Raw genomic sequence first — 115,343 nt, 5'->3', positions numbered from 1 at the left:
TTCTGCTTATGATTTAAAAGAAATGCAGTGGAACCAAATTGTTGAGCAAGCACAAAAAGAAAAAGCGATTAACGTATACGTGTGGTATTTCCAGCCACGCTTTCGTACCATTTTTAAAGATTTTGAAGACAAATACGGTATTAAAGTACGTGTTCCTAACAGCAATGAAAAAGGTAACATCAACAAACTAATCGCAGAAGGTAAACGTAGTGCGGGCAAGATTGATGTGATGGCGATTGACGCCGCACGTATGCCATCACTCATGCAAAATAACCTTGTATACGGTCCGATTACGGATGTACTACCTGATGCCGCTAAGCTTAAAACGAAATTAAATGGGGTTGAAACGGGCGGTTATGCTGTTTCATTTTGGGGTAATCAAACGGGCTTTGCGTATGATCCTAGCCGTGTGAATGAGAAAGAACTACCGCAATCGTTTGATGCGTTAGGTAAATGGATCTCCGATAATCCGTATGCGTTTGGCGTAAATGATCCTAACAAGGGCGGTGCAGGCAATGCATTTATTCAACGTGCTATTACGAACATGACGGGTGATAATGAGGCTTATTACGCCACCGGTTTTGATGCAAAAAACACAACAAAATGGTCTGAAGTTTGGACTTGGTTTGATAAACACAGTGATGAAATCACCATTACGTCATCAAATGCTGACAGTTTAACGCGCATGAATGATGGTGAAATATCGATGGCACCAGCATGGGAAGATCATTTGAAAGGTCTGCAAGCACAAGGTGCAATTACACCACGTATTAAATTTTACATTCCAGAGTTTGGTATGCCGGGTGGTGGTAACATGATTATGATGCCTGCAAACACAAGTAAAAAAGCAGCCTCGATGTTATTTATTAACTGGATCACATCAGCGGAAGTGCAAACGCGTTTTAATGAAGTATTTGGTAGTGCACCACAACATCCAGATGCCGATGACTCAAAAGCGTTAGTATCTCAGGAGCAACGTCAGTTCAGTAAATCATTCTTTACCGCTGATTACGCAACCAAAGCGAAGAAAGCATTTACAGAAAATGTATTAATGTAATAATGTAGAGCTCCACAGTAATGTGGGGCTTTTACAGATAATTAACCTTTATTCAAATAGATACCTTAAGTATGCCTAATAGTCTTTTATCAAATACTCAGCGTCAAATACTGTCTCATGTTTATGCTTATTCGCCGATCACGCGGGCAGAATTAGCAGAGAAGAGTGGATTAACACCTGCGGCCATCACCAAAATTACCAAAACGATGATTGATGAAGGTTGGATTAATACCCTCGGGCGTTTACAAAGCCAACGCGGACAGCCAGGCATTGCATTGGGGATCAATGGCGATAAAGGTTTTAGTCTGGGTATTAATATCGAAGTTGAAAAAATCAGTATTGAGATGATCAACTTAAATGCCGAGTCGGTATTTTCAAAGTCTTTGAAAGGTATTTTTGAAGATCCGATTTATAGCCGTGATGAGTTGTTTTCATTGCTAGATGTGTTGAGGCTGGCTTATCCAAATGAATTTGCTCATTTGGTTGGTGTTGGTATTACAACAAGCTGTAATTTCATTGAAGGTGATAAGGTTATTTATCCCAAGCACTTAAAACAATGGGAATCGCTGAATATTAGAGATGAACTGTCTAAATATTTAAATACCGATGTGTGGCTTGAAAATGATGGTAATGCCGCTGCGTTAGGTGAGTTTATTTATGACCGAAAGCCGCTAAATAGCAATCACTTTTATCTTTATCTTGGCTACGGTATTGGTGGTGGTCATTTGCATAATGGTGTGCCGTATCGTGGGCATTATGGTAATGCTGGGCGTATTGGTAAGCTGTTCCCGTTAAAAGAACACCGTCCATCACTGAATAATCTATACAAACAACTGGGGTTAACAGAAATTAACCCAATGCGTTATCAAGCGTTGCTTACCGAATTGGAGAAGAATAACCCTATTATTGATACATGGGCTAAAAATTCGATTCCTAGTTTTAAGCAGGCCATATTGGCGATTAAAACGATTTTAGATCCGCAGGAAATTATTATTGGTGGACTTATCCCACAGGGAATATTGGATAAAATCTATCATGAGTTGGAACATGAACTGCAAGATCTGAAAGATGATGATGAGCCTTTATTAAAAGTGTCGTTTGCAAAGCTGGCTGGCGACAAATCAGCCGCTATTGGTGCCGCTGCACTGCCTTTGTATAAAAAAATATTTGAGTATATTTAATCGGTACAACACTGAACATAATATGCGATAAGATTGAAACGAGGGTTTCAGTACAGAAAAATAAGACCGGAATCATCGATGAATGCTACCGGTCTTATCGTATTAGGCTTCTTGTATTAAAGCTGCATTTAAGTCATGAGACTAGGGCTATCGAGATTTGCTAAGCATGACCTAACAATCTAAAGTTCCAATTTTCCACTGTATCCGTTTCTAAGCGCTTTTTAGCCACATCCCCCCAAATTGGTGAGAGTGCAGGCATGTCTATCAATGTCGTTAGATTTGCTTTGTTTAATGGCTCATTAAAGAATAACTCACACACTTGCTTAACTGTCGTTGCCGATTCCAGCCGTTTAATACGGATTAGCGCATCATCTTGACTCACCATACCGGGTTTAATAACGCGATATAACCAACCACAGCGACTAAGCGCCTGCATTTGAACTGAAATATCAGTGACATCCCAACGTGTATTTAGATTTGCACACGGTAGGCGAGGTTGACTAACTTCGATAATCGCATCACCCCATTGATATTGATCGCCAATGCAGACGTTATCTTCTGTCATGCCTAATACGCTCATATTCTCGCCCATACCGGGTGCTTCAAATCGCGCTTGAGCATCACTGCGAGGTGAAAATACCTGTTGCCAAAATGCGTAATGCTCAGCAGGATATTGGTGCAGTGCTCGTTCAGGGCCTCCGTGATACTTTTTATCAGCGGTCATGTCTTCCGCAAGACCGAGTGCAGAAAGGTAAATACTGTTGCTGACCGTTTTCTTATCAATTGCAGAATCAACACCATAATTATGCTTAATTTGACCGATATAAACTTGAACTTTATAAGTGGAAAGGCTTTTTACCGTATTTGTCATATCAGTATATCTCTTCGCTTGGTGATTTATAAAAACGCATCTAAGGTGAACATTTTCTCCGAATCGATTTGAAACCGCAAGAATAATAAAGGATTTAGATACCTCTAGTAATAATGGCTAGGATGGAAGGTAATCGCTGGGACCTCTGTAATTTGCTGGTTATCACGCCACAATGAAATGTGATACACGCCTTGTAGCATTGATTGATCCATCACAACGTCGAAATGCAATGTTGTAGGTAACTGGCGATTATATTGTGTTAACCGACCGTTATTGTGGAAATATACACTCAATGGAAGGTAATCGTAATGTACACCATCGCGGGATAATCTCAGCATATAGCCATCGAATAACGCCATCGATTTATTATTTCGACTGCTATATTGGTGTATAGCATCAACCGTTGTGATCTGTAATTGCTGTTCATACAGGGTAATATTAATCCTCAAACCATTCACCTTGGGTTCTGTATGGCTAACTAGGTTCTTTTTCACTACTGAATTGTTATTAACCGTCCATTCAAACTGTTGGGTTAGTTTAGTCGGGTCAACCAAAATGCCTGACACATCGGTAGACTCAAATTTGATATTATATTGTCCTGTCTCTAGGGCACCGTAAAATAATTCTGTTTTGTTGTCTAAGTCAGGTTGGTGAACACCATTGATAAACCACTTTAATGCCTGTACGCGAATAGATTGATCCTGATATTCCCCCATCTCATTGGTAGGATGAACACGAAAATGCAAGTCATCTTGTTCAGGGTTATTGATGAGTCGTGCTGTTGCACCAAGGCTTTCTTGTCGTGGTGTGTTGATCATAAATTGCCAAGAACGGTCATATAAGTTCGCCGCCCAGATTTCAGCGTTATAAGCGTAGAAAGGCGCACCGAGGCTGTGCATTATTGAGGTGTCAGTTGGTCGCCAGATCCCTTTAGTTTCATAATATCCGCCTTCAAACCAGCCAATAGTGCCAGAGGGGCACGCTTCAGAAACATCCTTACAAACACTGTCTATGGTTTCTGTCGGCATAAAATGTTTCCATGGGGATTTATCAAAATCGACGCATACATTAAAAGAACAGAAGCCAGGTGGTACACCATTACCGCCATAAGTATATTCATCGTGTAATCCGGCAAAAGAATGTCCTAATTCATGGATGAAAACACCAGGATTCATTTTATTCGATGTGGTAATTGAGCCTCCAGCACCGCCATAAACATTGGTGTTTACTAGCGTAATAATTTGGTCGTACTGAGGGGCGTAGGCATTTACTGCTGCTTGCACTAGGGTAAGGTTAATACCGAGTAGCCGAGCAATATTGCTGGTGCCTTGCAAATAAAACCCACTATGAAAAGTAGTATCTTTATCATTTTTATAGATTAGATCCTTGCTCGGGGCATAGTCGGCCCTTGTGCAATTATCAAAAGAGGTGGGATCACAGCCTTCTTCGATAGCCCAGTCAGCACCTCGCTCATTAGAAGGGGTAAATACGGAATGAATATTATACAACCCTATATGGGGTGGAATATTCTCATAACTCAGAAACGCTTCGACAGCATTTTTAACATGCATATTAAACAGCGCTCTATCTCTTTCCAGATAACCATCTCCAGCAATAGCTAGATCGAACCCTAGGCCATCTATCCGACTACCATAGATCTTGTAGTTCAGGTCGTCAGACACGTAGATCGGGCTGTCTAAATCAATGCCACTGACAATGATGGGTTGGTAAATAATCTCTTCTGCATAAGTGAGATAACCATCAGTTTGCGATAGAGATAAGAAATCGCGAACCTCATCTTTCAGTGTTACCACGATTTCGTGAGGTTGAAAGCCTTGGTTAAAGATAGGTACCCCATAGTCCGTCGCATTATTAAAGTTACGCCCATAGTCAATGGAGTAGCGGAAAAATCGCAGTGGTAATTGACTGTTATTCAACTGCAATAGTTTAGGAACTTTAACCAATGTAGGCACTTGATATCCCTGTTCACGGATAATATGAGAGGTCAGCGTCATGATAGTAAATAAACGTTGATAATAATCTTCAAGTTGCTTATCTGCATAAGCCGTTTTAACATCTGTAATGAGTTGAGAGAGCTCGTGTATCGAGGATAAATCATACACACTTTTCGCTATATCCATATGCATTTGGTGTTTTTGAGGATCTGCGATATCCGTGTTATAGCGTAGGTCATCCGCTTTCATCCCAATACTAGGACTATTTTCAGTCGCAGGGGTACCACTATTGTTACTAAAGCTATAAGGATATAATTGAGTATTAAACGCATAGCTGCGTTTATTTACATTTTGAAGAAGAGTTAGCTCAATGCCATAATAATGTTGGATTATATCGACCATACATTTATTAGCGAAGCTATTCAGATCATCCTTGCTACCAGCGGTACTATGGTAAATAAACAGATCTGCGCCCTGCTTAATATACTCTTCAACTTGGTGGCACTGGTCTTTAGCTTCATTGAGATGAACAGAAAAGTAAGCGTCATGTAGGCTGCTATCAAATACTTTATTTTCAATGGAAAAATCAACGTTGTGGGTCGCTAGATACTGACTTAGGGCTGCTTCTAATGGGGAAGATTGGCTGATACGATAATCGCTACCTACTTTAGAAAACAGCTTGATGGCATTGAGCATAACCAAACGTAAGTCAGTATCGGTACTGTCAGTATTCCAGAATAAGTGAGTGTTTTCTCGGACGACAAAAACTTTCGATTCACTCTTTGGCGCTAGCTCCTGATTGATATAACCAAAGCTCAGACCTTCTTGCTCGGCAATCACTTGAGCGCTATTTTTAGATACTATGCGATTGTAATGCGCGCGAAAAAATAAAGATATTTCCGCTGAACTAATATCACCGAGTATCTGCTTTGCAATAATATTGTAATTAATATAGCCAGTTGTAATTTGCATGGCCAAAATATTATCTACTAACGCGGTGATAACAGAGTAGTGTTTGTCATCAACCTCTTGCTGTAAGTCTGTAACCTTACTCTCAATTTGATTAACAAATCTGGCGTTAAATCCTTTATCTACATTAACCGCACCAATAGATCGGACCCTCTGTGAAAACAATTGGTAAAATTTGAGTTCATCAAAAATGCCATTAGTATTGTCCACCAATGTTGTCAATGCTGCATCATCCGCTAAGTTGATGTCTTTATCATTTAATAAGTAGGCTTTGTAAAAGGGGAGAGTCTTATCGTCATACAAGCCGCCAACGTATTTGGCAATTATGTCACCAGAAAAGTCATCTGAGCCATCTGAAAGAATAAAGTTGCGAATGATATTCATATCATCCGCACGACTATTGTTTGAGTTGTCCCCTGAATCGCTGTCAGAACACCCTATCAAGGAAACGAGAAAAACAAAATACAGTAATAGTTTCATCGTATACATCCTAATACATAAACTAAATAATCAGTCACAACACATTATAAGTTAGAAAATGACATTGTGCGCGAAGGCTGTCATTACGTTCAGGTAGGTTTAAGCATGATCGAAGTCGTCGTGAAAAATGTAACAATTACAAATATTGTTAGAAGGCAGGGAATAAAATAATATAATTTAGATCGAAGATTTGAACACTAAAAAATTAATTTAGTCTACTCTAAATGAAGCTGAAACTGCATATTTATGAGTTATCACATTATTTTTAAGTTTTTTTCGTAAATATGCTTTTAATCATGCCAACAAAGGTATAGAATCCGCCTCCTAATTTTTCTAGAAAGCTACTAAAATGTAGCGGTTATCTGCAAGGTAGACAATGAGTCATTACACAGTTTTAGGTTTATCAACATGGTTCGAACTAGTCGAACGCATCGGCTCAGAAGCAGAAGCCAAGACATATTTTTCAGAAACGAAATTGGTTGAGTACAACAACAGAACTTGCCTAGAATTAGTTGAAGCAGGTATGTTAATGCATTTGAAGAATTGGTTAGCAGTACAATACCAAGAATTCAAATCAACGGGTGAACGTTTACGTCGTGAGCAAGTATCACAGTCGACAAACTCTATCTCAAGTAAACTTTACTCGATAGAAGTTATCAGAACTCGTCCACAAGCGGGCGGACAAGAAGTACAACAGCAACAACGTCAACATGTAACTCCGTCACAATTTGCGACAAATCAGGTTCGTCCTGTTCATGCGACTGCAACTCCTGTTGCTAAGCCTGAAGTTGCAAAACCTGTTGTTGCGGCTGCACCAGTTGCGCCACCAAAACCGCGTGTTATTACGTCAAAAGTACCAGCGCCAGAAAAGAAACCTGCTGCTGCATCTATGGCTAATTTCTTTATGCGTCAGGTTCGTGCGACTAAATCTGAATTGGAAGATCGTAAGCACCATAATTAAGTAACGCTTGACGCGTACCTTAACTATGTGAATGACTCAGTAGCAAGTGTTGTCCCACGACGGTGGTGATAGAACTTGGTACTGAGTCATTTTTTTTATCTACAATTTAGTCATTTATTTTAAGTGGTATCACTTTATGCGCATTCATCATGTTAATCGATTAGCAGCACAGCGTTTAGCTGACAGTACAAAACCTTTCAATGCGCGTGGCGGTCGATTAATTCGTTGCGATTATTGCATGTTAGGTAAACAATTTTGTATCTGTGAACATCGACCACTCGTTAAATCATCTGCAGGCTTTATGCTGGTGATGTTTGATTATGAAATGATTAAACCCAGTAATACAGGTCGTTTAATTGCCGATGTGATTGAAGATACGTTTGCCTATAAATGGTCACGCACAGAGCCTAACCAAGAGATGATCGACATCATCCAGTCAGATTGTTGGCAGCCCTTCATTATTTTCCCTGAAGAGTACGTGGTTGAGCGTGAGCGAGTGCAAACTGGCGTGTTAACTATAGAGTCGGGGAAGCGACCGCTTTATATCCTGCTTGATGGCAGTTGGCGTGAAGCGAAGAAGATGTTCAAAAAGAGCCCGTGGTTACAAGATATCCCCGTTATTTCATTTGATCCTGACGTTGTTTCGCAATATCAGATCCGTAAAGCGGCCAAAGACAATCAGTTAGCGACAGCTGAAGTGGCGTCATTGGTACTAGGACATCATGGTGAAGATCTGAATGCTGATATTTTATCTTGCTGGTTTGATGTATTCCGTGAACGTTATCTCGCGGGTACGAAGCAAATTGATGTTGGTGTCGATGCTGCACTGAAGCGTTTACAGACGTTAACTGTTTAACTCGATTTACTGCTATAAGGTTGTATGCATATTCTTTGTGTACAGCCTGTTTTCATTATCCTTATCTTATTTATATTCACCTGCTTTTATTTTTAATATTAATCGCTTATATTGCTAGCTGACTTTTATTAACGCTAAATTGCTTGTGGATACAATATGCAGAGTGAAAATCAAATAACATCTCCCATTCGTTGGGGAATCATAGGTTGTGGTTCTGTCACTGAGTTGAAAAGTGGCCCTGCGTATCAAAAAGTAGACGGTTTTCATCTCGCGTCTGTCATGCGACGTAATAATGAACTTGCTAAAGATTATGCGTTAAGACATAAGGTGGAAGCCTATTCTTCCGATCCTCGCGATATCATTAATAACGACAATATTGATGCTGTTTACATTGCGACGCCACCAGACAGTCATAAGCACTATGCATTGCTGGTGGCTGAAGCGGGTAAACCCTGTTGTATTGAAAAACCACTTGCACCGAGCTACGCTGATAGCCTTGCGATTTATAATGCCTTTAATGATAAGAACATTCCTTTGTTTGTGGCCTATTATCGCCGCTCATTACCACGTTTCAATAAAGTAAAAGCATTATTAGAAGCGGGCGCTATTGGTCACGTTAGAACGATTAATTCATTTCTGAATAAACCTGCCAATGCATTAGATTTATCGGGTGAGCTCAATTGGCGAACAGATAAAGACGTGGCTATCGGTGGTTATTTTGATGATCTTGCCAGCCATGGATTGGATCTTTTTGCTTATTTGTTGGGGGACTTTGATATTGTAAAAGGCCTCGGAACGAATCAGCAGGGCCTATATTCATCGTTAGATGCGGTATCAGCATGCTGGCAGCATAAAAGTGGCGTGACAGGGGTTGGAAGCTGGAATTTTGGCGGTTGTTCAAGGAAAGACGTTGTTGTTATCACGGGGAGTGAAGGCGAAATAAGTTTTTCTGTATTTGATGAGATGCCGATTGTTTTACAAACCTTAACTGAACGACAAGAGTTTGTAATCGAAAACCCTGAAAATATTCAATTATACCATGTGCAAAATATGCGTGATCAACTTATCCATGATACGGCGCATCCATCAAGTGGTGAAACGGCATTACATACAAGCTGGGTGATGGAGCAAATACTAGGTCAACATTAGCTTATATAGCGATATCCCCCGTGCTAGGTCACATATTAGTGTCTACGATGTAAGTGTTATAGCAATTACATCGTAGACAGTTACTTAACTATTTGATACCTAACTATTTGATACCTAACTATTTGATACCTAACTATTTGATACCTAAATATTTGAATTAATACCTCATTATTTCCAAAAATATATCATTTTTAACAATTTCTTAAAAAACGATATAGTACTTAATACTTCTCGGTGTAATACTGGTAACAGATATTAACAAGGCCTCTAAAGTAGTGGTCGTTAGGGAGGTAACATGACATTTTTTAGTGGTTTAACTCAAAGTGAACAGGAATCTTTTAAAGCGTATCGATCTGGTACTCACTACAGTCATAATTTTTCTTATGACTTAAACCAAAAGTTAAAAAATGATGAAAGGATCCCTAAGCGATTTCAACCACATTTATCTAACTTAGATCATGTCACGTTAAAAACGAAGCTGAAATCTGATTTAATACTCTACCGCGCTGCGTATGGAGATAGCGTTGACACTTTACTAAATGGTAAGGCATATAAAGGGTTTGTTGCTGCGTCAGATAAGAATAACTGCTTGGGTCGCTACTTTAATCAACATGCAACAGCCTGCAATACAGACGCGTATTACATTATTGTAAAATGTCCTAAAGGTAGCCGTGTTGCTATATTTGATGAATCTCGTCAGCAAACATCTACAGATTATATTATTCCACGAGATTCTCGCTTTACTTTAGTCAGCAGAGAAGAGCTCACGCACAGTGCTGATATTCGAGCGTTAGCTGGAACGATTAATGCGAGAAAGCTTAAAAAAATTATTAAAATTGAATTGGTATTAAAAAAACGAAACTGGTTAGCTGAAGTGCTAAAGAAAGTGCGTAAATAACTGTATATACAGTTATTGTATAAGAAATTAACTTTAATACCCATTGGTTATATGTGATTGTAGGCATGATGAATTACAACCTACAATTGTTCGAATAAATCACAAAACTACCTCTTTTTTTCCTTATTTATATCGTTTAGATCATATTTGTCATAGATGACATATTTATGACATTCTATATATGTGATAGTTGTGTATAGAATAAGACAGTGTGTAAACATTTTCGTAAATAGTGAGAAGATCAATCTACCCCTTCATTGATTAGTTAAATACTATTTCCCCCATAATGAATGCTCGTTTTGAGTATATGGCATATTACGCGTGTCATTAATAGAATAAAAAAAGGTGTCGAAATGGAATCGCCTCTAAAAGAAGTCATGTTTGAATACGTTCCAAGCACGGAAGAAGTTGAAACGTTACTACAACGCACCCCTGGTGCTAAAATTAATATTGCGAATACTAAGCAAGCCTGTGATATAAGCCAAATCAAGCATTTAACACATTATGGCCACAGTATTAATGGTATCAATATCGAAATAGATCTGTGTGAAGAATCAGAGTTAGAACCTTTGTGGTCCTTTCTTGAACTGGATTTTTTGCGAATCAGTTTTTCGAGTGACGAAGTACTAGAAGATGACTTTAAAGGCTTTTTAACTTGGTTGGAAAATGCAGATAAATTGGAAGCTTTATCATTAGAAACGCAGCCAATGCACCATGAAAATGGTCTTCACTTATTGTCGATTTATTTTGCGTCGTCGAAGAAATTTCCTGTGTCATTATTTATTAAGCATAAGATTGGTCCGAGAACTATCCCTCAATTACCTGCATTACAGGTATTTCATCATGCGAATGTTGAAATGACCAAAGCTGCTTTTTAAGCAGGCTTCACAGTTTAGAACTCACTAGTATTAACTGGAATGGTGCCGGATTTGTATTATCCAGCACTATTTACTTTATTGTTCATGCTTATCTAAAATACGCTGCATAAATGAATCAAGTTGCTGTAATTCATCTGCAGATAGTACATCAAGTACATTCCTTTCTTTTTGATGTAATCGTGGCATGACTGCCTCAATCAATTCCTTACCCGTACTTGTTAATTGCACTAATTTACTGCGCTTGTCGTCAGGATTATCAATTCTTTCAATTAATTCAGCTTGGGTTAACCGATTTAATACCTTGGTGAGGCCACCGGAGCTAAAGATCATTGATTGATATAGCGAGGTTGGCGATAGACAGTAGGGTACCGGACTACGTCTTAATGTGCTGAGCACACTAAATTCAGCACGTTGTAAATCATAATCCTGAACATGCGTTTCCATTTGATGGTGGAATAGGTTGCTGACACGGAGCAATCGCAGTAATGCAGGGGAAACCGTACCAGCGCATTCTGGCCAATGTTCGCCCATTGCTTCTAATATTTCATTAATGCTATTCGTCATTACTTCGTTCCCTATAGTTTAACAGCTTTGATAATATATCTTGCCAGAAAGGTAAAGTCCAGATACTATCTTTCTAGAAAGATAAATGAGAGGCGTTAAAATGACACAAAGCAATGTATCCACGCTCACAAGCAGTGAGCTAAAAACAGCTAACAGAAAAATGAACAAAACGGACAGCAGCGGCAAAATGAACAAAACATTAATTTTGACGCTGGCAGCAGTATTTGCATTAACCCCTTTTACGATAGACAGTTATTTACCAGCGATACCAACAATGGCGAATGCGATGGGCGTCGATATCTCATTAATGTCGATAACTGTGAGTTTATATATCTTCGGGTTAGCGATAGGGCAGTTAATTGGTGGCCCTTTATCGGATAAAAAAGGCCGTGCTTTTGCGATGGTCGCTGGACTTGTGGTATTCGCGATAGCAAGTTTGTTATTAACAACAGCCAATCAGATTGAAGTGCTGTGGTTATGGCGCGTTATTCAGGCTATTGGCGGCGGCATGGCCGTTGTTGGAGTGCCTGCGACAATCCGAGATACAGCCAGTGGTAAAGAGGCGGCCAAACTGTTCTCATTAATTGCATTGATTATGATGATTGCCCCTTCTATCGCACCGACAGTTGGTACGATTATAATGTCGTTAGCTGATTGGCGTTGGATCTTTTACACACTTGCGCTGATGGCTGCGTTAGTTGCGATATTAGTCATTCTATTTATGCCTAAGCAAATCAAGAAAGTCTCTCCGACGTTACACTCAGATGAAAAACAGCAAAAGGGTGGCTTGTTATCAGTATTTAGTGAAAAACGCGCTCTAGGCTTTATGGTAGCACAAGCATTTGCTTATTCAGTGATGATGATATTTTTAACAAATGCCGCGATGATGTATATGGAAGTGTTTGGTCAAACTCCCCAGCAGTTCTCATTTTTGTTTTTTGCCAATATCTGTGGCTTGGTTGTTGTTAACCGCGCAAATACCTTTTTATTGTCGCGATTTGAGCCTGAAACCCTATTAAGAAGTTTCTTATGTTTACAGGTATTCGGAGGCACATTACTGGTTGTTGCATCTATCGTGACTCCTGACTCTTTATATATTGCAGTGACTGGTTTTGTGATTGCTATTGCCGCGAATGGCGCTGTTATTTCAAATGCGAGTACCTGTTTTATGAAGCATTTTGGGCATAATGCAGGTTCTGCGTCTGCTGTTTTAGGTGCGACACAATATACTGTAGGCGGTTCGATAAGTGCGTTATCTGCATTTATTGGTGCTGGTTCAGTACAGCCTGTTGTTATTATGATGTTACTTTCATCTGTAACAGCACTGGTTGGGGCGAGCGTTGCAGTGAGATATTCTCGTGATAAATAATGGCATTATGCGTAAATAGGTAAGCAAGCAAAGCAGGCTGATAATAATATTATTATCAGCCTCATTCTGGTCTCTCAAGCGGGTTGAGAAGATTAATGACTAAGTAGTTGCGCACATAACTTAACAAAATCAGATGATGTCACAATACCAGTGACTTTGTTCTGGCTATCGATCACAGGGAGGCAACCAAGTTTATTATCAATAAAATATTCCACAACTACTTTTAATGGCTCGTCTTCTGTTATCTTTTGGAAGTCAGTATCCATTAAATCTTCGATTAATTGACCTCGCTCTTTTCTGGCTAGAATTTCTGTACCGTATTTAGTGACCATTGAAATGATGGTACTGATCATTTTTTTGTGTGTGAGAATGCCCACCAATGTACCATCATTTTCAGAGATGACAGGTAGGTGACGAACACCTCGGGTTTGCATTAATTCATGGGCATCTTTTAAACTGGCTTTATGGCTAATACAAATAATATTTTTTGCCATTATGTCTTTTACTTTCATATTGCAACTCCGTATTATTACAACTATTTAACACACATTAATATAATTTGTATTGGTGAATCAAGTCCAAATTAATACTGTTAGATTTAAAATAAACATTAACATAGTAATATTTATTTCGTTCTTTTAAATTTAAGTTTAATAAATATAAATTATACTGAATAAGTAAAAAAATATCGAAATATACCAATTGCTTATAAGGTGTATATAAATACCACATTGTTATGATTTTAATTGAAATGGAGCTATCTTTATTGTTACGCTGTGCTTGAATATATAGAATACACTTTTTTATGTATGATTATTATTTGTGTATCAAAATGTAACCACCTGTCATTTTGGTTAAATTTATGTGATAATTTAGCTACTTAAAAAGCATTAACGGAGTTAGTAATGAAGGGATCAATCCTTAAGTTTGATATCGGATCTGAAGAAGGTGTTATTTCCGGTGAGGATGGATGTCGTTATATATTTGATATGACTCAATGGCAGTATAAGAATAACCCTGAGGTTGGTAATAAAGTTAATTTTATTATTGAATCTGGAAAAGTGGAATCAGCGACACTTATTACAACAGGTAAATCAAAGAAACTTGGCGCTGTGTTATTGGCTTTTTTCTTTGGTGTATTAGGCGCGCATAAGTTTTATTTAGGATATAACAAGGAGGGCATTTGTATGTTAGTACTTTTTGTTTTCGGTTATGTCTTCTTAGGCCTGCCATCAATGGTTATCGCGATGATTGCATTGGTTGAGTTTGTCATTTACCTGCTAAAACCAACAGAAGAATTTCAACAGGCCTACGTACTCGAAAGCCGACCTTGGTTCTAGCTTTTTAAATCATTATTATTTCATTAATCGCTCAATATTACGTCCAGTAAATGATCCTAAAACAATGTTCTTATTTTTGTCTGAACGCTGTTTTCGCACGTGCGAAGCGATAAATTCGCTGACTTCATTTGCCTCTATCACTTCTTTCTGTACGACAATAATAGGTAATGGCGCAGTGACTGTTTTTAGCCCACTGGCTCTGACAATATTTGCTGCTGGTTGTACTTTTACAGGGCGACGGATACGTAGTTCTTGCTCTGATGTTGTTGCAACTTTGTGATGGAGTTGTGTGAGTGCCAATTTATTATCAGGCGATGCCCTTTCTTGTTCACTGATTATTTGTCCGAGTAATTCTATTTTATTCGGTTGATGTAGCGAGTCTTTACGTTGCCAACTAAAACGAACTGATTTAACGAGCTCATCTTCTAGACAATGAATTTTACGATATAAATGAACAGTCATTACACCGGGACAGTTATCGTGGACTGCGCTGAATCGAGCTTGTCGCGTTTCGTTTTCTGTCACTACAGCATGTTCAATTTCTGCTTTCGTGGCGTTGATGTCACTAATACACTTGACGATTTCAGGACAGTTTTCCTGTGTCGGGTGCAGTTGAATTATGCCCACATAGCGACGCGCTGATTTTTGTGAAAACGGATGTTTGATATGAATATCTTGAAATGCTTCAGCGGCTAACTTCATCGCCAATAAGCCTGAACTTAATTCAGGTGTGATCTGTTTGATCGTTGCTTGCTCTTCTCCTTTAATGACTGGCGGAATTCGACTTACCAGCGCCATCATAGGTTCCGTTGCATACAGTAGCTTTTCTAATAAATTTAAGTCAGCGCTTAATTTGTCATACAAGCCTTTAATATCAGTCATCTTTAATCCTTTCTAGCGATTAATCTCGTTATGCTTTTAGCATAGTTATAAATAGACCATCATGCAATAGACCCCAAGGTTAGGTGATCGCTATGTGATCTGTGTTGATCGTTAGTTGATCAATCGTGTGGGTAGGACGCTAATGTCATCGAGCCTTACAGTATAAAAAACGGCTATAACAGTTCCATTTCTTGCACGCGTTTGTCTATTAACTTACCACATTGCTCTTTTAACAAATTGCGTAGCCATATTTGTGCCGCTGAGTGTTCACAGCGAGGATGCCAAATAAGTGAATATTCAAAGGGTTTAAATTCAAAAGGTAACGCTTTCACAACCAAATCATGTTTGTCTGCCATTAAATAGGCTAAATCAGCAGGAACCGTGATAATCAGTGGCATTGTATTAACAATCGCTAACGCAGCTTCTAAATGATAAGCCCGTAACACTGTTTTAGGTTTTTGATAGTCACTAAGCGCAGAGTCAATCAGTGCTTTCACGCCATCACTAATAGCAATCAATGCATGCGGATAAGTAAGATAATCAGTTAAGGTTAGCGCTTTGTCTGCAAGTGGATGGGAGGTTGATAACAGGCAAAAAACACTGACTAATCCTAATTTTTCGTGCACTAATGGCTCGATATTATGAGTAGGGCGACAGATAGCCATATCGACGCCTTCTGTTGTTAGTTGCCCCAGCATTTGTTCATGCTTAAGTGGAGAGAATTCCAATGAAATATTTGGCGCGTCTTCATAAATGCGCGGCAATGCATAAGGTAAAATTGTCTGCATTGCATAATCGGTAGTCGCGATAACAAAGTGTTGTTTGCATACTTTAGGATCGAAATGTGTAGGAGACAGTAACATTCGTAGTGATTCTAATGGTTCATTCACTGCGCTGCTTATTTCTATTGCACGTTGTGTGGGCTGAAGGTGTTGGCCTTGGCGAATAAAAAGAGGATCATTGAGTAGCTCCCTTAATCTTCCTAACACTCGACTCATCGCTGATTGACTTAAGTTAAGCCTGATTGCACTGCGCCTCACACTTCCTTCTTCTACCAAGACTTTTAACGCGACTAATAGATTTAAGTCCCGACGATAGACTTCTTCAAGCTCCATATTTACATCCAAAATATAACCATAAGCGCTTTATTATGGACAACAACGCAGAGACATCCAACATTTATTGAGTAATACAAATCTAATAGTTGCGTTTTATGCATGTATATTGTGATTTTTAATCATTTGTTTCATGTATTGCCTTTCTTTACTATCCAGCCTCTCTTAACTGCAATAGGAAACACAATGTTTTCACAATCACTTTTTGCACAGCTAATGCGTATGGCGGTGCTGCTCATCATTACACTTTATGGTGTACGGCAATATCAACCATTAATCGATTCATTAGCCAAACACGCAACAAGCGGTGGTTGTCACCAGCACTATTCACCTAAAAACGAACACCATCCACTTAAACACGAACATATGGAACATCATTAATGAGTATTTTTCGTTTTCCTCTTTTAGTTTGGGCAGGCATAGCCATATTAATTATCAGTTTAGGGATCAGGCAATCGTTTGGTATCTTCATGCTACCAATTTCAGACACGTTTAATACAGGACGTGAATTTTTTAGCTTTACCATCGCACTACAAAATCTGCTTTTTGGTGTGTTCCAACCTTTTGTTGGCATGGCCTCTGATCGCTGGGGCGCTAGACGCATTATTATATTGGGTACTGTGGCTTATGCTGCTGGCCTATATTTAACGTCACTCTCGACTGATCCAAGTTGGTTATATCTCACCCTCGGTACTTTGGTTGGGTTTGGGTTAAGCGCAACGAGTTACGTTGTTATTCTTGGCGCTGTTGCACGTGTTGTTCCAGCCGAGCACACTGCAAAAGCGTTTGGATTAACAACGGCTGCGGGTTCGTTTGGTATGTTTGCAGTGATACCTGGTGCGCAATCACTATTGAGTAACGTTGGATGGCAGAGTGCACTGCAAGTTTTTGCGTTAATGTGTTGTTTAATGATCGCGTTTGCGTCTTTCATCAAAAATAATAGCACTTCAGCTTCTACAGACTCACTTGTTGATGATTCACAGAGCTTAAGTGAGGCGTTAAAAGAAGCGTTTAATCATCGTGGTTATTGGCTTATTCACGCAGGCTTTTTTGTTTGTGGTTTTCATGTCATGTTTATTGCAACGCACCTGCCTAGTTATCTTGCAGATAAGGGGCTGCCTGTTGCTACTGCTGCAATGGCGCTGGCCTATGTTGGTATTTTTAATATATTCGGGTCTTACTTCTGGGGTGTGATGGGGGATAAGTTTAACAAGCGCTATGTTATGACATCCTTGTATTTAATACGCTCTGTGGTTATTGGTGCTTTTGTCGTTTTACCTGTGACTGTGGATACAGCGACTATTTTTGGTGCGGCTATTGGTTTTTGTTGGTTAGGCACGGTACCGCTTACCTCTGGTTTAGTACGTCAGATGTTTGGTGCTCGGTATATGTCTACATTATATGGGTTGGTGTTTTTTACTCATCAAGTCGGTAGCTTTTTAGGGGCTTGGGTTGGCGGGTTAATATATGACTATTACGGTTCTTACGATCCAATCTGGTGGTCAACCGTTGTAATGGCTCTATGCGCTGCGTTACTTCACTTTCCGATTAATGATCGGCCTGTGCCACGCTTAACTGGCGCGACAGTAACTTAAATATCTTGTAGTAAAAGGCCATGCGTTTGCATTGGCCTTTTTGTTATGTGCATTTTGGTAACGCAGTCTCGAATTATAAAAATACAATCAGTTGTATAGATAATCTTAAGTATGTTGTTATTTTTCAATGTGTTGTGTTTGTTTTGACGTTTTTAACAATGTAGGACGTGCAGCGGGCAAGTCCAATAAGAAATTTGTGCCTTACAAAGAATATAAAGCACAAATGCTAAGACGTTAGCTTTATTGCGCCCACTTCAATGTAAATTGATTAAAGTGACCTAATTTATTGAAAGCTTTAGGAAATAATATTGCTGCGGAAGTTTTGTTGACTACTTCGACAGAAACACTGTCCCCGAAAAATAGAACGCCTGTTTCTGCATCCTCAAAATTAAAGTTTTTTGTAGTTATATCTTCCTTCACTTTAATATTTTTAAATGTCTCAATAGAGACTTGTCCGTTTTCTGTATAACCAAAGCGAACCATAGAGGTAACACCTTTTAGGTCGTTTACTTTTGCACGCTCTACTTGTGAGTAGTCTGCATCCATAATAATACGGTCGTAACCGTAAGCTTTCTTGTGGTTAAAGTCGCGGGTATTAAGAGCCATTAGCATAGATGTATTTCCCATAATATTTTAAGGTATGGTATACCAACATAGTTAATAGGGCTATAAATAAGAATAGGTGTCGCGCAGATGAACCTTATTCGAATGTGAAGAAGTCCGAGCCTTTCTTTATATCGTAAATTATGAGTTTGTCTTGGTGGATATTTCGTCTTGGGATTAAACTCAAGACGAGCTAATTATGAACTTCAACACATTCATACTGTAGTGTTAGCGCTATTATGTTCAGTCTTTCGGGTGATGTCTACGTACTTAATTTAATGCTGACAGTAAGGGAGGTACACGAGAATAGCCATCAATTGTCGCTAGTCGTTTACCTTGTAGTATTAAATTGATAAGGTGTTGTTTATAATATGTATTAAACCTTTTTGGTGTGGATTATTCATACCGATGACTTCAATAAGGCACCGCTAAATGGTGATGCTATTGGTGTGGTTCAATTGTTTAATTTAAGAAACTAGATTGTGATAAAATTAATTTAGGCCGTGTTGCTCTTCGTCAACTTGAAGTACCAGAGGTATAAAGACTAAGGATAAGTCATGCAATTATCAGGACAAAGAATAAAGCTCTCACCATTCGATGAAACGGATAAGAATCTTTTTATTGAAATATCAATGTGTCCAAAAATGATGGAACATGTTTATGAAGCCTTCACATATGAAGATGCTGTAGCGGCGTTCGCTGCTAAATCACAGCCTTGGACTATGGAAAGTGACGGATGGCTATCATTAGGCATATCTGAAATCGAAACAGATCAAAAGCTGGGTAATATAGGTCTTAAAATTGTGAACCATGAAGCAAAAATTGCTGAGATTGGCTATATGATTAAGCTGGACGCTCAAGGAAAAGGCTTTGCAAGTGAAGCCTTAAACCTGATTAAGGATTATGCGCTCAATGGATTGGAACTTAATAAGCTAACAGCCACCTGTTCAGTTCAAAATATTGGGTCATTTAAACTGCTCGAAAAACTAGGCTTTGTTCGTGAGGGTTGTTTACAGCAAAACTCTTTAATTAGTAACAAGTACGTAGATGATTATGTCTATGGTCTGTGCAAGTAGTATTATAACAAACGGCTGAGTTTAGGCTAGTAAAATGGTCTACTATTTACTGATAAATCGTTCGTCAGCACACTCAGCTCATTTATTCGTAGGGTGTTATGTTTAACTACATTGATGGAGAATCCAATATGGATATTAATCAAATCACGACTTTCTTAGGGTGGTGTACTGTTATAAATATGGGGTTTTTAGCTTTCGCGGCAATATTTCTTTTAATATTTAAAGACTTGGTTATCAATATTCATAGTAAATTGACAGGTGTGAGCGCTTCCAAATTACCTGCGTTGTACTTTTCATACATGGCAAATTACAAGATTGGCATCCTCATGTTTAACTTGGTGCCATATATAGCATTAACCTTGATGGGTTAGGTCTTAATGACAATTATCGAGTACTCATCAAATCGAGCAAGAGAAGTTACGGACCTGTTTTTTATGTCAGTTCATGCTATTGACTCCTCTATTTATTCTGAAGAGCAGAAGATCGCTTGGGCTCCATCACCTATTGATTATCTCTTTTGGGAAAAAAGACTGGAGCTAAAAAGGCCATATTTACTGTTGATTAATAATCAACTTGCTGGTTTTATTGAATTAGAGTCGGATGGGCATATAGATTGTGCATACGTATCTCCAACCTTCCAAAGAAAGGGCGTAGCAACGAGGTTGCTTAAACATGTTATTAATGAGGCTAAGAATCAAAAATTAGAACGATTGTATGTTGAAGCATCAATTGTAGCAAAACCACTTTTTGAACGGTTTGGCTTTGTATTAGATAAAGAAAATAGAATAATTAGAAATGAAACCGTATTGAATAACTACTCTATGCACATGAAATTAAAGCACTAATATTTCATGTAATACCTATCCCTATCCCCTTAACGCCATGCTAACTGTTTACTAAGAGCTGCGCTATTTAACTTGTTATTAATACCTGACGCTAATATACTCAATTATAGTTATCTTTAATATATCTAGTGAAAACAGAGGTGTTCTATGGGAACAATTGTAGGCATGTTGGTTTTAGCGTTCATAGGCTACTTAGTGCAAAAAAATACAGGATTACCGTTGCACAAATGGATTTCGAGTAAATACCAAATCTACTTAGATTCTAAAGATAAGAATAAATAGCTCATCTTTACTCGTCTACTTACTAGATCGGGTTATGCTAACGATAGGATTTTGTATGTTAAAAGTGTTACTTGTTGTAAGTACTATTTTCCTTATACAAGGGTGCGCTAGCTTAGGCCCCGATTTACCTTCTGCTCAAGAGATGGTTTCGCCCCAAGCTGGTGAAGCAAACTTGATTATATCCACTGGTGCATTAGAAACTAATTTATCGTTTTCTACTTACTTGATTCTGTATCGTGAAGACGATGATAGTGTTGTTGATGCATATATCAATTTAGATTATCCATTTAAATCACACTTTACTTCACACCATGGTCAGCTGTATTACTTGCAACTACAACCTGGAAAGTATTGTTATAAGTTCGGTTCTGGTAATCCATATTTTACTATTACAGAAAATGTTACGGGCTGCACAACGATTGATGAAGGTTCTGTCACTTACGGTGGAGAAATATTTATCACAGGGGGCTATATCCAAGTTAATGATCAATTTAATAGAGATATGGAACGGTTGAAAATTGTAGAGACTTCTGTAGATAAGAGAATATTCAATATAAATAAGTAACGTGGCGTCATGCCTTACAAGAGATAACGGACGATGAATTCAGAATTGATAAAATAGATGTCGTCGTTCTATATATGGTTGGACCATATGACAAGTACGCCAACTTATACGTTAACACTATTTTCCCTGTGTTATACTCACGCCTCATTTAATTATAAAAATCTATTCCTATCCTGCATCTGTTTCCAATACCTGACTCAATGGATTAATTCAGTAATGACTAAAATATATCACCACCCAGTACAAATTTATTATGAAGACACTGATCACTCAGGGGTTGTATATCATCCTAACTTTTTGAAATATTTTGAGCGTGCCCGTGAGCATGTTATCAATAGTGATCTATTGGCGACGCTGTGGAATGAACGGGGTTTAGGCTTTGCGGTTTATAAAGCAAACTTAACGTTTCAGGACGGGGTCGAGTTTGCTGAGGTTTGTGATATTCGAACCTCTTTTGTGCTTGATGGTAAATATAAAACCATTTGGCGTCAGGAAGTGTGGCGCCCAAATGCGACTCGGCCTGCTGTTATTGGCGATGTTGAAATGGTGTGCTTAGATAAGGAAAAACGTTTACAACCAATACCTGATGATGTACTCGCTGCAATGGTTACGGCATAACACCTCGCTTTATCCGCTTAAATTAGTACTCATTATCATTGAAATAATGGGGCTTATCATGCCTCATTATATAACTCCTTCTCATAAACACTCATGACTCACAGTCTCTTCTACTGTTTATCCACGCTTTTACCTTGTTTTAACCCGCTAGAATACGGTTAATAAATTGAGTATTTAGTCTACTTATCGCTAATTTTGATTTACTTATCCCGTCTATATGTAATGAAGTGTAAGTTTTTATTTATTTAACATTCAATTAAACTTACAAATGTAAGCTAAAGTTGTGATCTTCACCTATATTATTCTAAAAAACATATATGTTTTTTATTTATCATAAAGATCAAAAGTAGCTTAAATGTGACGAATTTATACTGATATGTCGTTAAATTATTACGAATAGGCATCAAATTGTAGATAAAACATGATGTCTTATTAGTTATCTTTAGCGCTATCGTGGTCTGATGAGAACGGTATATATGCCTATTCAGTTCATTTGTAGTGGTTTTTAAAGCTGTGTATATTATTGCGAATATAAACTATAGGTATTAAAAGCTTTAACTTTAGAGTTTAGTTTCTAATGTACTGGAATAAAATTTAAAAAACTAAATCTACCGAATCCATTTTTGTTAAATGGGATTGCGGTAGATTTTTTTCGCTTTCTAAGAGTACACTTGTACGCTCAAGTATAACTTGGTGTTCAAATGAACATTTTAATGCGCATTGATTTTAGTGCAAAAAGATCCTTACAGGAGCAATTACACAATGGCTAAAAAGAACACCACATCGATTAAGCACGACAAGGATGTGTTAAGTAGCGACGAGCAACAATTAAATTCACGTTTACAAGAATGTCCTATTGCCGTCATCGGTATGGCATCTGTTTTTGCTGACGCTAAAAACCTTGATGAATTTTGGGATAACATCGTCGATTCTGTGGATGCCATTATAGATGTGCCTAGCGATCGCTGGAACATTGATGACCATTACTCCTCAGACAAAAAAGCAGCAGACAAAACGTACTGCAAACGCGGTGGTTTCATTCCCGAATTAGATTTCGACCCGATGGAGTTCGGCTTACCGCCAAATATTTTAGAATTAACAGATATCGCTCAACTGCTATCGTTAATTGTTGCCCGTGATGTATTAAGTGATGCTGGTATTGGTAGTGATTATGACCATGATAAAATTGGTATCACGCTCGGTGTCGGTGGTGGTCAGAAACAAATCTCGCCGCTCACTTCTCGCTTGCAAGGGCCAGTGCTAGAGAAAGTATTGAAAGCCTCTGGTATTGATGAAGATGATCGTGAAATGATCATCGAGAAATTCAAAAAAGCTTACATAGGTTGGGAAGAGAACTCATTCCCAGGTATGTTAGGTAATGTTATCGCGGGCCGTATTGCCAATCGTTTTGATTTTGGTGGTACTAACTGCGTAGTGGATGCGGCATGTGCTGGTTCACTCGCTGCAATCAAAATGGCGATTTCAGACTTATTAGAATACCGTTCAGAAGTGATGATCTCGGGTGGCGTATGTTGTGATAACTCACCATTCATGTATATGTCATTCTCAAAAACACCCGCATTTACAACCAATGATGATATTCGCCCATTTGATGATGACTCAAAAGGGATGCTGGTTGGTGAAGGTATTGGTATGCTGGCGTTCAAGCGTCTAGAAGATGCTGAACGTGACGGCGATAGAATATATTCAGTGCTTAAAGGTATCGGCACATCTTCCGATGGTCGTTTTAAATCTATTTATGCACCACGTCCAGATGGTCAAGCTAAAGCACTTGACCGCGCATATAAAGATGCAGGCTTTGCACCCGAAACATGCGGATTAATTGAAGGTCATGGTACTGGTACTAAAGCGGGTGACGCGGCTGAGTTTTCTGGTTTAACTAAACACTTTGGCGCAGCCAGTGAACAGAAACAGCATATCGCTTTAGGCTCGGTTAAATCTCAAATCGGGCATACAAAATCTGCGGCTGGTTCTGCTGGCATGATCAAAGCAGCATTAGCACTGCACCATAAAATTCTTCCTGCAACGATTCATATTGATAAACCAAGTGAAGCGCTGGATATCAAAAACAGCCCGCTGTATTTAAACAGTGAAACACGCCCTTGGATGCCTCGCGAAGATGGTATGCCTCGTCGTGCAGGTATTAGTTCATTTGGTTTTGGTGGTACTAACTTCCACATCATTTTAGAAGAATATCGTCCGAGTCATGATAGCGCTTACCGATTGAATTCGGTGCCACAAACTGTGCTTGTTTCTGCGACAAACCAACAAGGTATTATCGCAGAGCTAAATAACTGGCGTACGAAACTGGCTGTAGAGGCTGATCTTCAGGCATTTGCGTTTAACGATTTAGTGACTACTTGGCCGTTGAATACGCCATCAGCAGAGCAAGCGCGTTTAGGTTTTGTTGCGCGTAATGCGAATGAAGCCATTGCGATGATTGATGCGGCGCTGAAACAATTTAGCGTTAATGCAGATAAAGCAACATGGTCAGTACCAACGGGTATTTATTACCGTCAAGCAGGTATTGATGCGAACGGTAAAGTTGTAGCGCTATTCTCTGGTCAAGGTTCGCAATATGTGAACATGGGCCGTGAATTAACCTGTAATTTCCCAAGCATGATGCACAGTGCGGCGGCAATGGATAAAGAATTTAGTGCTGCTGGTTTAGGTCAATTATCAGCAACCACTTATCCTATTCCTGTATATACCGACGCAGAACGTAAGGTACAAGAAGATCAATTACGTTTAACGCAACATGCACAACCCGCGATTGGCTGCTTTAGTGTTGGTTTATTTAAAACCTTCCAACAAGCAGGCTTCAAAGCGGATTACACTGCCGGTCACAGCTTTGGTGAGTTAACCGCATTATGGGCTGCGGGTGTATTTAGCGACAATGATTACATGATGTTGGCGCGTAGTCGTGGTCAAGCAATGGCTGCACCAGAACAACACGATTTTGATGCGGGCAAAATGGTGGCTGTCGTGGGTGACCCGCAACAAGTTGCAACCATTATTGATCCGATTAATGATGTTTCTATTGCTAACTATAACTCGAATAACCAAGTTGTTATTGCGGGTTCAAGTACACAGATTGCTGTTGCGATGACAACGCTGGGTAATGCTGGTTTCAAAGTTGTGCCATTACCGGTTTCCGCTGCGTTCCATACGCCATTAGTTGGTCATGCTCAAAAACCATTCGCTAAAGCGGTTGATAACGCGAAGTTTAAAGCGCCAACAATCCCTGTCTTTGCGAATGGCACTGGCTTAGTGCATTCAAGCAAACCGAATGACATTAAGAAAAACCTGAAAAACCATATGCTGGAGTCAGTCCATTTCAATCAAGAAATTGACAATATCTATGCAGATGGTGGTCGTGTATTTATCGAATTTGGTCCGAAAAATGTATTAACTAAATTAGTTGAAAACATTCTTGTTGATAAATCCGATGCGGTTGCGATTGCTGTTAATGCCAATCCTAAGCAACCTGCTGATGTGCAAATGCGTCAAGCTGCTCTGCAGATGGTTGTGTTGGGTGTCGCGTTAGAAAATATTGACCCGTATGATGCGGTTAAGCGTCCACTCGCTGCGCCGAAAGCATCACCGATGTTAATGAAACTGTCGGCTGCATCGTATGTGAGTCCGAAAACTAAAAAAGCATTTGCGGACGCACTAACGGATGGCTGGACAGTTAAGCAAGCTAAAGCAGTTCCTGTTGCTGTACCTCAACCGCAAGTGATAGAAAAGATTGTTGAAGTAGAGCGGATTGTCGAAGTCGAAAAAGTTGTCGAAGTTGAAAGAATCGTTGAAGTAGAGAAAATTGTCTACGTTAATGCGGATGGTTCACACGCAACGACTAACAATGCAGTTACTAACAACGCAGTTGCTAACAGTAGTGATGCTGATCTTGTTGCTTCAATTGAGCGTAGTGTTGGTCAGTTTGTTGAACATCAACAGCAATTATTGAATGTGCACGAGCAGTTTATGCAAGGTCCACAAGACTATGCGAAAACAGTTCAAACAGTACTTGCAGCACAAACAAGCAACGAATTACCAGAAAGTTTAGATCGTACTTTGTCTATGTATAACGAGTTCCAATCTGAAACTCTGCGTGTACATGAAACGTATCTGAACAGTCAGACGAGTAACATGAATAGCATGCTCAACAGTGCTGAATCTAATCAGATAGCTACACCTGTTGAAGCAATATTGACTACACCACAACAGCCAGTACAAACTGCCTCACCAGTAACTCCGGTAGTTGCTGATAAGGTTGCAAGTCCTGTTGCGGTTACCCCTGTTACTCACGCTGTATCTAATACTGCTCCTCGTGTAAGCAATAACGCCGCTGTTGCAGTTCAGACTGTCGAGCTAGCGCCTACACTTGTGAATACACCAGCTGTAGTGATAGCGCCAGCCTTGGTTGCTGTTGTGACAGAACCTGTTGTAGCGTCAGTTGCAGATATTTCAGTAGTAGCGAGTATCGATGTCGCAACTATCAACAAAGTAATGTTAGAAGTTGTGGCTGATAAAACCGGTTATCCAACAGATATGCTTGAATTGAGCATGGATATGGAAGCTGATTTAGGCATCGATTCTATCAAACGTGTTGAAATCTTGGGCGCTGTACAGGAACTGATCCCAGATCTTCCTGAGCTTAACCCTGAAGATCTTGCTGAATTGCGCACGCTTGGTGAAATTGTTGATTACATGAACGCTAAAGCACAAGCCGTATCTCCACTAACTACTGCAACAAATGCAACAAATGCTCCAGTAACATCAGCACCAGTTGTAGCTGGTATTGATTTAGCTCATATCCAAAATGTAATGCTGGAAGTGGTTGCAGATAAAACGGGTTATCCAACAGGCATGCTTGAACTAAGCATGGATATGGAAGCTGACTTAGGTATTGATTCAATCAAACGTGTTGAAATTTTAGGTGCAGTGCAGGAGATCATTACTGATTTACCTGAGCTTAATCCAGAAGACTTAGCTGAATTGCGTACCTTAGGTGAAATCGTTAGTTACATGCAGAGTAAGGCGCCTGCGGTAGAAGTTGCACCAGCGGTAACGACTGTTGCGACAAGTACTGCGGTTGCTAGCTCAACGCCAACTATCGATTTAAACCACATCCAAACAGTAATGATGGATGTTGTGGCTGATAAGACTGGCTATCCAACAGACATACTCGAACTGGGCATGGACATGGAAGCTGACTTAGGTATTGATTCAATCAAACGTGTTGAAATTTTAGGTGCAGTACAGGAAATTATTACAGATTTACCTGAACTAAACCCAGAAGATCTTGCAGAATTACGTACTCTAGGTGAAATCGTTAGCTACATGCAGAGCAAGGCTCCTGCAGCAACTACTATTTCGACAGACGCAGCAGTTGCTAGTTCTACACCGACTATCGATTTAAACCACATCCAAAACGTTATGATGGAAGTGGTTGCAGATAAAACGGGTTATCCAGTAGACATGCTTGAACTCGCTATGGATATGGAAGCTGACCTTGGTATTGACTCAATCAAACGCGTAGAAATCTTAGGCGCAGTGCAGGAGATCATTACTGATTTACCTGAACTAAACCCAGAGGACCTTGCTGAGTTACGTACTTTAGGTGAAATCGTTGCTTATATGCAGAGCAAGGCGCCTGCAGCTGTTGTTGTAGAAAGTGTTGAATCATCAGCGGTCGCTGAAGCTACGCTTGTAACAGATAGCGCAACGGCACCTGCTATTGATTTAGACCGTATTCAAAACGTGATGATGGACGTTGTTGCAGACAAGACTGGTTATCCAGCAAACATGCTAGAACTGGCAATGGATATGGAAGCTGATCTTGGCATTGACTCAATTAAGCGCGTAGAAATTTTAGGGGCAGTACAGGAGATCATTACTGATTTACCTGAACTAAACCCAGAAGATTTAGCTGAGCTTCGTACTCTAGAAGAAATCGTACTTTATATGCAGACTAAAGCCATGCAAAGTACAGCGACTGACGGCGCAGCTAACGCTGTAGCTGAGGCAGCTGTTTCAGATGCGTTCATGAATGACAGTGTTGCAACTATCACGGCTGCTGTAGAAGCAAAAGTGGAATTTCAACCAGCACCGAGTGCAACTGTTGCCATTTCTCCACTTAGCTCAGTCACTAAAATCAGCCATGATGCTAAAGGTGCTAACGCCTTAATCGTCGCTGATGGTAGTGATAATGCAGTGCAATTAGCGGAGCAATTAATTCAATCTGGCTGGAATGTAACAGCATTACAACCGTCTTGGATTACTGCAACGAATACGCAAGCATTTGCTAAAGCAGTGAATGTAGTGACGTTAAACGCGGTTGATGAAGCTGAGGTTAACGACATCATTACTGCCAACGCACAGCTTGATGCGGTTATCTACCTGCATGCAAGTACTGAGATTAACCATATCGAATACCCGCAAGCGTCTAAGCAAGGCCTAATGTTGGCGTTCTTATTAGCTAAATTGAGTAAAGTTACTCAAGCAGCGAAAGTGCGTGGCGCCTTTATGGTCGTGACGCAACAGGGTGGTTCATTAGGCTTTAGCGATGCAACTAATAGCAGCAATACAGACCTAGTACAAAGTGGTTTAAACGGCTTAGTTAAAACACTATCTCACGAATGGGATAACGTATTCTGTCGTGCTGTTGATATCTCTTCGAAAGTCACTGCACAGCAAGTTGCAAGTCTTGTTAATGATGAATTGCTTGATGCAGATACCACGCTAACTGAAGTTGGTTACCAACATGCAGATAAAGGCGTTGAACGTATCACGTTAACTGGTGTAGCAACTGATAGTTATGCACTAACAGCTGGTAATAATATCGATGCTAACTCGGTATTCTTAGTCAGTGGTGGTGCTAAAGGTGTGACGGCACATTGTGTTGTTCGTATCGCTAAAGAATATCAATCTAAGTTCATCTTATTGGGACGTTCAAAGTTCTCAACTGACGAACCAAGCTGGGCAAATGGCATTACTGATGAAGCGGCGTTAAAGAAAGCTGCGATGCAGTCTTTGATTGCGGCAGGTGATAAACCAACACCGGTGAAGATCGTACAGTTAATCAAACCTATCCAAGCTAATCGTGAAATTGCACAAACATTAACAGCAATTACCGCGGCTGGTGGCCAAGCTGAGTATGTTTCTGCTGATGTCACTAACCAAACCAGCGTACAAACGGCAGTGAAACCTGTTATTGCTAAATTTGGTGATATCACTGGCATCATTCATGGCGCTGGCGTTTTAGCTGACCAATTCATTGAGCAAAAAACACTAAGCGATTTTGAGTCTGTTTACAGCACTAAAATTGATGGTTTGTTATCGCTGTTATCAGTAACTGAAGCAAGCAACATCAAGCAATTGGTATTGTTCTCGTCAGCAGCTGGTTTCTATGGCAACCCTGGTCAGTCTGATTACTCAATTGCCAATGAGATCTTAAATAAAACCGCTTACCGTTTTAAATCATTGCACCCACAAGCACAGGTTCTGAGCTTTAACTGGGGTCCTTGGGATGGCGGCATGGTAACACCAGAGCTAAAACGTATGTTTGATCAACGTGGTGTTTACATTATTCCTCTTGATGCAGGCGCTCAGCTATTACTGAATGAATTAGCGGCTAATGATAACCGTTGTCCACAAATTCTAGTGGGTAATGATTTATCTAAAGATGCTAGCTCTGATGAAAAGTCTGAAGAGAAGGGTGCTGCTGTAAAAAAGCCACAAGTTAGTCGTTTATCAGATGCTTTAGTTATTAAAAGCATCAAAGCGACTAACAGTAGCTCTTTGTTTAATAGTGATATTCAGGACGATCATTTTCAAGTTAACGACAACAGCTTCTTAGCTGATCACATGATTAAAGGCAATCAGGTATTACCTACGGTATGCGCGATTGCCTGGATGAGTGATGCAGCACAAGCGACTTATAGTAAACGAGACTGTGCATTGAAATATGTCGGTTTCGAAGACTATAAATTGTTTAAAGGTGTGGTTTTTGATGGCAATGAGGCGGCGGATTACCAAATCCAATTGTCGCCTGTGACGACTGCTTCCGTGCAAGACGAAGTAGTCCGTATTGCGGCAAAAATCTTTAGCCTGAAAAGTGATGGTAAACCTGTGTTTCATTATGCTGCGACAATCTTGTTAGCTTCTCAGTCATTGGGTGCGGTGAAGGTTCAACTTACGGCATTAACTGCGAATGTTGTTGTGGATGCGAATGGCCATGTTAGCGATGAAGCACAAGCCTTATACAGCAATGGCACCTTGTTCCATGGTGAAAGTCTGCAGGGTATTAAGCAGATATTACGCTGTGACGAACAGGGACTATTACTGGCGTGTCAGGTCGCGGATATTGCGGTTACTAAGCAGGGTGAATTCCCGTTAGTAAATAACAATATCTTTGCTAATGACTTGGTTTATCAGGCAATGCTGGTATGGGTTCGTAAGCAATTTAACTTAGGTAGCTTACCTTCTGTGACAGCAGCTTGGAGTGTATATCGCGAAGTGGCTATTGATGAGTTGTTTTATCTGCAACTTAACGTTGTTGAGCATGATCTGTTGGGTTCACGAGGCAGTAAAGCCTGTTGTGATATTCAATTGATCGGTGCTGATATGCAATTACTTGCAGAAATTAAATCAGCGCAAGTCAGTGTTAGTGACATTTTGAATGATATGTCTTGAGGCTGTACCTGTAAATATATAAATAATAACTGTAGACGTCATGGTTGCATGGCGTCTATTTTCTTCATTGTTTTTAACAATATTAATAGCTAAAAGTTGTTGGTTTAAATTAGGGGCACCAGCGCTTTTAGCTATTACTATTCCAAATAGGATATTAAAGAGAATATGACGGAATTAGCTGTTATTGGTATGGATGCTAACTTTAGCGGACAAGACAATATTGACCGTGTTGAACGTGCTTTTTATCAAGGCACTAATGTAGGCACTATTGATAAGTTAGATTGTACACCAGAGACAGTATTAAACTGTACAACGGAGACCGTTTTAAACTCGGTGGCGCTATTGGCACAAACTAATCAGTTAGATATAGCTGATATAGCTGTATTGCTAATGGCTGACAGCAGCAGTGATAATGCGTTACTCGTAAAACAAATGGCAGAACAAGTCACTCAGCAGTGTGCAAGCTGTGAACTAATTACAGACCTAGGCCAAGCACTAAAGCAAGCTACAGATTTGGCAAATAACCAAGATTGTGCTGTCGCTGTTATCGGTATTAATAATGCCAATAATTCGGCAAGTACAGATACTGATCCTGCAGAGACCCCTGCGGCAACCATCAGCTTTGATGAAACCTTTAGTGGTTATGTCAGCGTAACTGGTATCGCCAGTTTACTTATCTCATCAACCGCTTTTGCTAGTGCGCATCAATGTTATGTATATGCCAATATTAAAGGTTTTGCCCAGTCCAATGTGAACTCTCAGCTAAGTAGTGAAAACACAGAACTGAGTGCTGAAAGCTCTGTGCTTAATATAAAAACGATTAGCTCGACTGCAAATACAGCATTACAGCAAGCAGGAATTAGCGCAGAGCAGGTTGGTTTATTAGAAGTCTCGGCAGATTCTAAAGCGGAATTGGCGTTATCTGAAAGTCAGGGTTTAATGTCTGCTTATAACCATACGCAAACTTTACATACAGCATTAAGTTGCGCACGCAGTGTGACTGGTGATGGTGGGTGTTTCTCGCAGGTTGCTGGCTTATTAAAATGTGTCATTAGCTTACATCAACGTTACATTCCTGCGATTAAAGATTGGCAGCAGCCCCACAGCACACAAATGTTACAGTGGCAGGCTTCGTCATTTTATATGCCTGTTGATGCTAGACCTTGGTTTCCGCATGTAGATGGTAGCGCGCATGTTGCTGCTTATAGTTGCGTTATTCACTCTTCATCAGAACCGTCATCAGGACATGGCTATTGTCACATCGTGTTACAAGAACATGTCTTAGAAGACAATTTTTTACAAGATAAGCAGGTTCAAAGTACTGTTCAAAGCCATTCATCAAATGATGTGCGCAGTAATGGTTATTTTGCATCGAGCGAGTTAGCACTGGTTATTATTCAAGGTAATAGCGAAGCGCAATTACGCAGTGAATTAGAGACTATTGCTGGGCAACTAAGTATTACCGAAATTAAGCAGATTGCCGCAGATTGTTATGCCCGCACTGATGCTGACAAGCTATATAGCGCGGTACTTATTGCCGAAACAGCTGAAGAGTTAAGCAAAGAGATTACGCAGGCGTTTGCTGGTATCAGCAGTGTGTTTAATGAAGATACCAATGAATGGAAAACCCCTAAAGGCAGCTATTTCACAGCGCAGCCGGCTAATAAAGAATCTGCAAATAACGAGTTTGATAACAGCACACAGAATGGCGTGACCTTTATGTACCCAGGTATTGGTGCTACTTATGTTGGTTTAGGCCGTGACCTGTTTCATTTATTCCCACAGATTTATCAGCCCGTTGCCGATTTAGCTGATGACATCGGTGCCAGCCTGAAAGATACCTTACTTAATCCGCGTAGCATTGCTCGCCATAGTTTCAAAGAACTAAAGCAACTGGATCTGGATCTTCGCGGCAACCTAGCCAATATTGCTGAAGCAGGTGTTGGTTTTGCTTGTGTGTTTACCAAGGTATTTGAAGAAGTATTTGCGGTTAAAGCAGACTTTGCCACGGGTTATAGCATGGGTGAAGTGAGTATGTATGCAGCACTAGGGTGCTGGCAGCAACCGGGACTGATGAGCGCGCGCTTGGCGCAATCAAATACCTTTAATCATCAACTTTGCGGCGAATTAAGAACTCTGCGTCAGCATTGGGGCATGGATGATGTTGCCAATGGTACGTTTGAGCAGATTTGGGAAACCTATACCATCAAGGCGACTATTGAACAGGTAGAAATAGCAGCCGCAGATGAAGATCGTGTGTACTGCACCATCATCAATACGCCAGATAGTTTATTACTGGCGGGTTATCCAGAAGCTTGCCAGCGTGTGATCAAAAAGTTAGGCAAGCGCGCGATGGCATTAAATATGGCCAACGCGATCCACAGTGCCCCAGCTTATGCCGAATATGACCACATGGTTGAGTTATATCATATGGATGTCACTGACCGTATTAAAACAAAAATGTACTCAAGTTCATGTTATTTACCTATTCCGCAACGCAGCAAAGCGATTTCACACAGTATTGCTAAATGCTTGTGTGATGTGGTGGATTTCCCACGTTTAGTGAATACCTTGCATGATAAAGGTGCGCGAGTATTCATTGAAATGGGCCCTGGACGCTCATTGTGTAGCTGGGTAGATAAGATTCTATTGTCTGACAAGCATAAAAATAACGAACAACAAGACAATCGCCATGTTTCCGTACCCGTGAATGCCAAAGGCACTAGCGATGAACTGACTTATATTCGCGCCATCGCTAAATTAACGAGCCATGGTGTGAATTTAAATTTAGATAGCCTGTTTAATGGTTCGATTTTGGTCCAAGCAGGCTACGCGAAAGCGAGCAAATAATTTACAACAGATAGATTGTTCATATAAATAATCCAGACGGAGTGTGCTTCGTCAATTGAATATGGATTTAATAGAGAGAAATTATGGAAAATATTGCAGTAGTAGGTATTGCTAATCTGTTTCCGGGCTCACAAGCACCGGACCAATTTTGGCAGCAGTTGCTTGAACAACAAGATTGTCGCAGTAAAGCGACAGCTGTTCAGATGGGTGTTGACCCTGCTAAATATACCGCTGAAAAAGGCGACACGGATAAATTTTATTGTGTTCACGGCGGTTATATCAGCGATTTCAATTTTGATGCTTCTGGTTATCAACTTGATAGTAGCTACTTAACAGAACTCGATGATCTCAATCAGTGGGGGCTTTATGTAACGAAGCAAGCGCTGACAGATGCAGGTTATTGGGGCAGTGATGCGCTGGATAATTGTGGTGTTATTTTAGGTAATCTATCGTTTCCAACCAAGTCGTCGAATCAGCTGTTTATGCCGTTATATCATCAAGTTGTTGATAACGCATTAAAGTCAGTATTACATCCAGACTTTCAGTTAACCCATTATACAGCACCGAAACAAACTCACGCTGATAATGCCTTAGTAGCAGGGTATCCAGCTGCTTTGATCGCGCAATCTGCGGGTCTAGGTGGTTCACACTTTGCACTGGATGCTGCCTGTGCATCATCTTGTTATAGCGTTAAATTAGCCTGTGATTATCTCCATACTGGCAAAGCTGACATGATGTTAGCGGGGGCGGTATCAGCATCAGATCCTATGTTCGTTAATATGGGATTCTCGATTTTCCAAGCGTATCCAGCTAACAATGTTCACGCCCCATTTGACCAAGATTCACAAGGCTTATTTGCTGGTGAAGGCGCGGGCATGATGGTATTAAAACGCCACAGTGATGCCGTACGTGATGGTGATAATATTTACGCCATTATTAAAGGCGGTGCATTATCAAATGATGGTAAGGGTGAATTTGTATTAAGCCCAAATACCAAGGGACAAGTATTAGTTTACGAACGCGCTTATGAAGATGCAGATGTAGATCCTGCGGCTGTTGATTATATCGAGTGTCACGCTACGGGTACGCCTAAAGGTGATAATGTTGAGCTGCGTTCGATGGAAACTTTCTTTAGTCGCGTAAACAACAAACCTTTGCTGGGTTCGGTTAAATCTAACCTCGGACATCTGTTAACAGCTGCTGGTATGCCGGGTATGACCAAAGCTATGTTAGCACTAGGTAAAGGTCTTATTCCTGCAACGATTAATTTAAAAGAACCACTGCAGTCTAAAAATGGCTACTTTACTGGCGAGCAGATGCCGACGAGTACTGTGCCTTGGCCGACGACACCGGGTGCAAAGGTAGATAAACCGCGTACCGCTGGTGTCAGTGTATTCGGTTTTGGTGGCAGTAACGCCCATTTAGTATTACAGCAACCAACACAGCAGCTTGAATCTCACTTTAGTGAAGCCAAACCCCGAGAGCCATTGGCGATTATCGGTATGGACAGTCACTTTGGTAGTGCCAGTAACTTAGCACAGTTCAAAACACTATTAAATAATAATCAAAATACCTTCCGTGAATTACCAGAACAACGCTGGAAAGGCATGGAAAGTAATGCCAACGTCATGCAATCGCTACAGTTAAGCAAAGCACCTAAGGGTGGTTATGTTGAACAGTTAGATATAGATTTCTTACGCTTCAAAGTACCACCAAATGAAAAAGATTGCCTGATCCCACAACAACTCATGATGATGCAAGTGGCTGACAATGCAGCTAAAGATGCAGGTCTAGTTGAAGGTCGTAATGTTGCGGTATTAGTCGCAATGGGCATGGAACTGGAGTTACATCAGTATCGTGGCCGTGTTAATTTGACAACACAAATCGAAGACAGCTTATTACAACAAGGCATTAGCTTAACGGCCGATCAGCGTGAAGAACTGACGAATATTGCCAAAGATGGTGTCGCTTCTGCTGCGCAGTTAAATCAGTATACCAGCTTCATTGGTAACATTATGGCGTCACGTATTTCAGCGTTATGGGATTTTTCAGGCCCTGCAATTACCGTGTCTGCGGAAGAAAATTCAGTTTATCGCTGCGTTGAATTAGCTGAAAACTTATTTCAAACCAGTGATGTTGAAGCGGTTATTATTGCTGCTGTTGATTTAGCGGGTTCAATTGAAAACATTACCTTACGTCAGCACTATGGACCGGTAAGTGAATGTGGCCCAGTTAACGAAAAGGGTCCGGTAAGTGAAAATGGCTCAGTAAATAATAATGTACTTGATGCACAGCAATGGCTGGTGGGTGAAGGCGCAGCTGCGATTGTTGTTAAACCGCAATCACAAGTGGCATCACAACAAGTTTATGCCAGTATTGATGCTGTTAGCTTCGCATCAGGTAGTGATACTAAAGCGATTACGATTGCGGCAGATAAAGCGCTGACGTTAGCGGGTATCAGTGCTGTAGATGTAACGAATGTAGAAGCGCACGCCAGTGGTTTTAGTGCCGAAAATAGTGCTGAAAAAACGGCATTTTCACAATTGTATCCAAACAGTCAAATCAGTTCAGTTAAATCTAATATTGGTCATACATTTAATGCCTCTGGTATCGCCAGTATTATTAAAACCGCCTTGCTATTAGATCAGAACGCGAGTCAAGATCAACAACATAGCAGTGGCCACCAGGCGAAAGAACACATTGCTATTAACGGTCTTGGTCGTGATAACAGCTGTGCACATCTTATCTTGTCGAGTTCAGAGCAAAGTCATCAAGCTGCACCAGCGCCAATTGGTAAAGTTCGTCCACAGTTAGTCAAAACGATCAAACTTGGTGGTCAGTTAATTAGCAATGCAATTGTTAACACTGCCAGCTCATCTTTGAATGCGATTAAAGCGCAGTTTGCGGGTAAAACGTTAACCAAAGTTAACCAGCCTGTAGTGATGGATAATCTAAAACCACAAGGTATTAGCGCTCATTCAAGCAACAAAATAAGCCCAATTCAAGTTACAGCAGAAGCTGTAAGTTCACCCCTTTCTCAACATCAACATTCAGCGCAGCCTATACAGGCTCAAAGCGCTGTTGGAGTGACAGTGAAAAGCAAAGCCAGTAACGAAATTTATCAGCAAGCGTCTACGCACAAAGCCTTCTTGCAAAGTCGCTTAGCCGCACAGAAAAACCTCTCACAACTTGTCGAATTACAATCTAAACTGTCTGCTACAACGGCTGTTCAAAACAAGGTTGTCAGTCCCGTTATTCAAGCAGCGTCGCCATTGACGGTTGTGTCTACTCTTGCTTCAAAAAATCCAGTTGTAGCTGCTAATCTGACAAGTGTAGAAGCGCAGGTTCAAGCTGAAGCAACACAAGCTGGTTTCCAAATCAAAGGACCCGTTGGTTATAACTATCCACCATTACAGTTGGTTGAACGCTATAACAAGCCTGAAAATATTATTTATGATCAAGCAGACTTAGTTGAATTTGCCGAAGGTGATATTGGTCAAGTATTTGGTGCTGAATATAATATTATTGATGGTTATTCTCGACGTGTACGCCTACCAACCACGGATTACTTATTAGTAACACGCGTGACAGAGCTAGACGCTAAAGTTAATGAATACAAAAAATCATACATGTGCACAGAATACGATATTCCTGTGGATGCACCGTTCTTAATCGATGGTCAGATCCCTTGGTCTGTTGCTGTTGAATCTGGTCAATGTGACTTGATGTTGATCTCTTATATCGGTATCGACTTCCAAGCTAAGGGTGAACGTGTTTACCGCTTACTTGATTGTGAATTAACTTTCCTTGAAGAAATGGCTTTCGGTGGTGAAACGCTACGTTACGAGATCCACATTGATTCTTATGCCCGTAACGGTGAACAGCTATTATTCTTCTTCCACTACGATTGCTATGTGGGTGATAAGAAAGTACTGATCATGCGTAATGGTTGTGCGGGCTTCTTTACTGACGAAGAGCTTTCTGACGGCAAAGGCGTGATCCACAATGACAAAGATAAAGCTGAATTTGCTAATGCAGTGAAGTCATCGTTTACACCGTTATTGCAACATAATCGTGGTCAATATGATTATAACGACATGATGAAGTTGGTTAACGGCGACGTAGCGGGTTGTTTTGGTCCGCAATACGATCAAAGTGGGCGTAATCCATCATTGAAATTCTCATCAGAAAAATTCTTAATGATTGAGCGTATTACCAAAATAGATCCAACGGGTGGTCACTGGGGGCTTGGGCTATTAGAAGGTCAGAAGGACTTAGATCCTGAGCATTGGTATTTCCCTTGTCACTTTAAAGGAGACCAAGTGATGGCAGGCTCGTTGATGTCTGAAGGTTGTGGTCAGATGGCAATGTTCTACATGTTATCACTGGGCATGCACAGCAATGTTGATAATGCTCGTTTCCAACCGTTGCCAGGTGAATCTCAAACAGTACGTTGTCGTGGTCAGGTATTGCCACAGCATAATACCCTGACTTATCGCATGGAAGTCACGGCGATGGGCATGGAACCATACCCGTATATGAAAGCAAACATTGAGATTATCCTTGATGGAAAAGCAGTGGTTGATTTCAAAAACCTAAGTGTGATGATCACGGAACAAGATGATAACTCACCATACCCAGTAACACTGCCTGATAATGTGGTACTTAAAGCGTTAACGGATGCGGTCGTTACTCAATCAATTGAGCAATCAGTTGCGCCTGTGGTAGCAAGCGTTAACGAAACAAACTTAGATGAACGTGGTGTTGAGCCATTCAAATACCCTGAGCGTCCTTTAATGCGCGTGCAATCAGATTTGTCTGCACCGAAAACGAAAGGGGTAACACCTATTCAGCATTTCGAAGCTCCTGCTGTTGCTGGTCATCATCGCGTGCCGAATCAAGCGCCATTTACACCTTGGCATATGTTTGAATTTGCGACTGGCAATATCTCTAACTGTTTCGGTCCTGACTTTGATGTGTATGAAGGCCGAATTCCACCGCGTACACCTTGTGGTGATTTACAAGTAGTGACTCAGGTTGTTGAAGTGCAGGGCGAACGTCTTGACCTGAAAAAACCGTCAAGCTGTGTAGCTGAATATTATGTGCCGGAAGATGCTTGGTACTTCACGAAAAACAGCCATGAAAACTGGATGCCATATTCATTAATCATGGAAATTGCACTGCAACCAAACGGCTTCATTTCTGGTTATATGGGCACCACGCTTAAATACCCTGAAAAAGATCTGTTCTTCCGTAACCTTGATGGTAGCGGCACGTTATTAAAACAGTTCGATTTACGTGGCAAGACGATTGTGAACAAATCAGTACTTGTTAGCACGGCTATTGCTGGTGGCGCGATCATCCAAAGTTTCACGTTTGATATGTCTGTTGATGGCGAACTATTTTATACCGGTAAAGCGGTGTTTGGTTACTTCAGTGGCGAGTCTCTAACTAACCAACTGGGTATTGATAACGGTAAAACCACTAATGCTTGGTTTGTTGATAACAATACCCCTGCAGCGAATATTGATGTGTTTGATTTAACTAATCAGTCATTAGCTCTGTATAAAGCACCTGCAGATAAACCGCACTATAAATTGGCTGGCGGCCAGATGAACTTTATCGATACTGTGTCAGTCGTTGAAGGCGGTGGTAAAGCGGGTGTAGCTTATGTTTATGGTGAACGTACGATTGATGCTGATGATTGGTTCTTCCGTTATCACTTCCACCAAGATCCTGTTATGCCGGGTTCATTAGGCGTTGAAGCCATCATTGAGTTAATGCAAACGTATGCGTTGAAAAATGATTTAGGCGCTAAATTTGCTAATCCGCGTTTCATTGCTCCAATGACGCAAGTTGATTGGAAATACCGTGGTCAAATTACACCGCTGAATAAACAGATGTCACTGGATGTTCATATCACCGAGATCGTGAATGAAGCTGGTGAAGTGCGCATAGTCGGTGATGCGAATCTATCTAAAGATGGCTTGCGTATTTATGAAGTGAAGAACATCGTACTGAGTATTGTTGAAGCGTAGCGGATATTAGAGCGACTGGGCAGTCCACGCTGGATTGCCTTGAACGTAATAGTCGAGTTGTTGAATTGAGTTATTTGGTTATATGTAAATAAAGAATTCAGCAACTGCAAAAATAGGAATGAAGTATGTCGAGTTTAGGTTTAAACAATAACAATACGATCAATTGGGCTTGGAAAGTAGATCCAGCATCAGTACATACGCAAGATACAGAAATTAAAGCTGCGTTAATGGACTTAGCAAAACCAATTTATGTGGCAAGTAATGCGGGCGTAACGGGTATAGCGAACCATACGTCAGTAGCGGGTGCTATCAGCAATAATATCGATGTTGATGTATTAGCATTTGCTCAAAAGTTGACCCCTGAAGATTTGGGTGATGACGCCTATAAAAAACAACATGGGGTTAAATATGCCTACCATGGTGGCGCAATGGCTAACGGTATTGCATCGGTTGAGCTTGTCGTTGCGTTAGGTAAAGCGGGGCTGTTATGTTCTTTCGGTGCGGCAGGTTTAGTGCCTGATGCGGTAGAAGATGCCATTCGTCGTATTCAAGCAGAACTGCCAAATGGTCCTTATGCGGTTAACCTTATTCATGCGCCAGCAGAAGAAGCACTAGAGCGTGGTGCGGTTGAACGTTTTCTTAAACTGGGTGTTAAAACGGTAGAGGCATCGGCTTACCTTGGTTTAACTGAGCACATTGTTTGGTATCGTGTTGCGGGTCTAACTAAAAATACGGACGGTACGGTTAACATAGGTAACAAGGTTATTGCTAAGGTATCGCGTACTGAAGTTGGTCGTCGCTTCATGGAACCTGCACCGCAGAAGTTACTCGATAAGTTATTAGCGCAAGGCAAGATCACTGCTGAACAAGCTGCATTAGCATTGTTAGTGCCAATGGCTGATGATATTACTGCGGAAGCGGATTCTGGTGGTCATACTGACAACCGTCCATTTTTAACCTTGTTACCAACCATTATTGGCCTGCGTGATGAAGTGCAAGCGAAGTATAACTTCTCTCCAGCATTACGTGTTGGTGCTGGTGGTGGTGTCGGAACGCCTGAAGCAGCACTCGCTGCATTTAACATGGGCGCTGCTTATATCGTTCTGGGTTCTGTTAATCAGGCTTGTGTTGAAGCGGGCGCATCTGAATATACCCGTAAGTTGTTATCTACCGTTGAAATGGCCGATGTGACTATGGCACCAGCGGCAGATATGTTCGAAATGGGCGTGAAGCTACAGGTATTAAAACGTGGTTCTATGTTCGCTATGCGTGCGAAGAAACTCTATGACCTGTATGTTGCGTATGACTCAATTGAAGACATTCCAGCTGAAGAACGTGAGAAGATTGAAAAACAGATCTTCCGTTCAAACCTTGATGAGATTTGGGCTGGCACGATTGCATTCTTTACCGAACGTGATCCAGAAATGCTAGCGCGTGCGCAAAGTAGTCCTAAGCGTAAAATGGCGCTAATCTTCCGTTGGTATCTCGGTCTGTCTTCACGCTGGTCAAACACGGGCGAGAAGGGACGTGAAATGGATTACCAGATTTGGGCTGGCCCAAGTTTAGGTGCATTTAACAGCTGGGTTAAAGGATCGTACCTTGAAGATTACACCCGTCGTGGCGCAGTTGATGTTGCCTTGCACATGCTAAAAGGTGCCGCGTATTTACAACGTGTAAACCAGTTGAAATTGCAAGGTGTAAGCATGAGTACTGAATTGGAAAGTTATCGTACTAGTGATTAATGTTGGTTGGTAATAATTATTGATGAAAGCGCCTTGAGGGCGCTTTTTTGTTTTTTGATACCAGTGTGGCTAACTTGAAACAGCCCCTAATTGTGTTGGGGCAGTTGCTCATACTCAATATCTTCACATTAATTTACCATATATTTTGTTAATAGATAAATTTTGTTGTTCAATCGTAAACCTGCTTTATATACAGGTATAATTGGCTTTATCTTGTTTCACGAAATATTGATTACTTATACTGCCAAAAAGTCTTTGTTTCAAATGTCATTAGAAAGTATATATATGAAATATAACCATTTATTTTTTCATACATCTATTTACATGGACCCAAGTAAATAAATTTCTTGTTTACGTTTTTATTTTATTTGATAGATTACAGGTGTTTGTATATACCCACTTGTAATATAAGGTAAATTTGATATTGTTAAATTAAAATAGGATTCACGTTATACGGAATTCCGTATAACAAACTGTTATGCTAAATGCGCACCCACGTATTAATGAGTACGCTTTTATTTAATCCCAGAGAGTTAGGGTGCAAGTGTACGTGCTGAATCGAGGTGAACTACCACTTATTACCAAGGTATTACTATTAAATTTGTATGTAGTATTATTCCATCCTGCATCAAAATCCACATGACAATAATCTGATGTGAGATTTTCAGCTTGAACTTCATAGCAAGATATTTTTCCGTACTCTGTGGTAGTTAGGCAAATATGCAATTCGGTAACTGCTCTGATATTTGCTCCTGTAGCCTCAAAGTGCACTTGCACGTTGTCAATAAATGCATCTCCATTGGCGGCTTGCTTGTGTGTTGCTGCTTTTAGAAATTGCTGAAGTGCTTGCTGAGATGCTCTATCAATACCTGGTTTCGACATGTGACTCCTTAATAAATGGATGTTGTAATATTGGTTTAGCAAATATTATACTAGTTGCAAATTATGCGCATCTAATATTTTGCATAACAAGGCATTTAAACGAAACTAAAACAGTGGGTTACGTTTCGCTTCGCTACACATTTCAACCCACTATTTTAGTCCGCTTAATGCGGCGTTATGTGCCTATTCATTTTGCATAGAGTTTATTTCTCTATAATTAAGGAAATTAATGTCTCAATATATACTTGATAATTTACTGCCAATTTTAGGTGGTAGTGGAGCTGTAGTTATCGCTTTATCTTCTTGGCTAGGAAAGGTTTCAGCTTCGAGAATAATTGAAAAAGAAAAAAGTGAATTGAATTTAGAGTTACAAAAAGTAAAAGATGAAAACAAGTTAATATTAAATAGATTAGATGCTGAATTACAAAAAAATATGCAAAATAAAGAGCATCATTATCAAGTATCAAAGTCTACCTACGAAATGATTTTTGATAAAAGAGTTTCTGTATATGGAGAGTTATTAGAATTAAAAAACTCTTACTATAAATACATAAATGAGCATCCACTTTCAGAAACAGAAGATGGAATTGAGGAATCGTTTACTTACTTTATGAAGTGTAGGGGGATAATTGAACTGAATAAAATTTATGTCAGTGAAGAGTTAATTACTAAATATAGCATTTGGTACGATTTAGCTTTGGACTCATTGGTAAAATTAGGAAAAGATGGATATAAAGCCCATGGTCAAGCCCATAGTGATGTTCAAAATTTTCATAATGTTCACGATGCGCAGTTTCCAGCTAGAAACAAATTGGTAATCGATACTAAAGACTCTATGGAGCTACTCTTTAAACAAGTTGAATTTGATTTACAAAGAATAAGAAAAACAATCAGTCATTCACTTTGTTTTTAATGCACATAACAAGCGCTTTAAACGGAACGTCAACAGTTGGCTATTGGTTGATTTCGGAGAAATTTGAGTTTTATGCATTCTATTATTTATATAATGAGACATATTGATATCGGTGGTCACGTCGATATTCCTTATAAAAAAGTGGGTATTACGGGTTCAGGAAAAGCCACATTAACGTCTCGACTTCAGCAAATTAGTAACACCAAATCACCAATAAAAGCACAATGTGTTGCAGCTTGGGAACATAGCGACGCCCGCGCAGTTGAGTCTGCACTTCATTCTTTTATGGAAGAAAGTAGAGTGGAGGGAGAATGGTTCTTGGACAAAGAAGATACTCTTGTTGAGAGGATGCAACCAATTATGTCATTAATTGGCGCCAAACCTATTCAAATTGAAGAAAGTGAAGACTCATATACTAAGAACGTCATTAAGAAAGAAACAGAAGCAAGACAAAAGTCAGATCATATCTTATTAGGCGAAGTATCAGACCTACTAGATAAGCCATTACGTTCAAGTTCTAGAAATTCTGGGCCAACATTTTTCAGCGAAGATAAAGAGCTTACTTATTATGTTAATGCTCGAAAATCTGGAAAACATCACCTATCTATTGGTAGAAGTAAGGGGATCTTTGAAGAAATCAGGGATTTTTTGGAAACCAATGGCTACGATGTAGATCAAAGCCATAAAGGTCATGCCAAAGTACTTAATATTGGCACTTCTATTATTGCAGATGTGATTAATCTTATTGAAAAAGGCTTTCGTGATTCATAGCATATAACAAGCTGTTTAATCAGGACAAAATACAGTTGGTAGTGTTTCGTTCCTCAACATTTTAGCCAACAATATTTTGCCCATTAACAAGGGCGTTATACCTTTCTCGGATTCAGGAGTATAAAACATGGATATTCAACCAATTCACAAAGCTTCATGCCATTGCGGAGCTGTGCAATTTGAATTGTCTTTACCTGATGGTTTGATGGATCCTCGTCGTTGTGATTGTTCAATGTGTCGTAGACGTGGTGCAATTGCTGCCTCAGTACCTTTAATGGAATAAAAATAATTAAAGGTGAAGACTCATTAAGCTTGTATCAATTCAATACACATACGGCTAAACACTACTTTTGCTCAAAATGTGGTATTTATACTCACCATCAAAGACGTTCAAACCCACATCAATATGGTTTTAATGTCGCTTGCTTAGAAGGTGTTAACTCTCTAGAGCTAGAAAACATTCCTACGTATGATGGTGTTAATCATCCAGCAGATCGCGTATAAAATTTATAACGAGCTAATTAATAAGAACAAAAAACAGTTGGCTGTTTTCGTTTCTCAACATTTAAACCAACAATTTTTTGCCCATTATTAGGGCGTTATGTACTTTACGGAAATAGAAATTTATGGATGAAAATACTGAAATCTGGCGTCAGTACTACGAAAAGGCACTATCTCGCCCACATTCAAAGCGTACTGAATTTGCAATTCGACTCAATGAATCAACTCTAAAAGTAGCCACTGATTGTGGCTGTGGCACAGGCAGTGATATCCAGTATCTAGAGCAACAGGGTTTTCGAGTTCATGGCTTCGATATTAATCCAGACTCTGTTGCTATTTGTCGAGACAGATTTGGGCTAAAGTCGTTAGTGGAAATTTCAGAGTCTTCGTTTGAATCTTTCGATTATCCAAAATCTGGTGTGGTTATCGCAAACTCAAGTTTGTTCTTTGCTGACCCAAGTCAATTTGAAGCGACTTGGAGCAGCATTAAATCGTCAATTGAAGTCGGTGGTGTATTTGCTGGTGACTTTATGGGTATTAAGGACAGTTGGGCTCAACATTATCGAAGTCCAACTACACCTTTATCCGAATCTGAGATAAAGGATTTGTTCTCTGAATTTGAAATAGTCAGGTTCTACGAACGAGATGAAAAAGCTAAAACTGCATTGGGTAGAATGAAGCATTGGCATACTTATTCTGTGGTTGCGGTGAGACGTACATAACAAAGCATTTAAGAGTGATTCCCAACGCTTGGCATTTTTCGTTCCATCGTTGGATTTCGTGTTTACGGCGGTATGGTTAGGTTCTGTGGTAGCGTTGCTCACAGCTTAGTGCGGCGTTATATGCCAGTACACCTAAAGCTGCTACATGGAGGATAAATGATGTCAAAATCCACAATATTAAGAGTCGCAAGGCCAACGGATAATCTAGAAGCGATTACAGATATGTATGTGACTGGCTTAGGTTTCAAGTTGCTGGGTGATTTTAAAGATCATAATGGTTTTGATGGTTCTATCATTGGCCATGAAAAGCATAACTATCATTTTGAATTTACTCACCATGAGGGAGTAAGTGTAGGAAGGGCACCAACTCAGGATAATCTTCTTGTATTTTATTTCACAGAAGCAGAAGCATGGGGGGAAAGCTGCAAACAGATGATTGATGCAGGATTTAAGGTTGTTCCTTCATATAATGATTACTGGGATGTTGTTGGTAAAACATTTGAAGATATAGATGGGTATCGTGTGGTTCTTCAAAACCGAGAATGGTCAGTTTAATAAGCATATTCTTCGTCAATTATTTTATCGATACGACAATAGGTAAAAATCTACTCTCTGGCGGTGAATACTTATTAATATTAGAAACAAAAAACGCCAGCAAATGCTGGCGTTTTAAAGATTAATGTCAATTATTACATCATGCCGATATCACGTAGAAGATGCGGCGATAAACCTCTTGATTGAATATCTAATGATGTTTGTTTCTTCTCACTAAAGAAAATGTCTTTAGTGTGTTTAATCAGTCCTTTGATAGAAACAGCATAAGCTTTTTTGTCTAAAGCTAAATCTTGTGGGATCATATTTATGTGCGCTGCGTGTGCCATTTTAGCCTCTATCTGTATTTAATAATTTATGTTTAACTCGTGATGTATTTGCTCATCTGGTGAACATAGTAGCGTATTAAATAACCATGCAATAATGATAAAAAATAACATCAAGCATTAGTTTTTCTAATGTGTATGGCGGTGTGTAACTCCACCAGCAGCTTAATAAATAATCATTCACTTTAATTGCATATAAATTGGTGTTTTTATTCCAAAGCTAGTTAAAATAGGCGTTTGTCACATGTATTTAACAATTCGAAGCTATTGAAATAGTCTTGATTTAGCAATAATAAATAATAATGAGTTTTTAACATTCAACGTAGATGAATTTAATTCATTAGATTTACTATCACTTTGAATTGCGATTTACATACGCATTTCGTATATTTTTTAGGAAATGAAAATTATTTGGGCGATTCTATTAACATATATAAGAAATAAGTGGCTTGCACTTAAGTAAACGTTAACTTAGTGACATAAAATTCAGCTGAATATTCATCATGTTGTCTATCCGCAAATCTAGTCCGATAAAAATGTGCTCAAACGAAATGCGCTAGCGCACTGACAGTAATTCTTAATAGAGAGGGCTGGTGGGTAGAGCGAAATGATAGGCATGCATTTATCTTGTTGCCTTAAATTGGTAAGGTTTTGTTCATACAATAACTGAATCGTAAACCGCTGTTGATACAGCGGTTTTTTATATTTTAAGTCTCGCAACTCAGACTTGATATTCTTACCTTCTATTTCTTTTTTTAACCTTTTTCTTGGCTTTTTTAGGCGCTTCTGCAAACTCTTTATGGAAAGGCTGTTCTGTAATAACAGGAATGACTTGTCCAATGCTTTTTTCAATACTCTTTAATAACGTTATATCGTTTTCTACAGCAAATGAAATGGCCATTCCACTTTTCCCTGCACGGGCTGTTCGTCCTATACGGTGTATGTAGTTTCTTGGATCTTCAGGTAGGTTGTAGTTAATGACTAACGTAATATTATCAACATCAATGCCACGCGCTGCGACATCAGTTGCGACTAATACGCTTAAATCAGCATCTTTAAAACTTTGTAAGGCTTCTTCTCTAGCTGCTTGTGATTTACCACTGTGGAGGCTTGCGGCTGTGATTGATGCTTCTTCTAGCGCTTCAACTATGATGTCAGCACCAGGCTTTGTTTTACAAAAGATGAGCACTTTTTTATAATCAGATCCTTTCAGGATATCAAATAGCAAAGGTACTTTATTCGATTTTTCAAGGTGGTATACACTTTGGTTAATCAAGTCGATAGTTACCGTTTCGGCCTTAATCTGAACTTTTGTTGGATCCGTTAGTATAGCTTTTGCAAGTATTTCTATTTCAGCTGGCATAGTAGCTGAAAACAGTAGTGTTTGTCGGTTCTTTGGCAGTTTAGATATGATGCGTTGAACATCTTTGAAGAACCCCATATCAAGCATTGTATCTGCTTCGTCTAACACAAAGACTTCTAACGCCTGAAAATTTACATCGCCCGTTTTAATTAAATCCAATAATCTTCCCGGAGTAGCCACTAAAATATCAAGTCCAAGCGCGATAGAGTCAACTTGAGCTTGTCTTCCTACACCACCATAAACAACCTTAGTTTTAAGACCTAAACCATCAGAGTAGTCATCAATGTTTTGCATTATTTGCGAGGCAAGCTCTCTCGTTGGCGTGAGAATGAGTGAACGCGTGCTCTTAGCCTTGATATCTATTTTATTTCGCCCAAAATTATTGATAATAGGCAATGAAAAGGCGGCAGTTTTTCCTGTTCCTGTTTGCGCTATACCAAGAAGATCATGCCCATTAATAAGCGCTGGAATACATTCTTTTTGGATCGGAGTAGGCTGTTTATAGCCTTTAAGACTAACGCGGTCAATAATTGACTCTAAAAGTGAAAATTCTTTAAACTCGGACATGCTGCCTCGGTATTCTTTAATCAATAGCGTATTATTCTAACAGAATGCGTTAACATGTTTAAGACGTATTCAAAGAGACGTTTTCTGAGCGATTCCTCAAAATATCCAATAAAAACAATTCAGTAATCAAGAGTTATGACCTCTGTGTTTTCTCAGGTAGGTGGTTGTCATATTACAAACATCTCATTACCGTATATAAAGCGCCTCATACAAACGCTTACAATGGATATAGAACCTTAAGTGCTACCTAGACGTCTATTAAATTATGTTTCGCATCATAATTTAAGGGATTTAAAATGAAAACAGCACTAGCATTAATGACGCTATCATGTGGTTTGGTCATGGGATGCCAAGATTCAAATAACTCTACGACTTCAAAAGCTAATATTGATGTGGCGTTTGAGGGTATTACGACTGACGCTGACAAGCTTGCTTTCTCTCAGTTTAGAAAAACAATGATTTGGCTTAACAAAGATAAAATATGGCCAGGCTTTAATTATCACCACATGCCGATTTATCTGCTTAAATATTCCGAAAGTGGCAAACAAATTAAAGGCGCTTACCTGCTTAATTCCCAAGCTAAACACAGTGACACAGTCGATATTGAGGACAGCGGCCTGTTAAAAGTTGAGCGACACAACAATACCGCGGCAGTCAAAAAAGCCCATAGTGCGCTTGGTAGCGCATATTATACTTTTAACTACAAGCGCGATGGGCAAGATTATTACTTGCACAAATACCAGCAAAGTGGCGCATCAACTGAAAGCGGTGAAGCATTACCTTATTTAATTTCGTTTGCAACCCATGAAGCTTTTCACCAATATCAGGGCAAATGGAATGATGGCAATGGTATCCAAGATTTCTTCGGCTCTTCATCAAAGAATAAAAAGTGCAATGAGCGCTATCCTCTTACAGAACTAGAAATAACGACTCAATTATTGCAAGCCGAGATGTTCAAAGATCTGCCTGATGACTCACTAACGCGCACTCAGGCAGAAGTATTACTCAAAAATTATGTCACCCTGCAACACCACAGAATAATAAATGATAAATCGAATCAGCAATACGTTAATAGAATGGGCTCATGGCAAGAACGCGCAGAAGGTACAGCACGTTATATCGGCGTACTAACGCAGAAAGAATTGTTTAAAAATGATGCTAAGTTTAATACGCCTACATTCTTTTCAAATTATATGGTTAGTGCTTATCAAGATGAGCCCGAGGCATATGATGAAATGAAGCTCAGAGAAACGTTTGCTTGGGGTTACTTCTATGGCGCTGGCGCGTCTGCTACTTGGTTAATGAAGAAGACAGGTTACGACATTATAAAGCTACAACAATCCGTTACTCCCTATTCTGAAGCACTAAAAATGCTTAAAGCCAAAGAGCCTGATCTTGATTTAACCCAAGCTTACATTGAGTTAACCAGTAGCAATGAATATCACGCTATGTATGCAAAATCGAAAACAAGAGCAGCGTTAATTCTAGCTAAAACAAAAATGATATGTGACTAATTATCTAAGGCTCAGAACAAGATTACAGTTCGCTAGGTGAAATCTAGCGAACTACTCCTCCTAAAACATCATTTCAAGCAAGCTTCAGCGCTAAAACATTCTGGTCATCACCTACACATTAGAGCAGGGGGTTATGATTAATGACTTAGTCTGTCAATTCAATGCTACCTTTATGGTAAACAGACACATAAGGGCATTGTAATGGATTTTGATTGGGTAGAGTGGTTTGGTTATCTCGCGTCGCTAGTCGTGCTTGTTTCTCTTACAATGACGTCAATCATAAAGCTAAGGGTGATTAACTTCATTGGTTGTCTTTTGTTTGCTGCGTTTGCCTATTTTATTGGCTCTTTACCGACCATGTTGATGAATCTGGGGATTGCGGGAATCAATGTTTACTTTTTATGGCAAATTTATTCGACAGACGAACAGTTTAAGCTAATTGTTACATCGGTGGATTCTGAATACTTTGAGCATTTCATTTCCACAAATCAGATGGACATTGAGCAGCATATATCTGTAGATGAACTTAAAGAGGCCAATACGGTGTTTTATATGCTGAGAAATAACAGCATCGCGGGTGTATTAGTGGGCAATAATAATGAGCAAGGTGTGTTGTCAGTGCTACTGGATTTTGTCACACCGGAATACCGTGATTTGAAGTTAGCGAATTATTACTATGAGTCGCATCCAGATGCACTCAAACGTATAGGTGTTAATACGCTTATGGCGAAACCGATGACGCAGGAACATCGAGATTACTTGCTCAAAGTGGGTTTTCAGCTTGCAGGTGGTACTGAAGGCGTTTATCAGAAACAACTTTAAGGGAGGAGCGTATCTCCCTAGTCATGTAGATCCCAATTAGTCATAACATCCATTGTCATCTTGTTAGTGACGCCTCCTCGAATTGACTCCGCTTTAAACATATCAGGTTGAATGCCTGCAAGTATGAAGTCATGAATATCATAATGGTCTACTCCTATCGAATTCTGCTTGTAACGAACTAAATTCAATTTCAATTTTTAAGCTCTCATTATAATACCGCTAACTGTGCTTTTATTTACTGATTTGTCTATGTTCAGTTTTTTTGAACTCGGGGTTAAATTCATTCTGATATTTTTAACTTTTAGGGATGGCTATACTCTCGGCTCTTAGAAATAGAGAGTCCAACATGTTTGAATTCGTTACCAATTATTCATTAAAAACACATCTATCGTTTATCACTACGGGCTTATTGTGGCTTGCGCCGCCGCTTAATTTAAATGCCTACCTAGGTGTACCGTTTTACTTGACCATTAAAACACACATCGTATTAACCGATGTAAACAGGGAGCATACCCATGTATGAAAATGAAGAAAAATTAACGAAAGCATTTGTTATTGCTGCCATAGCTTGGGGCGTTATAGGAATGTGTATTGGTTTAATGGCGGCTTTGCAGCTATATCTACCACAATTAAATTTTGCAAATGAGTATATCAATTTCGGGAAAATAAGACCCTTGCATACTAACGCCATCATCTTTGGGTTGGTTTGCAACTTTATAATCGGTCTTTCGTTATATATCGTGGCAAAAACATCAGTCGTGAATCTAGTATCCAAAGGCTTATCGTGGTTCTTGTTCTGGGGTTGGCAGATAACATTGGTCATCGGCCTGATATCAATCGCTTTAGGGTATACATCAACGAAAGAATACGCTGAATTTGAGTGGCCAATTGATATCGCTATTGTGGTCCTCTGGCTAACGTTTGGCTATATCTTTTTTGGCACGCTAGCGAAAAGAAAAACCAAGCATATATTTGTTTCAAACTGGTTCAGTGGTGGGGTAATTATTGTTATAGGTTTAATTTATTTAATCAATAATTTAGCCATTCCAGTGTATGCATTTAAAGGTTACTCCATATTTTCTGGTGCGAGTGATGCACTTGTACAGTGGTGGTGGGGCCATAACGCAGTTGGCTTCTTATTGACTGCTGGCTTTGTGGGTACCAATTACTATTTTATTCCCAAGTTAGTGAATAGACCCATTTATTCATATCGACTTTCGTTAATTACTTTTTGGGGTTTAATCGGTTTTTATACTTGGGCTGGTACACATCATTTACTCTTTACATCGGTTCCAACTTGGATCCAAAACATTGGCATCGTGATGTCTATTCTATTGTGGATACCGTCATGGGCTGGCGCATATAACGCTTGGATGACTTGTACTTCAAATAAAGAAGAAATGAAGAAAAATCCCGTTGTATGGTTCTTTTTATCATCAATTGCCTATTACGCATTAGCCACATTTGAAGGTCCTCTTATGGCGATCAGATGGTTCAATATGATCGCGCATAATACCAGTTGGGTTATAGGACACGTTCACTCTGGCGCGCTAGGTTGGGTTGGTATGACGTGTATCGCTACGTTCTACTATTTCATTCCTAAGTTATACAAAAAAGAACTCTACTCATATGGTCTTGTTAAGGTGCATTTTGTACTCGCTCATATCGGCATATTGTTCTACATAGTCTCTCTTTGGATTGGTGGTATAGGTCAAGGTGTTAAATCGTTAAGCTTAACTGCATCTGGTTCTCTTACTTATTCATTTGTTGATATTTTACGGTTTATGGAACCTTACATGCTAGGACGTGCAATTGGTGGCGCCCTGTTTATCTTAGGTATGTTAGTGATGGTATATAACCTCATCATGACGGTGAAAAAAACACAAAAAGTAGTTATTGAAGGAGCATATTAATGGAAGAGTCAATTTCCAAGTCAGTAATGGCTTTTATTACGATCACGACAGTCGTCGTTCTATTTTCATTCTTTGTGTGGGTTTTTCCAGGGTTCTTCTTCACTAACGATCTTAAAGAAATAACGACAGCCAAACCATACTCGGCTTTAGAACTAGCTGGACGAGATGTTTATATGGCTGAAGGTTGTGTGGCATGCCATACCCAAATGGTTAGAAACTTGGAACCGGAAAGAAAAAGATACGGTCGTCCTAATAAGATGGAAGATGATGTTTATGAGTTTAACTTTTTGTGGAGCTCACAAAGAACTGGCCCTGATCTGACTAATATTGGTTTAAAGTACACTGAAAGCTGGCACAAACAACACCTAATAAATCCTCAAGTAGTTGTTCCAGCTTCAATTATGCCTCAATATCCGTGGCTTTTTGAAAAGGAAATTAAAGTGAGTAATGTCATTGCTTCAATGCAAGCGATGCAAAAGTTAGGTGTTCCGTATACAGACACGCAAATTGAAAATGCACCGACTAAAGTTGAAGGTAAAACGAGAGGTGATGCGCTTATTGCTTACTTGATGAGTCTGGGTGTCGATACGCGTGAAGAAGGTGGGGATTTAAATTAATGGAATCCATAAAAATATTCTCAAGCGTACTATCGATTATCTTCTTTTTTATCATGGTTGCCGTTATTTATTCACAGTTCAGAAAAAACAAAACTGCGGATAGTCATAAAACAGTTGAGCAGTTTGATGGGATTGAAGAAAAAGATGCGCCAATTCCTAAGGTTTTCTTTGTTGCGTACCTTATTGCATTTACAGGCGCCATTGTTTACCTCCTTTTATATCCAGGTGTCGCGTCTTGGAAAGGTTTTGTCGGTTGGACACAGAAGGATGACGCGTATGTGGCTAAATCTATTGATCTTAACAGTAATATTAATGGCGTAATCAACGCGCATACTGATGAGAAGATATTTACGCTTTTACAAAAAGATCCGCTTGTTTTGCAGAGTGGTAAAGCATTATTTGGTGATAATTGTTCTGCTTGTCATAGTCAAGATGCAACTGGGCAGCACAACTACCCTAACTTAATTGATAAAGATTGGTTATACGGTGGTTCACCTCAGAATATTTACACGACTATATATAATGGTCGTCATGGCAAAATGCCTGCTTGGAAAGATACGTTAAGTAATGATGACATAGATGAACTGACGCAGTATGTTTCTCAGCTAAATAAAGGATCATTTACAAGTAATGACCTTTTTGATGCGAATTGTTCTTCATGTCACGGAAAAGATGCCCAAGGAACACAGGGCATAGGTGCACCTGACTTAACTGACAACATCTGGCTTCATGGTTCAACCAAAAGTGATATTAAGCGCGTTATTGAGAATGGCATGCGCAACAAAATGCCTGATTTTGGTGACCGCCTTACGCAAAATCAAATGCTGTCTTTGACCTCTTATATTGTCTCCTTACAAGATGAACCAGAAGAAAATATCGGGTTTATGCAAGCGAAGACGTATATTTTCTCTCGAAATGAAAAACCATTGCCAGCCGTACTGACTACCTGTGTGGGCTGTCATGGCTTGGATGGTCTTGGCAGTGTTCCTGATGCGCCTAAATTAGCTGGATTAAAAGCGGTATATATCTTTAATCAGTTGAACTTGTTTTCATCAGGTTTAAGACAAAATACGTCGATGAAAAATGCGGTGTCCGATTTAAATGTTAAAGATAAATTACTTGCTGCTAGCTATTTCAGTTCACTCGCTTCGCCAGCGATAAGTCAAATCAATCCCGATAAATCAGCAGAAGGGCTGATTAACGATCCGACTGAACGCCTAATATTCCAAGGTGATTGGCAACGAGCGCTCCCAGCTTGCTCGACTTGTCATGGCCAAAAAACGGAAGGTAGCCCGTCATTTCCAAGATTGGCTGGTCAATCTTCTGACTATTTAGAGAAGCAATTATTTGACTGGAGAACGGGCGCGAGAGCGGGTGACCAAGGTCAAATGATGCAAAATGTCGTTAGAAAGCTGACAGGTGATGAAATTAAATCTCTATCTAAATATTTATCAGAAATTAAATAACCAGTGGCTGGTTTACAGGCTAATAGGTTTAAAGGTTAATAGGATACGCAATGATGAAAATGAATAAGTTAAGAAGGGAAATCATTAAAGCAGCGGGCTATGTCGCTTTAACTGCTGCACCATTAACAGCTTTCTCTAAAGAGTTTATGAAAGATGGAAGCATGTATTCAGATGGTGAAGGAGTGAGCTATGCTGATGGTCCTAAGCCAGTACTAAGTACATTCCCTCAAAAAGATAACCTTGTGATCGTACATACTCGACCACCTCATCTTGAAACGCCTTTTAATGTATTCAATGAAGGGTTAATAACACCAAACAACCGTTTTTTTGTGCGTTATCACTTAGCTGACGTTCCTGTTGCCATCGACACTGATAAGTATACGATTACTATTTCAGGGTCAGTTGATAAGGAAGTTAAGCTAAGTTTAGCTGAATTAAAGGCAATTGAAGGCCAGCAAGAAATCGTCGCGGTACAACAATGTACGGGTAATAGCCGAGGTTATTCATCACCACGTGTTTTTGGTGCGCAATTAAGTAATGGCGCAATGGGGAACGCGAAGTTCAAAGGTGTACCACTTAAAAACGTGTTAGCTAAAGCTGGTATTTCAAGTGCAGCGACAAGTGTCATCATCGATGGTTTGGATAAGCCGGTACGAGATACGACACCAGACTTCCAAAAATCATTACCTATTGACCATATTATGACGGGTGAACCTATGTTGGTCTGGGAAATGAATGGTGAGCCCTTACCATTTTTAAATGGTTTCCCAGTGAAGTTAATCGTTCCAGGTTGGTATGCAACGTATTGGGTTAAACATGTATCACACCTCAAAGTGATAGAGGATGAGTTTGACAACTTTGACGCTTTCTTTATGACAACAGGGTACCGTTTACCTGACAATGATACTAAAAGTGAACTACCAAATAAAAGGGCTAAAACGACATTACCTGTGAATCGCTTCCCAATAAGAAGCTTTGTTACTAGCTTAGAAAATGGTGATGACGTTAATGCGTCAACCAGTATTGAAATTAAGGGGATTGCTTTTGATAGTGGTAGTGGTATCAAAAACGTAGAAATTTCAGTCGATGGTGGAACAAAATGGATGCCCACAACGCTTGGTGAAGATCTTGGTCGCTTTTCCTTTCGAGGTTGGAAGTTAAGCCATAGTTTTAGTGAAAAAGGAAGAACATTGGTGATGGTAAGAGCAACAGGTAATAGTGGGGAAACACAATCTGTAAATGCATCTTGGAATCATGGCGGCTATAACCGCAATGCGATTGAACGAACAAGTATTAAGGTGGTTTAAATGCGATTTTTACTTATTATAGTAGCGCTATTCTCATTAACAGCGAAAGCTGAAATCGTATCAATTTCATTACCTATGGATAATACCAAGCTTAAGCCATTGGCATTACCCGGATATGGACTTGCGCAATCTAAATGTCATCTTTGTCATTCCGTTGATTATATAATGTATCAACCACCAGAAATGGATCTGAAAGAGTGGATCGGTGAGATGTATAAAATGCGTAACGAATATGGCGCGCCGATCAGCATGGATGAAGCTAAAGTTATTGCTGCTTATTTATCAGTTGCTTATGGCTCTGAAAAAGAAACTAATAAAAAGATAATAGCCTTAACTAACCTAGCTAAAACCAAGAAGGTCTATAATCCTGAGAATTTAGATGTTCAATCACTGCTATCGGATAATGATTGCTTAACTTGCCATAAAGATACGGGCGCTTCTTCTATCAAAGCCCTTTCTATCAAAGCTCTGTCTATCAACGACATTCGAGCTAAATATGAAGGAACGGATAACGCAGTGGATAGATTAGGTGTGGCGATTAAACATGGTGCACTTGGCATGCCTAAGCCACCTATAAACCGCCGTGAAGCAGAAACTATTGCAAAATACATCCTAGGGGAAAGTGCGAAATAGACCACTCTTGAAATCAGTGTAGTCACTAATCATTTATTTTAAATGATTAGTGACTACATCTTACCTCTCGATAAAAAAGCTCTGAACATTTAACGCTCAGTGCTTTTTTATCATAAACTCAATCATTCCAAATCATAGCGTTAATACTATGACCCTTACTCTATTCAGTCATAACTAGTACCTACGTTTTGTAAAATAGCATTATTTGGGCTTGGTATATTGCGCACATTTGAGAAATTGGCGGGCAAGGCAAAATAAATCGTTATATATTACTGCTGTAAAATTAACACTGGTGTAGATACTTTCGATTCTGTAAAGTCAGCAGTATCTGCCTCTTAACGAGCCTTGGTATAAACAAATATGACAAATCGACAGCCTCAGAAAACCTCCGCGACTATATCGACGCTCAAGGAACTTGCAACGTTGGCAAACTATTCCCTCATGGACACGCTTAACTGCGATCCTGATGCGAAAGAAAATGGTGCTGATCACGCACCGAGACAAGTCTTTACGGGCCATTATGTCCCGGTCAATCCGACACCAATCAAAGATCCAGCGTATGTAGCGCACAGCAAGAACTTCTTTTCCGAGCTTGGCTTCGCCGACAGCATGGCTGAATCTTCTGACTTCCTCCGCATGTTCTCTGGTGACATTTCTCAGGTTCCAGAACCGATGCGCAAAGTCGGTTGGGCGAGTGGCTACGCACTTTCTATTTACGGTACGGAATACATCCAGCAGTGCCCGTTCCAAACCGGCAATGGATATGGAGATGGTCGTGCAATTTCTGTGCTTGAGGCCGTCATCAAGGGTCAACGCTGGGAAATGCAGTTGAAAGGTGGTGGCCGTACGCCATATTGCCGCGGTGCCGACGGTCGTGCTGTCTTACGCTCTAGTATTCGCGAGTTCTTGGCTCAGGAACACATGCACGCACTGGGCGTGCCCACTTCTCGGTCTTTAAGTTTGTACGTTTCAAAGACCGAAAGGGTGAAACGACCATGGTACTCGGAGGGTTCAAGATCAGAGAATCCTGACATGCTTATATCTGAAGCCGTCGCTATCTCGACACGTGTCGCACCGTCATTCATCCGCGTTGGCCAACTCGAACTTTTTGCTCGCCGAACCCGTAAAAATGAACATCCAAAAGCGATGGAGGAACTCGAGAAGATTGTACTGCACTTGATTGATCGTGAATACGCAGACGTTATCGATACACAACTAACCACCTCAGAAAAAGTGGTATTGCTGGCACGGGAGTTTCGTGGCCGTCTCACGTCACTGATAGCGGATTGGATCCGTGTCGGCTTCTGCCAAGGTAACTTCAACAGCGACAATTGCGCAGCCGGTGGCTTTACACTTGATTATGGTCCCTTTGGTTTTTGTGATGTGTTTAATCCGTATTATCAACCTTGGACGGGTGGTGGTAACCATTTCTCGTTCATGAACCAACCTAGAGCAGCTCAACAAAATTTCGATATGTTTTGTTCGACTTTACGACCGTTACTGGTATCTAATCAGCAGGATTTGCTTGCGTTCGACGAGATCCAAAGTGAATTTTCGGTAGTAATGGATACGAAAATGAAGGCGATGTGGGCTACCAAGTTGGGGCTTATCAATTTGAAGAGTGAGTCTGATAAAGCACTTTGCAACGTGCTCATCAAGGAGCTGCAAACACTCATGATGCAAGCGCCTGTTGATTACACTATTTTCTTCCGCGAACTATCCTCGATTCCTGACGACATTGGCCCACTCAAGAAAAGTTTTTACAGTAGTCTATACAATGATGCTGCGGATGATCCAGATAGCTTAGAGTTGGAAAAGTACTGGGCTGAGTGGCTAGAAAAATGGAAAGTGCTCCTTAACAGTGCTAGTGACGCGAATGGTCTCTCATCCCGAACCAGTGAGGACATTTCTATGCAGATGAAGCTCGTTAATCCAAAATATATTTTACGAGAGTGGTTTGTTATGCCGGCTTATCAGCAAGCAACTACGGGGAATTACGCGCTAATTCGAGAGTTACAGGGCGTGATGACACAGCCATATGCAGAGCAGTCGAAGGAAGTGGAAGATAAATACTATCGATTGAAACCGCTTGAGTTCTTTGAGGTGGGTGGATTGTCGCATCTTAGTTGTTCATCGTGATGTAATGAGTCAGAACAAATCGATGTAAATGACTATTCTCAATATTATGGGGCTATATCAGTAGCAGGATAATAGCCCTCATCTCCCAAAATTAAAGTTGTTACCATGCTTGCGCGTAAACCTTGCTAAAACACGTCATCGTTGAGATCTTTTTTTATGAGTTTCCAACATTATTAACTCAAGGGTGACTGTCTCATATTACAACAGTACATGCGGAGGCTATTACAAGGACAATTACGAATTCAATTGTGACCCGGACTTGATTAGATTAAATATTATGCAAAAGCGCTCTCCTTCCTATAGTGACTTGTATCCCATATTAGAAAAGCATTCTAAATCAGTATTTTAATCAAAATAAACGCGAAAGCGAGTTTCATTAAAACTAAGCATCAAGTGTTACGAATTAAAATTGGTTCTAGAGGGGCGGAATAAGCGTTAGAGAGGATTTTATGCCGGAGTGATGAAATATGATTGCGCATTATTATCTTTTTAAAGATATACGATAGAAACAATTACAGCGTTAGGTGAACCGAGCAATACACCTCCAACCACTACCTAAGGAGTAGGCTAAAGTGTAGGATACACGCATGTAAGATAATATAGTGCGATCTTAACAGGTGAAGTGAATACAACGTATTTCATTTATTTGTCTAGGTGCTAGTACCAAGGATGTTGTGTATGAAAAAATTAATATTAATAACGGTATTTGTCATGTTTGCGATTGCAGGCATAACGAGTATCACCTCTACCTCTTATATATCCAATCAAAAGATTGATGACATTATATTGAAAAAATCGCAGGCTACGGCCGAAGTGATTGCTAAAAATGTCGAGTATGTATTACAGAATTCATCCCAGCCATTAGTTGATGTACAAGCATTAGTTCAGTCACTTTCTGAGCGTACAGATATTATCTACGCTGTTTTCATCGATAGAAAAATACAAGCTGTTGCCCATAGTGATATAAAAAAACTAAACAAAGTCTATAAAGATAGCTACACCATCGAAGGAGCGGGTAAAGGACAACCTAAATATTCAAAATGGTATGCGGATGTTCAGGAAATGTGGGTATACGATATCATGGTCCCTGTTCGTAATGAGAATGGTCAGCTATTGGGGGCATTTGATATTGGCATCCCAATTTCAGAAGTAGATGATGCAGTGGCTGATATTATGCTCACTCAGTTAATCGCAATCATAGCCATCTTTCTCATTTGTGCTTTCGTATTAATGTGGTTACTGGGTCGATTTTTCAAACCTCTTGCTAGCTTACAACAAGCGTTGGAAGATATATCAAAAGGCGATGGAGACTTGACTGTTAAATTACCAGTGCAAGGAACAGATGAAATTGCCCATATTTCTAAAGCATTCAATGTTTTTGTCGGTAATACGAATGAAATAATTTCTCAAGTCGTCGAAACGGGTGTCGGTATCGGCAATTCAGCGGCTGAACTTCGCAAACAATCTCTGCTTGGGCTTTCAAGGGGTCAAGAGCAAAGCGAACGAACGTTATTAGTCGCAACGTCGATAAATGAAATGATCGCCACTATTAATGAAATATCACAAAATGCAGCGGGTGCAGCAAATTCAGCAGACGGTGCAAATAGCGATACGCAAGCAGGGCGTAAAACATTACAGGATTCTTCTAATACCATTAATAACCTGGGTGGTGAAATGAATGACATGTCATTGGTTATTACATCATTAGCGGAAAGAACGCAGTCAATTGGTTCCATACTTGACGTGATAAGAGGCGTTTCTGAGCAGACGAATCTCCTTGCGCTTAATGCTGCAATTGAAGCAGCACGAGCGGGGGAGGCTGGCCGAGGTTTTGCCGTTGTTGCTGATGAAGTTAGAAACCTTGCGACTAAAACTGCGCAATCAACGGATGAAATTCAAAGTATGATTAATCAGTTACAGCATGAGGCCAAAAACGCGGTTCAGGCAATGGAGAGTAGTCGCTCGTTAACTGAAGAAGGAACAAGAACAACTGCACAAGCTCAGGACGTACTTGAAAAAATATCATTACAAGTGATGGCTATTTTAGATATGAATACTCAGGTTGCAACAGCTACCGAAGAACAGTCTTGTGTCGCAAATGAAATCAATATCAATATGGACTTGGTCAATAACTCTGTGCAGGAAGGTTTGGTTGCCAGTCAGGCATTAGAAACGTCGAGTAAAACTTTGGAAGAGCTTGCTCAAACGTTAGATCTGCATGTTGGTTCATTCAAAATATAATATTGTAGGCTTCTAATTCTAGGGCTATTTATCACCTTGGAATACAGACCTAGAAGCCTGAACATATCGAACTAAGAAGTCGGGGAGTTATCCTGCTACCTGTAGTAATTCCCCCATCTTCTTATGGATTAAGTTAACGGCTTTGAGCGGGCGAATACTGACTTTGAAGTCGATGATCTTGCCTTCATCATCCCATTTGATCATATCTACACCATTCACCAAAATGCCATCTATCTCGACTTCGAATTCCAGTGCTGCATCGTTATCACTGATGATTTGGCGGACATAATTAAATGATTCATTGACGAAAACGCTCAATGCCACAGTCAAATATACAGAGGTTATTATTTTACCTGCTTGTGGTGTATGCGTGACTGGTGAATGGAAAACAACCTTGTCAGAAAGCAGTAGGTCAAGATCATCTGTATTACGCGTTTTAAGTAGTTGGTGCCAAGCATCGACAGTATTAAGTTTCATCTATTTTCCTCCAAAGAATTGATTAATAAAAATATAGTACTAATTACTGTAAATAGACGTGAAAATGCTGAAGTAAAATAAACAAACGTCAAAAACACTAACCGCCACGAAAGTATCGGGTATACGTTTTCGGCCTTTGAAGTCATTCGGGATAGTAATTATATTGTTGTGACTTTGAACTTCTTGAATAACACCTACACTAAAAGAGAACAGATCCGATTACATTCCACATAAGTATTTAGTTAGCTGTGGTTTACGTATAATGTTTTAACAGGAATTTATGACTCTGCTAAAGTAGAGTCTCTCACGGACGAATCGATGAAAATATTTTTTATACCTTTGTTTATATTATCATTTTCAAGTTTAGCCACCTCGCTTACGTGGAGTCAGCAAAGGGGGCTGTATACGCAGGCTGTTGACTTACAAGCACAACAAATGTGGGCTGAAGCGTTACAAAAAACAAAGCTTATTCCTGAGTATCCATTAACCTATCTACTTGAATACCAACAGCTTAAAGCACACTTTAGTCGCAACAGTTTGTTTGCAGTGCAATCTTTTATAAAGGATAACCCCGATCGTCGCGTGAGTTATGATCTGCAACGAAGTTATTTATATTACTTAGCAAAAAATCAATATTGGCGTGAGTACTTGTCTTTTTATCCGCGACTTCCTAATTCAGTCGACTTGAAATGTTATCATTTTCAGGCGCGAATAGCGGGCGGTCAAGCCGATGAAATTTGGACTGATGTGCAAAAAACGTGGTTAACGGGATCTTCCTTGCCGAATGCTTGTGATAGCGTGTTGGAGTATTATCTTGATAGTAAGCAAATATCTCAGGCGTTAATTTTACAGCGTTTTCACTTAGCGTACGCGAAGAATAAAACTTCCCTTATGTCCTATCTAATCACCTTAATGGACAAGGAAAATAAACTGTTGGCTAAGCAGTTATATGCTTTACATAAAACTCCGGAAAAGGTATTAAACAGCCCGCTATTTAAGCCCCATTCATTAAACGATCTCTCATTTAGCAACCTATCATTTAATAATCACTCATCTAACAACCTCTCATCTAACAACGGGGTACATGCTAACCACGACTTTTTAGTTGCTAGTATTAAACGTCTTGCTAAAAAAGACATTGAATTAGGGTTAAATGCATACCTCACTTATGAGCGTAAAAAATCTTTTACATCGGCAGAGAAAATCAAATTAGAAAAATACCTTATATCGCGCATTATGATCCGTAATGAAACTCAGTTGTTACCTTGGTTAGATGAAGCACTTTTGGCTTTAGGGAATGCACCATTAACGGAACGTCGTATCCGTTATGCGATTAAATTTGATAATTGGGCCGATATAGAATATTGGCTAGACCAGTTGAGTGCTATTACGCAAGTGGAGAATAGGCAAGGGGATAATAGGCAACTCGATAGTAAATGGGTGTATTGGCAAGCACGGGTATTGGAAAATAAACAGTTACCAAGTCAGGCCGATAAGCTTTATCAAAAAATTGCGACTGAGCGTAATTATTACGGCTTTTTGGCTGCGCAGAAATTAGGATTAGATTACCAATTTAATGCCAAGGTCGTCAGCGAGCAGCAGCAAGACTTAGATCACCTTGCAAGACAGCTCACGCATATTGATGAACTGTATTTCCACCAACATAGGTATTTACTAAAACGTGAGTGGCGAGTCTTAATTAGCAATCAAAGTATCAATCTGCAAAGGCAGTTAGGCTTATTTGCCTTCCAAAAAGGCTGGGCTCATCTTTCGGTCGTTGCCAGTATTATGTCTAAAAGTTGGAGTGCGTTGAATATTCGCTTCCCGGCAGCTAAACCCCAGCTATTCGATGCTCATGCCGATCGATATCAACTCGATTCAAGTTATATTTATGCTATTACGCGTCAGGAAAGTTCGTTTGACGAGTCTGCTCGTTCGCCAGTCGGGGCGCGTGGTTATATGCAACTGATGCCACAAACAGCAAAAGAGACAGCACGTAAAATTGGGTTGAAAAGTTATAAGAAGAAAACGCAATTAACCGATGGTGATATCAATGTACAATTAGGTACTGCCTATTTTGATAGTTTACTTAAGCGTTATAAGGGGAATCGGATACTTGCAACTGCCGCGTATAATGCGGGTCCAAATCGAGTAGACCGTTGGCAAGGCAGCAAAGATGGTAGAGCAGAGCAAGCCTTAACGATGGATAGTTGGATTGAATCCATCCCCTATAAAGAAACCCGACGCTATGTTAAAAATGTTCTAGTCTATAACGTCATTTATCAGCACATTTTAGATAAACCACTTGAGTTTCTAAAGCCTAAAGAAGTCAGCGCTCGTTTTTAACACGCTTGTTTTTTAATGTTGATTGTTTTGTTGTTAAGTATTTAAATGTGATAACTACCTCAAAAGTATTACGTGGTTAGCATATAATTTCGCACAGACAAAACAATCAAAATTACTCGCGGAGGGTATAAATGAAAAATAATCCAGTTCGTTTAGCTATGATGGTTACCGGTATGTGTTTTAGTTCGTTTGCGTTTGCTTCAACCGAGCTTCCAAATATAAAAATTCTTGCCACTGGTGGTACGATTGCAGGGGCAGGACAATCGGCAATAGGCTCTAGTTATACATCAGGTAAAGTAGGGGTTGATGATCTGATTTCCGCAGTGCCTGAGATGACTAAAATTGCAGATATTAGCGGTGAGCAAGTGGTCAAAATCGGCTCTCAGGATATGAATGATGAAGTCTGGTTAACACTTGCAAAGCGTGTTAACACATTATTAGCGCAAGATGATGTAGACGGAATCGTGATCACCCATGGTACTGATACGATGGGTGAAACGGCATACTTCCTTGATTTAACAATTAATAGTGATAAACCTGTTGTACTTGTAGGAGCTATGCGTGCATCTACAGCCATGAGCGCCGACGGTCCCATGAATCTATATAATGCTGTTGTCACAGCAGCAGATAAAGATTCGAAGGGGCGTGGTGTATTGATCGCAATGAACGACAGTGTGTTTGATGCTCGCGATGTCACTAAAACAAATACAACGGCTGTGGATACTTTCCAATCACCAAATTATGGCATATTGGGGTATATCCATAATAGTGATGTCACTTATAAGAATAGCGCTGATATTAAACATAAATCTGATACCGTATTTGATGTGTCTACGTTAACAAATTTACCTAAGGTTGGCATAGTTTATAACTATGCCAACGCATCTGACCTACCGGTAAAAGCCCTGATAAATGCAAAATTTGATGGTATTGTCAGTGCAGGTGTCGGTAACGGAAACCTATATCACACTATCTTCACTGAACTGGCTCAAGCGAGTAAAGATGGCATCATGGTAGTTCGTAGCTCTCGTGTACCAACGGGGTCGACGACACTTGATGCCGAAATAGATGATGCAAAATTTGGCTTCGTAGCATCAGGTACTCTGAACCCACAAAAAGCCCGTGTTTTACTCATGTTATCTTTAACGCAAACCCAAGATTACAACGAGATCCAAAAGATGTTCCAGTACTATTAATGCCGATCTCTAAGCGCTAATATTAAACAAGATGCCGGCGTGATGCTGGCATCATTTTTATACAACGGAATAAACCTACTATATTACCCTCGGTATTTAATCCTGTTTTGATGCTTAATCCACCTGCCGAACAACCTAAAGTTCATAAAATAAACGTATTAATTCAAAATCATCATTTATTGATTATTTACAGATATATCGATCATCTAGCCATAAAGGGGTATTTGTGGCGGAATCAATTATAAATATCGATAAAACATGCAGATTCATAGGTCGAAAAAAACATTCGTCATATTCGTAAATCTTTGTTTTTAAAAGGTGATCGAAGCCCGCTTTATTAAAAACAATAGAACGTATTATCCACTCAGAATCTTTATATCTTCTTTACACATAATTCAATTAGCAGAGTGTACTTATGACAGTATTAACAACCGATTTCACTTTAGAAACTAATCTAGAAACCCGCTTAGAAACTGACTTACTAGGTGTTAAACAAATACCTGCACACGCTTACTACGGTATTCATACATTAAGAGCGATGGAAAATTTTAATATCAGTAGTGAGAAAATTGGTGACTGCCCAGAGTTTGTACGTGGCATGGTAAAAACCAAGAAAGCAGCAGCATTAGCTAACGGTATTCTCGGCACTATTCCTGAAGAAATCAGCGACGCTATTGTTAACGCATGTAATATATTCTTAGCAAGCGACGATTTCTACAATCAGTTCCCTGTTGATGCATTCCAAGGTGGTGCGGGTACATCGGTAAATATGAATACCAATGAAGTCATCGCCAACATCGCATTAGAACAGATGGGACATGCCAAAGGTGCTTATAACCATATCAACCCAAATGATCATGTGAATAAAAGTCAAAGTACCAATGATGCTTATCCAACAGGCTTTCGTGTTGCATTATTTGAACGCAGTAATGCTGTATTAGTGGCGTTAACGTCTTTAAGCGAAACCTTCTTAGACAAAGCTGAAGAATTTAATGACGTATTGAAAATGGGACGTACTCAGTTACAAGACGCTGTTCCAATGACATTAGGTCAAGAATTTCACGCCTTTGGTATTACCTTAAAAGAAGAAATCAGAAGCATTAGACGTTGCCAAGAATTATTGCTTGAAATTAACCTCGGCGCGACAGCAATCGGTACCGGTTTAAACTCGCCAATTGGTTATTCAGAATTAGCGATTCAAAAACTAGCTGAAATCACGGGTCATGCATTTGTACCTGCAGAAGATTTAGTCGAAGCAACCTCTGACTGTGGCGCTTATGTCATGTTGTCGAGCGGATTAAAACGTCTAGCGGTGAAGTTATCTAAAATTTGTAATGATTTACGTTTGCTTTCTTCTGGTCCTCGCACTGGTTTAAATGAAATTAATCTACCTGAAATGCAAGCTGGTTCATCAATTATGCCAGCAAAAGTAAACCCTGTGATTCCTGAAGTAGTTAACCAAGTTGCGTTTAAAGTATGTGGTAACGATTTAACTATCACCATGGCTGCGGAAGGTGGGCAATTACAATTGAATGTAATGGAACCTGTGATTGGTCAATGCCTATTTGAATCATTATCGTTATTAGAAAATGCGTGTTTCACGTTACAAGACAAATGCGTTAAAGACATTACTGCTAATCGCAAGGTATGCCAAGACTTCGTCTTGAATTCAATTGGTATTATTACTTATCTAAACCCTTTCATTGGTCATCATGAAGGCGATGTTATCGGTAAAATCTGTGCTGAAACAGGTAAAAATGTACGTGAAGTGGTATTGGAACGAGGTTTATTGTCTGAAACAGAGTTAGATGAAATCTTCTCTATCGAAAACCTAATGAAACCAAAATACACAGGGAAACGTTTTACTAAATCGGTTTAATCAACGCTTTATGACATAGAACCAAGTTAAAAACATATTGACTGTTCGCGATTTTAACCAGAGTAGGAGTACCGTTTAATCTTACGTTTTGTTAGAAAGTATAAGCAAAACACGGAAACGATTGAACGGGAAACTTTGGTGTAAGAACACGGATAAAAACGATTAACTGGGCAGAAATCTGTTTTCGACAAATGCAGATTTATCTATCGAATAATTTTTAATCTTAATCGGAGTTTACTATGATTGTTGTACAACTTTTTGTCGTACTGCTGTTCATCTATTTAGGTGCGCGTATTGGCGGTATTGGTATCGGGTTTGCGGGTGGTGCGGGCGTACTTGTCTTAACCATGATCTTAGGTCTCGATGCGGGATCTATCCCTATCGATGTAATATTAATCATCATGTCAGTGATCACGGCTATTGCAGCAATGCAAGTGGCGGGTGGTATGGATTGGCTAGTTGATTTAGCAGAAAAATTTCTACGTAAAAATCCAAAACACATTACTTTCTATGCACCTATCGTAACTTATTTCATGACTGTGTTAGCGGGTACGGGTCACACTGCATTCTCGACGTTGCCAGTGATTGCAGAAGTGGCAAAAGAGCAAGGTATTCGTCCATCACGTCCATTATCTATTGCGGTTGTTGCATCGCAAATTGCCATTACCGCATCGCCAATATCTGCCGCTGTGGTGTTCTTCTCTGGTATTCTTGAACCACTCGGTGTGGATTACTTAACGTTATTAGCGGTATGTATCCCATCAACATTCATCGCGTGTATGATTGGTGCATTCATTGCAAACTACTTGGGCTGCGAACTAAAAGACGATCCTGTGTATCAAGACCGTCTTGCTAAAGGTCTTATTAAGATGAATGGTGTCGGCAAACGTGAAATTTTACCTACAGCCAGAACATCTGTTTATATTTTCTGTGCCGCGATTGTGGCTGTTGTCGCTTATGCAACGATGATCAGTGGTAGTGTGGGTCTTATTGAAAACCCAACGATAGGGCGTAACGAAGCAATTATGGCGTTGATGCTTACAGCTGCTGCGAGCATTGTTACTTTCACTAAGATTGATGCGTCTCAAATTGCGAACGCAGCAACATTTAAATCAGGCATGAGTGCTTGTGTGTGTGTGCTTGGTGTTGCTTGGCTTGGTGATACGTTTGTGTCTGCTCATATTGGTGAAATCAAAGAGTTTTCAGCAAGTATCCTTGAACAATACCCTTGGATGTTAGCGGTTGTTTTATTCTTTGCTTCAATGTTGCTTTACTCTCAAGGCGCAACAACCACAGCACTGATGCCTGCTGCACTTGCGATTGGTGTTGCACCGATTACGGCAGTTGCTTCTTTTGCTGCAGTAAGTGCGCTGTTTGTATTACCAACTTACCCGACATTGCTTGCCGCGGTAGAAATGGATGATACAGGCTCTACGCGTATTGGTAACTTAGTCTTTAACCACCCATTCTTCATTCCTGGTGTTGCGACTATTTCAACGTCTGTTGCACTTGGTTTTGTATTTGGCGGTCTTATTCTTTAATTGGCATTCGCCAAAGCTAAAAGAAACTGAAGCGAAAGCTAAACAAAAATTAGACTAAACGAAAAAAGACGTCATTTAATGTAAATGGCGTCTTTTGCGTTTTTGGTAAGCTGAAGTAATAAAACCACCGAGTAAAGCAGGGTGGTTTATTGTGTATAACCATTATATTTACGGCTGTCTGATTTAAAGTCGATCGGGAGTATTTTTAATAAAATCAATGAAGCAATCTGCCATCGAATGATGAGTGATAATCCCGTCACCTTCCATCATGGTTAACGCTTCATAACCTTCTTTACCTTTCATGGTATAAGCGGAAGAGGTACCGTAATAGAGCATATCATGGTCGATATTTATCCAGCCATCTTCTGCTGTATTAATCGTAAGCTCAGCTATTCGATTACCCAGAGGCCGTTCGGCATAGTAGTTAAAATCCAGATTGTAAGTATAAGGATAACTGCCCGAACCGGAACCAAGCAGTCCATTATTGGTTGCGTTGTTGATAGCTCCTTCTAATGCCTGTGCGATATACTTTCCTTTAATACGATAAGCACCGATGGGCACTGCAAAAGGAAGTAACTTGCCTGCAATATCAGCAACTGAAATATTCCCCTGATATAAGGATGTTCTCACGCCTCCCGCATTATGAATTGCAAAGTCGACTCGATGGCCACTTTTATTCATCATATGCGCAAAGGATTCGGCGACGAGAGGCGCAATATCACTGCCACCGTTTATATCAGGAATACGTATATGCCGCATATCCTCAGCGACACGCGCAATGACAGTGCTCTGTAATTTACGTACTCTCGGGATATATTTATCTTGTAGCAAGCTTTGTAATAGCGGATCTTTTTTACATACCACCACGTTTTTATGCTGAGTGAGGTAGAGGCTAGCTTTTGTATGGATGTTATCATTATGGGCTGTTAACAAGCTTGTATCAGTACAGAGTCGACGGCCAAGAAGTAACTCATTTTTACCTTTAAAAGCGGTAACCGAACCATCGGCTGCAAAATCAATGTCACAGTGACCAAGCGCTTGTGAGTGAAATCCAGCTTGAACAATATAAGTGCCATTCACCTGATGTCCATATTCAACTTCTTTTTTCAGTCCTAAATCACTAAAGTCACCCTGAAGTGTGTGGCTATGGCCGCCAACAATCAGGCTAATACCATCCACTTCTTTCGCTAACTCACAATCACCATTAAAACCAAGGTGGCTTAATAATATTATTTTGTTAATACCTGATTTACGGATGGCTTGGACTGTATTTCTGGCTGTTTCAAAGGCATTAACAAAGGGGGTATCCGGATCTACATTGGCTATATCAGCCATCTTATCCAAAGAAACCCCGAATATTGCCACGGGTTCGTCATCGAGAACACGTGTCATCCAGCGTGCGGTCTGCGTATCAGGTTGATAAGATAATAAGTTTGTTCGGCCGTTTAAATAGTGAGATTTAGTTGTTATTTCGTTAGTCAGATCCCAGTTACCAGCGAGTAGTGGAAACTTAATACGATCTAAAAATTCAGCCACAGGCTCATTGCCCATATCAAGTTCATGATTACCAATGGTCATCACATCGATACCTAATGCATTGAGCATATCGGAATTGGCTTTGCCTTTGAAAAGGGAGAAATAAAGCGTCCCTTGAAAGCAGTCACCAGCATGCAAAAACATAAAGTCACGGTTATGCTGCAGGGCTCTGGCTTTAAGTTGTTTCGCTCTTGTCGCTATTCGGGAGAATCCGCCATTACTCACATACGGCGAGATAATCTTGCCGTCTATATTAAGTTGTAACTGCAGTGACTGAGGTTCAAAGTAGGAGTGGGTATCATTTATATGTGCCAGTGTTATCCTAACTGGCTTATTCTTTTTCATCATAATGTTTCAATTTTTATCTGTATTACGACCGATAGTAACGTATTAATGATGACATTATCATGAATATATTCAGATCAACGAAATGGGTAACTGCAATACTGGATCAGTATTAGAATCTAAACTGTTGAATCAATTTTACAACGCCCACTTAATGGAAAGGATTTATAGATAAGCTTATCCTATTAGACCATGCTCCCTCTGCATCATAAATTCAAAGCTGAATTCATTAATTTTATAATAAGGCTAACGCGATATTGCCCCAAAGTGAGCTAGATCTTTTACTCACTACATACCTATTTTTGTTTCCCATAGATTTTCTCATGTGAGGAATGAAAATGTTTTCATAAATTCGTTCCCTAATCTACCCCAATATTACTCAGACATTAGATATATTTATGATTAAATATATCTAAAATATACCGTTTCAACAAAAATCATTCTAAACGATATAGTTATTAAATTTCATTAAGTTAGAATTTTTATATTGTAAACCGACCTATACCGCGAATATGAATCTATTTAGCGTATAAATTATTTGGATAAGTTACGCTTAATCACAACAAATTTCATCTCATAGACTATAAAAATATTAGGATATTTAATGGGTCATCAACCATCTATTCAAGACAAATTACAACAGTTGATTCAAGTGTTAAACGAAGGGTTAATTGAGAGAGATGAAGAAGTTAAGCTCGCACTTTTAGCTTTGATAGCAAAAGAAAACTTATTACTTATTGGCCCTCCAGGAACCGCGAAGAGTGAAATTTCTCGTCGTTTTGCTAAAGTGATCAAAGATGCAAACTACTTCGAGTATTTATTAACGAAGTTCACCGCACCTGAAGAGGTTTTTGGACCGCTTTCAATTAGTAAACTGAAAAATGATGAATTTAGTCGTAAAACTGAAGGCTATATGCCAAGTTCTAATGTGGTATTTTTGGACGAGGTATTCAAAGCAAATTCTGCTATTCTGAATTCTTTACTCACTATTATGAATGAGCGTATATATCATAATGGTGCAGTCAAACAGCAAACACCTTTAACTTCACTCATTTCCGCTTCAAACGAACTACCTATAGGTAACAGTGAACTCGAGGCACTTTATGATCGTTTCTTAATTCGAAAGTTTGTCAATTATGTTAGTGATGACAATATTGAACGTTTAATTAATCTTGCTCCTAAACCTTTCGATGTACCCGTGCATTTACAGCTCACTGTAGACGAAATAGAAAGCATTTCACAAGCAGCAAAACAGGTGACGATTGAAAACGATATCATTTCAATTATCAAGAGAATTCGTAAACAGTTTAATGATGAATTTAAAGATAATTCTGATGAGCAACTTTCAGATCGTAGGTTAGTTAAGATAGTTAAAGTTCTTCGAGTATCAGCCTATACGAATGGCAGAAGTGAAGTTAACTATTCAGATTTGGTTCTACTTAAGCATTGCCTTTGTAATAACTTTGAAAACTACAAAAAAGTTAATAAAATCATTAATGAAAATATTAATATGGAGGTATAAAATGTTTATATTAGGTGCACATCAGCGTGTTGATAATGATGATTTCATTATCATTATTAAAAAGATAACAAATGTATTAAATGACATTGATTATTTTTGGTGTATTAATAATAAATTATCATCAGTTAATGAGCCACGTAGAACAGGATTTTTCGGCAATGCCAGTTATATGTTCGAGACGCTACAAACGTTAAATATTAATCAATTACAAAAAATATCTAATGTATTAGAGCCTGTTAATATAAAAACTTTATTAGATAATGTCAGTAAAAAATATAAGGCTACATCTACAGAAGGTAAGCATATAGTTGGATATAATTTATTATTAGAAGTAAATAATGAAATAGATAAACACAATAAAAATATACAGTGGCAAGATCAAAAAATAGAAATGATTAGATTGAGAGAGCCTCCCATCATGTCAGCAAAATTAAAACAAAAAAAATCATCTAACTTTAGCAATAAGAATACAACTATAGATCTTGTAAAAGAGCAAGTCAAAAAGAATATCTGGCTATGATTGGAATGAATCTTCTTGCAGGCTTAACTGGAAGTGTAATCGTGTCACTGGCTACGAAGTTAATTAAAAGCAAAGTAGATGAGTTTCGAGCAAAGGTAGCACCAGTCGAAGGCAGTGTTGTCTATTGTGATCTTTACTTTGGTGCAGAGCATTCTGGTATCTATATAGGGAATGGTAAAATATCCAATATTGTGGTGACTGACACAGCTGAAGCCACCGTAAAGCTAGACTCTCGTTCCTCTTTTGTTGATAGCAGTAAACTTCATGGTAAGATTTACGTTTCATGTAATAGATATGGTGCTGTAGGTAATGATGCTGTTGCTAATGAAGCATCAGATAGAGTGGGTGAACGCAGTTTTTATGGTTTGGTTATTAAAAACTGCCACCAATTCTCGGAAAACTGTGTAAACAGCACACCTAAAGTCAGCCAATCTCTTATTGACCGTTTTGAATCATTCTTCGAAATTGAAGATACATGGGAACCAACTATTCGTTCATTGAAAGAAGCGAGTCGGCAGCATCTAGGTGCAACAAAATGGCGACTGTGGGAGCAACCTCAAAGTGAATCGCCTTCACAAGTGAAACCTCTGTTAGAACTCAACAAATTACTTGAACAGCTATCTAATACACCGCTTGACTCGACTATACAAAAAGAACTTCTGGGCTCGATGAATGACTTAACAGTATATAAACAAGAAATTTCTGATGAGAGTTTACCTCAGCAAGCGCATAATAAAATTAATCAATATGCGCAACAACTTAAAGATATCTCGAATGCATATGAAAAAAGTAAACACCTTAGTCAACAAACGGGATATAACTTTACTTATAATGAATTGAAAAATACACAAGATATAGATTTTACTGCGCTAGCGAATGAACTCACGCACAATAAAAAAATTCAATCAATATTAAATACTTTAGGTAGGAGTTATATTTCTGAAGAAAAGAAAGAGGTGCCTATTAAACGTTCTAATGCCAATGAGATATTTGGTATTCATAAAAGTGGTGATGTAACACGGGTGCTGCCTTCTGAGTTAGCTGGATTTGAAAATGAAGAGCTAGAGCTTCTTTTTTACGCCAAACTCTTAGAGAGTAATTTATCGACTTATAAGATGTCTGGTCATCATATTGATATGGAAGAAGACATTGAATCAAAGCAAGAAAAAGGCCCTATTATCGCTTGTTTAGATACATCTGCTAGCATGGATGGTTCGCCAATATTAAAAGCCCGAGCTCTTTTATTTGCTATCCATTCTATATTGAACAAAGAACAGCGTGAACTGTATGTTTTGCTATTTGGTGATAATAATGAAATTAAAGAATTACATCTTAAAAGTAGCGAAAGTAAAGGCCTGCTCGCTTTTCTTACTAAGAGCTTTAATGGTGGGACTAGTTTTGAAACACCGTTAAAACGTTCAGTTGAAATTATTGAAAATGCCAAAAACTTTGATAAGGCTGATATTTTAATGATCACAGATGGTGCGTGTGATATTAGTAGTGGCTTTAAGAAGAGCCTTACATCAAAAAAACAGAAACTAGGTTTTTCCATTCAGACTGTTATCTGTGATACAAGTTTTAGTTCTTATATCAACGATGATTTTAGTGACAATGTTATATCTATTTAAATATTAGCTTCCTTCGTTCCCCTACGAAGAGTAATGTGAGCATTGATTTTTAGATTTTTAGCTCTAAGCCATTTATGTCATGAATGGTTTAGGGGGATAGCTCTAAGCCGAAACTGCCCCAAAGTGGCTTAGAGTAACTGCTCTCCCACAATATATTCATATCAATTTTCCATAGATTTACTTATGTGAAGAATGAGAGTCATTTGTCATATCACAACTGCTCACGCGAGCTCAATTGGAAGGCAAGCCTTGATTAGATATAATACAAAGCGCTTCCCCCATGCGACTGTATCCCATATTATGAAAGCATTAAAGAGGGCTTTTATCTGAGTGATGAAATGGCTGTTAAGTAGTTAGTAACATTAATAAACTAGTGTAAATAATGGCACATGAAAATTCAGGTATAGTAGACTCAACTAAACAATGGTTTAGGAAGTAGATATGATACTGACAGCGCTAATTGATAATACTCGATTAGATGATAGAACAGACCTTAAGGTTGAAAGAGGGTTATCTTTTCATATAAAAACAATGGGGCAAGAGATTCTGTTTGATGCTGGTAGCAGTAAAGCCTTTTGTGATAATGCCATTTTATTAGGCATTAAGATGGAAGATGTTGATGCTGCAATTATTTCGCACCGTCATCATGATCACTGTAATGGCGTCACTCATTTCCTTGACCAAAATTCTAAGGCTCAGGTCTATTTCCGCGAATGTACAGAAACTGATTATAGTTTCAAAGCGTTTGGTTTCAAAAGTAATGTGGGTATTGATAAAGCATTATTAAACAAAACTAGTGCTCGATTCAGCTTCATTAATAAAACTACTGAGATACGGTCAAATATTTTTATTATTACAAGTCTGAGTCGTAAGTATGAACAGCCAAAAGGTAATAAATATCTCTTTACTGATTCAGGTGATGGCTGTAACCCCGACTTATTTGACCATGAGTTACTCTTAGTCATCAAAGAAGATGATGGTCTTATAGTATTTACTGGTTGTGCTCATGGTGGGGTGCTCAATATGATTGAAACCGCTATTGAATTGTTTCCAAACACGAGAATTAAGGCTGTTGTCGGTGGATTTCATTTGGTCGGACTTCCTTTATTTAATAGTATTGGCGGAACAAAGAAAGACATAGAGGCAATTGGTGAAACTATGCTCACTTATCCAATAGATAAGCTCTATACTGGCCATTGTACAGGTATGAAAGCCTATGAAATATTAAAAGGTGTGCTTGGTGATGCCCTTGAGTACTTCCCAACAGGACGCAGAGTAATTATTTGATTTAAAATAGGCTTAAATTCCCCCTACAAAATCCAATGTGTATTACCTCGGCTAGTACAATAGCTCTAAGCCATTCCTGTCCAGCTGCGGCTTAGTGCAATAGCGCTAAGCCGAACTTGCCCTTTTCTGTGTTAGAGCTGTTGCTCATACTCAACATCCTTACTTTAACATGCCAAAATATATAGCTTACCAACTGATAGCGACCAATAATACATTGATTTCTAAGTATAATTTAACTTCAATAAAGTTTGCATAGGTCTATATAAATACCGTTCTTGTTTTTATCCGTGTTTTATTTGACTTCGGATTGATATTTATCAGTATCTATTTGTAATTTAACGTGAACTTGCTATTGTCGATAGTTATTAAGTTGAAATTAAATTCGCTTTATACAGAATTCTGTATAGTAAACTGTTAAGTTCCGTTTAGGAGGCATGGGTGGATATTTCTAGTACCCCAAGGCAGGAAGATCTTAATAAAATTAGCCGCGCTGTAAGAGAGCATAACCTTGAATTTATGCCAAACGACTTTTGTGATTTGGCTGTGCTTGAAAGAGACTCCAGCGAAAACATAATAGCAGGACTTACGGCTACGACGTACTGGGATAGACTAGATATAGCTTATCTTTGGGTTTCACCTGAATATCGAGGCAATGGACTATCTAAGAAACTGCTGTTAGCTGCTGAAAAAGAGGCTATTAACCGTGGCTGCAGGTTCTCACAACTGGATACTTTCGATTTTCAAGCATTGGGACTGTATCTAAAGTTAGGGTACAAAGAGTACGGTAAACTTAGTGGTTACAATAATGGTTACAAGAGGTTCTACCTTCAGAAAGAGTTGTCAGGAACTTAACAAGCCGCTGAGTTAAGATTCACCAAGGCTGTCTACCAATTACTGCGCAATTCGCCCTGCAGCACTTGGATCACTTATTCGAGGGGCGTTATGTGCAGTCGAATATCGTTCATTTATAAAAGAGAAGGAGTTGAAGATGAAAGCAAACGGAAAATGCTTGTGTGGTTCTGTTGAGCTTGAAGTAGAGATGGGAAATGCTGAAGTGACTGCGTGCCATTGCAGTATGTGTAGAAAGTGGTCTGGCGGGCCGATGATGGCACTTGAAACAAGTGATATATTAATAATTTCAGGTGAGTCTTCAGTATCAAGATATCATTCATCTGAATGGGCTGATAGAGGGTTTTGTGTAAACTGTGGAACTCATTTGTTTTATCACTTGAAGCCAAATAACCAATACCATGTTCCGGTTGGTCTTTTGAGTGTTGAAGAAGAAATTGATTTTAGCCATCAGATCTTCATTGATGAAAAACCAAACTACTATAGCTTCTCCAATGAAACAAAGAACATGACGGGGGCGGAAGTATTTGCACATTTTGAAGGCGAGGAATAGGCACATAACAAGTTGCTGCATCGGACTCGTCAAACTGTCACTTTTTTTGCCATAAACCCGGAAAAAAAACGCCAGTTGAACTCTCCGTTGAGCAAGGCGTTAATAGTATTAAGTCGTCACTAGGCTATTCACAAAGGTTATTGGTTTTTTATCATGAAAAAATGGTTTTTATTGCTATCTATATTTTTAGCTGGTTGTACTGCTACTCAAATTCAATACTCGCCAAATATGATTAAAAATAAGGACTTAGCGGTTCAAATTATTGAACAAGTAGTAATGGAACAACCCTTAAAGTTTAGACCTGAAAGTGTATTTGTTACAGATTCTTATTTGGCTTTCGGAGATGGCGTTAGTGGAAAGGAAACTACATTATCAAATGATCAAAGCTTTGGTAGTAGTTCATCAATCTCTCTATCGTCATCAAAAGTTAATGCTAAAAATATAACCTCTCGTTTTTATTTTAATTCTATGGCTGAACTTGAGTTGTTCAAAAAAAGGGATTGGTACGTTATTCAGTTGAAAAATGATGAACACCGAGTCGTAAAGCGCTTTTATACACGAAGCCTCAAAAAAGCAGAATCACTTATTGACTCTATTAGCTTCTTTGCTTCTAGGGCTAAGCCATTTGGTGCTAGCTAATACAGTTAACAAGTCACTGAATTATAAGATTCACCAAGGCTATCATGCCATTTACTGAGCAAATCGTCCGCTAGCATATGGTTCACTAATTACTGGTGTGTTCGAGTAATAAAGATGTATCCTGAACAGGCTATCAACCCCGCTGTGCCAGTCTATCTTTAACTCTAAAAATTAATAAAGATGTATACTATAAACCCATAATTTCATTTTCTGTGTTGTTAACGACTTAACTATCAACAGGTTGAAAAGTTGGTATACATCTTTATTACTCAGCGACAACTGGGGCGTTAACCTCAATTCATCATACTTTATGTAATGCGAACCATATCCTTTGAAGCATAAGCTCTAAGCCATTTTTGTCCACTAACGAGTTAGCTAACCTAGCTAACTCGAAATTGCCCCATTCAAGTTAGGTCTATTACTTACTCGCAATATGTTGATATCGCACTTGCCATATACTTACTCATCCAAAACCCTATATTGATAATGGTGTTAATAGTCTTTAATATCCGAGTATTTCTTCGCCATAATACTAATATAGAGACTCGACCAATGTTAAACACAACAAAGAATATATTCTTGTGTACTGCCTTATTATTAACGAGTGCGAGTGCGACAGCTACTACGCTAAACAATTCGATATCAGCAATTGAACAACGCATTTCTGGTCGTATAGGTGTGGCTGTTTTAGATACGCAAAATAAACAAACGTGGACTTACAACGGTGATGCACATTTTCCGATGATGAGTACATTCAAAACCCTCGCTTGCGCAAAAATGCTAAGTGAATCGGCAAATGGTAATCTGGATCCCAGTACTAGCTCATTGATAAAGGCTGAGGAATTAATCCCTTGGTCACCAGTCACTAAAACGTTTGTGAATAACACTATTACAGTGGCGAAAGCGTGTGAAGCAACAATGCTGACCAGTGATAATACCGCGGCTAATATTGTTTTACAGCATATCGGAGGCCCTCAAGGCGTTACTGCATTCTTGCGAGAAATTGGTGATGAAGAAAGTCAGTTAGATCGTATAGAACCTGAATTGAATGAAGCTAAGGTCGGAGACTTGCGTGATACCACGACACCGAAAGCTATAGTTACCACCCTCAACAAACTACTGCTTGGTGATGTTCTTCTTGATATGGATAAAAACCAACTTAAAACATGGATGCAAAATAATAAAGTGTCAGACCCTTTACTGCGTTCTATATTACCGCAAGGCTGGATTATAGCCGACCGCTCAGGTGCGGGTGGTAATGGTTCTCGAGGTATAACTGCTATGCTTTGGCACTCCGAGCGTCAACCGCTAATCATCAGTATTTATTTAACCGAAACTGAGTTGGCAATGGTAATGCGTAATGAGATTATTGTTGAGATCGGTAAACTGATATTCAAAGAATACGCGGTGAAATAATAGGTTATTTTTTGATAATACCTTAACGAGTGTAACTATCGAAGTGAGGGCGTCAATTAGACACCTTCACTTGCTCTATAAAATAAAATATATATAGCTAACGGTTAGAATAATCGCCTAAGCCATTTATGTCCATATCTGAGTCGGTCAGCTCTGCCTAATTACAGTGTCGCGAACGCTTCGCTAATTTGGGAGTGGAATAGCAACAGTGCATCATCCAATACTCCAGCGACAGGCGCATCAGCTAAAGCAACGCTTGATTTTTTTGATGACGGCGGTTTGGTTAGAATTGATATGCTGATTAGAAATACGACGGGTGAATTAGCGAGTTTTGGGTCAGGTGCTACAGCATCAAAATTGACAGGAATAGGGTTTGATTTAATCACTCCGAACGGCGGTCTATTTGCTGCTAACTTCAGTGCTGGTGCTTATTTTGATACGATGATCGCTAATGCATCTTTACCTCCATTTGGTACGCTGGATTTAGGGATCGCAGATAATACTAATTTCGTAGGTGGGAACGCTAATGGCGCATTACCAGAAGGCACAGAAGATACTTTGAGCATGAAAATTGGGTTTAATGGTCTATCAGCGCTTGATGTTGAGAATGCGTTTAAGGCAGGGTTTAATGATGGTTCTCTTAACTATGTAGCGCGCTTTATACAAGTAAATGCAGGTGAAGGGAGTGACAAACTTAACGGTGGAGAATGTTGTGGTGAGCCTGAAAACCCGCAAGAAGTACCTGAACCAAGTACTGTTATGTTATTATCTTTGGGTCTGATAGGGTTTCTTTTACGACGTAAATCATAAAAATCGAATTGTTAATGCCAACATTTAAAAATAGAAGCACTTTATTAATGTTTCTATAAACTAAAAAACCACCGAGCAGAGCAGGATGGTTTTTATTATGTTTCACTATATTCGTGTGAAATTACTTGTTCTATTTAGTGCTTATAAAGCAGTTCTAGATAATGCTTCGTGCTTTCTTGCCAGCTAAAACGTGCTGCTTTTGCATTACTTGCAATCTTAGCCCATGTTTTAGGTTTGTTTGCGTGAAGCTTAATCGCATCGTTAAAAGCATTGATTAAGTTATCACTTTGCTCTTGCAGTGATGAACCGTTAAAGCTAAAGCCATTTTCTAAATGTTGAACAGTATCTTTTAAACCACCAACCGCATGCACAAGGCAAGGTTGTCCGTCACGCATTGCGAGCATTTGGCTGATACCACAAGGCTCAAATGAACTTGGCATTAAGAACAGGTCGCCATGTTGATACATTTGGTCTGATAGCGCTTGGCCATAACCATTCAAGAATAAGAAATTGTCATGACTTGCCATTAACTGCATGAACTCAAATTCAATGCGAGAATCGCCAGAACCCAGAATAATCATGCGACCATTCACACGCGCAAGGTCATCAAGTAACACAGACAATACTGTTTTACCTTGATAAGGTTGGCGTAATAATAATGCTTTTTGATCGGTTAAACGGCCAATACTTGTCACAAGAAAATCAGTGAAAGGTGCTTGGCTATTCCACTCATTAATTTGCTCGTTAGCAAGGTAGTGTACTGTTTTAAGTGATTCTGATTGTGCTAACCAACGCTTTACTTGTTTCTGTGCTGGCGCTAAGAATGTACTTAATGCTGGTTTTTTATTGCTTTTCTTCGCTGTTGTTTCAGCGTACTCACAGCCATTTAAAATACCAACTAAACGGTTTTCTTGTTTCGCTCTCGCAAGATCTTGCTCTAAACCTTCACCACCAAAGAAGCCGTTCTCAGCATCACTGGCATGCAATACTTCTTCTGCATACGTTGGCGATACAACATGCACTTTATTACATAAGTTGATGCCTGCACGCATAGGGTTATAGCAATGGGTATAACGAGGATCACAAATCGCGCTTTGATCAAAGTTAAGCGTTGGGAACCAATGACGTAAACTTGATTCGTCATCATAAAAAGGGCGGATCCCTTGCAATGCAATGTTGTGAACCGTGTAAACAGAGTGAATTTCTGAAAGCGCTTTATATTCTGGCGCATACTGACATAACACGGCTACTGCAGCACTGTGCCAATCGTGTAAGTGTAATACATCCGGTGTCGTTAACTTCGATTCTGCAAGTAACTGGCAAACGGCGAGGTTAAATAATGCATATTTGGTTGCGTCAGTCGCAAAGGGTCTATTACCTTCGTCATGGCTGTAAACACTGCCCATTTTACCGAATAATGGATGTTGTAATACAAATTGGCGTACTTGGTTCGATGTTTCAGGGAAATAAAGCTCAAACAGGGTGATGCTTTCTGATTTACCGGCGAACTGTACGTTTACGGTTGCAATCTCACGTGACTCAAATTTGTCTGCGTAGTGGCCATAATCGGGAATAACAACATCAACACTTACGTCATGGTTTGGTAAAGCTTGTGGTAAATCACGAACGACGTCAGCAACGCCACCAACTTTAGCACCTGGTATCGCATCATTTTCGGCGGCTATCATTAAAACGTGCATGAATAAATTGTCCTTAAAAGCAGAAGATTAACGTTGTGTTATTGAAATATAATCGTGGGTTAACGTGTCTATTGTTATAAAACAAAAATAGCAATAAGTCACTTAGTTAAGTGACTTATTGCTTATCGGTTATAACTTATCTAATGATCACTGAGAGAGTGATGATTTAAACAAGCTCTGGCGTTGGCGTATCTGCTTTTTCTAATGCAGCTTTAGCTTGTTTTTCTGCCATTTTTTTCAACATATCTGACGTAACCAGTGTGATCCCTTTTGGTGATACACGGAAGCCATTTGCGATATCTTGCTCTTTATCGTGACCAACAACTAAACCAGCAGGTAAGACGCATTTACTGTCGATAATAGTACGACGTAACTGACAGTTTTCACCAATATCTGCACCCGGTAAGATCACTGATTCTTCAACCGTCGTGTATGAATGAACATGCACGTTAGAGAACAACAGAGATTTACGGATTGTTGAACCAGAGATAATACAACCACCAGATACCGTTGAATCAACAGCCATACCGCGGCGTTCATCATTATCAAAAATGAATTTTGCTGGTGGTAGTTGCTCTTGGTATGTCCAAATCGGCCAGCTTGAATCATAAAGATCAAGTTGAGGTTCTGGTGTAACCAGTTCCATGTTCGCTTCCCAGAATGAATCCAGTGTACCTACATCGCGCCAGTACGGTTGTTTACCGCTATCAGGGTCGCTGAATGGGAAAGCGAATACTTGATGATCTTCAATGATTGATGGAATGATGTCATTACCAAAATCACGGTCTGATGTTAAACGTGTCGCATCTTTTTCTAGTTGCTCAAATAGGAATTCAGTATTGAATACATAGTTCCCCATTGATGCTAAACACTGACCTGGTTTACCAGGGATCTCATTTGGTTGTGCTGGTTTTTCATCAAAACGCTTAACACGATTGTCAGTATCAACAGTCATTACACCAAATTGGCCAGCCGCTTCTTCTGTCGGAACTTCGATGCAGCATACAGTCATGTCTGCGCCGTTTTCTAAATGTTTAGCAAGTAGATCGCCGTAATCCATACGATACACGTGATCACCAGATAGGATCATCACGTATTTCGGATTTTCTGCGCGAATAATATCCATGTTTTGGAATACTGCATCCGCTGTACCTGAATACCAGTCGTTACCGTAACGCTGTGATGCCGGTAAAATCTCTACAGACTCAGACAATTCTTTCTTGAAGTGTCCCCAACCACGGTTTACGTGACGGATTAATGAGTGTGATTTGTACTGCGTTGCAATACCAACACGACGGATCCCTGAGTTAATGCAATTAGATAAAGGGAAATCAATAATGCGGAATTTACCACCGAAAAATACCGCTGGTTTTGCACGCCAATCTGTTAATTCATGTAAACGGCTACCTCTGCCGCCAGCAAGAATTAAAGCATAAGTATCTTTTGTTAAGTTACTAATGTAGCGATGTGTACTTTGTGACATATTACTTCTCCATAAGCTTTTGTCTAATTTGGTTCAACTATTTCCCTTGAGATGAAGTTTCAAATCAAGGGATTACATAAATGGTTTATCTACTTTTTTATCAGATATTTATAATCAAGCGTTAAGTGGTGTTAGGTGCCAAATGTCTTGGTTATATTCATTGATAGTTCGGTCACTTGAGAACGTGCCACTGGCAGCAGTGTTTAGAATGCTCAATCTTGTCCATGCTTCCTTATCTTGATAAGCAAGAGCGGCAGATTGTTGTGCTTCACAGTAGCTTGCAAAATCATGGGCGACTAACCATTGATCATGCGGATTTAAAATAGAGTCGATTAACGGTTGGAATAAGCCACTTTCGAACAAGTTAAAATGCCCGCTATTCAGTAATTCCATCACGCTATTTAGGTTGCTGTCATTGGCAATGATGTGTGCAGGGTCATAGTGAGCGCGGATATCGGCTACTTGTTCGCTGCGAGCACCAAATAAGAAGAAGTTATCTGCACCAACAGCATCACGAATTTCAATGTTTGCACCATCTAACGTACCGATAGTCGCTGCACCGTTCATCATGAACTTCATGTTACCTGTACCAGACGCTTCTTTACCTGCCGTTGAAATTTGTTCTGACAAGTCTGTTGCTGCACAGATAGTTTCCATTGCCGTTACGTTGTAGTTCGGTAAAAAGGCAACACGTAACCAAGGTTGTGCTAGCGGGTCGGCGTTGATCGTTGCAGCCACGTTATTGATTAATTTAATCGTTAACTTAGCAATGAAATAACCCGGCGCGGCTTTACCACCAATTAATACACAGCGTGGCGTCATGCCTTCTGTATCACCACGACGAATGCGGTCATAAAGGTGGATAACATGTAAGATGTTAAGCAGTTGACGTTTGTATTCGTGCATACGTTTAACTTGTACGTCAAACATCATGTTGGTATCAAATTCAACACCACATGCTTCTTTTACTAAATCAGCAAGTTGTTGTTTGTTGTGTTGCTTAACGTCTTGCCATTTTGCATGGAACTTGCTGTTGTCGTAATAACGACGCAGTTTACTGATTTCGCTTAGGTCGCGAGTCCAGTCATTACCAATCTTGTCGCTAATCAGTTCGCTTAATTTGGGATTACAATGCGCTAACCAACGACGAGGTGTAACACCATTGGTTTTGTTGTTGAATTTGTTTGGTGACAACTGATAGAAGTCATTGAACAAACCTTCACTTAATAATTGCGTATGCAATGCTGCAACACCATTTACTGAGAAGCTACCAACAATAGCAAGATACGCCATGCGCACTTGCGGATCATCACCTTCTTCAATAATCGATAGTGCACGCTGTTTATCGGTATCGCCAGGCCACTGACAAGCAACTTGCGTTAAGAATCGGGCGTTAATTTCAAAAATGATTTCAAGTATGCGCGGCAGTAAGTGTGAGAATAAACGTACTGACCATTTTTCTAATGCTTCAGGCAATAATGTATGGTTGGTATAAGCCATTGTTGAGGTCGTGATCTGCCATGCAGCGTCCCAATCTAAATCATGCTCATCCAGTAATAAACGCATTAGCTCAGCAACGGCCACACTTGGGTGCGTATCGTTAAGCTGGAATACATGGAACTTAGCAAAATCGGTAAAGTCGCTACCGTGCACTTTTACCCATTCAGCAATAATGTCTTGCAAGCTGGCAGACGTTAGGAAGTATTGCTGACGTAAACGTAGTTCTTTACCGTTTTCACTTGCGTCGTTCGGGTAAAGTACCATGGTGATTTGTTCAGCTAGGTTTTTACGTGCAACAGCTTCGGTATAACTACCAGCGTTGAATTCACCAAGGTCAAATTCATCTGTTGCCGCGGATTTCCATAGGCGTAGTGTATTCACGATACCATTTTGATAACCCGGAACAGGCACATCATACGGCACAGCAAGTACATCTTCAGTACCGACCCATTGGTGATGTGTACGACCTTCTTTGTCTTGATATGTTTCTACATGACCAAAGAATTGAATTCGACGGTTATGTTCTGGTGCTGCAACTTCCCAAGGGTGACCATCACGTAGCCAATTATCAGGATGTTCGATTTGATGACCATCTTCAATGCTTTGATTAAACATGCCGTATTCATAACGGATGCCATAGCCTGTGACAGGCAGAGATAAACTTGCACAACTATCAAGGAAACAGGCAGCTAAACGGCCTAGACCACCGTTACCTAAACCTGCATCGTGTTCTGCATCAGCGATACTTTCTAATTCGCTGCTGTAATGATTAAGGCCTTTACGGACACTTTCTTCTAAATCTAGATTTAATACTGCGTTACCTAACGCACGGCCCATCAAAAATTCTAATGACAGGTAAGCGGCGCGGCGGGTTGGTTGTGCTTGTTGCTGCTTCTTTGTCGCGCGTGATTTTTCCATTAAACGATCACGAATAGTTAATGCAAGCGCATGGTATAAATACTGTGGTGATTCACCAACTTCATCACGACCAAGAGTGTAATGAAAGTGACGTTTTAAGTCTTCAGGCAAGGTATTGGCATTCACCACTGGCCCATTATTTGTCTCTAACTTACAAACTTTGTTTGTCTTAGATTTTTGTTTCTTTAATGACATATTACGTCCTTTATTATGACATTTGGGCTGTTTTAGAGACGATGTAATCGAACGTGTGTCGATTACACCGCCTCATGTAATTACTATTTACTGCTAGGTATCAAGTACAAGGTCGCTAATGGTGGTAGTTCGATACAAATACTGTGTGCGAACCCTTGCCATTCTATTGCTTCAGCGCGGTAGGCCGTGTTGTTAGCGAAACCGCTACCACCAAACGCAGTGTCATCGGTATTAACGATCACGTCGTACACACCTTTACTTGGCACTCCGATACGGTAACTTGACTGACATGCAGGCGTCATATTCGATACCACAACCACATGTTCATCTTTTGCTTTGTTGTAACGTAAAAAACTAAACACAGACTGTTCGGCATTACTTGCGTCAATCCAATCAAATCCTTGATGATCAGTGTCTAATTCAAACAAGGCACTTTGATGACAGTAGCTGTTGTTTAATGCTTTTATGAGAGATTGAACACCTTGATGCTCTGGTTGCTCGAGTAAATGCCAATCTAATGATTGGTTATGATTCCATTCGGCACGTTGACCAAACTCACAGCCCATAAATAGGAGCTTTTTACCTGGATGTGCCCACATAAAGCCATAATATGCGCGTAAGTTAGCAAACTTCTGCCAATCATCACCCGGCATTTTAGCGAGTAGGGAACCTTTACCATGAACTACTTCGTCATGACTTAGCGGTAAGATAAAGTTTTCACTAAATGCATAGGCTAATGAAAATGTCATTTCGTGATGATGATGTTGGCGATAAAGCGGGTCGCAGCTCATGTACTCTAGGCTGTCATTCATCCAACCCATATTCCATTTGTAACCAAAACCCAGACCACCTTGGTCGGTGAAATCTGTCACACCTGGCCATGCTGTTGATTCTTCAGCAACCATCATGATACCTGGGTGTTTTTTGTAGCAACGTTGATTTACTTGTTTTAGTAATTCAATGGCGCCTAGATTTTCACGGCCACCGTATTCATTTGGTATCCATTCACCTTCTTTGCGGCTGTAATCGAGGTACAGCATAGATGCAACGGCATCAACACGTAGCCCATCGATGGCAAAGTTATCAAACCACGCTAGTGCATTTGAAATTAAGAAACTTTGTACTTCAGCACGATCATAATTAAAGATGTGGGTATTCCAATCGGGATGGAAACCTTGGCGTTTGTCTGCGTGTTCAAAAAGGTGTGAACCATCAAACTGTGCTAAACCATGCGCATCAGCGGGGAAGTGTCCCGGTACCCAGTCAATTAATAAACCAATATTTGCGTCGTGACAGGCATCAACGAAAAATTGGAAATCAGCTAAACTACCAAAGCGGCTTGTCGGTGCAAATAAACCAACAGGTTGATAACCCCAAGAACCATCAAATGGAAATTCACTGATTGGCATCAATTGAATATGCGTAAAGCCAAGTTCTTTGACATAAGGAACAAGCTGCTCAGACAAAGCTTGGTAACTTAAGAACTGATTATTTTCGTCACGTTTCCAAGAACCCGCATGGATCTCGTAGATACTAATCGGTGCATCGACGGCATTACGTTCTGCACGTTCGGCCCATGCTTTTGCAGGTGATTGTTGCCACGTTGCGGATGTCGCTTTAGTCGGTACACAAGATGCTGTTTGAGGTGGTAACTGCATCGATGACGCAAATGGGTCTGCTTTTTCTAAGCGTTCACCACTTTCTGTCACAATGCTAAATTTGTAATTGTTGTCGGTATTACTGTCTGCAATATCGGCAATGAATATTTCCCAAATACCAGCACCAAGATGTTTACGCATAGGGTGGCGCGTTGGATTCCAATGGTTAAAATTACCGATTAAACTGACTGACTTTGCATTGGGTGCCCACACTGTAAATCGCACACCTTCAACATTATCTGTCATTGTCCAATGTGCGCCTAAGTGGCGTTGTGCTTGCTCTAACGTACCTTCGTTAAACAAGTAAATAGCATCTTGATCAAGGGTTGAGCTGAATTTGTAAGGGTCTTGTTCGACTACTGTTGAATACGGATAGGCGATTGCTAATTCATAATCCGGTTTGTATCGTTTTTTCGCTAAGGTAAGGACGAATAAATCGCTCGTGCCAACACGTTGATAACGTAGTTGTTGATTTCTATCTTGATAAAAAACTTGCTGAGCACCGGGGATGAACGCGCGTAGTTCATATTCATTATCTGTAACTTGATGTGCGCCTAAAAAAGCAAAAGGGTCATAGAGCTTACCTTGGTTTAGTTCATTAATTTGATGACTAAAGCGCGCTTCAAGACGAGCAGTTACTGTGGGGGTAGTCGAAATATCACTCATGATCCATCCTGGATTAAACGTATTGTTAGCTATTTATGCACTACGTAGCGTTGATACAACGCTATTTTCAGTACCGTAGGTATTAGGTAAATATAAATCGGCTTTGTGATCGTTTTGCCATTCGTTACTGTTAATTAAGTAACGGAAATGAAATTGTTGGTTTTCTGGTAAACGAACTTTAGTGCGGAAGACGTTGTCTTTTTTGATGAACTTCATTGGGATAGCTTGCCAATGATTAAAATCTGCAAATAACTCGACTGTATCACTGCTTAATAATGCTGTGCTGGCATCACAGGCGAATTCAAAAGTAACATCGGCCTCAGCTTTTGTTTTAAAAAAACGCTTTTTTAACATGTTATCTTCCTTGTTATATGTCATAGCACTAATTGTTACCGCTATGTTTCGTTCACTCGTTTAAATTAAGTTTATCTATCTAAGTGAGTAACTATATGGGGGTATTATTATAAATATTAGACCTGATTAAAAGTTACAATCATACCTAACGTGATATAGATCAACTTTTATCGCTTTCATTCGTAACTAAGTGTCGTTTCTTATAAGTAATCTGCTATTTCGATATATTCTAATCAAAATCTAACCAATTAGTAATAATATTTTTCTGGACAGATGAGTTAAGATATAAGAATCAAAAGCTTGTAATTTCTCTTAATCTTTAATATTTTATTGGTTATTATTTGATCTGAAGGTTAAACGAATATAAAAAATTAACTGCATACTCGATTTTATTATATGTATACGTATCTATTTATAATTATGTTTATATCTTGGTGTTATTTTAATAAGCGCGTATGACGAAGAGGGTTTAAGGGTTATCCTGTAGCGTATATAAATTAATATTTTTAGTTATGGGTTGATAAAGGCATGCGTTCAGTTTCGTTTCGCTGGTATATTTCTGGTATCTTTCTCTCTATTGCATCGATCCTTAGCGCTGTGCTTATTTATGTTAGCGTGCAACACTCCCAAGCCGTTTCTGTGTCTTTATCCAAAGACATTGTCAAAAATTACTCTAATGAACTTAAAGTCGAATTAGATGAACTATCCATACCACTTATTACGATGCTCAACACTCTGGCCAATGCAGGTTTTAGCGAGGCTGAATTTAATGAGCAGTCAGTAGAATGGCTCCAACTGATGGATATGCTGTTAGCTAAAAATAACCATATTGCGTCGTTTTATTTTGGTGCCACGAATGGTAACTCTTACTTTATCCGCGCAATGACTGACAGTAGTGAAAGAAAGCGTTATTTTGCCCCAGAAACAACCGCTATTATGTTAGAAATAAACAAAAATAACGGCCAGCAACAGTATCTATTCTTTGATAATAAAATGAAGCGTATTGGTTCAAAACGTTTGCATAGTGATTACTACGATCCTCGTGCGCGTCCTTGGTATAAAAATGCCACTGAAGATATGAATATTCACATGACTGAACCTTATGCCTTTTATTTCTCACGTAAAATTGGGATTACATTTTCAAGAATGTTAAGGAATAAACAAGGTGTGATCGCGGTTGATTTCACGCTTGACTCTTTAACTCTGCTGATTAATAAACTGGGCTATTCTGACCATTCAAAAGTTTTGTTACTGACTGAATCAAAACGTATTATTTCAAGTAATCAAGATCTGGCGTTGATTAATGGTGAGAAATTATTCACCGCTAAAGAGCTGGAAATAGACGTGTTTTTACCAAACTTCAGTGATATCAAAATTGAACAAACACTATTTGATACCATATTTTGGCAGGATCAAAATTGGGAACTTGTCGTGACACCGCTAAAAATAAGCAGTAAAGACGTGTTGTACTTGGTTAACTTTGTTGCTTATGAAGATCTCTTATACGGCTCTTCACTATTACGTAATGAATTGATTACAATATCTATTATTACAGTGATGATTTCTTTTCTTATCATTTTAGCGATGACAGAAAAAATTGCGAAGCCGTTAGTCTATTTAAATAAGTCGGTTGAGAACATTCAACGCTTTAGTTTTAAGCGTAAGGATTATCGAAAATCACATATCAGTGATGTCAATAAGTTAAACGAAGCAATGAGCTTGATGGAAAACGCATTAGTCGACTTTTTCCAAAATCTCAGTGATGTAGCGCGAACATCAGAGTCTGATCAACTTTCAGCTTCTATTGTAACGCAGGTTAAGGATATTCTGGCGAGTGATTCGTGCCAGTTATTTGTTAACTCTTCAACAAATCGCGATTCCTTTATGCTATCGGCCAGTTCTGAAGTTGACGAGAACTTTAATCTACAAACACTTTATGATAATAACCGGAGCATCTTTACTCAGCATGTTCACGAGCTAACGCGCAGTGAGAGTAAAATATTATTTAAAGGCACACGTTGTAAAGCGGGTTTCATTATTCCATTGATGAATCGTTTTGATGTGCATATAGGCGCGTTATTAGTTGGCTTTGAAAAGGAAATTAAAACCTATTCCCGTAATAGAATACATTTTGTGCGTGAATTCTTAGGCTTTAATGAAATTGTACTTGAACAGCTCGAACAGGAGCATGAGCAGCAGGCGCTATTTCATTCGTTTGTTGAAATGACCGCGACCTCTGTTGATATTAAATCACCTTACACAGGCGTTCATTGTCAGCGAGTACCTCAGATAACAAAAATGATAGCGGAAGCGGCAGAACAAGATACCACTGCATTTAAGGACTTTTCGTTAACAGAGCAGGGTTGGGAAGAGTTGCTTATTGCGGCGTGGTTACATGATTGCGGTAAAGTGACAACGCCAGATTATGTAATGGACAAGGCGACTAAACTAGAAACAGTCTATGATCGTATTAATGAAGTGAGAATGCGTTACGAAGTGCTTAAGCGAGATGCAGACATTACTTATTGGAAAGCCGTTGCACAAGGCCAAGATAAAGATGAAGCAAAACGTGTTTGTGATACACAAAAAGCAGAGCTTGAAGATGAGTTCAATTTCATTTCAAAATGTAATATTGGTAATGAATATTTAGAATCGGATGCGCTTAAGCGTTTAGACAGTATCGCGAATAGAACATGGTCAAGAACATTGCCTGACAATATTGGTATCTCTCAACAAGAGCAGAGCAAAAAGGGAAAAGAGCGACAAGTGTTGCCGGTCACCGAACATGTACTTGCTGATAAGCAGACACATTTAATTAATTGGCAAGAAAGTAAAAAAATCAAAGCTAACACTAAACGTGATTTTAAAATCGAGCAGCCTACATACCAATATAATCGTGGCGAATTACATAATTTACGGATAGCAAGCGGCACGCTAACAGCTGAAGAACGCTATAATGTAAACGATCATATTATTCAAACGTATTTAATGCTTGACCAATTACCGTATCCTGAGCATTTAAAAAATGTCCCGTTAATTGCTGGCTCGCACCATGAAAAAATGAATGGTAATGGTTATCCGTTAAAATTAAAAGGTGAGCAAATACCACTTGGTGGTCGCATGATCGCCATTGCAGACATATTCGAAGCCTTAACAGCGGCAGATCGACCATATAAGAAGGCTAAAAAATTAAGCGAATCATTATTGATTATGGCGGATATGGTTAAAGACGAACACTTAGATGCAGACTTGTTCGAATTGTTTATTACTAAAGGTATTTATCAAGAATATGCAGATGCATATTTAGAGAGTACACAAATTGATAAGGTTGATATTTGTGCGATAAAGCGCATTTTAAATTCTTAAATGTAGTTTGTGGTCACGGTATTAACGGTTAATAATATTGATTACAAAACAATATTATTACTCTATAAAGAGCCGTATAAAAAGTATATTTATTCGGCTTAATGGCCTAATTTAATATCTTTCATCGCTATGAACAATTATCATACGCGCGAGTTTAGTGGATCAACGAGGGAAGGTTTGGTAATTAAGTCGATGTCATTTAGGTTGTATATAGCAAGTATTTTTATTTCAATAATATCTTTACTTAGTGCCGCATTAATTTATGTGAGTCTGCAACATTCACAAGATATTTCAACATCCCTATCGAAAGACATCGTGACCAATTACGCGAAAGAGTTGACGGTCAAAATCGAAAAAGTAACTGGTCCCTTAAGTAGTTTATTAAATACACTGGCAATGGGGCAGTTTACGAGTCGTGATATCGGTAAACCCGATCCCGCTTGGCTTAATGCAATGACGGCCATTCTGGAAAAAAATCAATATTTAGACTCCATGTACTTTGGTAAAGAAGATGGTACTGCTTTTCTTTTCCAACCTTTGTATGACGACAAAATAAAGAAAACCTTGTCTGCTCCGAGCGATGCTCGATTGATGGTTCGTTATTATAAAGTGGGCTCTCAACGAATCCAATTCTACGACGTTGACATGAATTTGATGTCTGAAAAAAACATTGAAAGTGATTATGACCCGCGTGAGCGAGCTTGGTATCAAGATGTTGATGATGCTAATCAGATTTTCATGACAGGGCCTTATAACTTTTCTAATCCTGTTCAGGATGGGATTACTTTTTCACGAAAAACACGCAATGGTGATGCAATCATCGGGGTTGATTTAACCTTAAGTAAACTGACCAAATTAGTGCAATATTTTGAGTTTTCATCTAATTCTAATATCTTCTTATTAAATAACCAGTCACAGATAATTGGCAGTAATCAGCTATTTTCCTTAATGATAGGAGAAAATCTTTTTTCAGCTAAAGACTTAGCGTTTGATCAATTAATCAAAGAGTTTGAAGCTGAAAGCAAATCTCAGTTAACAGCTAAGACAGTGACTTGGAAAGGTAAGACTTGGGAACTCATGATTACGCCCTTAACACTTGCAGATGATAGTATGCTGCGTGTTGTTAATTTTGTCTCTCATGATGACTTGTTTGCCACCTCATCAACATTACGTAATGATCTCATCATTATTTCTATATTTTCAGTGATTATTTCATTTTTGATTGTGCTATTTATAGCACGTCGAATAGCGAGTCCATTAACGTATCTCACTAACTCGATTGAAAATATTCAACGTTTTCATTTTCAGCGCAAAAATTATCAAGCATCGCATATTCAAGAAATTGATAAGTTGAATAAAGCCATGGGATTAATGGAGAATGTACTGCTCGATTTCTTCCATAATTTACGTAATGTGGCGCGAACTTCTCGACCTGAAGAGCTATCTGAATCCATTGTAACGCAAGTAAAAGAGATCTTATCGGCGGATGATTGTCAGCTATTTACTAGTTCACCAGACAGTCGAGGTGAATTTAAATTATCTGCGAAGTCGGGTGATACACCAGAATTTAACCTGCAATCTTTATACGACCATAACCCCAATGCGTTTCGCCAATCGATTTACGAATTAACGACCAATGAAGCGAATCACATTTTTACTGATTTACAGTGTCATTCTGGTTACATTATCCCGTTATTTAACCGTAACAATGATAATACTGGCGCGTTATTAATTGGTTTTACGCAGGATATTACCGACGATACGCGTAACCGATTGCGGTTTGTGCGTGAGTTTATTGGTTTTAATGAAATTGTATTAGAGCATTTAGAGAAAGTTGATGAACAGCGTGCGCTTTTCCATTCCTTTGTCGAAATGACGGCAACAGCGGTTGATATTAAATCGCCTTATACGGGCGGACATTGCCAGCGAGTGCCTAAAATTACAAAAATGCTAGCGAAAGCGGCAGAAGAAGATACCGATAAGTTTGCAGATTTTTCACTGACATCAAAAAGTTGGGAAGAGCTTCTTGTTGCTGCATGGTTACATGATTGCGGTAAAGTAACGACGCCAGACTATGTCATGGACAAGGCAACGAAGTTAGAAACGATTTATGATCGTATCCATGAAATACGCATGCGTTATGAAGTATTAAAACGTGATGCTGAAGTGACATATTGGCAGTCGATTGCGACAGGTATGGATGAAGCTCAAGCGTTGAAAATATGTGACGACTTGAAGGATGAGCTAGATAAAGAATTCGAATTTATAGCAAGTTGTAATCCGGGCAGTGAATTTCTCGATCCAGAAAAGCAGCAACGTTTAGCTGAAATAGGTGAACGAACGTGGCTTAGAACACTGCCAGATGATATTGGTGTGTCACAACAAGAACAACTTAAAAAGAGCTTGAACAAGCAATCACTGCCAGTGACAGAGAAGATCCTTGCGGACAAACCTGAGCACTTATTTGTTTGGGAAGAGAAGAAGCAACTACAAGCAAATAGTAAACGTGATTTTAAAATGGTGCAGCCTGAATACCGTTATAATCGTGGCGAGTTACATAACTTAATGGTTAAAAGTGGCACACTAACACCAGAAGAACGCTACAACATTAATGATCATATTGTTCAGACATATTTAATGCTTGATCAATTACCGTATCCTGAACATCTTAAAAATGTGCCGTTAATTGCCGGTAGCCACCATGAGAAAATGAATGGTCAAGGCTATCCATTACAACTTAAAGGTGAAGAGATTCCTATTGGTGGTCGTATGATAGCAGTGGCAGATGTATTTGAAGCACTGACCGCTAATGATCGACCTTATAAAGCAGCAAAAACATTAAGTCATTCATTAAAGATTATGGCGTTTATGGTGAAAGATGAACACCTTGATGGCAATGTATTTGATTTGTTTTTAACGAAAGGCATTTACCAAGAGTATGCGGATCATTTCTTAACTGCAGAGCAGATCGATCATGTGGATGTTGAGTCGTTAAGAGATATTTATTTATAACCCTAAAGGCTTAGAAAAAGTAGGTGTTTTTTTGACGCCCAGTTAGGCTAATAATAGAGCAAGTACACTTATAAATAAGAATAATCCTCACAAGTATTTTGTATTTGGTTCGTTGTTTATTGTTTTAGTTATATTATAAATTCATAAAATACTTTATGGATTTGTAGTGTAACCAATGAAACCAATTTCTTTTCGAACGTACCTCTCAGGTATATTCATTCTATTGTTTAGTATTTTCAGTTTGACGACGATCGTGGCAGAGTTAAGCCATGTGGAGTCTGAAAAATCGAACTTTACAAATGAATATGTCAAAAAATATACCAGCAATTTAAAAGGGCAAATAAACCTTATTTCAAGCCCTGCGATCACATCGCTCGATATGCTTGTTGTCGCAGACTTAATTGGGAATGATGAGACTGATTTTGGATGGTTAGCGCCAATTGCTACAACACTCATTAAAAATCCTTACATCACCTCTTTATATACGGCAAATCAAGCTGGGAAGTCTGTTTTCATTTATCGGATAACAGAGGATACGCGTAAAGCCGAAACGACACTACCCGCAAATGCGATATTTAAGGTTAACTTTAATCAGGTGGGCGGACTGCAACGCCGCGTATTTTTAGATCGTGATTTACAGGTGCTCATATCGGAGTATTACGATAATGATAATTACGACCCTAGGAAACGTTCTTGGTTTAAAGAGCCAAAAGCGGATGGCCATATTTCCGTTTCAAAGCCGTATTTATTTTTCCCATCTCAGCATTTAGGCATTACATTCTCGCGTCGTACATACGATGAAAGCAGTGTTGTCGCGGCCGATTTTGATTATAAATCGTTATCACGTGTGACTCATGATATGGCTTATTCTGAGCAGGCAAAGACCTTTTTATTAACGCCTGAGAAAGGTGTCATTGCAAGTAATTTTGGTATGAATAAAGCGTATTCATTAGATAAAGGTGATAGCGAAGTTGTTAACGCTTTGGTTGATTTAGAGAATCTGGCACCATTTGAAACAGCGATGCAATCTATTACTTATAATGGCCAGCTTTCTCGATTGTTAATTACACCGATCAGCGTTGGTGACAAGCATGTACTCTATCTTGTGAATCTATTAAAAGAACAAGATTTCTTGGCGACATCGACTTATTTAAAATCGCACTTTAACGTTAAGAATATGCTCTTTTTAACATTCTTCTTTTTTGTGGTTAGTATTTTGTCGACAAGACGTATTGCGAAGCCACTGATCTATTTAAATAAGTCTTTGGTTAATATACAAACGTTTAAATATCGTCGTAAAGAATACAAGCCATCAAATATTGCAGAGATTGATCAGCTCAATGAAACCATGATGCTGATGGAAAGCGTTCTCGTCGACTTTTTCAATAACCTTTACCATGTTGCACGCTCTTCTAAACCTGAAGAATTATCTGCATCGATTGTAGATCAAGCGGAAGTTATTCTATCTGCGAGCAGTTGCCAGCTGTTTATTAACAATAGATCAAATAGACAAGAATTTCGTCTTGCCGCAAATTCAGGGGTTATTCCTGAATTCGAATTACAATCGTTTGCTCGTCATAATAACGATGTATTTGATAAACATGTGCACAAGCTGTCTGAGCAAGATGGCAAGATCATTTTTTCTGGTGGTTCGTGTAAGAACGGCTTTATTATTCCTTTAATGAATCGAAAAGAAGAAAACATAGGTGTTCTAGTTATTGGCTTTGAAGGAAAAATGGATAAAACTGTTTACGATCGTATTCGTTTGGTTCGAAACTTTATTGGCTTTAACGAAATTGTATTGGAGCACTTAGAAAAAGAGCAGGAGCAACAAGAACTGTTCCATTCTTTTGTCATGATGACTGCGACTGCATTAGATACGAAATCTCCTTACACGGGGGGGCATTGTCAGCGAGTACCGGAAATTACTAAATTGATAGCGACAGCTGCTGAATCAGATACTGAGAGGTTTGCTGACTTTTCTTTAACATCAAAAAGCTGGGAAGAACTGCTTGTTGCAGCCTGGTTACACGATTGCGGAAAAGTAACAACACCAGACTACATCATGGATAAGGCGACGAAGCTCGAAACCATTTATGATCGTATACACGAGATCCGTATGCGCTATGAAGTGCTAAAACGAGATGCAGAGATTGATTACTGGCAGTCAATAGCGAAGGGCATGGATGCGACTCAAGCGCAGTTGGTTTGTGACAACCTCAAAGTTGAATTAGATAAAGAGTTTGCCTTTATAGCAAGTTGTAACCCAGGTAGTGAATTTTTAGCACCAGAAAAACAGCAGCGCTTAGCAGAGATCGCTCAACGTACCTGGCTAAGAACATTGCCGGATGATATTGGTATTTCTCAGCAGGCTTTAGCACAAAAATCGTGTAGTCAGGCACAGCTTCCCGTTATTGAAAATGTATTAGCGGACAAGTGTGAACATTTATGTGCATGGGAAGAGAAACAAAAGCAGAATAAACACAGCAAACGTGATTTTAAAATATTACAACCCGATCATCGTTTTAATCGTGGTGAGATTCATAACCTCATGGTGAAGGCGGGGACGCTAACAGAAGAAGAGCGTTACCATATTAATGATCACATTGTGCAAACATACATTATGCTCGATCAGATTATGTATCCGGAGTATTTAAAAAATGTGCCTTTAATTGCGGGTAGTCACCATGAAAAAATGAATGGTGAAGGTTATCCGTTAAAGTTAAAAGGTGACGAGATCCCTGTTGGTGGTCGTATGATTGCTGTCGCAGATATTTTTGAAGCACTAACGGCTTCTGATCGTCCGTACAAAGATGCTAAAAAGCTAAGCCAAGCATTAAAGATTATGGCCTTTATGGTGAAAGATGAGCATCTTGATCATGATGTATTTGATCTGTTTTTAACAAAAGGCATATACCAGTCATATGCACAACAATACTTAAAACCAGCGCAGCTGGATAGTGTCGATGTTGATATGCTGAGGGCTATTTACTATAAGGGCTAGATAAAGGCTAGCTTGGCTCATTTTTTAAAACTACTTTTTTTAAAACTACAATTTTTAAAACAAAAATCGTTAAAATAAAAAGTGTAATTAAATAACAGAATACTCGCAAATACCTATTTGTGAGTATTTTTATTGTGTGTTTTGTTGTTTTTAAATTACATAAGTGGCATCATGTCGGCTTGTTATCGCAGAAAGATGCCATAATTCGTTATAAAATTACGTTTTACTTCACACTTTTGATCTACTTCACGTTACCTCGTTAGCTAAATTGATCTGCATCATGATTAACTCCTAAGTAATACCTCAAAATACCTACATAATAAATATATAGGAATAATTATGAGCAAAGTCAGACTGGTTATTATTGGTAACGGTATGGTTGGCCACCGTTACATTGAAGACTTAGTAGAAAAAGCTGAAATCGAAAATTTTGATGTAACTGTTTTTTGTGAAGAACCCCGTGTAGCCTACGATCGTGTCCACCTCTCTTCTTATTTCTCACACCATACTGCGGATGAATTATCACTCGTAAAAGAAGGTTTTTACGATAAGCACAACATCAACGTATTGATTGGTGAGCGTGCTATTAATATTAACCGCTCGCAAAAAATCATTTATTCAAACTCTGGTCGTGAAATTAAATACGACAAGTTAATCATGGCGACAGGGTCAAAACCTTGGGTACCGCCAATTAAAGGTAACGAGAGCAAGGACTGTTTTGTTTATCGTACTATTGAAGATTTAAAAACCATTGAAGCGACAGCAAAACGCAGTAAAAGCGGTGTTGTTATCGGTGGTGGTTTATTAGGACTTGAAGCCGCTGGCGCATTAAAAGCGTTAGGTGTAGAAACACATGTGATTGAGTTCTCGCCAGTATTAATGGCAGAGCAGTTAGACCGTGAGGGCGGTGAGCAGCTACGCAAGAAAATTGAAAAACTAGGTGTGCAAGTTCACACCAGTAAAAACACCTTAGAGATTGTTGCCGAAGGTGAAACTGCACGTAATACCATGATGTTTGCTGATGGCACATCGCTTGAAGTTGATTTCATTGTTTTCTCTACGGGTATTCGTCCGCAAGATAAACTCGCACATCAATCAGGTTTAGCAACGGGTCGCCGCGGTGGTATCACGATCAGTGACCATTGTATTACTAGCGATAGTGATGTTTACGCAATTGGTGAATGTGCATCTTGGAATGAACAATTCTTTGGTTTAGTTGCACCGGGTTACAAAATGGCGCAGGTAGCTGTTGACCATTTATTAGGTAATGACAACGCATTCGAAGGTGCTGACATGAGTGCTAAGCTGAAATTGCTTGGTGTGAAAGTGGGCAGTATCGGTGATGCAAATGGTCGTACACCAGGTTGTAAGAGCTTTGTTTATCTTGATGAAACAGAAGAAGTATACAAGCGTATTATTGTTTCAGAAGACGGTAAAAAGCTACTCGGTGCAGTATTAATCGGTGATACATCGGATTACGGCAGCCTGTTACAACTTAAATTAAATGACATGGATTTACCTGAACATCCAGATAGCTTGATTTTACCTGCCCATGCGGGTGGTGATAAACCTGCAATGGGCGCAGATTCATTACCTGAGTCTGCGGTATTGTGTTCTTGTTTTGATGTAACTAAAGGCAAGATCGCTGCTGCAGTTGCTGATGGCCATACCACAATGGGCGAAATCAAAGCAGTAACGAAAGCGGGTACAGGTTGTGGTGGTTGTTTACCACTTATCACGCAAGTATTGAATTCAGAACTGGCTAAATCGGGAATTGAAGTGAAAAACCATTTGTGTGGCCACTTTGAATATTCTCGCCAAGAGCTATTCCATCTTATTCGTATTGAAGGCATTAAGACGTTTGACGAACTGCTGACTAAATACGGTAAAGGTTACGGTTGTGAAGTGTGTAAACCGACGGTTGGTTCTATCTTAGCGTCTTGCTGGGGTGACCATGTACTGAGTCGTGACAATGTTGGCCTGCAAGATACCAATGATAACTTCTTAGGTAACATGCAAAAAGACGGTACTTACTCTGTTATTCCTCGTATGGCGGGTGGTGAAGTAACACCACAAGCATTATCGGTTTTGGCTGATGTTGCTGCTGAATACAACCTTTATACCAAGATCACTGGCGCACAGCGTATTGGTTTGTTCGGTGCTCATAAAGGTGACTTACCAACAATTTGGAAGAAGCTAATTGCTGGTGGTTATGAGACTGGCCAAGCATATGCTAAAGCACTACGTATGGCTAAAACTTGTGTGGGTAGCACCTGGTGTCGCTTTGGTGTGCAAGACAGTGTTGGTTTAGGTGTGTTACTTGAAAATCGCTATAAAGGCATTCGTACACCGCACAAAATGAAATTTGGTGTGTCAGGTTGTACACGTGAATGCGCAGAAGCACAGGGCAAAGATTTAGGTATTATCGCAACTGACGCAGGCTGGAACATGTATGTGTGTGGTAACGGCGGTATGAACCCGCGTCACGCAGACCTACTTGCATCAGACTTAGATGAAGCAACATTACTACAGTATATCGACCGTTTCCTCATGTTCTACGTACGAACAGCAGACAAGTTACAACGTACTTCGGTATGGATGGATAACCTAGACGGTGGTGTTGATTACTTACGTGATGTTGTTGTTAACAATAAACTCGGTATCAATGAGCAACTTGAAACAGACATCAATAAACTGATTGCTGATTATCAATGTGAATGGTCTGAAGTGGTTGAAAGTGAAGAGCAGCAAAAACGTTTTGCTCACTTCATTAACAGCGATGAGCAAGACAAGAACGTACGCTTTGTTACTGCACGTGACCAGCATCGTCCAGCAACTATCGCAGAAAAAGACACATACGCAATCACAGTGGGAGAGCACGCATGAGTAAATGGATTAATGTTTGTCAGCTAAACGACATCACCCCAAACACAGGCGTTTGCGCGCTGGTTAATGGTAAGCAAGTTGCTATCTTCCGTCCACGTGACAATGAAGAGTTATTCGCTATCGATAATATGGACCCGTTTGCGAAATCAAATGTACTGTCTCGCGGTCTTATTTGTGAGCATGATGAACAACTATGGGTGGCAAGTCCGCTTAAAAAACAACGATTTAACTTATCAACTGGTCAGTGTTTAGAAAATGATATTGTCTCACTCGCTACATATAAAGTGCGAGTGAACAAAGAAGTTGTTGAGATTAATGCTTAAGTTCTACGGCGTTAATAGCGATAAAATTTTATAGTTCAAGGGTTCTAGCCACCCAAAGGTTAGAACCTTTTCCTATACAATTTTACTTTTAACTTACAATTTTTAAATCTTTTGGAGATCTTATATGTCTGCTTTAAAACCCGCTGAATTCGTTCAGACTATGATTGATGTTGGTGAAGCTAAAGTGCGAACAGGGACTAGAGACCTTATTTTACGTGGCACTATGGCTGGTATTATCCTTTCTTTAGCTGTCGTGGTTGCGTTAACTGCTATCACTCAAACAGGGATTGGTCTTGTTGGTGCGTTGGTTTTCCCTGTCGGTTTTTGTATTCTAAGTTTAATGGGTTATGACCTCTTAACTGGTGTTTTTGGACTTGCACCATTGGCTAAATTTGATAACCGTAAAGGTATTAGTTGGAATCGAATTCTACGTTGCTGGGGCTTGATTGGTCTAGGTAACCTTATCGGTTCTCTGATCGTAGCCTTCCTTATCGCCCTTGTATTTACGACTAACTTCAGTGTTGAAGCGGGTGCGGTAGGACAAAAATTCATTGGTGCAACGATGGCTCGTACAGTGGGTTATGCTGAACATGGTTTTGATGGTTGGATCACTGTGTTTGTGAAAGGTATTCTTTGTAACCTAATGGTTTGCTTAGGTGTTATTGGTAATATGACCGCTCGTACAGTGGCTGGTAAAATTGCAGCAATGTGGTTACCTATCTTCATTTTCTTCTCATTAGTATTTGAACATGCTGTTGTGAACATGTTTTTATTCCCACTAGGTATGTTATTAGGCGCAGATGTAGGTATTGCTACTTGGTTAAATTGGAACCTTATCCCAACGTTGTTAGGTAACCTAGTTGGTGGCCTGCTATTTACGTGTATTCCGTTATATTTAACGCACGCAAAAACAGCCCCAGCACTAAGTGAAGAGACTGGAAATTCTACTGTATCAGTTGGTAAAACAGCTAAAGCATAATTATTTTGTGATTTGATTAGAGTCATTGATAAACGCCCCCTACGTATTCGTCACGAATGTAGGGGGCGTTTTTGTTTTTCCTTTAACGATAATGAGGTTGTAGAGTCAAAACTCTAAGTCATTAGTACCATTTACTCATGATAAAGGGTGATCTAGCTTAGCTTAGTTAGGATCAGCTAAAGTGACTATGTTATAACTAGCGCCATAAATACAAGCTATAACACTATAATAATTAAGGGAATAATTATGAAAAAAACAATTGGAATGATAGTTCTGCTGCTCACTACGTCGACGGTTCAAGCAAAGATTATGACCACTGATAATACTGAAGCTAAACAACCGTCAGCGTCGGTCTCGGCTACATCAGATCAAAAAGTGAAAGGTTTGTATTTCGGTGTTGGTGCTGGAGCTACAGAATTTGAGCACCTTGATTATAATGGCCCGACTGTCGATTCGGATGATAATATGATTAAATTTATAGCGGGTTATCAGTTTAGCCGCATATTTGCATTGGAAGGGCAGTATACAAAATACGGAGAGATAAATGGCTATGGTTGGGAACCAACGGCTGTCTCTTTGACTGCTAATCTTGGTTACACGTTTAGTAATGGCTTACGCCCATTTGGTGTTGCTGGTTTTTCTGCGATTGATTTAAATAAGCAGTATGACTCTGGTCTAGAAGATAAAGGTGTTGGTCTGCGTTATGGTTTTGGACTTGAATATGCACCAGCAGTGCTTAGTGGTTTTAGTGCGCGTGTAGGTTATGAAATTGATATTTTTGGTATTGAATATACCTATAGCAGTGATAGCAGTGGTTACAGTTATGGCTATACAGAAATTGAAGAGTTCGCATTAGGCTCATTTTATGCGTCTGTAGCTTATAAGTTCTAAATGTAATAGCTGTTTTAATCTTGTTCCTTATTATTTAAATTACTTATTAATTCATAGGCTTAAAATAATACACGAAAAAAGGTTGTGCACTTACTCATATACAATCCCGCTTTACGTCACGTTTTTGAATTTACAAATGCGATCTTGGTCAAGTATGTCGCTACCAATTAATAGGTGGTATACAAAAATGAGAAAACAAGTGTGCCTTAATGTTTATTAGTGTTATCACTATGAATGGAAGTATAATTTATAATAATAAGGAACTAATAATGAAAACAACAATAGGCTTGGCTGCGCTACTTTTAGCAACCTCTGCTGCTCATGCAAATGTACAACAAGATCTTGATCAAGATTTAACGCCGCAATATAAAGGTTTTTATGTTGGTGCTGGTCTTGGTAACACAAAATTTGAGAGTAGTGATGATGCAAGTACTTCTCTATTCGAAGATGATGGCCAAACAGTTAAAATATTAGCCGGTTATCAGTTCAGTAAAGTATTTGCATTAGAAGGGCAATATACTAAATACAGTGAACTAAAATCAGGTTCTTATAGTATTTCGCCAACGGCATTTTCGTTAAGCGCTAATCTTGGTTATAGCTTTGAAAATGGCCTACGTCCATTTGGTATTATTGGTGTTTCTGCGCTGGATTTAGATGAGTCAGTGCAAACTCTGCAAGATGATAGTAGTGCTGCTGTACGTTATGGCCTTGGTCTTGAGTACGCTCCGGTACAATTAAAGGGCCTTGCCGTTCGCGTTGGTTATGAAGTTGATTTCTTCGCTATTGAATTTGTTGGTCCAGGTGCGAGTGTTACAAATGATTATACACTTGAAGCATTCTATGTTTCAGCGTCGTATAAATTCTAATATCTATCTTTCTTAGAATTGAAGCCAATCGTTGATGCGGTTGGTTTTTTTATACCCACTGGTAGCCCTCTAATCTCTAAAATCATTGCTTTATCGAGTTTATCTGCAATCTTGTAAGACTTCTGCTAAACTGCGCGGCATATCGTTTTTGTTGTGTTTAGTAAGGTCATTATGGGTTTTTCTGCTTTAAATCTTAATCAAAATTTAATTAATACTGTTACCAAGTTGGGCTATGAAACGCCTACACCAATTCAAGCTCAGGCTATTCCAGCAATATTGGAAGGGCGTGACATCATGGGTGGTGCTCAAACGGGTACTGGTAAAACAGCTGCATTTGCATTGCCTATAATTCACTTGTTAACAGCTAACGCATCAGAAGCTACAGCGAAAAAACAAATCCGTGCATTAGTATTAACGCCAACACGTGAATTATCACAACAAGTACATAAAAGCTTTGAAACATACAGCGAAGAAAGCGAACTAACCGCTGCGCTTGCTTATGGTGGCGTAAGTATTAATCCACAAGTTAAAGCGCTGGCGCAAGGTGCAGACATTTTAGTGGCAACACCAGGTCGTTTACTTGATCTGTTAGATCGTGAGACGCTGACACTTGAGTTTGTTGAAAAGATCGTATTCGATGAAGCTGACCGTATGTTAGATATGGGGTTCATGGAAGAAATCCGTCGTATCTTAAAACATCTGCCTAAGAAACGTCAGACGATGTTATTCTCGGCAACCTTTGATGATGCAATCTTCAAGCTAAGTAAGAGCTTATTAAGAGATCCACTATTAGTTGAAGTTGATACGCGTAATGCAGCGGCTGAACAAGTTGAACAAATTGTTTATGCTGTTGATACTGATCGTAAGCGTGAATTAACGTCTTATTTGATTGGTTCTCGTAACTGGCATCAAGTTTTAATCTTTACGCGTACTAAGCAGGGTGCAGATAACCTAGCAAAAGAAATGTGTAAAGATGGTATTAAGACAATCGCTGTACATGGTGATAAATCACAGGGCGCACGTGAACGTGGTCTTGAAGATTTTAAAGCGGGTAAAGTACGTGCATTAGTAGCAACAGACGTTGCTGCTCGTGGTCTTGATATTGAACAGCTTAAACATGTAATTAACTTTGAACTACCGTTTAAAGCAGAAGATTATATTCACCGTATCGGTCGTACAGGTCGTGCTGGTTTATCTGGTACAGCGACATCGCTAGTAAGTATTGGTGAAAACTGGTTACTAGAAGAAATCGAAACACTGCTTGATACACGTCTCGTTGCACAGTGGTTACCGGGTTATGAACCAGACCTAAGCAAGCCTGTTGATGATGGCCGTGGTAAGGGTGGCGGTAAAGATAAAGGCAACAGCCGTACTGCTGACAAACGTCGTGCTAAAAATCGTTCTTACGGTAAGAAAACGAATAACCGTGCGAAGAAAGACGTAAAACCAAGTCGTTAATTTGACTGATTGCGTTTAGATTAGTGATATGAATGGCTAAGGTTGAGAGACCTTAGCCATTTTTTATACAATTTTTATTTTCAAACAGCTATTACCTCTGTAATGAATTCCTCTACCTACCTTTAAACTTATTCTTGAATAGTCAATTAGATCTTATTTTTCAAACAATTAAATTTTTACTTGAGACTTGGCTCGCAGATTGATGGATATCCACCTTTTGTTGGTGGCTTTAATTTTACCGTATGGCGTAAAGTAAAAAAGTGCAGATTGAGACATAAACAAAAGGATGGCAAGCATTGGCTTTATATGCCTATTACTGTGCCTATAACAAGGATATATAGATGAATAAGATAACAAAACTCTCATTAATTGTCGTTATCATGGGGCTTTTACAGGCATGTGACATTACTGAGCCTGTTTCAAATAAAGAACTAAAAGCAACAGAGAATAGTGCTTTTACAACCGATGGTCGCTTGTTTGTTGTGGGTGAAAATAGAAAGAGAGAAAGTTGGATCTTTGAAATTATCAAAAATTCTGATGGCTCATATGCACATATTCCTTATGTTAAAGGAACTGTTGATGGTACTGAGTTAGGTGGTATCAATGATAAACCCGAAGGTGAGGAATGCCGTTTTGCAGGATTAACAGCGAGTGACTCATTACTTTATGCAGCTTGCATCCAGACTGGTGGTTTTTTAGGACTAAACACCGAAGCTGTTTCGTTATTCCAAGTTGAAACGACGTTAAATAGTGAACGGATCAAAACAGGGCATATGACAGATAGCAACTTTATTTATGGGGATGGAGAGGAATCATTTGATCCAAACTGGTTTATGGCAAACGGTATGGCCGTGGATAGCGAAGGACATATTTATATTAGTAATAGTAAAGCCGTATTAGCGCCTAATCGAGATTCAATCTCACAAGTAACGATTACTGATAATGGCGATAGTCGATTTCTGGATTTTAACCATAAAACCTGGATTTCTGGGCATGAACTTTTCCCTAATGGTGTGCAAATAGAGGGTGATACACTTTATTATACGAGTGGCTCAAATATCCTTAAAGTTAAAATTAATGCAGACTTTTCCGCGAGTGACGTAAATGTTCATTACAAGGGAACAAACCTTGCGATGATCGATGATTTTGCTATTCATGAAGGTTATATCGCTTATTCTAAGATTTCCGTACCGGGTTCTGTTGTTATATTGACACCAGCTGAATTTGAAGATGAAGCGAAAAGATATGCTGCTATACCTATGGCTGTGATCCCGAGTAGTGTTGTGTATCAGTCAAACTTGCCTGAAGGTAATCCTTTGTTTGATGAGGGCAGCCTTCTGGTTACGTCATTTCTTAGTGGCGGTCTTTATCGAATAGAATTTTAATATATTGGTACAGACTAAAATACAACATTCCAGTGTATTAAATGTGTGGCTTATATGAATGGCTAAGGTTGAGATACCTTAGTCATTTTTGTTTATCGGTGACCTACAAAACTTGCCTCGCGAATAAAATACGATTAATTTAAGATAAGTACTTAAGATTAGTATTTAAGATTATTTGACGGTAAGGATGTCTATGGATTCTGTTACTCAAGTCGTATTAGGTAGCGCTATTGGCGCTGCTATTGCACATAAACAACTCGGGCGAAGTGCGCTTATTATTGGCGGTGTGTTGGGTACATTACCTGATTTGGATGTCTTTATGCCAGCAGCAGATGCCATAGAAAGCTTTACAGAGCATCGTAGTTTTTCACATTCTTTATTTGTGCTTTTTCCTTTCGCGTTTATTTGTTTTGCCGTGCTGAAGCTTAAATTTAAAAGCGATATGATTGCTAATCAACGGCTATTCTGGCTTTGCTGTCTTACTTTAATTACTCATCCGATTCTTGATGCATTTACGAGTTATGGCACGCAATTATTCTGGCCGCTCGCTATACATCCCATTTCAATCGCCTCTATTTTTGTTATCGACCCTTTGTATACAGTGCCATTATTAGTGGGTTGTGTTTATCTATGGCGAGGAACAGACAAGACTAAAGCAAGGCGTGTTAATCATATTGGTTTGGTATTAAGTAGCGGTTATTTATTACTGAGCGTGTTGATTCAAACACAGATGTTGAACAAAGTTGAACTTGCTCTACAGAGTAAGGGGATTGCGACTGATAAGGTATTTATCTCGCCATTGTATCCAAGTTTAAACTGGTGGATTGCCATCGTGATTGATGATGGCGCTTATTATGATGTGAAACTAAATGCGCTGACGAATTCACTTGTTCTATCGGAAAAGCAAGATTTGGGGCTAGGGGTGGTCAAAGTGACAACACCAGATTTAGCCTTATTAGATTGGTTTACTGATGGTTTTATTCGTTTAGAAGATGTTGATGGGCGCTTAGTCGCAACCGATCTTAGAATGAAGACGGGTACTGTTGATTATGCGTTTAAATTTGCTTTGGCAGAAAAAGATGCAGACGGTTGGAAGGAGATCTCGTCACTACGATTATAAACAACCTTATGGTAGCGACATTTATTTCACATTGATCTATATATTATTTATTAAAACAATAAAAATAAAGCTGGATTTAATATGAATAAACATCATTTACTGTTGATTACGAGTCTATCTATCAGTGCATCTATCAGTACATCAGTACTTGCTGATAATGCAATACCAGACGCACCAGCTTGGTCAACCCCTGCACGTGGTGTTGCTGTTGAATCGACGTTAGAGCCTGCAAAGATGCATACACTTGAAGGTAGTAAGGTTAGCTATACTCAAGCGGAAATAGACAATAAGTTTAGTGCGCCAGATTGGTTTCCTGAACAACATGATCCTATGCCTGAGATTGTTCAGTTTGGTAAAAAACCAAAAGTATGGGCATGTGCCTCTTGTCATTTAGCCTCTGGTTCGGGACATCCCGAGTCATCAACACTGGCAGGGCTGTCCGCTTCTTATATGACTGCACAGTTAAAAGCATTTGCATCGGGAGAACGTATCGATTACAGCGGACACATGAATCGCATGGCTGCTTTGATGACTGAAGCCGAAATGTTGGCGGCATCAACATGGTTTGCAAGTCTTTCACCACAACAGTTTATTGCAGTTAAAGAAGTCAAAAGTGTGCCAATTACTTATGTTGATAGTACGCGTATGCGTCAAATAGATACATCAAAAAAAGTAGAAGAACCGATAGGTAATCGCATTATTGAAGTGCCGCTTGATAAAGAACTTGTACATAAACGAGCGCCATTAAGTGAGTTTATTAGCTACGTGCCAGAGGGAAGTATTGAGCGTGGTCAGAATTTAGTACAAACTGGTGGCGGAAAAACGATCCCTTGTATGAGCTGTCATGGTGCTGATTTATCTGGTTCTCAAATTGGTCCTGCAATCGCGGGTAACTTTGGCATTTACACTGTACGTCAATTGCACGGATTTAAATCGAATACCCGTAATGGTGCGCAATCAGCGATGATGAAGCCCGTTGTTGCCAACCTTTCGGATAAGGATATTATCGATATTGCGGCATACCTCAGTACCGTTTCAATTAAGCGATAGCACAATTAACTTCCCTGACTACTTTTGAACAGCCTTCTAAATAGATGAATCAAATATAACGAAATGTGTGTTTGATTCATCTTCCATTCAGCTTGTTTGGGTATACTCCTTATCTATAGTAAACTATTTGTTAATAGTAACAGTGACCTCTGTTCTTCTCTTTCTAATAACGAAGTTGGTGTATGCGAGACTCAGACAAAAAATTTTCTAAACTAATAAACAAAGCCTCTCGTAAAGCGTCTTCGCTGAAAGAAGATGGACTCGCGAGTATCGCTAAATTACAGAACCGATATTTTTGTATTGGCATTACAGGCTTGAGTAAAAGTGGTAAATCGACGTTTATTACCAGTTTGATTAACCAACTTATGCATCATGAGAATGCAAGCTTAGCTGGTTTTCCTCCGGTATTAAGTGAACGCCTGCTTGGGGTGAAAATGCACCCGTTAGCAGATGCAGATATTCCGGTATTTCCTTATGAAAAGAATTATCAGAGCCTAACGCAAGCACAGGCCAAGTGGCCAGAATCGACGACAGATATCAGTGGTTGTTTATTAGAACTGAGGTTATCTCGTACAGGACGTAGGCTAAACCCGTTAAAAGCGGAACAGTTTTCTTTGTTTCTTGAAATACGAGATTATCCGGGTGAATGGTTACTCGATTTGCCTTTGCGCGAAATGAGCTTTACACGTTGGAGTGAGCAGTGCCAAGCACAATATCAAGAGTCGCCACGTCGAGAGTTGATGGGGCCATTATTTGATGAATTAATGCAGTTAGACCCATTGTCGATTGTTGATGACGCAGTGCTCATGTCATTAAAGACGAAATATGTGCAATTTTTACATGACTGTAAATACAAAAGCAGTAGCTTGAGCTTAATTCAGCCGGGCCGTTTTTTATTACCCGGCACAGTGGAAGACAGTGAGCTATTAAATTTTGTGCCTTTATTAGCGAGCCAGCAATACAGTGAAGATGAACTGAATAATGCGCCTGACGGCAGTTATTACAAGTGCTGTCAGCGTAATTATCAAGGCTACGTTAAGTATTTGGTTGAACCGTTTTATAAAACCTTCTTTAGTCGTATTGACCGTCAATTAGTGCTGGTGGACGTGGTTAATACGTTAAATGCGGGTCCTGAATATCTTGATGATATGCGCCAAGCATTAACGAATATTACCGAGAGTTTCGCTTACGGTAGCCAAAACAGATTGGTGCAATTATTTAAGCCCAAAATCGATAAGGTTGTATTTGCCGCCACTAAGATCGATCAGGTATTAAGTGAAGATCATGACGCGGTTCGACAGCTTTTAGGCGTAATCGTAAAACAAGCTTATAAAAGTGCGCAGCATGAAGGCGTGCAACCTGTTTGTGAAGCAACCGCAGCAGTACGCTCTTCTAAAGAGATAAAGCATCAGGGCGATCGTGGTATTGCTGGTTGTGGTGTGAATGGTGAGCCGATTGGTTACATTCATCCGACCATTCCAACGCGCATCCCTGAGGGTGAACAATGGCAGCCATTTTTAGATTGGCAAATACCATTACTGAATCCGCCGCAAGGCTTATCGTTCAGTAATCAGGATGTGCTACCGCATATTCGCCTTGATAGTATTTTAAATGAATTAATAGGGGATAAATGCCTATGAGCAAGCAAGTTGATAGTAATGTAGAGCGGGGTCAGAGCGCACCACGTAACCAAGGTAAAACCATCAATTTACAAGAAGATGATGTGATGACACCTGCAAGCCGTGAAGCTAAAATATTTATGCCCGATCTCGATAATGATTTGAGCAAAGTACCACAGTCAATCTCAAGCGAAGACTCGGTTGATAATACTTACCGTGGACTAACCTTAGACGCGTTGCCAATCAAAGGGTTAAAATCTTTTTTCATTGGTATTGTGAGTCTTTTTGGTGTGATGTCGTTATGGCAAATTTATACGACCTTCCAAAGTGTACTTGCCCTGCATTGGATTGCTGCTGCGGGTTTTGCTGGCTTGATTATTCTTGTTGCGATATTGGCATTACGTAGTGTATTTAGCTTTATGTCTGATAAAGAAAATATGGCTGCGTTGGCTGGAATTCAGGAAAAGGCAGAGCAGCTAAAGGCGACGAATGACGTCGGTAAGGCGAAAGGATTTATAACTAAGTTAACTCAGTTTTATAAAGGTAAGCCGCAAGCTGCGTTGTTAGAGCAAAGTGTAAAGAGTATGCCTGACTACAGCAATGACAAAGAGGCGATGATTCATCTTGAACAAGTTTTTTTAGCGCCATTGGATAAAGAAGCATTGCGCCGTGTATCGAAGCATAGTTTACAAACAGGGGCTGTAGTTGCTGCAAGTCCGTGGGCCGCGGTGGATATGCTATTAGCTTTGTGGCGCAGTATGAAAATGATTGACGAGGTCGGGCAAATATATGGCATGCGTCCGTCGTTAGCAAACCGTTATAAGCTATTAAAAAGTGTGATTAACTATCTGGCACTGATCGGTGTAAGCGAACTAGCACTTGATGAAATGTTGCAAGAATTTGGTACAACAAGTCTTGCGGGTATTACAGGCGCGCGTTTAAGCCAAGGTGTCGGGGCTGGTGTTTATACTGCTCGAATCGGATTAGCTGCAATTACGGCTTGTCGACCGATTAGCTTTTCTCCAGAAAACAAACCTAAATTAAAAGATTTTATTAAGCGGATAATACAGCGCATGAATGGCTAGTTGCCATCTATGGTTCAAAGTGTGTTCTCACTCGCCACATTCCCCATTTACTTCCTTTCTAATGGTCTATCATTAAACTCGTTACATTAATTATATTATTGTTTTATTTGAGTTTAGTGGTAGGCTGATTTGGTTAAAATTCGTCAATGCTATTCTCATACCTGTTACGTGGCTCTTGCTGTAATACGGTAGATATACAAATTAAAGGAGTTAATTATGTTGGAATACGTTGCACTGGGAATACTGGTGTTTGTCGCTATTGTGCTGTTTTATGGTGTTATCGTGATCCATGATATTCCTTACGAAATTGCCGTACATCGTAACCACCCACATCAAGATGCAATTCATGTTGCTGGTTGGGTAAGTCTATTTACGTTACATGTATTGTGGCCATTTTTGTGGATTTGGGCAACCTTGTACCGTACCGACCGAGGCTGGGGTTTCTCTGATGGTCATTCAAGTAAAGAGCATATAGATAAGCTAGAGTTAGAATTAGCGGAAGTAAAACAGCGTCTTAATACGTTAGAAGGAGAGAGCAAATAATGGATTTATTACTCATATTAACGTACACGGCTCTATGTATTGCGATATTCAAAATATTTAAGATCCCGTTAAATAAATGGAGTGTGCCAACGGCTGTGCTTGGTGGGATCATCTTGATTGGTGGATTGGTCTTCACAATGAATTACAACCATCCATTTTCAGAAATTAGCCGTGAGTATTATGTCACGACACCTGTTGTGCCAGCGGTTAACGGTACTGTGATTGAAGTACCCGTAGAGCCTAATCAATTGCTGCTTAAAGGTGATGTACTGTTTAAGTTAGATCCGAAACAATTTCAAGACAAACTTGATTCAATTGAAGCGAACCTTGTTGTTGCACAAGCTGACTTTAAACGCGCTAAAGAGCTATATCGTAAAGGCATAGGTAAACAACGCGATGTAGATATTACGCGTGGTCAAGTTGATGACTTAGCGGCAAAGCGAGAACTCGCAATTTATGATCTTGATAGTACGGTGGTTCGTGCGCCAACCGATGGTTATGTTGTTCAGCAAGCGTTACGCCCGGGTATGCGAGCAGTTAGTTTACCTTTACGACCAGTGATGGTGTTCAAGCATAAAGGGGATAAAAACTTAGTTGGTTGGTATCGTCAAAACAGCATGCTTCGTCTTGAAAAAGGCTCTAAAGCAGAAGTGATATTTGATGGTTTACCGGGCAAAGTATTTAGTGCGAAAGTGATTGGTGCTATTCCGGCTATACCTGAAGGGCAAGTGCAAGCATCGGGTACATTAATCTCGGTTCAGACAGCCCGTTTTCCTGGCCGTATACCGGTATTATTTGAAATTGATGATCCACGTTTTGAGCAATATAGCGATGTTATGATGGGTGGTGCATATGGTCAAACTGCGATCTATTCAACACATTTTGAGCATGTCGCTATTATGCGTAAAATATTATTACGCATGGCGTCTTGGATGAATTACCTTTTCCCATTCCATTAAAGTACCTTGTACTTTGATTTTTCTAAAGGATTATAGCCATGGTTATAATCCTTTTTTTATGTTCAGTTTATTACTATACCTTTATGAGTATAATATAGGGTAGGTAATATAACTAACATAAGTGGAATACAAAGATGAGTAACGTGAATACAGATAACAAAAATAGCTGTAATCAGTGTGATACAGCATTGGTATGGCGAGCCGATTTATACCATTGTGATGACTGTAAGTTGGTATATAAAAAAATAAGTTTTTGCCCAGACTGCAACGCTGTTTAGTCTTTTTAATCGGTTCTAGGGTGTCTATCAACAGTAAAAAAGTCGGACTATCCTGCAATATTAGGTACTAGTCGAGAGATTCTGTTTCACAATTCCTGATTTTAATTTTCTTATTTTGTCTAAATATGGTTCTAAAACTAATATTGACCTGACTATAGCTTCATAGTTTATAGTGCCTTAACTAAATGAAAGGAGCATGGTCTATGTATCGAATTTCGGTATTAGCTCAGATGGTTGGTTTAAGCCGATCAACTTTATTATATTACGAAAAAATAGGCTTGATCGCTGCACGTCGACAGAGTAATGGTTATCGAAGCTACTCTGATAAGGACGTGCAACGAATTAAGTTGTTTCAGAAATTTCAAGCAGGCGGTTTGACGCTCAAGGAGTGCCAAGCATGCTTAGAGGCGAAAATAGAAAAGGAAACACTACTTAAACGACTTGAAGTGTTAGATGAAGAGATAGTTCAAAAGCAACAAGCAAGAGACTTACTGCGTTCAATGGTGGGTTTGGAGTCAATGCGAGAGTGGCATCAATCGTTGGAGTTAGAAGCGCCAAAGGCTCATTTAGACTGGCTAATAAAACAAGGTTTTAACGAAAAGCATGCCCTTAGATTGAGATGGCTATCAAAAGATATGAATGAACATGAACAATACATGGCAGATTTTGAACGTATCTTTGAAGGCCTAGATAGACTTGGACCCGGCGATGACGACGACTCATTAAGGTCGCGTAATAGCATACCGATCAACACTGGTGAATTATTAGAGATTGGTTGCGGTAAAGGCGTAACCACCAAGTTATTGGCTGAGCACACCCAGTTCTCTTTTACCGCTTTAGACAACGATGAATATAGTCTTAGTTGTTTACGCGAACGTATCGAACAAACATCACTTGAAAACAGAATCACACCTGTTTGTGCAAGTATGACAGAACTTCCGTACGCTAAAAATAAATTTGATGTCATTTGGGCAGAAGGTTGTGCTTACATCATGGGTGTTGAACAGGCATTAAATGACTGGCGACCGTTTATCAAGGCTAACGGTTACCTCGTTATTAGTGACTTAGTTTGGCTTACGGAATCACCAGATGCGGAAGCGTTAGAGTTTTGGCAGCAAAACTATCCTTCAATGACGACTAAAGCGAAGCGCTGTCAAATGATGGATAAGTCAGGATATCAAGTCATCGATAGCTTTACGCAGAGCGCCAAGTCGTGGAACAACTATCTTAATCCGCTAAAAGATAAACTGGCGAAACTATCAGATCAGGAATTTATATCTAACGCAATTTTTGATTTACGCAACGAATTGAACATACATCAGCAATATCTGGGGCAATATGGCTACCAAGTGTTTGTATTACAGAATAAAGGCTAAAACATGATTATAAGAAAAGAAAACGCATCAGACATTAATGCTATCGAACGTTTGACTTACCAAGCATTTGAGAATCATCCACACCATGAAGTTGGTGCAAAACCAACTGAGCACTTAATTATTAACAACTTGCGTGCTGATGGTGCGCTAACGTTATCTTTAGTCGCAGAAGACAAATCAGGTATTGTTGGTCATATCGCATTTTCATCGGTTAATATTAACGGTGAAATATCGAGTTGGTATGGTATTGGGCCTGTTTCTGTTAGCGTCGAACGTCAACGAGAGGGCATTGGCGGTACTCTGATTCGTGCGGGCATCGCAGAGCTGAAAATGCTGGGTGCAAGTGGTGTCGTACTATTAGGTGAACCTCAGTATTACGGTCGATTTGGTTTTAAATCCGATCCACGACTTGTTCTTCCAGGCGTACCAGCGGAGTATTTTATGGCACAAGTTTTTGATAGTGAAATGCCATCTGGAGAGGTGAGTTATCATCCTTCATTTAGTTAAAATAATACTTAATGATAACAATATAATCGCCTTATATAAGATGAATGAAACAAACTCACTAACTTGCAACATAGACCTGAGTTATTTATCATCAAGGTAACTGAATTAAGAGTAAAAATCCATGACACAGAAAGTATCAACAGAAGTACAAACTGAATCGACACGTATTGCTAATGGCATTAAAAAGCCAGGTCAAAGCCGAGAGCAGACTAAATTGATCGCAGCAGGTATTGAGAAGGGAATTGCGGAGTACAAAAAACAGCATAAAGCGAAAGCCCGCCAACTTGATAAACAAAAAAAGCAAAAGTTAAAAGCAAGTACAGCGGCTGCAGCGCAAGAAAGTGAAGCTAAGATCGACATTGAACAAACAAAATCAAGCTCAAGTCGATTACCTTGGGCATTACTCGCGCTAAGCTGGGCTGGCTTTGCAGGCTATCTTATACAAAATGGTGTACTTAAAGTCGGTTAATCGTTTTGGTGTTGCAGCTGGTGACGTCACATTACGCTTGTAACCATCCGGCAATTTTACGAGTCATGAAGCGAGGTGATACCTTACCGAATAACACACCTACTTGGTTTTTAATCCCGGTGACGACAATGGCACTGTGGCGGTTTGCTAGGGCTTGCTTCACCACGTCAGCAGATGTCATCGCGACGGCATTAAATAGACTTAAGCCGGTGAGGTTTGCTTCTTCAGCAAATTCGGATTGGGTTGGACCCGGGCACAGTGCACTGACTGCAATACCTTGATGACGGAGTTCTTCGTGTATTGCTTCCGAGAAAGACAGTACAAATGCTTTTGTTGCATAGTATATTGCCATATTAGGGCCAGCTTGGAACGCCGCTATTGATGCAACATTGATGATGAACGGTTTTTTTTGTTCACGCATGTTTGGGACTAAACGGTGGGTC

General features: G+C 39.5%; 85 protein-coding genes and 1 pseudogene (2 of these 86 cut by a window edge). 67 read left to right on the top strand and 19 right to left on the bottom strand.

What is annotated here, in order from left to right; translation table 11 throughout:
* Positions 1-1,057, top strand: partial view of an extracellular solute-binding protein gene (locus tag HWV00_RS11280; RefSeq protein ID WP_211681251.1) — the 3' portion only. The gene continues 62 nt to the left of window position 1, outside the view; 1,057 of the gene's 1,119 nt are visible here — the last part of the coding sequence; its start codon lies off the left edge, out of view; it ends in the stop codon at positions 1,055-1,057.
* A 71-nt stretch (positions 1,058-1,128) separates the two neighbouring features.
* Positions 1,129-2,238, top strand: coding sequence for an ROK family transcriptional regulator (locus HWV00_RS11275; RefSeq protein WP_211681249.1), 1,110 nt, complete (start codon positions 1,129-1,131; stop codon positions 2,236-2,238).
* Between the two features lie 160 nt (positions 2,239-2,398).
* Here HWV00_RS11275 and HWV00_RS11270 read toward each other — a convergent pair whose 3' ends face one another.
* A complete protein-coding gene (locus HWV00_RS11270) occupies positions 2,399-3,109 on the bottom strand; it encodes an MOSC domain-containing protein (protein WP_211681247.1) in 711 nt (236 codons plus the stop codon).
* Positions 3,110-3,213: 104 nt separating this feature from the next.
* Positions 3,214-6,513: a M64 family metallopeptidase gene (locus tag HWV00_RS11265; RefSeq protein WP_211681245.1), complete on the bottom strand. Its 3,300-nt coding sequence runs from the start codon at positions 6,511-6,513 to the stop codon at positions 3,214-3,216.
* A gap of 376 nt (positions 6,514-6,889) precedes the next feature.
* Here HWV00_RS11265 and HWV00_RS11260 point away from each other — a divergent pair, with 376 nt between their 5' ends.
* From HWV00_RS11260 to HWV00_RS11240, 5 genes are all read left to right on the top strand, one after another.
* Positions 6,890-7,474, top strand: a complete 585-nt coding sequence (locus HWV00_RS11260) for a hypothetical protein (protein ID WP_211681243.1) — start codon at positions 6,890-6,892, stop codon at positions 7,472-7,474.
* 136 nt (positions 7,475-7,610) lie between these two features.
* Positions 7,611-8,330, top strand: a complete 720-nt coding sequence (locus HWV00_RS11255; protein WP_211681241.1) for a tRNA-uridine aminocarboxypropyltransferase — start codon at positions 7,611-7,613, stop codon at positions 8,328-8,330.
* Positions 8,331-8,486: 156 nt separating this feature from the next.
* A complete protein-coding gene (locus HWV00_RS11250) occupies positions 8,487-9,479 on the top strand; it encodes a Gfo/Idh/MocA family protein (RefSeq protein WP_211681239.1) in 993 nt (330 codons plus the stop codon).
* A gap of 295 nt (positions 9,480-9,774) precedes the next feature.
* Positions 9,775-10,377, top strand: a complete 603-nt coding sequence (locus HWV00_RS11245) for a hypothetical protein (RefSeq protein ID WP_211681237.1) — start codon at positions 9,775-9,777, stop codon at positions 10,375-10,377.
* Positions 10,378-10,730: 353 nt separating this feature from the next.
* On the top strand, positions 10,731-11,255 hold the full coding sequence (locus tag HWV00_RS11240) for a hypothetical protein (protein ID WP_211681235.1): 525 nt from the start codon (positions 10,731-10,733) through the stop codon (positions 11,253-11,255).
* A gap of 75 nt (positions 11,256-11,330) precedes the next feature.
* Here the strand turns inward: HWV00_RS11240 and HWV00_RS11235 are convergent, their stop codons facing one another.
* Positions 11,331-11,819 (bottom strand): MarR family winged helix-turn-helix transcriptional regulator, encoded by a 489-nt coding sequence (locus HWV00_RS11235; protein WP_211681233.1) that lies wholly within the window; start codon positions 11,817-11,819, stop codon positions 11,331-11,333.
* Between the two features lie 100 nt (positions 11,820-11,919).
* Here HWV00_RS11235 and HWV00_RS11230 point away from each other — a divergent pair, with 100 nt between their 5' ends.
* Positions 11,920-13,188: a multidrug effflux MFS transporter gene (locus tag HWV00_RS11230; protein ID WP_211681231.1), complete on the top strand. Its 1,269-nt coding sequence runs from the start codon at positions 11,920-11,922 to the stop codon at positions 13,186-13,188.
* A 92-nt stretch (positions 13,189-13,280) separates the two neighbouring features.
* On the opposite strand, the gene HWV00_RS11225 is transcribed toward HWV00_RS11230, so the two are convergent.
* The gene (locus HWV00_RS11225) at positions 13,281-13,700 is read right to left on the bottom strand and encodes an HPP family protein (RefSeq protein WP_211681229.1); all 420 of its coding nucleotides are present in this window, start codon (positions 13,698-13,700) and stop codon (positions 13,281-13,283) included.
* Between the two features lie 393 nt (positions 13,701-14,093).
* Here HWV00_RS11225 and HWV00_RS11220 point away from each other — a divergent pair, with 393 nt between their 5' ends.
* Positions 14,094-14,528 (top strand): TM2 domain-containing protein, encoded by a 435-nt coding sequence (locus HWV00_RS11220; protein ID WP_255554497.1) that lies wholly within the window; start codon positions 14,094-14,096, stop codon positions 14,526-14,528.
* 15 nt (positions 14,529-14,543) lie between these two features.
* Here HWV00_RS11220 and HWV00_RS11215 read toward each other — a convergent pair whose 3' ends face one another.
* Positions 14,544-15,410 (bottom strand): DNA replication terminus site-binding protein, encoded by an 867-nt coding sequence (locus HWV00_RS11215; protein WP_211681226.1) that lies wholly within the window; start codon positions 15,408-15,410, stop codon positions 14,544-14,546.
* Between the two features lie 173 nt (positions 15,411-15,583).
* The gene (locus HWV00_RS11210) at positions 15,584-16,525 is read right to left on the bottom strand and encodes a LysR family transcriptional regulator (protein ID WP_211681224.1); all 942 of its coding nucleotides are present in this window, start codon (positions 16,523-16,525) and stop codon (positions 15,584-15,586) included.
* Between the two features lie 186 nt (positions 16,526-16,711).
* Between HWV00_RS11210 and HWV00_RS11205 the strand changes: the two genes are divergently transcribed.
* Together HWV00_RS11205 and HWV00_RS11200 are read left to right on the top strand one after the other, a co-directional pair.
* A complete protein-coding gene (locus tag HWV00_RS11205) occupies positions 16,712-16,906 on the top strand; it encodes a hypothetical protein (protein ID WP_211681222.1) in 195 nt (64 codons plus the stop codon).
* On the top strand, positions 16,906-18,120 hold the full coding sequence (locus HWV00_RS11200; protein ID WP_211681220.1) for an MFS transporter: 1,215 nt from the start codon (positions 16,906-16,908) through the stop codon (positions 18,118-18,120). The genes HWV00_RS11205 and HWV00_RS11200 overlap by 1 nt, the downstream gene beginning before the upstream one ends.
* Before the next feature lie 240 nt (positions 18,121-18,360).
* On the opposite strand, the gene HWV00_RS11195 is transcribed toward HWV00_RS11200, so the two are convergent.
* Entirely contained in the window at positions 18,361-18,732 is a 372-nt protein-coding gene (locus tag HWV00_RS11195) for a hypothetical protein (protein WP_211681218.1), read from the bottom strand.
* Positions 18,733-19,280: 548 nt separating this feature from the next.
* Between HWV00_RS11195 and HWV00_RS11190 the strand changes: the two genes are divergently transcribed.
* From HWV00_RS11190 to HWV00_RS11150, 9 genes are all read left to right on the top strand, one after another.
* On the top strand, positions 19,281-19,799 hold the full coding sequence (locus HWV00_RS11190) for a GNAT family N-acetyltransferase (protein WP_211681216.1): 519 nt from the start codon (positions 19,281-19,283) through the stop codon (positions 19,797-19,799).
* 128 nt (positions 19,800-19,927) lie between these two features.
* On the top strand, positions 19,928-20,170 hold the full coding sequence (locus HWV00_RS11185; protein WP_211681214.1) for a DUF6868 family protein: 243 nt from the start codon (positions 19,928-19,930) through the stop codon (positions 20,168-20,170).
* Positions 20,171-20,176: 6 nt separating this feature from the next.
* Positions 20,177-20,644, top strand: coding sequence for a GNAT family N-acetyltransferase (locus HWV00_RS11180; protein WP_211681212.1), 468 nt, complete (start codon positions 20,177-20,179; stop codon positions 20,642-20,644).
* 337 nt (positions 20,645-20,981) lie between these two features.
* The gene (locus HWV00_RS11175; RefSeq protein WP_211681210.1) at positions 20,982-21,491 is read left to right on the top strand and encodes a hypothetical protein; all 510 of its coding nucleotides are present in this window, start codon (positions 20,982-20,984) and stop codon (positions 21,489-21,491) included.
* 216 nt (positions 21,492-21,707) lie between these two features.
* The gene (locus HWV00_RS11170) at positions 21,708-22,109 is read left to right on the top strand and encodes a thioesterase family protein (protein WP_211681208.1); all 402 of its coding nucleotides are present in this window, start codon (positions 21,708-21,710) and stop codon (positions 22,107-22,109) included.
* Positions 22,110-22,871: 762 nt separating this feature from the next.
* On the top strand, positions 22,872-30,827 hold the full coding sequence (locus HWV00_RS11165; RefSeq protein ID WP_211681206.1) for a type I polyketide synthase: 7,956 nt from the start codon (positions 22,872-22,874) through the stop codon (positions 30,825-30,827).
* 165 nt (positions 30,828-30,992) lie between these two features.
* Complete coding sequence (locus HWV00_RS11160) at positions 30,993-33,677, top strand: PfaB family protein (protein WP_211681204.1); 2,685 nt, start codon at positions 30,993-30,995, stop codon at positions 33,675-33,677.
* Between the two features lie 83 nt (positions 33,678-33,760).
* A complete protein-coding gene (locus tag HWV00_RS11155) occupies positions 33,761-39,715 on the top strand; it encodes a beta-ketoacyl synthase N-terminal-like domain-containing protein (protein ID WP_211681201.1) in 5,955 nt (1,984 codons plus the stop codon).
* A 125-nt stretch (positions 39,716-39,840) separates the two neighbouring features.
* Entirely contained in the window at positions 39,841-41,457 is a 1,617-nt protein-coding gene (locus HWV00_RS11150) for a PfaD family polyunsaturated fatty acid/polyketide biosynthesis protein (RefSeq protein WP_211681199.1), read from the top strand.
* 519 nt (positions 41,458-41,976) lie between these two features.
* Here the strand turns inward: HWV00_RS11150 and HWV00_RS11145 are convergent.
* Positions 41,977-42,339, bottom strand: coding sequence for a hypothetical protein (locus tag HWV00_RS11145; protein ID WP_211681197.1), 363 nt, complete (start codon positions 42,337-42,339; stop codon positions 41,977-41,979).
* Between the two features lie 229 nt (positions 42,340-42,568).
* Here HWV00_RS11145 and HWV00_RS11140 point away from each other — a divergent pair, with 229 nt between their 5' ends.
* The 5 genes and pseudogenes from HWV00_RS11140 (at position 42,569) to HWV00_RS11120 (ending at position 45,801) form a co-directional block, all read left to right on the top strand.
* Positions 42,569-43,252: a hypothetical protein gene (locus HWV00_RS11140; RefSeq protein ID WP_211681195.1), complete on the top strand. Its 684-nt coding sequence runs from the start codon at positions 42,569-42,571 to the stop codon at positions 43,250-43,252.
* Positions 43,253-43,324: 72 nt separating this feature from the next.
* Entirely contained in the window at positions 43,325-44,023 is a 699-nt protein-coding gene (locus HWV00_RS11135) for a GIY-YIG nuclease family protein (protein ID WP_211681193.1), read from the top strand.
* 127 nt (positions 44,024-44,150) lie between these two features.
* Positions 44,151-44,527: pseudogene (locus HWV00_RS11130) on the top strand (GFA family protein).
* Positions 44,528-44,649: 122 nt separating this feature from the next.
* Positions 44,650-45,246, top strand: coding sequence for a bifunctional 2-polyprenyl-6-hydroxyphenol methylase/3-demethylubiquinol 3-O-methyltransferase UbiG (locus HWV00_RS11125; RefSeq protein WP_211681191.1), 597 nt, complete (start codon positions 44,650-44,652; stop codon positions 45,244-45,246).
* Between the two features lie 156 nt (positions 45,247-45,402).
* Complete coding sequence (locus tag HWV00_RS11120; protein ID WP_211681189.1) at positions 45,403-45,801, top strand: VOC family protein; 399 nt, start codon at positions 45,403-45,405, stop codon at positions 45,799-45,801.
* A gap of 134 nt (positions 45,802-45,935) precedes the next feature.
* Here the strand turns inward: HWV00_RS11120 and HWV00_RS11115 are convergent, their stop codons facing one another.
* Positions 45,936-46,127 carry a hypothetical protein gene (locus tag HWV00_RS11115; RefSeq protein ID WP_211681187.1) on the bottom strand — a complete coding sequence of 64 codons (192 nt, stop codon included), beginning with the start codon at positions 46,125-46,127 and terminating at the stop codon, positions 45,936-45,938.
* Between the two features lie 733 nt (positions 46,128-46,860).
* On the bottom strand, positions 46,861-48,054 hold the full coding sequence (locus HWV00_RS11110; RefSeq protein WP_211681185.1) for a DEAD/DEAH box helicase: 1,194 nt from the start codon (positions 48,052-48,054) through the stop codon (positions 46,861-46,863).
* Positions 48,055-48,350: 296 nt separating this feature from the next.
* Between HWV00_RS11110 and HWV00_RS11105 the strand changes: the two genes are divergently transcribed.
* The gene (locus HWV00_RS11105) at positions 48,351-49,568 is read left to right on the top strand and encodes a hypothetical protein (protein ID WP_211681183.1); all 1,218 of its coding nucleotides are present in this window, start codon (positions 48,351-48,353) and stop codon (positions 49,566-49,568) included.
* A 201-nt stretch (positions 49,569-49,769) separates the two neighbouring features.
* Positions 49,770-50,390: a hypothetical protein gene (locus HWV00_RS11100; protein WP_211681181.1), complete on the top strand. Its 621-nt coding sequence runs from the start codon at positions 49,770-49,772 to the stop codon at positions 50,388-50,390.
* A gap of 17 nt (positions 50,391-50,407) precedes the next feature.
* On the opposite strand, the gene HWV00_RS11095 is transcribed toward HWV00_RS11100, so the two are convergent.
* Complete coding sequence (locus tag HWV00_RS11095; RefSeq protein ID WP_211681179.1) at positions 50,408-50,584, bottom strand: hypothetical protein; 177 nt, start codon at positions 50,582-50,584, stop codon at positions 50,408-50,410.
* A 321-nt stretch (positions 50,585-50,905) separates the two neighbouring features.
* Here HWV00_RS11095 and HWV00_RS11090 point away from each other — a divergent pair, with 321 nt between their 5' ends.
* The 7 genes from HWV00_RS11090 to HWV00_RS11060 all read left to right on the top strand — a co-directional run bounded on the left by HWV00_RS11090 (position 50,906) and on the right by HWV00_RS11060 (position 60,706).
* Positions 50,906-52,303 (top strand): cbb3-type cytochrome c oxidase subunit I, encoded by a 1,398-nt coding sequence (locus HWV00_RS11090; protein WP_211681177.1) that lies wholly within the window; start codon positions 50,906-50,908, stop codon positions 52,301-52,303.
* Positions 52,303-52,920: a cbb3-type cytochrome c oxidase subunit II gene (locus HWV00_RS11085; RefSeq protein ID WP_211681175.1), complete on the top strand. Its 618-nt coding sequence runs from the start codon at positions 52,303-52,305 to the stop codon at positions 52,918-52,920. Before HWV00_RS11090 ends, HWV00_RS11085 begins: the two co-directional genes overlap by 1 nt.
* Positions 52,920-54,386 (top strand): cytochrome-c oxidase, cbb3-type subunit III, encoded by a 1,467-nt coding sequence (gene ccoP, locus HWV00_RS11080; RefSeq protein ID WP_211681173.1) that lies wholly within the window; start codon positions 52,920-52,922, stop codon positions 54,384-54,386. The genes HWV00_RS11085 and ccoP overlap by 1 nt, the downstream gene beginning before the upstream one ends.
* A 50-nt stretch (positions 54,387-54,436) precedes the next feature.
* On the top strand, positions 54,437-55,693 hold the full coding sequence (locus HWV00_RS11075) for a molybdopterin-dependent oxidoreductase (RefSeq protein ID WP_255554495.1): 1,257 nt from the start codon (positions 54,437-54,439) through the stop codon (positions 55,691-55,693).
* Positions 55,694-56,326, top strand: a complete 633-nt coding sequence (locus tag HWV00_RS11070; RefSeq protein WP_211681171.1) for a hypothetical protein — start codon at positions 55,694-55,696, stop codon at positions 56,324-56,326. It abuts the gene before it with no gap.
* A gap of 360 nt (positions 56,327-56,686) precedes the next feature.
* Entirely contained in the window at positions 56,687-58,465 is a 1,779-nt protein-coding gene (locus HWV00_RS11065) for a YdiU family protein (RefSeq protein WP_211681169.1), read from the top strand.
* Between the two features lie 678 nt (positions 58,466-59,143).
* Positions 59,144-60,706 carry a methyl-accepting chemotaxis protein gene (locus HWV00_RS11060; protein WP_211681167.1) on the top strand — a complete coding sequence of 521 codons (1,563 nt, stop codon included), beginning with the start codon at positions 59,144-59,146 and terminating at the stop codon, positions 60,704-60,706.
* Between the two features lie 87 nt (positions 60,707-60,793).
* On the opposite strand, the gene HWV00_RS11055 is transcribed toward HWV00_RS11060, so the two are convergent.
* Entirely contained in the window at positions 60,794-61,183 is a 390-nt protein-coding gene (locus HWV00_RS11055; protein WP_211681165.1) for a nuclear transport factor 2 family protein, read from the bottom strand.
* A 318-nt stretch (positions 61,184-61,501) separates the two neighbouring features.
* Between HWV00_RS11055 and HWV00_RS11050 the strand changes: the two genes are divergently transcribed.
* The 4 genes from HWV00_RS11050 to HWV00_RS11035 all read left to right on the top strand — a co-directional run bounded on the left by HWV00_RS11050 (position 61,502) and on the right by HWV00_RS11035 (position 68,145).
* A complete protein-coding gene (locus HWV00_RS11050; RefSeq protein WP_211681163.1) occupies positions 61,502-63,529 on the top strand; it encodes a transglycosylase SLT domain-containing protein in 2,028 nt (675 codons plus the stop codon).
* 131 nt (positions 63,530-63,660) lie between these two features.
* Positions 63,661-64,725 carry an L-asparaginase 2 gene (ansB, locus tag HWV00_RS11045; protein ID WP_211681161.1) on the top strand — a complete coding sequence of 355 codons (1,065 nt, stop codon included), beginning with the start codon at positions 63,661-63,663 and terminating at the stop codon, positions 64,723-64,725.
* Between the two features lie 415 nt (positions 64,726-65,140).
* Complete coding sequence (gene aspA, locus HWV00_RS11040) at positions 65,141-66,604, top strand: aspartate ammonia-lyase (RefSeq protein WP_211681159.1); 1,464 nt, start codon at positions 65,141-65,143, stop codon at positions 66,602-66,604.
* A gap of 239 nt (positions 66,605-66,843) precedes the next feature.
* Positions 66,844-68,145 carry an anaerobic C4-dicarboxylate transporter gene (locus tag HWV00_RS11035; RefSeq protein ID WP_211681157.1) on the top strand — a complete coding sequence of 434 codons (1,302 nt, stop codon included), beginning with the start codon at positions 66,844-66,846 and terminating at the stop codon, positions 68,143-68,145.
* A gap of 183 nt (positions 68,146-68,328) precedes the next feature.
* Here HWV00_RS11035 and HWV00_RS11030 read toward each other — a convergent pair whose 3' ends face one another.
* The gene (locus tag HWV00_RS11030) at positions 68,329-70,029 is read right to left on the bottom strand and encodes a bifunctional UDP-sugar hydrolase/5'-nucleotidase (protein ID WP_211681155.1); all 1,701 of its coding nucleotides are present in this window, start codon (positions 70,027-70,029) and stop codon (positions 68,329-68,331) included.
* A gap of 601 nt (positions 70,030-70,630) precedes the next feature.
* Here HWV00_RS11030 and HWV00_RS11025 point away from each other — a divergent pair.
* From HWV00_RS11025 to HWV00_RS10985, 9 genes are all read left to right on the top strand, one after another.
* A complete protein-coding gene (locus HWV00_RS11025) occupies positions 70,631-71,548 on the top strand; it encodes an AAA family ATPase (RefSeq protein ID WP_211681153.1) in 918 nt (305 codons plus the stop codon).
* A 1-nt stretch (position 71,549) separates the two neighbouring features.
* Positions 71,550-72,068: a hypothetical protein gene (locus HWV00_RS11020; protein ID WP_211681152.1), complete on the top strand. Its 519-nt coding sequence runs from the start codon at positions 71,550-71,552 to the stop codon at positions 72,066-72,068.
* Positions 72,065-73,696: a VWA domain-containing protein gene (locus HWV00_RS11015; RefSeq protein WP_211681150.1), complete on the top strand. Its 1,632-nt coding sequence runs from the start codon at positions 72,065-72,067 to the stop codon at positions 73,694-73,696. Before HWV00_RS11020 ends, HWV00_RS11015 begins: the two co-directional genes overlap by 4 nt.
* 441 nt (positions 73,697-74,137) lie before the next feature.
* Complete coding sequence (locus HWV00_RS11010) at positions 74,138-74,983, top strand: MBL fold metallo-hydrolase (protein WP_211681148.1); 846 nt, start codon at positions 74,138-74,140, stop codon at positions 74,981-74,983.
* Between the two features lie 438 nt (positions 74,984-75,421).
* The gene (locus tag HWV00_RS11005; RefSeq protein WP_211681146.1) at positions 75,422-75,835 is read left to right on the top strand and encodes an N-acetyltransferase; all 414 of its coding nucleotides are present in this window, start codon (positions 75,422-75,424) and stop codon (positions 75,833-75,835) included.
* 136 nt (positions 75,836-75,971) lie between these two features.
* On the top strand, positions 75,972-76,385 hold the full coding sequence (locus HWV00_RS11000) for a GFA family protein (protein ID WP_211681144.1): 414 nt from the start codon (positions 75,972-75,974) through the stop codon (positions 76,383-76,385).
* Positions 76,386-76,538: 153 nt separating this feature from the next.
* A complete protein-coding gene (locus tag HWV00_RS10995; protein WP_211681142.1) occupies positions 76,539-77,024 on the top strand; it encodes a hypothetical protein in 486 nt (161 codons plus the stop codon).
* A 552-nt stretch (positions 77,025-77,576) separates the two neighbouring features.
* Complete coding sequence (gene bla / locus HWV00_RS10990; RefSeq protein WP_211681140.1) at positions 77,577-78,440, top strand: class A beta-lactamase; 864 nt, start codon at positions 77,577-77,579, stop codon at positions 78,438-78,440.
* A gap of 294 nt (positions 78,441-78,734) precedes the next feature.
* The gene (locus tag HWV00_RS10985) at positions 78,735-79,250 is read left to right on the top strand and encodes a PEP-CTERM sorting domain-containing protein (RefSeq protein ID WP_211681138.1); all 516 of its coding nucleotides are present in this window, start codon (positions 78,735-78,737) and stop codon (positions 79,248-79,250) included.
* Positions 79,251-79,384: 134 nt separating this feature from the next.
* Here HWV00_RS10985 and HWV00_RS10980 read toward each other — a convergent pair whose 3' ends face one another.
* The 5 genes from HWV00_RS10980 to HWV00_RS10960 all read right to left on the bottom strand — a co-directional run bounded on the left by HWV00_RS10980 (position 79,385) and on the right by HWV00_RS10960 (position 87,724).
* The gene (locus tag HWV00_RS10980; protein WP_211681136.1) at positions 79,385-80,950 is read right to left on the bottom strand and encodes a glycogen synthase; all 1,566 of its coding nucleotides are present in this window, start codon (positions 80,948-80,950) and stop codon (positions 79,385-79,387) included.
* A 166-nt stretch (positions 80,951-81,116) separates the two neighbouring features.
* On the bottom strand, positions 81,117-82,433 hold the full coding sequence (glgC, locus tag HWV00_RS10975; protein ID WP_211681134.1) for a glucose-1-phosphate adenylyltransferase: 1,317 nt from the start codon (positions 82,431-82,433) through the stop codon (positions 81,117-81,119).
* A 114-nt stretch (positions 82,434-82,547) separates the two neighbouring features.
* Positions 82,548-85,046 carry a glycogen/starch/alpha-glucan phosphorylase gene (locus tag HWV00_RS10970; RefSeq protein ID WP_211681132.1) on the bottom strand — a complete coding sequence of 833 codons (2,499 nt, stop codon included), beginning with the start codon at positions 85,044-85,046 and terminating at the stop codon, positions 82,548-82,550.
* An 83-nt stretch (positions 85,047-85,129) separates the two neighbouring features.
* A complete protein-coding gene (gene glgB, locus HWV00_RS10965) occupies positions 85,130-87,370 on the bottom strand; it encodes a 1,4-alpha-glucan branching protein GlgB (RefSeq protein WP_211681130.1) in 2,241 nt (746 codons plus the stop codon).
* A gap of 33 nt (positions 87,371-87,403) precedes the next feature.
* Positions 87,404-87,724, bottom strand: a complete 321-nt coding sequence (locus HWV00_RS10960) for an isoamylase early set domain-containing protein (RefSeq protein ID WP_211681128.1) — start codon at positions 87,722-87,724, stop codon at positions 87,404-87,406.
* A 528-nt stretch (positions 87,725-88,252) separates the two neighbouring features.
* Here HWV00_RS10960 and HWV00_RS10955 point away from each other — a divergent pair.
* The 20 genes from HWV00_RS10955 (at position 88,253) to HWV00_RS10860 (ending at position 114,900) form a co-directional block, all read left to right on the top strand.
* Positions 88,253-91,090 carry an HD domain-containing phosphohydrolase gene (locus HWV00_RS10955; protein WP_211681126.1) on the top strand — a complete coding sequence of 946 codons (2,838 nt, stop codon included), beginning with the start codon at positions 88,253-88,255 and terminating at the stop codon, positions 91,088-91,090.
* A 192-nt stretch (positions 91,091-91,282) separates the two neighbouring features.
* Positions 91,283-94,102, top strand: a complete 2,820-nt coding sequence (locus HWV00_RS10950) for an HD domain-containing phosphohydrolase (protein ID WP_211681124.1) — start codon at positions 91,283-91,285, stop codon at positions 94,100-94,102.
* Between the two features lie 175 nt (positions 94,103-94,277).
* Positions 94,278-97,106 carry an HD domain-containing phosphohydrolase gene (locus tag HWV00_RS10945; RefSeq protein ID WP_211681122.1) on the top strand — a complete coding sequence of 943 codons (2,829 nt, stop codon included), beginning with the start codon at positions 94,278-94,280 and terminating at the stop codon, positions 97,104-97,106.
* 339 nt (positions 97,107-97,445) lie between these two features.
* Positions 97,446-99,992, top strand: coding sequence for a nitrite reductase large subunit NirB (gene nirB / locus HWV00_RS10940; protein WP_211681120.1), 2,547 nt, complete (start codon positions 97,446-97,448; stop codon positions 99,990-99,992).
* Complete coding sequence (nirD, locus tag HWV00_RS10935) at positions 99,989-100,315, top strand: nitrite reductase small subunit NirD (protein ID WP_211681118.1); 327 nt, start codon at positions 99,989-99,991, stop codon at positions 100,313-100,315. Before nirB ends, nirD begins: the two co-directional genes overlap by 4 nt.
* Positions 100,316-100,439: 124 nt before the next feature.
* The gene (locus tag HWV00_RS10930) at positions 100,440-101,294 is read left to right on the top strand and encodes a formate/nitrite transporter family protein (RefSeq protein ID WP_211681115.1); all 855 of its coding nucleotides are present in this window, start codon (positions 100,440-100,442) and stop codon (positions 101,292-101,294) included.
* A gap of 246 nt (positions 101,295-101,540) precedes the next feature.
* Positions 101,541-102,185, top strand: a complete 645-nt coding sequence (locus HWV00_RS10925; protein ID WP_255554493.1) for an outer membrane beta-barrel protein — start codon at positions 101,541-101,543, stop codon at positions 102,183-102,185.
* A gap of 269 nt (positions 102,186-102,454) precedes the next feature.
* Entirely contained in the window at positions 102,455-103,051 is a 597-nt protein-coding gene (locus tag HWV00_RS10920; protein WP_211681113.1) for a porin family protein, read from the top strand.
* Between the two features lie 171 nt (positions 103,052-103,222).
* Complete coding sequence (locus tag HWV00_RS10915) at positions 103,223-104,509, top strand: DEAD/DEAH box helicase (protein WP_211681111.1); 1,287 nt, start codon at positions 103,223-103,225, stop codon at positions 104,507-104,509.
* Positions 104,510-104,850: 341 nt separating this feature from the next.
* Complete coding sequence (locus HWV00_RS10910; RefSeq protein ID WP_211681109.1) at positions 104,851-105,894, top strand: hypothetical protein; 1,044 nt, start codon at positions 104,851-104,853, stop codon at positions 105,892-105,894.
* 193 nt (positions 105,895-106,087) lie between these two features.
* Positions 106,088-107,014, top strand: coding sequence for a metal-dependent hydrolase (locus HWV00_RS10905; protein ID WP_211681107.1), 927 nt, complete (start codon positions 106,088-106,090; stop codon positions 107,012-107,014).
* A gap of 81 nt (positions 107,015-107,095) precedes the next feature.
* On the top strand, positions 107,096-108,064 hold the full coding sequence (locus HWV00_RS10900) for a c-type cytochrome (RefSeq protein WP_211681105.1): 969 nt from the start codon (positions 107,096-107,098) through the stop codon (positions 108,062-108,064).
* 182 nt (positions 108,065-108,246) lie between these two features.
* Positions 108,247-109,704, top strand: a complete 1,458-nt coding sequence (locus tag HWV00_RS10895; protein WP_255554492.1) for a YcjX family protein — start codon at positions 108,247-108,249, stop codon at positions 109,702-109,704.
* The gene (locus tag HWV00_RS10890) at positions 109,701-110,768 is read left to right on the top strand and encodes a TIGR01620 family protein (protein ID WP_255554491.1); all 1,068 of its coding nucleotides are present in this window, start codon (positions 109,701-109,703) and stop codon (positions 110,766-110,768) included. The genes HWV00_RS10895 and HWV00_RS10890 overlap by 4 nt, the downstream gene beginning before the upstream one ends.
* 216 nt (positions 110,769-110,984) lie before the next feature.
* Positions 110,985-111,311 (top strand): DUF3302 domain-containing protein, encoded by a 327-nt coding sequence (locus HWV00_RS10885; RefSeq protein ID WP_211681101.1) that lies wholly within the window; start codon positions 110,985-110,987, stop codon positions 111,309-111,311.
* Positions 111,311-112,270, top strand: a complete 960-nt coding sequence (locus HWV00_RS10880) for an HlyD family secretion protein (protein WP_211681100.1) — start codon at positions 111,311-111,313, stop codon at positions 112,268-112,270. Before HWV00_RS10885 ends, HWV00_RS10880 begins: the two co-directional genes overlap by 1 nt.
* Before the next feature lie 134 nt (positions 112,271-112,404).
* Positions 112,405-112,548: a zinc-ribbon domain-containing protein gene (locus HWV00_RS21630; RefSeq protein WP_211681098.1), complete on the top strand. Its 144-nt coding sequence runs from the start codon at positions 112,405-112,407 to the stop codon at positions 112,546-112,548.
* Positions 112,549-112,751: 203 nt separating this feature from the next.
* Complete coding sequence (locus HWV00_RS10870) at positions 112,752-113,924, top strand: MerR family transcriptional regulator (RefSeq protein ID WP_211681096.1); 1,173 nt, start codon at positions 112,752-112,754, stop codon at positions 113,922-113,924.
* A gap of 3 nt (positions 113,925-113,927) precedes the next feature.
* Positions 113,928-114,431: a GNAT family N-acetyltransferase gene (locus HWV00_RS10865; RefSeq protein WP_211681094.1), complete on the top strand. Its 504-nt coding sequence runs from the start codon at positions 113,928-113,930 to the stop codon at positions 114,429-114,431.
* Between the two features lie 121 nt (positions 114,432-114,552).
* Positions 114,553-114,900 carry a DUF2956 domain-containing protein gene (locus HWV00_RS10860; RefSeq protein ID WP_211681092.1) on the top strand — a complete coding sequence of 116 codons (348 nt, stop codon included), beginning with the start codon at positions 114,553-114,555 and terminating at the stop codon, positions 114,898-114,900.
* A gap of 31 nt (positions 114,901-114,931) precedes the next feature.
* Here HWV00_RS10860 and HWV00_RS10855 read toward each other — a convergent pair whose 3' ends face one another.
* On the bottom strand, positions 114,932-115,343 hold the 3' portion of the coding sequence (locus HWV00_RS10855; RefSeq protein WP_211681090.1) for an SDR family oxidoreductase. 350 nt of this gene lie beyond the right edge of the window; the window shows 412 of its 762 coding nt (coding positions 351-762); its start codon lies beyond the right edge, outside the window; the stop codon is at positions 114,932-114,934.

Origin of the sequence: Moritella sp. 24 (assembly GCF_018219155.1) — a bacterium.
In the GTDB taxonomy this organism is placed as follows: Bacteria; Pseudomonadota; Gammaproteobacteria; order Enterobacterales; family Moritellaceae; genus Moritella.
Note: the sequence above shows the minus strand (reverse complement) of the source record. Positions and strands in the feature narration are given on the sequence as shown.

What these genes read in the sequence shown, in the direction of transcription:
- bla (WP_211681140.1), top strand. Translation starts at nt 77,577, where the DNA reads ATGTTAAACACAACAAAGAATATATTCTTGTGTACTGCCTTATTATTA.
- HWV00_RS10885 (WP_211681101.1), top strand. Translation starts at nt 110,985, where the DNA reads ATGTTGGAATACGTTGCACTGGGAATACTGGTGTTTGTCGCTATTGTG.
- HWV00_RS11205 (WP_211681222.1), top strand. Translation starts at nt 16,712, where the DNA reads ATGTTTTCACAATCACTTTTTGCACAGCTAATGCGTATGGCGGTGCTG.
- HWV00_RS11015 (WP_211681150.1), top strand. Translation starts at nt 72,065, where the DNA reads ATGATTGGAATGAATCTTCTTGCAGGCTTAACTGGAAGTGTAATCGTG.
- HWV00_RS11085 (WP_211681175.1), top strand. Translation starts at nt 52,303, where the DNA reads ATGGAAGAGTCAATTTCCAAGTCAGTAATGGCTTTTATTACGATCACG.
- HWV00_RS10920 (WP_211681113.1), top strand. Translation starts at nt 102,455, where the DNA reads ATGAAAACAACAATAGGCTTGGCTGCGCTACTTTTAGCAACCTCTGCT.
- HWV00_RS10865 (WP_211681094.1), top strand. Translation starts at nt 113,928, where the DNA reads ATGATTATAAGAAAAGAAAACGCATCAGACATTAATGCTATCGAACGT.
- HWV00_RS11230 (WP_211681231.1), top strand. Translation starts at nt 11,920, where the DNA reads ATGACACAAAGCAATGTATCCACGCTCACAAGCAGTGAGCTAAAAACA.
- HWV00_RS11165 (WP_211681206.1), top strand. Translation starts at nt 22,872, where the DNA reads ATGGCTAAAAAGAACACCACATCGATTAAGCACGACAAGGATGTGTTA.
- HWV00_RS11170 (WP_211681208.1), top strand. Translation starts at nt 21,708, where the DNA reads ATGACTAAAATATATCACCACCCAGTACAAATTTATTATGAAGACACT.
- glgC (WP_211681134.1), bottom strand. Translation starts at nt 82,433, where the DNA reads ATGTCACAAAGTACACATCGCTACATTAGTAACTTAACAAAAGATACT.
- HWV00_RS11175 (WP_211681210.1), top strand. Translation starts at nt 20,982, where the DNA reads ATGTTAAAAGTGTTACTTGTTGTAAGTACTATTTTCCTTATACAAGGG.
- HWV00_RS11235 (WP_211681233.1), bottom strand. Translation starts at nt 11,819, where the DNA reads ATGACGAATAGCATTAATGAAATATTAGAAGCAATGGGCGAACATTGG.
- aspA (WP_211681159.1), top strand. Translation starts at nt 65,141, where the DNA reads ATGACAGTATTAACAACCGATTTCACTTTAGAAACTAATCTAGAAACC.
- HWV00_RS11185 (WP_211681214.1), top strand. Translation starts at nt 19,928, where the DNA reads ATGGATATTAATCAAATCACGACTTTCTTAGGGTGGTGTACTGTTATA.
- HWV00_RS11065 (WP_211681169.1), top strand. Translation starts at nt 56,687, where the DNA reads ATGACAAATCGACAGCCTCAGAAAACCTCCGCGACTATATCGACGCTC.
- HWV00_RS11150 (WP_211681199.1), top strand. Translation starts at nt 39,841, where the DNA reads ATGTCGAGTTTAGGTTTAAACAATAACAATACGATCAATTGGGCTTGG.
- HWV00_RS11255 (WP_211681241.1), top strand. Translation starts at nt 7,611, where the DNA reads ATGCGCATTCATCATGTTAATCGATTAGCAGCACAGCGTTTAGCTGAC.
- HWV00_RS11190 (WP_211681216.1), top strand. Translation starts at nt 19,281, where the DNA reads ATGCAATTATCAGGACAAAGAATAAAGCTCTCACCATTCGATGAAACG.
- HWV00_RS11195 (WP_211681218.1), bottom strand. Translation starts at nt 18,732, where the DNA reads ATGCTAATGGCTCTTAATACCCGCGACTTTAACCACAAGAAAGCTTAC.
- HWV00_RS10925 (WP_255554493.1), top strand. Translation starts at nt 101,541, where the DNA reads ATGAAAAAAACAATTGGAATGATAGTTCTGCTGCTCACTACGTCGACG.
- HWV00_RS11010 (WP_211681148.1), top strand. Translation starts at nt 74,138, where the DNA reads ATGATACTGACAGCGCTAATTGATAATACTCGATTAGATGATAGAACA.
- ccoP (WP_211681173.1), top strand. Translation starts at nt 52,920, where the DNA reads ATGGAATCCATAAAAATATTCTCAAGCGTACTATCGATTATCTTCTTT.
- HWV00_RS11265 (WP_211681245.1), bottom strand. Translation starts at nt 6,513, where the DNA reads ATGAAACTATTACTGTATTTTGTTTTTCTCGTTTCCTTGATAGGGTGT.
- HWV00_RS11160 (WP_211681204.1), top strand. Translation starts at nt 30,993, where the DNA reads ATGACGGAATTAGCTGTTATTGGTATGGATGCTAACTTTAGCGGACAA.
- HWV00_RS10945 (WP_211681122.1), top strand. Translation starts at nt 94,278, where the DNA reads ATGAAACCAATTTCTTTTCGAACGTACCTCTCAGGTATATTCATTCTA.
- HWV00_RS11090 (WP_211681177.1), top strand. Translation starts at nt 50,906, where the DNA reads ATGTATGAAAATGAAGAAAAATTAACGAAAGCATTTGTTATTGCTGCC.
- HWV00_RS10870 (WP_211681096.1), top strand. Translation starts at nt 112,752, where the DNA reads ATGTATCGAATTTCGGTATTAGCTCAGATGGTTGGTTTAAGCCGATCA.
- HWV00_RS10950 (WP_211681124.1), top strand. Translation starts at nt 91,283, where the DNA reads ATGTCATTTAGGTTGTATATAGCAAGTATTTTTATTTCAATAATATCT.
- HWV00_RS21630 (WP_211681098.1), top strand. Translation starts at nt 112,405, where the DNA reads ATGAGTAACGTGAATACAGATAACAAAAATAGCTGTAATCAGTGTGAT.
- HWV00_RS10930 (WP_211681115.1), top strand. Translation starts at nt 100,440, where the DNA reads ATGTCTGCTTTAAAACCCGCTGAATTCGTTCAGACTATGATTGATGTT.
- HWV00_RS10895 (WP_255554492.1), top strand. Translation starts at nt 108,247, where the DNA reads ATGCGAGACTCAGACAAAAAATTTTCTAAACTAATAAACAAAGCCTCT.
- HWV00_RS11050 (WP_211681163.1), top strand. Translation starts at nt 61,502, where the DNA reads ATGAAAATATTTTTTATACCTTTGTTTATATTATCATTTTCAAGTTTA.
- HWV00_RS11105 (WP_211681183.1), top strand. Translation starts at nt 48,351, where the DNA reads ATGAAAACAGCACTAGCATTAATGACGCTATCATGTGGTTTGGTCATG.
- HWV00_RS11275 (WP_211681249.1), top strand. Translation starts at nt 1,129, where the DNA reads ATGCCTAATAGTCTTTTATCAAATACTCAGCGTCAAATACTGTCTCAT.
- HWV00_RS10995 (WP_211681142.1), top strand. Translation starts at nt 76,539, where the DNA reads ATGAAAAAATGGTTTTTATTGCTATCTATATTTTTAGCTGGTTGTACT.
- HWV00_RS11215 (WP_211681226.1), bottom strand. Translation starts at nt 15,410, where the DNA reads ATGACTGATATTAAAGGCTTGTATGACAAATTAAGCGCTGACTTAAAT.
- HWV00_RS11180 (WP_211681212.1), top strand. Translation starts at nt 20,177, where the DNA reads ATGACAATTATCGAGTACTCATCAAATCGAGCAAGAGAAGTTACGGAC.
- HWV00_RS11210 (WP_211681224.1), bottom strand. Translation starts at nt 16,525, where the DNA reads ATGGAGCTTGAAGAAGTCTATCGTCGGGACTTAAATCTATTAGTCGCG.
- HWV00_RS11125 (WP_211681191.1), top strand. Translation starts at nt 44,650, where the DNA reads ATGGATGAAAATACTGAAATCTGGCGTCAGTACTACGAAAAGGCACTA.
- HWV00_RS10970 (WP_211681132.1), bottom strand. Translation starts at nt 85,046, where the DNA reads ATGTCATTAAAGAAACAAAAATCTAAGACAAACAAAGTTTGTAAGTTA.
- HWV00_RS11025 (WP_211681153.1), top strand. Translation starts at nt 70,631, where the DNA reads ATGGGTCATCAACCATCTATTCAAGACAAATTACAACAGTTGATTCAA.
- HWV00_RS11060 (WP_211681167.1), top strand. Translation starts at nt 59,144, where the DNA reads ATGAAAAAATTAATATTAATAACGGTATTTGTCATGTTTGCGATTGCA.
- HWV00_RS11100 (WP_211681181.1), top strand. Translation starts at nt 49,770, where the DNA reads ATGGATTTTGATTGGGTAGAGTGGTTTGGTTATCTCGCGTCGCTAGTC.
- HWV00_RS11115 (WP_211681187.1), bottom strand. Translation starts at nt 46,127, where the DNA reads ATGGCACACGCAGCGCACATAAATATGATCCCACAAGATTTAGCTTTA.
- HWV00_RS11225 (WP_211681229.1), bottom strand. Translation starts at nt 13,700, where the DNA reads ATGAAAGTAAAAGACATAATGGCAAAAAATATTATTTGTATTAGCCAT.
- HWV00_RS10915 (WP_211681111.1), top strand. Translation starts at nt 103,223, where the DNA reads ATGGGTTTTTCTGCTTTAAATCTTAATCAAAATTTAATTAATACTGTT.
- HWV00_RS11110 (WP_211681185.1), bottom strand. Translation starts at nt 48,054, where the DNA reads ATGTCCGAGTTTAAAGAATTTTCACTTTTAGAGTCAATTATTGACCGC.
- HWV00_RS11200 (WP_211681220.1), top strand. Translation starts at nt 16,906, where the DNA reads ATGAGTATTTTTCGTTTTCCTCTTTTAGTTTGGGCAGGCATAGCCATA.
- HWV00_RS10955 (WP_211681126.1), top strand. Translation starts at nt 88,253, where the DNA reads ATGCGTTCAGTTTCGTTTCGCTGGTATATTTCTGGTATCTTTCTCTCT.
- glgB (WP_211681130.1), bottom strand. Translation starts at nt 87,370, where the DNA reads ATGAGTGATATTTCGACTACCCCCACAGTAACTGCTCGTCTTGAAGCG.
- HWV00_RS11030 (WP_211681155.1), bottom strand. Translation starts at nt 70,029, where the DNA reads ATGATGAAAAAGAATAAGCCAGTTAGGATAACACTGGCACATATAAAT.
- HWV00_RS11260 (WP_211681243.1), top strand. Translation starts at nt 6,890, where the DNA reads ATGAGTCATTACACAGTTTTAGGTTTATCAACATGGTTCGAACTAGTC.
- HWV00_RS11000 (WP_211681144.1), top strand. Translation starts at nt 75,972, where the DNA reads ATGAAAGCAAACGGAAAATGCTTGTGTGGTTCTGTTGAGCTTGAAGTA.
- HWV00_RS11145 (WP_211681197.1), bottom strand. Translation starts at nt 42,339, where the DNA reads ATGTCGAAACCAGGTATTGATAGAGCATCTCAGCAAGCACTTCAGCAA.
- nirD (WP_211681118.1), top strand. Translation starts at nt 99,989, where the DNA reads ATGAGTAAATGGATTAATGTTTGTCAGCTAAACGACATCACCCCAAAC.
- HWV00_RS11035 (WP_211681157.1), top strand. Translation starts at nt 66,844, where the DNA reads ATGATTGTTGTACAACTTTTTGTCGTACTGCTGTTCATCTATTTAGGT.
- ansB (WP_211681161.1), top strand. Translation starts at nt 63,661, where the DNA reads ATGAAAAATAATCCAGTTCGTTTAGCTATGATGGTTACCGGTATGTGT.
- HWV00_RS11135 (WP_211681193.1), top strand. Translation starts at nt 43,325, where the DNA reads ATGCATTCTATTATTTATATAATGAGACATATTGATATCGGTGGTCAC.
- HWV00_RS11250 (WP_211681239.1), top strand. Translation starts at nt 8,487, where the DNA reads ATGCAGAGTGAAAATCAAATAACATCTCCCATTCGTTGGGGAATCATA.
- HWV00_RS11155 (WP_211681201.1), top strand. Translation starts at nt 33,761, where the DNA reads ATGGAAAATATTGCAGTAGTAGGTATTGCTAATCTGTTTCCGGGCTCA.
- HWV00_RS11070 (WP_211681171.1), top strand. Translation starts at nt 55,694, where the DNA reads ATGCGATTTTTACTTATTATAGTAGCGCTATTCTCATTAACAGCGAAA.
- HWV00_RS10880 (WP_211681100.1), top strand. Translation starts at nt 111,311, where the DNA reads ATGGATTTATTACTCATATTAACGTACACGGCTCTATGTATTGCGATA.
- HWV00_RS11055 (WP_211681165.1), bottom strand. Translation starts at nt 61,183, where the DNA reads ATGAAACTTAATACTGTCGATGCTTGGCACCAACTACTTAAAACGCGT.
- HWV00_RS11020 (WP_211681152.1), top strand. Translation starts at nt 71,550, where the DNA reads ATGTTTATATTAGGTGCACATCAGCGTGTTGATAATGATGATTTCATT.
- HWV00_RS10900 (WP_211681105.1), top strand. Translation starts at nt 107,096, where the DNA reads ATGAATAAACATCATTTACTGTTGATTACGAGTCTATCTATCAGTGCA.
- HWV00_RS10905 (WP_211681107.1), top strand. Translation starts at nt 106,088, where the DNA reads ATGGATTCTGTTACTCAAGTCGTATTAGGTAGCGCTATTGGCGCTGCT.
- HWV00_RS10960 (WP_211681128.1), bottom strand. Translation starts at nt 87,724, where the DNA reads ATGTTAAAAAAGCGTTTTTTTAAAACAAAAGCTGAGGCCGATGTTACT.
- HWV00_RS10985 (WP_211681138.1), top strand. Translation starts at nt 78,735, where the DNA reads ATGCTGATTAGAAATACGACGGGTGAATTAGCGAGTTTTGGGTCAGGT.
- HWV00_RS11075 (WP_255554495.1), top strand. Translation starts at nt 54,437, where the DNA reads ATGATGAAAATGAATAAGTTAAGAAGGGAAATCATTAAAGCAGCGGGC.
- HWV00_RS11245 (WP_211681237.1), top strand. Translation starts at nt 9,775, where the DNA reads ATGACATTTTTTAGTGGTTTAACTCAAAGTGAACAGGAATCTTTTAAA.
- HWV00_RS10910 (WP_211681109.1), top strand. Translation starts at nt 104,851, where the DNA reads ATGAATAAGATAACAAAACTCTCATTAATTGTCGTTATCATGGGGCTT.
- HWV00_RS11240 (WP_211681235.1), top strand. Translation starts at nt 10,731, where the DNA reads ATGGAATCGCCTCTAAAAGAAGTCATGTTTGAATACGTTCCAAGCACG.
- HWV00_RS11140 (WP_211681195.1), top strand. Translation starts at nt 42,569, where the DNA reads ATGTCTCAATATATACTTGATAATTTACTGCCAATTTTAGGTGGTAGT.
- HWV00_RS11220 (WP_255554497.1), top strand. Translation starts at nt 14,094, where the DNA reads ATGAAGGGATCAATCCTTAAGTTTGATATCGGATCTGAAGAAGGTGTT.
- nirB (WP_211681120.1), top strand. Translation starts at nt 97,446, where the DNA reads ATGAGCAAAGTCAGACTGGTTATTATTGGTAACGGTATGGTTGGCCAC.
- HWV00_RS10860 (WP_211681092.1), top strand. Translation starts at nt 114,553, where the DNA reads ATGACACAGAAAGTATCAACAGAAGTACAAACTGAATCGACACGTATT.
- HWV00_RS10980 (WP_211681136.1), bottom strand. Translation starts at nt 80,950, where the DNA reads ATGCACGTTTTAATGATAGCCGCCGAAAATGATGCGATACCAGGTGCT.
- HWV00_RS11270 (WP_211681247.1), bottom strand. Translation starts at nt 3,109, where the DNA reads ATGACAAATACGGTAAAAAGCCTTTCCACTTATAAAGTTCAAGTTTAT.
- HWV00_RS10890 (WP_255554491.1), top strand. Translation starts at nt 109,701, where the DNA reads ATGAGCAAGCAAGTTGATAGTAATGTAGAGCGGGGTCAGAGCGCACCA.
- HWV00_RS11120 (WP_211681189.1), top strand. Translation starts at nt 45,403, where the DNA reads ATGATGTCAAAATCCACAATATTAAGAGTCGCAAGGCCAACGGATAAT.